The organism is Shewanella sp. MF05913, from assembly GCF_059758095.1.
The window spans coordinates 1-114,850 of sequence record NZ_JCAYNT010000016.1 but is presented as its reverse complement, the minus strand read 5'-3'; the positions used below and the strand labels follow the sequence as shown (position 1 = coordinate 114,850).

The 114,850-nt window shown below is 37.8% G+C and carries 121 protein-coding genes (1 of these 121 cut by a window edge); 72 read left to right on the top strand and 49 right to left on the bottom strand.

Annotated elements, in window-relative coordinates; translation table 11 throughout:
• Positions 1–1,022, bottom strand: partial view of a DNA cytosine methyltransferase gene (locus tag AC19MV_RS17175; RefSeq protein WP_498309098.1) — the 5' portion only. Its footprint begins 376 nt before the window's first position; 1,022 of the gene's 1,398 nt are visible here — the first part of the coding sequence; the start codon lies at positions 1,020–1,022; its stop codon lies off the left edge, out of view.
• A gap of 1,637 nt (positions 1,023–2,659) precedes the next feature.
• Between AC19MV_RS17175 and AC19MV_RS17170 the strand changes: the two genes are divergently transcribed.
• Both AC19MV_RS17170 and AC19MV_RS17165 read left to right on the top strand, forming a co-directional pair.
• The gene (locus AC19MV_RS17170) at positions 2,660–3,229 is read left to right on the top strand and encodes a hypothetical protein (protein WP_498309096.1); all 570 of its coding nucleotides are present in this window, start codon (positions 2,660–2,662) and stop codon (positions 3,227–3,229) included.
• 352 nt (positions 3,230–3,581) lie between these two features.
• Positions 3,582–4,667 carry a replication initiation protein gene (locus tag AC19MV_RS17165; protein ID WP_498309094.1) on the top strand — a complete coding sequence of 362 codons (1,086 nt, stop codon included), beginning with the start codon at positions 3,582–3,584 and terminating at the stop codon, positions 4,665–4,667.
• A gap of 9 nt (positions 4,668–4,676) precedes the next feature.
• Here the strand turns inward: AC19MV_RS17165 and AC19MV_RS17160 are convergent, their stop codons facing one another.
• From AC19MV_RS17160 to AC19MV_RS17135, 6 genes are all read right to left on the bottom strand, one after another.
• Positions 4,677–5,144: a hypothetical protein gene (locus tag AC19MV_RS17160; RefSeq protein ID WP_498309092.1), complete on the bottom strand. Its 468-nt coding sequence runs from the start codon at positions 5,142–5,144 to the stop codon at positions 4,677–4,679.
• Positions 5,145–5,146: 2 nt separating this feature from the next.
• A complete protein-coding gene (locus tag AC19MV_RS17155; RefSeq protein WP_498309090.1) occupies positions 5,147–5,512 on the bottom strand; it encodes a hypothetical protein in 366 nt (121 codons plus the stop codon).
• A gap of 10 nt (positions 5,513–5,522) precedes the next feature.
• On the bottom strand, positions 5,523–5,714 hold the full coding sequence (locus AC19MV_RS17150; protein ID WP_498309088.1) for a hypothetical protein: 192 nt from the start codon (positions 5,712–5,714) through the stop codon (positions 5,523–5,525).
• A 13-nt stretch (positions 5,715–5,727) separates the two neighbouring features.
• Complete coding sequence (locus AC19MV_RS17145; RefSeq protein ID WP_498309087.1) at positions 5,728–6,123, bottom strand: hypothetical protein; 396 nt, start codon at positions 6,121–6,123, stop codon at positions 5,728–5,730.
• A gap of 12 nt (positions 6,124–6,135) precedes the next feature.
• Positions 6,136–6,585: a single-stranded DNA-binding protein gene (ssb, locus tag AC19MV_RS17140; RefSeq protein ID WP_498309085.1), complete on the bottom strand. Its 450-nt coding sequence runs from the start codon at positions 6,583–6,585 to the stop codon at positions 6,136–6,138.
• Between the two features lie 89 nt (positions 6,586–6,674).
• A complete protein-coding gene (locus AC19MV_RS17135) occupies positions 6,675–8,009 on the bottom strand; it encodes a PD-(D/E)XK nuclease family protein (protein WP_498309083.1) in 1,335 nt (444 codons plus the stop codon).
• 335 nt (positions 8,010–8,344) lie between these two features.
• Here AC19MV_RS17135 and AC19MV_RS17130 point away from each other — a divergent pair, with 335 nt between their 5' ends.
• The 3 genes from AC19MV_RS17130 to AC19MV_RS17120 are packed head-to-tail and all read left to right on the top strand — an operon-like array spanning position 8,345 to position 12,591.
• A complete protein-coding gene (locus tag AC19MV_RS17130; RefSeq protein ID WP_498309081.1) occupies positions 8,345–9,187 on the top strand; it encodes a thioredoxin domain-containing protein in 843 nt (280 codons plus the stop codon).
• Complete coding sequence (locus AC19MV_RS17125) at positions 9,187–9,882, top strand: TraV family lipoprotein (RefSeq protein ID WP_498309079.1); 696 nt, start codon at positions 9,187–9,189, stop codon at positions 9,880–9,882. Before AC19MV_RS17130 ends, AC19MV_RS17125 begins: the two co-directional genes overlap by 1 nt.
• A gap of 15 nt (positions 9,883–9,897) precedes the next feature.
• Positions 9,898–12,591, top strand: coding sequence for a TraC family protein (locus AC19MV_RS17120; RefSeq protein ID WP_498309078.1), 2,694 nt, complete (start codon positions 9,898–9,900; stop codon positions 12,589–12,591).
• Between the two features lie 36 nt (positions 12,592–12,627).
• Here AC19MV_RS17120 and AC19MV_RS17115 read toward each other — a convergent pair whose 3' ends face one another.
• On the bottom strand, positions 12,628–13,098 hold the full coding sequence (locus AC19MV_RS17115) for a hypothetical protein (protein WP_498309076.1): 471 nt from the start codon (positions 13,096–13,098) through the stop codon (positions 12,628–12,630).
• A 65-nt stretch (positions 13,099–13,163) separates the two neighbouring features.
• Here AC19MV_RS17115 and AC19MV_RS17110 point away from each other — a divergent pair, with 65 nt between their 5' ends.
• From AC19MV_RS17110 to traN, 10 genes are all read left to right on the top strand, one after another.
• Complete coding sequence (locus AC19MV_RS17110) at positions 13,164–13,967, top strand: HDOD domain-containing protein (protein WP_498309075.1); 804 nt, start codon at positions 13,164–13,166, stop codon at positions 13,965–13,967.
• 70 nt (positions 13,968–14,037) lie between these two features.
• Positions 14,038–16,020, top strand: a complete 1,983-nt coding sequence (locus AC19MV_RS17105; protein ID WP_498309073.1) for a helicase-related protein — start codon at positions 14,038–14,040, stop codon at positions 16,018–16,020.
• Positions 16,021–16,122: 102 nt separating this feature from the next.
• Positions 16,123–17,004, top strand: coding sequence for a hypothetical protein (locus AC19MV_RS17100; RefSeq protein ID WP_498309071.1), 882 nt, complete (start codon positions 16,123–16,125; stop codon positions 17,002–17,004).
• 6 nt (positions 17,005–17,010) lie between these two features.
• Positions 17,011–17,445 carry a hypothetical protein gene (locus AC19MV_RS17095; RefSeq protein ID WP_498309069.1) on the top strand — a complete coding sequence of 145 codons (435 nt, stop codon included), beginning with the start codon at positions 17,011–17,013 and terminating at the stop codon, positions 17,443–17,445.
• 208 nt (positions 17,446–17,653) lie between these two features.
• Positions 17,654–21,835 carry an Ig-like domain-containing protein gene (locus AC19MV_RS17090; protein WP_498309067.1) on the top strand — a complete coding sequence of 1,394 codons (4,182 nt, stop codon included), beginning with the start codon at positions 17,654–17,656 and terminating at the stop codon, positions 21,833–21,835.
• Positions 21,836–21,850: 15 nt separating this feature from the next.
• Entirely contained in the window at positions 21,851–22,018 is a 168-nt protein-coding gene (locus AC19MV_RS17085; RefSeq protein ID WP_498309066.1) for a hypothetical protein, read from the top strand.
• Positions 22,019–22,187: 169 nt separating this feature from the next.
• The gene (locus AC19MV_RS17080) at positions 22,188–22,748 is read left to right on the top strand and encodes a S26 family signal peptidase (protein WP_498309064.1); all 561 of its coding nucleotides are present in this window, start codon (positions 22,188–22,190) and stop codon (positions 22,746–22,748) included.
• Positions 22,729–24,078 carry a TrbC family F-type conjugative pilus assembly protein gene (locus tag AC19MV_RS17075; RefSeq protein ID WP_498309063.1) on the top strand — a complete coding sequence of 450 codons (1,350 nt, stop codon included), beginning with the start codon at positions 22,729–22,731 and terminating at the stop codon, positions 24,076–24,078. Before AC19MV_RS17080 ends, AC19MV_RS17075 begins: the two co-directional genes overlap by 20 nt.
• Positions 24,068–25,159, top strand: a complete 1,092-nt coding sequence (locus AC19MV_RS17070; protein WP_498309061.1) for a TraU family protein — start codon at positions 24,068–24,070, stop codon at positions 25,157–25,159. The genes AC19MV_RS17075 and AC19MV_RS17070 overlap by 11 nt, the downstream gene beginning before the upstream one ends.
• Positions 25,138–29,532, top strand: a complete 4,395-nt coding sequence (traN, locus tag AC19MV_RS17065; RefSeq protein ID WP_498309059.1) for a conjugal transfer protein TraN — start codon at positions 25,138–25,140, stop codon at positions 29,530–29,532. Before AC19MV_RS17070 ends, traN begins: the two co-directional genes overlap by 22 nt.
• A gap of 51 nt (positions 29,533–29,583) precedes the next feature.
• Here traN and AC19MV_RS17060 read toward each other — a convergent pair whose 3' ends face one another.
• The 5 genes from AC19MV_RS17060 to AC19MV_RS17040 form a co-directional block, all read right to left on the bottom strand.
• Positions 29,584–30,414, bottom strand: a complete 831-nt coding sequence (locus AC19MV_RS17060; RefSeq protein WP_498309057.1) for a hypothetical protein — start codon at positions 30,412–30,414, stop codon at positions 29,584–29,586.
• Positions 30,415–30,515: 101 nt separating this feature from the next.
• Positions 30,516–30,695: a hypothetical protein gene (locus AC19MV_RS17055; protein WP_498309055.1), complete on the bottom strand. Its 180-nt coding sequence runs from the start codon at positions 30,693–30,695 to the stop codon at positions 30,516–30,518.
• A 3-nt stretch (positions 30,696–30,698) separates the two neighbouring features.
• Positions 30,699–31,289 carry a DUF2913 family protein gene (locus AC19MV_RS17050; protein WP_498309053.1) on the bottom strand — a complete coding sequence of 197 codons (591 nt, stop codon included), beginning with the start codon at positions 31,287–31,289 and terminating at the stop codon, positions 30,699–30,701.
• A gap of 11 nt (positions 31,290–31,300) precedes the next feature.
• Entirely contained in the window at positions 31,301–31,615 is a 315-nt protein-coding gene (locus AC19MV_RS17045; RefSeq protein ID WP_498309051.1) for a hypothetical protein, read from the bottom strand.
• A gap of 10 nt (positions 31,616–31,625) precedes the next feature.
• Positions 31,626–32,816, bottom strand: coding sequence for a DNA sulfur modification protein DndB (locus tag AC19MV_RS17040; RefSeq protein WP_498309049.1), 1,191 nt, complete (start codon positions 32,814–32,816; stop codon positions 31,626–31,628).
• Between the two features lie 218 nt (positions 32,817–33,034).
• On the opposite strand from AC19MV_RS17040, the gene AC19MV_RS17035 reads away from it, so the two are divergent.
• The 17 genes from AC19MV_RS17035 to AC19MV_RS16955 all read left to right on the top strand — a co-directional run bounded on the left by AC19MV_RS17035 (position 33,035) and on the right by AC19MV_RS16955 (position 50,791).
• Entirely contained in the window at positions 33,035–33,247 is a 213-nt protein-coding gene (locus AC19MV_RS17035; RefSeq protein WP_498309048.1) for a hypothetical protein, read from the top strand.
• A gap of 327 nt (positions 33,248–33,574) precedes the next feature.
• Positions 33,575–37,063 carry an adenine nucleotide alpha hydrolase family protein gene (locus AC19MV_RS17030; protein WP_498309046.1) on the top strand — a complete coding sequence of 1,163 codons (3,489 nt, stop codon included), beginning with the start codon at positions 33,575–33,577 and terminating at the stop codon, positions 37,061–37,063.
• A 113-nt stretch (positions 37,064–37,176) separates the two neighbouring features.
• Entirely contained in the window at positions 37,177–38,946 is a 1,770-nt protein-coding gene (locus AC19MV_RS17025) for an ATP-dependent helicase (protein ID WP_498309044.1), read from the top strand.
• 934 nt (positions 38,947–39,880) lie between these two features.
• Positions 39,881–40,072, top strand: coding sequence for a hypothetical protein (locus tag AC19MV_RS17020; protein WP_498309043.1), 192 nt, complete (start codon positions 39,881–39,883; stop codon positions 40,070–40,072).
• 443 nt (positions 40,073–40,515) lie between these two features.
• Positions 40,516–40,893, top strand: coding sequence for a hypothetical protein (locus AC19MV_RS17015; RefSeq protein ID WP_498309041.1), 378 nt, complete (start codon positions 40,516–40,518; stop codon positions 40,891–40,893).
• 98 nt (positions 40,894–40,991) lie between these two features.
• Entirely contained in the window at positions 40,992–42,152 is a 1,161-nt protein-coding gene (locus AC19MV_RS17010; RefSeq protein WP_498309040.1) for a DUF3150 domain-containing protein, read from the top strand.
• A gap of 152 nt (positions 42,153–42,304) precedes the next feature.
• Complete coding sequence (locus AC19MV_RS17005; RefSeq protein ID WP_498309038.1) at positions 42,305–43,261, top strand: AAA family ATPase; 957 nt, start codon at positions 42,305–42,307, stop codon at positions 43,259–43,261.
• 76 nt (positions 43,262–43,337) lie between these two features.
• Positions 43,338–45,191, top strand: a complete 1,854-nt coding sequence (locus AC19MV_RS17000; protein WP_498309036.1) for a VWA domain-containing protein — start codon at positions 43,338–43,340, stop codon at positions 45,189–45,191.
• Positions 45,192–45,275: 84 nt separating this feature from the next.
• The gene (locus tag AC19MV_RS16995) at positions 45,276–45,437 is read left to right on the top strand and encodes a hypothetical protein (RefSeq protein ID WP_498309034.1); all 162 of its coding nucleotides are present in this window, start codon (positions 45,276–45,278) and stop codon (positions 45,435–45,437) included.
• 83 nt (positions 45,438–45,520) lie between these two features.
• Positions 45,521–46,645, top strand: a complete 1,125-nt coding sequence (locus AC19MV_RS16990) for a toprim domain-containing protein (RefSeq protein ID WP_498309032.1) — start codon at positions 45,521–45,523, stop codon at positions 46,643–46,645.
• 167 nt (positions 46,646–46,812) lie between these two features.
• On the top strand, positions 46,813–47,154 hold the full coding sequence (locus AC19MV_RS16985) for a hypothetical protein (protein WP_498309030.1): 342 nt from the start codon (positions 46,813–46,815) through the stop codon (positions 47,152–47,154).
• Between the two features lie 315 nt (positions 47,155–47,469).
• Complete coding sequence (locus AC19MV_RS16980; protein ID WP_498309028.1) at positions 47,470–47,883, top strand: hypothetical protein; 414 nt, start codon at positions 47,470–47,472, stop codon at positions 47,881–47,883.
• A 66-nt stretch (positions 47,884–47,949) separates the two neighbouring features.
• A complete protein-coding gene (locus AC19MV_RS16975; RefSeq protein ID WP_498309026.1) occupies positions 47,950–48,159 on the top strand; it encodes a 2Fe-2S iron-sulfur cluster-binding protein in 210 nt (69 codons plus the stop codon).
• 8 nt (positions 48,160–48,167) lie between these two features.
• Positions 48,168–48,485 carry a hypothetical protein gene (locus AC19MV_RS16970; RefSeq protein ID WP_498309024.1) on the top strand — a complete coding sequence of 106 codons (318 nt, stop codon included), beginning with the start codon at positions 48,168–48,170 and terminating at the stop codon, positions 48,483–48,485.
• Between the two features lie 84 nt (positions 48,486–48,569).
• Complete coding sequence (locus AC19MV_RS16965) at positions 48,570–49,076, top strand: hypothetical protein (RefSeq protein WP_498309022.1); 507 nt, start codon at positions 48,570–48,572, stop codon at positions 49,074–49,076.
• Positions 49,077–49,215: 139 nt separating this feature from the next.
• The gene (locus AC19MV_RS16960; protein WP_498309020.1) at positions 49,216–49,881 is read left to right on the top strand and encodes a hypothetical protein; all 666 of its coding nucleotides are present in this window, start codon (positions 49,216–49,218) and stop codon (positions 49,879–49,881) included.
• Positions 49,882–49,894: 13 nt separating this feature from the next.
• On the top strand, positions 49,895–50,791 hold the full coding sequence (locus AC19MV_RS16955) for a hypothetical protein (protein ID WP_498309019.1): 897 nt from the start codon (positions 49,895–49,897) through the stop codon (positions 50,789–50,791).
• A 65-nt stretch (positions 50,792–50,856) separates the two neighbouring features.
• On the opposite strand, the gene AC19MV_RS16950 is transcribed toward AC19MV_RS16955, so the two are convergent.
• The 5 genes from AC19MV_RS16950 to AC19MV_RS16930 are packed head-to-tail and all read right to left on the bottom strand — an operon-like array spanning position 50,857 to position 54,415.
• Positions 50,857–51,318, bottom strand: coding sequence for a hypothetical protein (locus tag AC19MV_RS16950; RefSeq protein WP_498309017.1), 462 nt, complete (start codon positions 51,316–51,318; stop codon positions 50,857–50,859).
• A gap of 59 nt (positions 51,319–51,377) precedes the next feature.
• Positions 51,378–52,190, bottom strand: coding sequence for a hypothetical protein (locus AC19MV_RS16945; RefSeq protein ID WP_498309015.1), 813 nt, complete (start codon positions 52,188–52,190; stop codon positions 51,378–51,380).
• Between the two features lie 12 nt (positions 52,191–52,202).
• The gene (locus AC19MV_RS16940; RefSeq protein ID WP_498309013.1) at positions 52,203–52,898 is read right to left on the bottom strand and encodes a recombinase RecT; all 696 of its coding nucleotides are present in this window, start codon (positions 52,896–52,898) and stop codon (positions 52,203–52,205) included.
• Positions 52,898–53,707 carry a recombinase RecT gene (locus AC19MV_RS16935; RefSeq protein WP_498309011.1) on the bottom strand — a complete coding sequence of 270 codons (810 nt, stop codon included), beginning with the start codon at positions 53,705–53,707 and terminating at the stop codon, positions 52,898–52,900. Before AC19MV_RS16935 ends, AC19MV_RS16940 begins: the two co-directional genes overlap by 1 nt.
• 51 nt (positions 53,708–53,758) lie before the next feature.
• Positions 53,759–54,415, bottom strand: coding sequence for a hypothetical protein (locus AC19MV_RS16930; RefSeq protein WP_498309009.1), 657 nt, complete (start codon positions 54,413–54,415; stop codon positions 53,759–53,761).
• A 232-nt stretch (positions 54,416–54,647) separates the two neighbouring features.
• Here AC19MV_RS16930 and AC19MV_RS16925 point away from each other — a divergent pair, with 232 nt between their 5' ends.
• The 3 genes from AC19MV_RS16925 to AC19MV_RS16915 are packed head-to-tail and all read left to right on the top strand — an operon-like array spanning position 54,648 to position 56,219.
• A complete protein-coding gene (locus tag AC19MV_RS16925; RefSeq protein WP_498309008.1) occupies positions 54,648–55,223 on the top strand; it encodes a hypothetical protein in 576 nt (191 codons plus the stop codon).
• Positions 55,220–55,675: a metal-dependent hydrolase gene (locus tag AC19MV_RS16920; protein WP_498309006.1), complete on the top strand. Its 456-nt coding sequence runs from the start codon at positions 55,220–55,222 to the stop codon at positions 55,673–55,675. Before AC19MV_RS16925 ends, AC19MV_RS16920 begins: the two co-directional genes overlap by 4 nt.
• A 1-nt stretch (position 55,676) precedes the next feature.
• Positions 55,677–56,219: a hypothetical protein gene (locus AC19MV_RS16915; RefSeq protein ID WP_498309004.1), complete on the top strand. Its 543-nt coding sequence runs from the start codon at positions 55,677–55,679 to the stop codon at positions 56,217–56,219.
• Between the two features lie 295 nt (positions 56,220–56,514).
• Here AC19MV_RS16915 and AC19MV_RS16910 read toward each other — a convergent pair whose 3' ends face one another.
• Positions 56,515–57,072 (bottom strand): hypothetical protein, encoded by a 558-nt coding sequence (locus AC19MV_RS16910; RefSeq protein ID WP_498309002.1) that lies wholly within the window; start codon positions 57,070–57,072, stop codon positions 56,515–56,517.
• Complete coding sequence (locus AC19MV_RS16905) at positions 57,069–57,548, bottom strand: lytic transglycosylase domain-containing protein (RefSeq protein ID WP_498309000.1); 480 nt, start codon at positions 57,546–57,548, stop codon at positions 57,069–57,071. Before AC19MV_RS16905 ends, AC19MV_RS16910 begins: the two co-directional genes overlap by 4 nt.
• Before the next feature lie 73 nt (positions 57,549–57,621).
• Here AC19MV_RS16905 and AC19MV_RS16900 point away from each other — a divergent pair, with 73 nt between their 5' ends.
• The 9 genes from AC19MV_RS16900 to AC19MV_RS16860 all read left to right on the top strand — a co-directional run bounded on the left by AC19MV_RS16900 (position 57,622) and on the right by AC19MV_RS16860 (position 64,382).
• A complete protein-coding gene (locus AC19MV_RS16900; RefSeq protein WP_498308998.1) occupies positions 57,622–58,317 on the top strand; it encodes a hypothetical protein in 696 nt (231 codons plus the stop codon).
• Between the two features lie 53 nt (positions 58,318–58,370).
• On the top strand, positions 58,371–59,642 hold the full coding sequence (locus AC19MV_RS16895; protein ID WP_498308996.1) for a competence protein CoiA family protein: 1,272 nt from the start codon (positions 58,371–58,373) through the stop codon (positions 59,640–59,642).
• Positions 59,643–59,684: 42 nt separating this feature from the next.
• On the top strand, positions 59,685–60,149 hold the full coding sequence (locus AC19MV_RS16890) for a hypothetical protein (RefSeq protein ID WP_498308994.1): 465 nt from the start codon (positions 59,685–59,687) through the stop codon (positions 60,147–60,149).
• A 412-nt stretch (positions 60,150–60,561) separates the two neighbouring features.
• A complete protein-coding gene (locus AC19MV_RS16885) occupies positions 60,562–61,014 on the top strand; it encodes an excisionase family DNA-binding protein (RefSeq protein WP_498308992.1) in 453 nt (150 codons plus the stop codon).
• A complete protein-coding gene (locus AC19MV_RS16880) occupies positions 61,014–61,583 on the top strand; it encodes a PIN domain-containing protein (RefSeq protein ID WP_498308990.1) in 570 nt (189 codons plus the stop codon). Before AC19MV_RS16885 ends, AC19MV_RS16880 begins: the two co-directional genes overlap by 1 nt.
• A gap of 329 nt (positions 61,584–61,912) precedes the next feature.
• Complete coding sequence (locus AC19MV_RS16875) at positions 61,913–62,716, top strand: hypothetical protein (protein ID WP_498308988.1); 804 nt, start codon at positions 61,913–61,915, stop codon at positions 62,714–62,716.
• Between the two features lie 54 nt (positions 62,717–62,770).
• Entirely contained in the window at positions 62,771–62,938 is a 168-nt protein-coding gene (locus AC19MV_RS16870; RefSeq protein ID WP_498308987.1) for a hypothetical protein, read from the top strand.
• A 325-nt stretch (positions 62,939–63,263) separates the two neighbouring features.
• Positions 63,264–64,181: a DNA cytosine methyltransferase gene (locus tag AC19MV_RS16865; RefSeq protein WP_498308986.1), complete on the top strand. Its 918-nt coding sequence runs from the start codon at positions 63,264–63,266 to the stop codon at positions 64,179–64,181.
• A gap of 9 nt (positions 64,182–64,190) precedes the next feature.
• Complete coding sequence (locus AC19MV_RS16860; RefSeq protein WP_498308984.1) at positions 64,191–64,382, top strand: hypothetical protein; 192 nt, start codon at positions 64,191–64,193, stop codon at positions 64,380–64,382.
• Positions 64,383–65,091: 709 nt separating this feature from the next.
• On the opposite strand, the gene AC19MV_RS16855 is transcribed toward AC19MV_RS16860, so the two are convergent.
• The gene (locus tag AC19MV_RS16855; RefSeq protein ID WP_498308982.1) at positions 65,092–65,913 is read right to left on the bottom strand and encodes a hypothetical protein; all 822 of its coding nucleotides are present in this window, start codon (positions 65,911–65,913) and stop codon (positions 65,092–65,094) included.
• Positions 65,914–66,378: 465 nt separating this feature from the next.
• On the opposite strand from AC19MV_RS16855, the gene AC19MV_RS16850 reads away from it, so the two are divergent.
• The 4 genes from AC19MV_RS16850 to AC19MV_RS16835 all read left to right on the top strand — a co-directional run bounded on the left by AC19MV_RS16850 (position 66,379) and on the right by AC19MV_RS16835 (position 68,626).
• Positions 66,379–66,567 carry a hypothetical protein gene (locus tag AC19MV_RS16850; protein WP_498308980.1) on the top strand — a complete coding sequence of 63 codons (189 nt, stop codon included), beginning with the start codon at positions 66,379–66,381 and terminating at the stop codon, positions 66,565–66,567.
• Between the two features lie 8 nt (positions 66,568–66,575).
• Positions 66,576–66,929, top strand: a complete 354-nt coding sequence (locus AC19MV_RS16845) for a hypothetical protein (RefSeq protein ID WP_498308979.1) — start codon at positions 66,576–66,578, stop codon at positions 66,927–66,929.
• Between the two features lie 41 nt (positions 66,930–66,970).
• The gene (locus AC19MV_RS16840) at positions 66,971–67,717 is read left to right on the top strand and encodes a hypothetical protein (RefSeq protein ID WP_498308977.1); all 747 of its coding nucleotides are present in this window, start codon (positions 66,971–66,973) and stop codon (positions 67,715–67,717) included.
• 207 nt (positions 67,718–67,924) lie between these two features.
• Positions 67,925–68,626: a hypothetical protein gene (locus AC19MV_RS16835; protein WP_498308975.1), complete on the top strand. Its 702-nt coding sequence runs from the start codon at positions 67,925–67,927 to the stop codon at positions 68,624–68,626.
• Between the two features lie 54 nt (positions 68,627–68,680).
• On the opposite strand, the gene AC19MV_RS16830 is transcribed toward AC19MV_RS16835, so the two are convergent.
• The 3 genes from AC19MV_RS16830 to AC19MV_RS16820 form a co-directional block, all read right to left on the bottom strand.
• The gene (locus tag AC19MV_RS16830) at positions 68,681–69,292 is read right to left on the bottom strand and encodes a hypothetical protein (protein ID WP_498308973.1); all 612 of its coding nucleotides are present in this window, start codon (positions 69,290–69,292) and stop codon (positions 68,681–68,683) included.
• 19 nt (positions 69,293–69,311) lie between these two features.
• Positions 69,312–70,064: an EAL domain-containing protein gene (locus AC19MV_RS16825; RefSeq protein ID WP_498308972.1), complete on the bottom strand. Its 753-nt coding sequence runs from the start codon at positions 70,062–70,064 to the stop codon at positions 69,312–69,314.
• 138 nt (positions 70,065–70,202) lie between these two features.
• Positions 70,203–71,015: a hypothetical protein gene (locus AC19MV_RS16820; protein WP_498308970.1), complete on the bottom strand. Its 813-nt coding sequence runs from the start codon at positions 71,013–71,015 to the stop codon at positions 70,203–70,205.
• Positions 71,016–71,272: 257 nt separating this feature from the next.
• Here AC19MV_RS16820 and AC19MV_RS16815 point away from each other — a divergent pair, with 257 nt between their 5' ends.
• From AC19MV_RS16815 to AC19MV_RS16790, 6 genes are read left to right on the top strand one after another with little or no spacing between them, the layout of a single operon-like run.
• Entirely contained in the window at positions 71,273–71,689 is a 417-nt protein-coding gene (locus AC19MV_RS16815) for a hypothetical protein (RefSeq protein ID WP_498308968.1), read from the top strand.
• A 35-nt stretch (positions 71,690–71,724) separates the two neighbouring features.
• The gene (locus AC19MV_RS16810; RefSeq protein WP_498308966.1) at positions 71,725–72,348 is read left to right on the top strand and encodes a hypothetical protein; all 624 of its coding nucleotides are present in this window, start codon (positions 71,725–71,727) and stop codon (positions 72,346–72,348) included.
• Positions 72,348–72,620, top strand: a complete 273-nt coding sequence (locus AC19MV_RS16805; RefSeq protein ID WP_498308965.1) for a hypothetical protein — start codon at positions 72,348–72,350, stop codon at positions 72,618–72,620. Before AC19MV_RS16810 ends, AC19MV_RS16805 begins: the two co-directional genes overlap by 1 nt.
• Before the next feature lie 53 nt (positions 72,621–72,673).
• Entirely contained in the window at positions 72,674–73,399 is a 726-nt protein-coding gene (locus tag AC19MV_RS16800) for a hypothetical protein (RefSeq protein ID WP_498308963.1), read from the top strand.
• Positions 73,400–73,417: 18 nt separating this feature from the next.
• The gene (locus AC19MV_RS16795; protein ID WP_498308961.1) at positions 73,418–74,383 is read left to right on the top strand and encodes a nuclease-related domain-containing protein; all 966 of its coding nucleotides are present in this window, start codon (positions 73,418–73,420) and stop codon (positions 74,381–74,383) included.
• A 5-nt stretch (positions 74,384–74,388) separates the two neighbouring features.
• On the top strand, positions 74,389–74,574 hold the full coding sequence (locus tag AC19MV_RS16790) for a hypothetical protein (RefSeq protein ID WP_498308960.1): 186 nt from the start codon (positions 74,389–74,391) through the stop codon (positions 74,572–74,574).
• Positions 74,575–74,642: 68 nt separating this feature from the next.
• Here the strand turns inward: AC19MV_RS16790 and AC19MV_RS16785 are convergent, their stop codons facing one another.
• The 5 genes from AC19MV_RS16785 to AC19MV_RS16765 form a co-directional block, all read right to left on the bottom strand.
• Entirely contained in the window at positions 74,643–74,795 is a 153-nt protein-coding gene (locus AC19MV_RS16785) for a DUF4113 domain-containing protein (protein ID WP_498308958.1), read from the bottom strand.
• A gap of 417 nt (positions 74,796–75,212) precedes the next feature.
• On the bottom strand, positions 75,213–75,761 hold the full coding sequence (locus tag AC19MV_RS16780; RefSeq protein WP_432338854.1) for an ankyrin repeat domain-containing protein: 549 nt from the start codon (positions 75,759–75,761) through the stop codon (positions 75,213–75,215).
• An 18-nt stretch (positions 75,762–75,779) separates the two neighbouring features.
• The gene (locus tag AC19MV_RS16775; RefSeq protein WP_432338853.1) at positions 75,780–77,237 is read right to left on the bottom strand and encodes a catalase; all 1,458 of its coding nucleotides are present in this window, start codon (positions 77,235–77,237) and stop codon (positions 75,780–75,782) included.
• A gap of 263 nt (positions 77,238–77,500) precedes the next feature.
• A complete protein-coding gene (locus AC19MV_RS16770) occupies positions 77,501–77,842 on the bottom strand; it encodes a carboxymuconolactone decarboxylase family protein (RefSeq protein ID WP_432338852.1) in 342 nt (113 codons plus the stop codon).
• A gap of 31 nt (positions 77,843–77,873) precedes the next feature.
• On the bottom strand, positions 77,874–78,854 hold the full coding sequence (locus AC19MV_RS16765; protein WP_432328337.1) for an SLAC1 anion channel family protein: 981 nt from the start codon (positions 78,852–78,854) through the stop codon (positions 77,874–77,876).
• Positions 78,855–79,065: 211 nt separating this feature from the next.
• Between AC19MV_RS16765 and AC19MV_RS16760 the strand changes: the two genes are divergently transcribed.
• Positions 79,066–79,539, top strand: coding sequence for a Dps family protein (locus AC19MV_RS16760; protein WP_432328338.1), 474 nt, complete (start codon positions 79,066–79,068; stop codon positions 79,537–79,539).
• A gap of 90 nt (positions 79,540–79,629) precedes the next feature.
• Here AC19MV_RS16760 and AC19MV_RS16755 read toward each other — a convergent pair whose 3' ends face one another.
• Positions 79,630–80,769: an SLC13 family permease gene (locus tag AC19MV_RS16755; protein ID WP_498308956.1), complete on the bottom strand. Its 1,140-nt coding sequence runs from the start codon at positions 80,767–80,769 to the stop codon at positions 79,630–79,632.
• A complete protein-coding gene (locus tag AC19MV_RS16750) occupies positions 80,679–81,026 on the bottom strand; it encodes an anion permease (protein ID WP_432338850.1) in 348 nt (115 codons plus the stop codon). Before AC19MV_RS16750 ends, AC19MV_RS16755 begins: the two co-directional genes overlap by 91 nt.
• 123 nt (positions 81,027–81,149) lie before the next feature.
• On the opposite strand from AC19MV_RS16750, the gene AC19MV_RS16745 reads away from it, so the two are divergent.
• A complete protein-coding gene (locus AC19MV_RS16745; protein ID WP_498308954.1) occupies positions 81,150–81,947 on the top strand; it encodes an AraC family ligand binding domain-containing protein in 798 nt (265 codons plus the stop codon).
• Between the two features lie 241 nt (positions 81,948–82,188).
• Here the strand turns inward: AC19MV_RS16745 and AC19MV_RS16740 are convergent, their stop codons facing one another.
• The 3 genes from AC19MV_RS16740 to AC19MV_RS16730 all read right to left on the bottom strand — a co-directional run bounded on the left by AC19MV_RS16740 (position 82,189) and on the right by AC19MV_RS16730 (position 85,687).
• Complete coding sequence (locus AC19MV_RS16740; protein WP_498308952.1) at positions 82,189–83,337, bottom strand: Y-family DNA polymerase; 1,149 nt, start codon at positions 83,335–83,337, stop codon at positions 82,189–82,191.
• Positions 83,338–83,349: 12 nt separating this feature from the next.
• Complete coding sequence (locus AC19MV_RS16735) at positions 83,350–83,745, bottom strand: S24 family peptidase (protein ID WP_498308950.1); 396 nt, start codon at positions 83,743–83,745, stop codon at positions 83,350–83,352.
• A gap of 229 nt (positions 83,746–83,974) precedes the next feature.
• Positions 83,975–85,687 carry a hypothetical protein gene (locus tag AC19MV_RS16730; RefSeq protein ID WP_498308948.1) on the bottom strand — a complete coding sequence of 571 codons (1,713 nt, stop codon included), beginning with the start codon at positions 85,685–85,687 and terminating at the stop codon, positions 83,975–83,977.
• A 415-nt stretch (positions 85,688–86,102) separates the two neighbouring features.
• Here AC19MV_RS16730 and AC19MV_RS16725 point away from each other — a divergent pair, with 415 nt between their 5' ends.
• From AC19MV_RS16725 to AC19MV_RS16710, 4 genes are all read left to right on the top strand, one after another.
• On the top strand, positions 86,103–86,618 hold the full coding sequence (locus tag AC19MV_RS16725) for a hypothetical protein (RefSeq protein WP_498308946.1): 516 nt from the start codon (positions 86,103–86,105) through the stop codon (positions 86,616–86,618).
• Entirely contained in the window at positions 86,608–87,783 is a 1,176-nt protein-coding gene (locus AC19MV_RS16720) for a tyrosine-type recombinase/integrase (RefSeq protein ID WP_498308944.1), read from the top strand. The genes AC19MV_RS16725 and AC19MV_RS16720 overlap by 11 nt, the downstream gene beginning before the upstream one ends.
• 22 nt (positions 87,784–87,805) lie before the next feature.
• Complete coding sequence (locus AC19MV_RS16715) at positions 87,806–88,153, top strand: hypothetical protein (protein WP_498308942.1); 348 nt, start codon at positions 87,806–87,808, stop codon at positions 88,151–88,153.
• A 159-nt stretch (positions 88,154–88,312) separates the two neighbouring features.
• Entirely contained in the window at positions 88,313–88,747 is a 435-nt protein-coding gene (locus AC19MV_RS16710) for a hypothetical protein (protein ID WP_498308940.1), read from the top strand.
• A gap of 121 nt (positions 88,748–88,868) precedes the next feature.
• Here AC19MV_RS16710 and AC19MV_RS16705 read toward each other — a convergent pair whose 3' ends face one another.
• A complete protein-coding gene (locus tag AC19MV_RS16705; RefSeq protein WP_498308939.1) occupies positions 88,869–89,954 on the bottom strand; it encodes a DUF2135 domain-containing protein in 1,086 nt (361 codons plus the stop codon).
• Between the two features lie 185 nt (positions 89,955–90,139).
• Here AC19MV_RS16705 and istA point away from each other — a divergent pair, with 185 nt between their 5' ends.
• Together istA and istB are read left to right on the top strand one after the other, a co-directional pair.
• Positions 90,140–91,639 carry an IS21 family transposase gene (istA, locus tag AC19MV_RS16700; protein WP_432367829.1) on the top strand — a complete coding sequence of 500 codons (1,500 nt, stop codon included), beginning with the start codon at positions 90,140–90,142 and terminating at the stop codon, positions 91,637–91,639.
• The gene (gene istB, locus AC19MV_RS16695; protein ID WP_432367831.1) at positions 91,632–92,399 is read left to right on the top strand and encodes an IS21-like element helper ATPase IstB; all 768 of its coding nucleotides are present in this window, start codon (positions 91,632–91,634) and stop codon (positions 92,397–92,399) included. The genes istA and istB overlap by 8 nt, the downstream gene beginning before the upstream one ends.
• Here istB and AC19MV_RS16690 read toward each other — a convergent pair.
• From AC19MV_RS16690 to AC19MV_RS16680, 3 genes are all read right to left on the bottom strand, one after another.
• Positions 92,392–92,604: a hypothetical protein gene (locus tag AC19MV_RS16690; protein WP_498308937.1), complete on the bottom strand. Its 213-nt coding sequence runs from the start codon at positions 92,602–92,604 to the stop codon at positions 92,392–92,394. The two genes, istB and AC19MV_RS16690, sit on opposite strands and share 8 nt — an antisense overlap.
• A 14-nt stretch (positions 92,605–92,618) precedes the next feature.
• On the bottom strand, positions 92,619–93,428 hold the full coding sequence (locus AC19MV_RS16685; RefSeq protein WP_498308936.1) for a PKD domain-containing protein: 810 nt from the start codon (positions 93,426–93,428) through the stop codon (positions 92,619–92,621).
• Positions 93,429–94,185: 757 nt separating this feature from the next.
• A complete protein-coding gene (locus AC19MV_RS16680; RefSeq protein ID WP_498308934.1) occupies positions 94,186–94,521 on the bottom strand; it encodes a hypothetical protein in 336 nt (111 codons plus the stop codon).
• A gap of 1,433 nt (positions 94,522–95,954) precedes the next feature.
• On the opposite strand from AC19MV_RS16680, the gene AC19MV_RS16675 reads away from it, so the two are divergent.
• Positions 95,955–97,094 (top strand): hypothetical protein, encoded by a 1,140-nt coding sequence (locus AC19MV_RS16675; protein ID WP_498308933.1) that lies wholly within the window; start codon positions 95,955–95,957, stop codon positions 97,092–97,094.
• A gap of 614 nt (positions 97,095–97,708) precedes the next feature.
• Here the strand turns inward: AC19MV_RS16675 and AC19MV_RS16670 are convergent.
• Positions 97,709–97,909: a hypothetical protein gene (locus AC19MV_RS16670; protein WP_498308931.1), complete on the bottom strand. Its 201-nt coding sequence runs from the start codon at positions 97,907–97,909 to the stop codon at positions 97,709–97,711.
• A gap of 95 nt (positions 97,910–98,004) precedes the next feature.
• Between AC19MV_RS16670 and AC19MV_RS16665 the strand changes: the two genes are divergently transcribed.
• The 5 genes from AC19MV_RS16665 (at position 98,005) to AC19MV_RS16645 (ending at position 100,172) form a co-directional block, all read left to right on the top strand.
• On the top strand, positions 98,005–98,301 hold the full coding sequence (locus tag AC19MV_RS16665; protein ID WP_498308930.1) for a hypothetical protein: 297 nt from the start codon (positions 98,005–98,007) through the stop codon (positions 98,299–98,301).
• Positions 98,302–98,460: 159 nt separating this feature from the next.
• The gene (locus tag AC19MV_RS16660; RefSeq protein ID WP_498308929.1) at positions 98,461–98,802 is read left to right on the top strand and encodes a hypothetical protein; all 342 of its coding nucleotides are present in this window, start codon (positions 98,461–98,463) and stop codon (positions 98,800–98,802) included.
• A gap of 8 nt (positions 98,803–98,810) precedes the next feature.
• Complete coding sequence (locus AC19MV_RS16655) at positions 98,811–99,065, top strand: hypothetical protein (protein WP_498308927.1); 255 nt, start codon at positions 98,811–98,813, stop codon at positions 99,063–99,065.
• A gap of 64 nt (positions 99,066–99,129) precedes the next feature.
• Positions 99,130–99,417 (top strand): DUF6283 family protein, encoded by a 288-nt coding sequence (locus AC19MV_RS16650; RefSeq protein WP_498308925.1) that lies wholly within the window; start codon positions 99,130–99,132, stop codon positions 99,415–99,417.
• A 329-nt stretch (positions 99,418–99,746) separates the two neighbouring features.
• Positions 99,747–100,172 carry a thermonuclease family protein gene (locus AC19MV_RS16645; protein WP_498308924.1) on the top strand — a complete coding sequence of 142 codons (426 nt, stop codon included), beginning with the start codon at positions 99,747–99,749 and terminating at the stop codon, positions 100,170–100,172.
• A 35-nt stretch (positions 100,173–100,207) separates the two neighbouring features.
• On the opposite strand, the gene AC19MV_RS16640 is transcribed toward AC19MV_RS16645, so the two are convergent.
• From AC19MV_RS16640 to AC19MV_RS16630, 3 genes are all read right to left on the bottom strand, one after another.
• Positions 100,208–100,429, bottom strand: coding sequence for a DUF2375 family protein (locus AC19MV_RS16640; protein ID WP_498308922.1), 222 nt, complete (start codon positions 100,427–100,429; stop codon positions 100,208–100,210).
• Between the two features lie 579 nt (positions 100,430–101,008).
• The gene (locus tag AC19MV_RS16635) at positions 101,009–103,435 is read right to left on the bottom strand and encodes an Ig-like domain-containing protein (RefSeq protein ID WP_498308921.1); all 2,427 of its coding nucleotides are present in this window, start codon (positions 103,433–103,435) and stop codon (positions 101,009–101,011) included.
• Positions 103,435–105,837 carry an Ig-like domain-containing protein gene (locus AC19MV_RS16630; protein WP_498308919.1) on the bottom strand — a complete coding sequence of 801 codons (2,403 nt, stop codon included), beginning with the start codon at positions 105,835–105,837 and terminating at the stop codon, positions 103,435–103,437. The genes AC19MV_RS16635 and AC19MV_RS16630 overlap by 1 nt, the downstream gene beginning before the upstream one ends.
• A 106-nt stretch (positions 105,838–105,943) precedes the next feature.
• Between AC19MV_RS16630 and AC19MV_RS16625 the strand changes: the two genes are divergently transcribed.
• Entirely contained in the window at positions 105,944–106,294 is a 351-nt protein-coding gene (locus AC19MV_RS16625) for a hypothetical protein (RefSeq protein ID WP_498308918.1), read from the top strand.
• Here the strand turns inward: AC19MV_RS16625 and AC19MV_RS16620 are convergent.
• The 3 genes from AC19MV_RS16620 to AC19MV_RS16610 all read right to left on the bottom strand — a co-directional run bounded on the left by AC19MV_RS16620 (position 106,278) and on the right by AC19MV_RS16610 (position 107,735).
• Positions 106,278–106,733, bottom strand: coding sequence for a hypothetical protein (locus tag AC19MV_RS16620; RefSeq protein ID WP_498308917.1), 456 nt, complete (start codon positions 106,731–106,733; stop codon positions 106,278–106,280). The two genes, AC19MV_RS16625 and AC19MV_RS16620, sit on opposite strands and share 17 nt — an antisense overlap.
• A gap of 121 nt (positions 106,734–106,854) precedes the next feature.
• On the bottom strand, positions 106,855–107,037 hold the full coding sequence (locus tag AC19MV_RS16615) for a hypothetical protein (protein ID WP_498308916.1): 183 nt from the start codon (positions 107,035–107,037) through the stop codon (positions 106,855–106,857).
• Positions 107,038–107,156: 119 nt separating this feature from the next.
• Positions 107,157–107,735: a hypothetical protein gene (locus AC19MV_RS16610; RefSeq protein WP_498308914.1), complete on the bottom strand. Its 579-nt coding sequence runs from the start codon at positions 107,733–107,735 to the stop codon at positions 107,157–107,159.
• 138 nt (positions 107,736–107,873) lie between these two features.
• Between AC19MV_RS16610 and AC19MV_RS16605 the strand changes: the two genes are divergently transcribed.
• Positions 107,874–108,461, top strand: a complete 588-nt coding sequence (locus AC19MV_RS16605) for a hypothetical protein (protein ID WP_498308913.1) — start codon at positions 107,874–107,876, stop codon at positions 108,459–108,461.
• A gap of 155 nt (positions 108,462–108,616) precedes the next feature.
• On the opposite strand, the gene AC19MV_RS16600 is transcribed toward AC19MV_RS16605, so the two are convergent.
• Complete coding sequence (locus tag AC19MV_RS16600; protein WP_498308911.1) at positions 108,617–109,300, bottom strand: OmpA family protein; 684 nt, start codon at positions 109,298–109,300, stop codon at positions 108,617–108,619.
• A 95-nt stretch (positions 109,301–109,395) separates the two neighbouring features.
• On the opposite strand from AC19MV_RS16600, the gene AC19MV_RS16595 reads away from it, so the two are divergent.
• Both AC19MV_RS16595 and AC19MV_RS16590 read left to right on the top strand, forming a co-directional pair.
• On the top strand, positions 109,396–110,310 hold the full coding sequence (locus AC19MV_RS16595) for a DNA replication terminus site-binding protein (protein ID WP_498308909.1): 915 nt from the start codon (positions 109,396–109,398) through the stop codon (positions 110,308–110,310).
• Positions 110,311–110,464: 154 nt separating this feature from the next.
• Positions 110,465–111,178 carry a hypothetical protein gene (locus tag AC19MV_RS16590; protein ID WP_498308907.1) on the top strand — a complete coding sequence of 238 codons (714 nt, stop codon included), beginning with the start codon at positions 110,465–110,467 and terminating at the stop codon, positions 111,176–111,178.
• Between the two features lie 40 nt (positions 111,179–111,218).
• On the opposite strand, the gene AC19MV_RS16585 is transcribed toward AC19MV_RS16590, so the two are convergent.
• From AC19MV_RS16585 to AC19MV_RS16575, 3 genes are all read right to left on the bottom strand, one after another.
• A complete protein-coding gene (locus AC19MV_RS16585) occupies positions 111,219–112,604 on the bottom strand; it encodes a hypothetical protein (protein ID WP_498308906.1) in 1,386 nt (461 codons plus the stop codon).
• The gene (locus tag AC19MV_RS16580) at positions 112,591–113,490 is read right to left on the bottom strand and encodes a hypothetical protein (protein WP_498308904.1); all 900 of its coding nucleotides are present in this window, start codon (positions 113,488–113,490) and stop codon (positions 112,591–112,593) included. Before AC19MV_RS16580 ends, AC19MV_RS16585 begins: the two co-directional genes overlap by 14 nt.
• A gap of 226 nt (positions 113,491–113,716) precedes the next feature.
• Positions 113,717–114,850, bottom strand: a 1,134-nt coding sequence (locus AC19MV_RS16575) for a hypothetical protein (RefSeq protein ID WP_498308903.1), incomplete at its 5' end; no start/stop codon positions are given.

Here is a 114,850-nt window from a genome sequence, read left to right as displayed (position 1 = left end):
TCACTATCTGGTCCAATTGATGCATCTATGATTGAGGATAGCGGTTTACTTCCAGCTACTGTAGTTGGCTGTAATTCATCGATGTTAAACTCAATATCAAGACCTTTTGATATTGCTACTAAACACATACGATTACGGTTTTCTATGGCACCAAAGTCCATTCCATTTAACTCGGTATAATGAAGGTCATACCCAAATTTGTTTAACACTAACTTAATAACTGAAAAGCTTGCTGTAGTTGCATAGTCAGTAACGTTTTCGATAAAAATAATCGCTGGGTTTAAGTGATTAATAGCATTTAGGGCGTAGAAAAATATAGCCCCTGCGGTATCATGATCTTCTGCAAAAGTTAGCTTACCTTTAGATTTTCCAGCCTTAGAAGCCCCTAAGCATGGTAAACCTACTGTTATACACTGGTACTGCTCTGATTTTTCGGTAAAAATAACATCCTCAATTGATGATTGGATAGCTATCGAATCTTTAGTCCATAAAGACCGATTGTTCTTTATGGATGATTCCAAATAGGCGGGTTCAATCTCAACAGCCAAACCTAATTTGGACTTAATACCAGCTTTATCAAGACCAGAATGAATGGCCCTGTCAAGTACACCGCCTCCATGACAAAGAGAGGCTATAGTTATAGCTTCACCGTTTTTGATTTTATTAGTAAATGCTTCATTTCTTAGTTGTACTTTCGCAGATTGCTGGTGAGCCTTAATAACCATCACACGATCTTTAATTGTTATTCTTAGTAGCTCACCTTCTGAGAAAATTGACTCTAATTCCTTTGTGTTAATATCTATCAATGGTAAGTATGAATCACCTTTTTTGCGACGACTAACAATGCGATCACCATTCTCATTAAAAACAAGATAGATGGCGTTATCGCTAAACTTACAGGTAAAGGCATCGCCAACGTTAATTCCTTCATTAATCAACTTATAGCCGTTCTGGACACCATCTAAATACACTCGCGGTAGCCCACGATTTAATCCTAAGTTTCTATTGATAATTGTTGGCATGATGTAATTCTCTGAACTTGTTAAGTACATTAATTAAAACATAATTAGTTTTTGCCGCAAGAAAGTGAGGGTGCTTTTTTGGTAGGGCATTAGTAGGGGGAGGTTATCTAAGGGACTGATAAATAGATGAAGTATTGTGTTTGGCTAACATTTTTTCATGCTGAAATCGAAGCTAGGACAGGTTTAGACTCTCACAGATAATACATTCATTACTTTCAGGTAAGGTAATAACTGTTCATAAGTACGAGTGTCGCAGTCAAGAATAACGGCACAAATGTATGGATTTATGTGTAAGTTATTCACGAAATTTGGCAGATTTTTTTGAATAGTCTCGGCTATATTAAGAATGTCAGTTCTTGTGTTCTTGTTTAAATAATAACGACATTGAGTCAGCAGCTCACATACGTGGTAATTGCACGTTACGGGCATGCGCTTGACACTGACAACTTTGGTTGTCCCTGTCTTATCAAGCAAGGTATTACTAACGTGCAAAAGGTCTTTATCAAGAAATTTTTTTGTCGAAGTTAAATTTATAGCATTCATTTAAGTTCATCTAATAGGTCGTTATACTGGATGTTTAAAATTTGAATTATTGACATAAAACAAGTGGTTAGCAACATAATTGTGATATATATGTTCGTGAGCAACATAAAACTATTCCTTTACCGGTTGCAATTAATAAATCGTTTCGGATGCTAATAACCTCAATTCCCTTCTCTGAATCCCAATGCTTTCAGAGCCGATCCAAACACGATTTCTGATGTCTTTTTTAATGTGTAAATTAAATAGAAAGTACAGTCGTAAAGGGCCATTGAGCATTACAACTAGCTTTGATAATGGATTTAGACGTTTGAGCTTGCACTGGAGTCGTTTTACAACAAACTTTATTTCATCGTTCGTTGAATTTCTGTTGGTAATTGGTCCACCTTTCACAATTTTCTCATCAAACTTGATGAGACCTAAGTGTTCGTTGAAGAAGTAAATATCAAAATACTTCTTCAATTGCCAATGTTCATACCGACTTAAGGCATCCATTTGTGAGCTACTTAGATAGTCGTATGCGCAAAGACCCATCTTTGAGTTTGGTTTAATCTCACCATGTAGTATCAAAATAGTTCTATTGTTAACTTCAGTCATTAGACAGCTACTTCTAAGTTAGATAAACACAATACGTTAGAATGCAAGATTCTATCCCTTTAAAAAAAAAGATCAAATCAAATAAATTTATTTATTTGATCTTTAATAAATAGATCTACAGATCTCTTTAGAATAAGAGCTACAAGATCTAAGGGCTATGTAAGCTACTGAAATGGAATGATAATTTTCCAAATTTGTGGACACTTTAGCCGTGCTTGTGGACACTTTAGCTTTTTTTGAGGACACTTTAGCCGTGTTTGTGGACGTATTTGCCGTGGATGTGGACAATTAATTGTGGATAAATGTTGCTTGTATTAGTGAGTGTGCCTGGTTGTGTTGTCTATTAACTTGTTTTTATTCAATAGTTTAAGTTAATTATATATTTGATCCATTAAATAAGTTTATTCAGATCATTGTTATTTTTGTTAATTATTGTAGTTTTCGTGGTGGATTGATTGGCCAAAACGGGTCTGGGCTAAAAAGTTGATTTCGACTCAATAATGCTTTCGCTATTCGATGTGGACAGTTTAGCCGCGAATGCCAGAATTATCGATGTGGACAGTTTAGCCGTGAGTGCCGGAATTATCGATGTGGACAGTTTAGCCGTGAATGCCGGAATTATCGATGTGGACAGTTTAGCCGTGAGTGCCGGAATTATCGATGTGGAAAGTTTAGCCGTGAATGCCGTAATTATCGATGTGGACAGTTTAGCCGTGAATGCCGGAATTATCGATGTGGATAGTTTAGCCGTGAATGCCGGAATTATCGATGTGGACAGTTTAGCCGTGAGTGCCAGAATTATCGATGTGGACAGTTTAGCCGTGAGTGCCAGAATTATCGATGTGGACAGTTTAGCCGTGAGTGCCGGAATTATCGATGTGGACAGTTTAGCCGTGAATGCCGGAATTATCGATGTGGACAGTTTAGCCGTGAGTGCCATAATTATCGATGTGGACAGTTTAGCCGTGAATGCCGGTGTTAATGATGTGGACAGTTTAGCCGTGAATGCCGGTGTTAATGATGTGGACAGTTTAGCCATGAGTGCAGAGCTAACGATGTGGACAGTTTAGCCGTGAGGTCCGAATTATCGATCTGAACAGGTAAGCCACTTCGAGCTTTTGGCCATTTGTACCGTGACTTTACCTTTACAATCTATGTGACAGTATTGATGGTTTATGTGAAGGGATATCAACTTACCTAATGTCATATTTATGGTGGTGTGGACATTTGAAGTTGCCTTTGCTGGTCCATATCTGTATGTCAGTGAGATCAATATATTTATGATTCGCCAAATTACATCCAATCATTTGATCAAATTTATAACTTCTTGTTGTGGACATCTGAAACCTTTCTAAGTATATTGTCCCAAAACTACAGCTACAACGAAAATTGTTAATCGAATTTTTTTTTGTGAGTGATTAAATGACATCCAGATCTAGCTTAACTATTCCAGTAAATGATTTGGTGAGATTCAGTAATGAACTCCTATCGATTCCGTTTAATTTAAGTAAAAATGAACGGCTAGTCATTTTGTTCTCGCTTTCGTCTATTAATGGTTATCAACCTAATCCTGGTAAAATAAAATTTTCTACAGAAGAGTTTGCTGAAAAGCTTGAACTTATAAAAAGCACTGAGCCTTATAAGCCTCAAATTAACAGAATTCGACGGACGATTAAGCAAGTCCTGAATGATTTACTGGTTAAAACGTTCACCTCCGAATACATAGATTCTGATACCGGTAAGGTCAGGGAGCGTAAGGTAAATTGGTTGAATGAATTAGACTCACCTATAAACGAAGATGATGGTGATTTTATTATCGAATTTTCAAGCATAGTCGAACCGTTCTTGTTTAATCTAAAATCCAATTATTCCGAATTTCAACTTGCTCACCTTCCCAGAGAAAAGGACCACGCTCTCAGTATTAATTTCTTGCTCTTAAAAGGGCAGTTTCTACGGTTGGAATGGTTAAGTCAGAGAGTCGATCCTGAAACAAATGTTGTAACAACCACCGTTGAGATAGTAGGTTTAAAAGAATATCTTGGTTTGGGGTCCAAATATAGTGATCTTCGTGACTTCAAGAAGCGTGTAATTTCACCAGCTATAGACGAAATTAACCTTAGAGCAAGAGTTAGCGTTACCTATGAAAATGTCCTAGTTAACGGTAAAACCTGCAAAATTAGGTTTTTACATGTACCGGAAGTACATTCCGATAAATCGAATGTAAAACCAGCGAGGCCAAAACTTATTAAGCGTAAAAGGTTTATTGCCGGTTCTCACGAAGAAGGGCAATGGAAAAAAGCTAACTTTATTATTTTGTCTAGCTACCGTGAATCATTAAAACGATACGACCCCAAAGCTGAGTTGTTGAAAATTGATCTCCAGCGATTAAATTTATATTCAGAACTATTTTCTAGAAGTATATTTGAAGAGACAAAAAACCTTTTGGCTAAAATAGATGAAAAATCGGCCAAAAGGAAACGTAGCGTTTTAAATAAGCATCAAATATAGAATTTTAATTTATTTATTATCGCTTCCTTTTGTAGAGTGCCAGGTTTTTATTAAAATTAACTTATTATTTAATCTTGTTTTTAGGTTGTCGAATGCCCTTTTCTTTGTTAGCAAAAGATGTCCTTCATTAGAATTAGTCAACTTCAGATTTTTGTGCCAAATGATTGCACTGTCATGAACACGGTTTTCCTGGTGAACAGGGGCAAATGAAAGCAGAATCTCAAAATGATGTTTTGACATCCCCTCTAATGAATCTTCACAGTGTTTAAGATTTTGTAATCTTGAAATAATATCTTCAATTTTGAGTACATTTATTCTAATTGACTTGCGGTCTACCCCAGCAATTTTACTTGCCTTAGCGTACTCGTGAACATTGAAGTAATACTCATTGATTCCATTAATCAATTTTTTAGAGCGTATTTGTGTAAAATTTGAGATTATAAAATCAAGCTCTATTGGAGTGATTTGAATAGACATCGTTAAACTAGTCTCCATGTAGTGTAAGTAGTATCGCCATCACCAATAATGCAACCTTCTGTGTCACCATTTTTGACTTTATCATCGATTAAAACAAGCTCTTCTAAGTGTGGGATATAATTAGATTTACCATGACATGTAAATGAAATAGTCGTAGCCTCATTAAGGGTTATTTGATTATATTTTGGTGCATCAAGTTCGATCATGTTTTTGCAGCGTTCTATGGTGTTTTGAGCAAAATCATCCTGGTTGTTTAACCCCATTATAGCAGCTAACGCACAGTATTCATTAGTTAATCGCTCACAAACAGTTATTAGCTCTGCAGGATTTAAAGCACTAATAATTTCAACTATTGACTTCTTTTTCATGGTTATTTACCTATGCTAGAAAAGTATGGAATGTATTTGATTTGTTATCAGATGATAATTTTTTATCCATTCCACAACTCTTTATGATTTTAGTGGCTTCGATTACAAAAAAATGTCCTGAGTATTTTTTATCAATTAGAGACAATAAACCTTTAATGACAAGTAAAAGAGCCATGTTTTTAATATTTTGATTTTGTTGCATTATAAATTAATCCTTATGCCCTAAGAGCGTTAATTACTGACTTATGGTGAATTGCAGGTATCCAGCCGTCGTCCATCCAATCATTTACTACTTCCTCAGTCTGATGTAACGTTTCAGCAAGCCATTTAATATTCAATGTCATTATATCTAATGTGATACCTTGAAATTTTTCACTATTTTCATTTTTCACTGTTTTACTTTCTAGAAGGATAGGTATTTGGCTTTTAAGGCATAGCTTGTGACCTTTTTTATGAACCCCATAATTAATCTCATTATATTCGCCATTTATTTGTACCGTTCTGCGACTAAATGATAATGAATGAAGGCAGTTAACATAGGTCCCGCATACATCACACGTATACGATTGAGTAAAATCAAAATTATTTGAAATCAAGTATGTCACTAACATTTAAACCTCCAATCAATTTTTCCACTCGTCGAGGTATGAGTCGTCAACAAAATCATCATTACCAAAGGGAATCGCGCTTTCCTTTGGTGTCTTCTGGTGTACTGCCTTTGGTTTACATTTTATTGGCGAGTTCATTAGAGTCATATCCATAACAAAAACCACTTGTGTATTCATTTCAATACCGGTTTCTTGGTCCACCCATTGCATCTTCCTGGCTTTACCTTCTACATAGATTTTGGAACCTTTTACTATGTATTGATGTGCAAGCACTGCCAGTTTTGTTTGCAAAATTAAGTTATGGCACTCAGTCTCTTCATTATTTTGGCCTTGGATATCTTGGTAAGAGTCAACTGTAGTAAGGGTTAATTTAACAAATTGTGACCCATCTATATTTGTTTCCAGTTCAGGGTTTTGGCAAACTTTACCTACTAGAATAATTTTGTTTATTGTTCCTTTGCTCATTATTGCCTCCTGGGTAACTGAATCATTAAATGGTATAACGAAAAGTTTTTGGTGCAAGGATTTGAGGTACTTACAACAGATGGCTAAGTTTATTTATCGAGAAAAAATCCATTTTTACGTTTAGCCAATTTAATTACAGATATACCATCCTTTGTGTAACCACTAACAAGTCTACTATCCATAAATTCTTTGAAACTTTTCAGTAATTTGGGCAAGGTATTCTCTGCTTGTTCCCAATCAGATTCGTGCAATTCAAAAATTTCACAAATGGCACTAGGACCTTTTTCTAATGTCACAAAGGGGAATTGACGTTTTGGAGTTTCAAGACCAGCAAGCTTTATTACATAGAGGTAAAAAACTGCTTGAATGTCATAACTCAATTCGGCGAATTGATAAGCCGCTACAGCTGGGTTGCAGCTACGTGCAGTTTTAAGATCAACAGGTAGCGTCGTATCTCCTAGGAATGATAACCAATCAGTACGGCACTTTAATTTTAATCCTGTAACAGGATCTGTTACTAAAAATGTTACTTCAGGGACGCCATTTTTGAATAACTTTTGAGCAAATTTATTTCTAACCATACCGGCATGTAAAGCTATAGCTTCTTTAAAGTCACTAGGTATTACAGGCAGCTTTAATGGTTGATTAACCAATTTTCCAGTTTTAATGACAGATACAACGGAGTCTGCAGTAATTGTAATATCTTCATCGGTTAACTGTTTCGAAATTTCATTGAAACACTTGCTACCAATATTATTTTTTATATGTTGTAGCTGTCTAAAGTCGAAATACATTCTAGTTGATGAAGGAATAACGCTTAGCCGTTCAGCTTTATCTCGGATAGTGCCCGAAGTTTTTACTTTTTGTTTCTCACACTCTGCCTTTAAGTCTGCACCAGTGTGCATGTCTATTGGGTAATCCTCTGGATCGATTAAGATAAATCTTCGCTTAGCTACGGCCTCACTGCCTTCTAACACTAATTCGTGAGTAATATCGCCAACGTCAAAATGCTTGCTAATTGAACTGGTCTTTTTAGTGTCTGATAAATATTTTTCAAAATAGTGAGAAGATGAATTTATATATGTTTTAAAGTGGCTACTCCCGTAAGCAGTTAATTTATGGTAAATATCACTTGGCAAATCTAAATAAATACCATCTTTAATGCTGCCATTCTCATCTAAAAAGTTGGCCACGCCTGATTCTGTGTATGCAGGCATCGCTAGTGAATTTAATGCTTTGCTTAATTCAGAACGAATATGAATAGGCTTTTTATTAATTACGTTGATTTTAATCTCAGGTTTATTGTAAATATTAGCTGCAACTAAGAGTTGTGGGTCAGAGCATTCTAAATCGTTTGATTCGACTGAATCGTGCGATGGGCCTGTATATGTTGGATTGAAAAAGCCTTCAAAAATTGAACTCATGTTGATAAACCTAGAAGTTATTTGATGGTTTTATTACAACATAGAATATTTCACGCACAAGTAATTGAGGGTGGTTTTTTTGTAGTGGCAGGCAAAAAAAAACCTACCACTGTGGTAGGTTTTTAGTCATGTGAAGCAGGGCAGTCCTGCAAGCAATGGTCATTACTTAAAGAAGTTGGTTGGTTTACTTCTCCTGGTTACTGCTTTGTAACCTATTCACGCGACAATCGACATAGATATTCTTACACATCCAACGGGAAATGCAAATAGATTTTTTGTTTCAACACATTTTGTTGTATAGTAAGAGAATTCGATTATATCTTGAGTTCTAGTGAATGATTAACAAAGCAATATTTAAATATTTCCTATATTTTTCAATGGCTGGTGCATGCTTTCAATCAATTGCGGGTTCGGAAGATGTTGCAATAGATGCACTGCTAGATGCAAATAAGAGTAATTCTAAATCTTCTTCGTTAATAACTACAGAGGTTAGAACTGTATTCTCGGATGAGGACATAAAGAAGGCCCTTTCCGTTTTGGATACAGTCGATTGGTCCCATGCCTTGCCAGTACGTTCTCTTATGATGGTAAAAACTAAAGACGGTGAGACTCTTTTAGCCTCACCAGATGGGCGACTTCTTATTAAAGGTGGACTTATTCTTGATGGTTGGAATCGTCGGCAAATTTTAACTGAAGCAGATGCAAAAAATTCCTGGAAAGCTCATTTATCAAGTTTCGGGATTACTAGTGGTGATCTCCCAATCTACTCATTTGGTTTAGATAAGCCTGATTTTGACCTTTATGTGTTTGTAGACTCACTTTCAAGTGAAGCTAATACAATTTTATTCAATCAAATCAGAAGTCTTTCTAACAAGTACAAGTTTGGATTAGTTTTAACTCCAATTGCTCAAGGAAAATCGTCTGGTGCAAGGGGGAGAGATTTATGGTGCGCTAAAGATCAGGGTCAATCTATAGAGTTGTTGATGTCAGGTGATGATACGGCAGAAATAGAGACTTTAGAAAATTGTGATACTTCAAAAATAATTAAGGTTATTGGACTTTCACAATTCATGCAGATTCAACGACTGCCATATTTAATTTCAGCGGATGGCACCCATAAACAAGGTGCTCCATCAAATTTAGACCAATTTATTCAATCCACTACAGGTAATAAATAATGAATAAAACATTACTAGCCTTGGCTTTGGCATCAACGTTGTTATCTGGTTGTTCTTCTATGTTCGAGGTTGGTGAGGAGCCAACAGTTTGTCCAATTACTTTGGACCCAGGTATTCCGTGTACATCTACACGCGAAGCTCTTGAATTAACGGATTCACCCGATGGCATTAGTCGTGAAAAAGCGCGTCGTATGGCTTTGCACTCAAAAGAATCCCATGACCATGATCATCCTGATATCGAAAATGAAGCTGCTGCACCGGTAATTCAACATCCACCGGCTTACGATTATCAGCAAATGAGTCGGGCGTATGAGAATACCCAAGATCTAAATAGAATGCTTCCTGCGCCAGAACCAATTGCAGTTAGAAATCCACCGAAAATGCTTCGAGTGGCATTTGCACCTTGGCAAGATAGTTTCGGCCGTTTACAGAATGTAGGGTACGTGTATTCAGAAGTAGAAGAGCGCAAATATACATATGGCAGAGAAGCGTTTAATTTGCCAGCCCAAATTACACCGCTAAGCATTCGTCAAATAAGTCTTGAAGATGAAAGACGGATGAATCAACAATCACAAAACGGCTTAGGGATTCAAACTAGGGCTCCGAACGCTGCTGATAAAGCTGCCGAAATGTCAGGAACTGATCAAACGCCTGGATTTACAAAAGAGACGTTTAATCAAATCCGAAACAATTAATACTGGGTGCTAAATATGTTTTCTCATACTACGTCAAATTTGTTATCCGCTCACAAATACAGTGAGGTTATTCATGTTCTAGATAATATTGTAAACGATGAAGGTAAACATCTAGGCTACTTATTAGATGGTGGTTTTTTAGGTAATACCTATTTATGCCCTCCGTTGTCCGGTGCATCTATGAAATTATTAACTAGTTTAGATAGTTTATTTCGTCGTGAGTATGCGGAAAATAGCTTTTTACAGATATCACTAGTTGCCTCTGACAATATCTCAGATCAATTAGATGCCTATCATCAAATCCGTGGTCAAAGGATGAAGGATGTAGGCGAACTTGATATGGATGAGCAGGGGGCACATGCTGCCGAATTTTTAAAAAAACTCACTAGAACAACATTGCCTGGCCCGAATATGGATGGTGTACCTCTAAGGCATTTTGAAGTATGGGTAACTATTAAAAACCCTATTAAAAAACAAGTTCCAACTCAGAGTGAGATAGAAACGTTTGTAGAGCAAACCAACCAACTACAAGAAACTCTTAACCAATTGATGGGATACGCCATTTCAGCTGAACCTGAAATATTTTTGCATAGAATGCAAATGATCCATAACCCATCAAAAGATGCAGTTTGGCGCAAAGGTGTGAAGGTAAAAGGTCGTCAAGGCTGTTACCGCCCGACTCAGCCAATAAAGCACCAATATCTAGAAATAGGTTCTACATTAGAAGTTAAGCCATCATCATTAGTTTTCAAAAATGCAGATGGTACAGAGCGACATGTTAAGAGCATTAGTATTCAAGAATATGCTGAAAATGCAAATTTTGGTGACTTACATGAATTAGTAGTCGATTGGATTGGTGGTAAAAGTGCCCTGCAGGGGAATTTTACCATTAACTTAAATGTTGAGTTTGCTAAAGCAAAAATTGAAAAGGTATATGGTGCAAAGAGAACAGTAGCAAAGCAAATCGGTGAAGGTCCATGGGCACGTTGGATTTCATCTTTGAAATATGGGCTTCAAGATTTTGAGTATTACGAACATTACATGAATGCTGAAAAAGCTCAGCATTGCCGATATCATCTTAATTTTCAAGTAATGGCATCGTCAGAGGAAAGGCTAGAGAAAACAACAAGAAATTTAATCACACGCATTGACGCTCGTGGTTGGAAAGCTATTGAAGACAAAAATATAATGTTATTAACTTGGTTAAGTTCATTACCTCTTGGGCCTAATACCAATATTGCAGATTTCATAGAGCGTTATGATATTTTACCAAGTAATTTGCTTAAGTTTTTTGTTCCTATGATGGCTAGTTGGCGAGGAAACACTACTCAAAAGCCTGTTATGACATTCGTAGGCCGTGATGCTCAGCTAATGATGTTTGACCCTTTTACATCAGAGACAAACTATAATTTATTCATTACAGCTACAAGTGGTAGTGGTAAGTCATTTTTTGCAAATAATTTGATCGAAGGTTTACTTAGTACAGGAAATATTAAGTTATTAGGAGATTGTAAGGATAGATTTAATAGTCCTGTATATGATGAATACTCTCAAGATAAGCCATATGATGGTGGTCGTGTTTTTGCAATCGACTCAGGTCGCTCATATGCTAAATTAGCCGAACTAGTGGGAGGGCAATTCGTAGAGGTTATTCCTAATGAATTGTTTACATACAACCTTTGCCCATTTAAGACCATTGAAGAAGACTTTATTAATGAGTATGACTCAAATGATGGCTTAGTCAGTAGTGAAAGAAGCCCAATTGGACCGCAAGGAGAAATGCTACTCAATATATTAAAGCTGATGGCATTTCCAATGGGAGAGTGTAGTAGTTACCAATTTTCTCAGATGTCTGTGATTATGTGTCGAGTTTGGAGTGAAAATGGTACTGGTGGTTCAATAGATATTTTTGCTGATTTGTGTGCAGAGCATGAAGATAAACGTATTAAAGAAATCTCAGACCAGCTCACGCCATGGTGCCGCAGCCGCAAAGGTCAGCATGGCTGGATGTTTAATCAAAATAAGCCATCCATTCAATTTGAAAAAAGTTTCGTCGTTTTAGAACTCGATGCGCTGAATGGTTCAGATCAAGTTAAAGCTGTAGCAATCATGTTGTGCATTCAACGTATACAGCAAGAAATGTTTAGTCATGAAGAATCTAAAGCGTCTATAAGAAAAATGTTCCTTCTAGATGAAGCTTGGGAATTGCTTAAAGATGATAAGAGTGCGGATGTTCTAACTCGAGAAGTATTAAAGACATTGGCGAAATTCCTCGAATCTGGATGGCGACGATTCCGTAAATATAACTCTTTGGGTTGCTGTATCAGTCAGTCAATTCGCGATGCTACTGAAAGCCCTGCAGGTATTGCAATGGCTAGTAACTCGGCGCATATGATGTATTTAAGGCAAAATGAAGAAGAGCTCCAAGCATTCAAGGCTGAGGGGCGCTTTAGCAACCAAACCGATTTTAAACTGTTAGAGAGCGTCCATACTAACCCTCCGTATTATTCAGAGGTACTAATTAAGACAAATGGTTCGCAAGAGATTGGCCGCTTATATTTATCTCGAGCAAAAGGTTTATCTTATAGTACAAATCCCGTAGACAAAAATCGAATCAATAATGTTATGGCTCAAGGAAAAACACTTTTTGAGGCTTGTCGTATAATCGCTATTGAAGAAGGTCATGAATCCGAAGGGGAAGAAGAATAGAAGATGTGATGCCCTAACAATGTTAGGGCATCACATTTATTTAACTGCACAGTCATAAAATCTTTGCATACTACTTTCACCTACACCCTCATTCAAAAAACTATCACAGTGATAAAATTTTTGTGGCATTTTACTGATAAGGTTCATGCAGTTAAATAAAACATAGTATTGGCCGAAAGTTGGGGATGCACCCACTCTAATATTGTCATATGCAAGTTTAATTAAATCCTGGTCAAGTGCTTGTTTCGTTAAATTCGACTTGTCGGAAAATGATGCGATTAATAACGCATTGTAAATTCCGGCGGTTGCATCAATGCTATTGGTTGTAGTTTCGGCATTGTACGGGTTAAAATTAGCACCTTGCCGGTATGCATCATCAAAATACCGATATTGTGATGCTACACTAGAGCACATTTCGCTGTCGCTTGTTATTTCGCTGGCGTTAAGAGTGCAACTTACTGAAGAAACAAAACCAATTGCTATCATCAGTGTCTGTATTTTTTTCATTGATTTTGCCCAAGATTGGAGTAAGTTTTTATTATACACACTTTGTTGGAGCGTAGTAGATAGAGATGGGAATTAACAAGGAACGGTTAGAGCTTGAACTTTCATGCACTCATTATGTCAATGTAGGCTTATTAAACCTTGAAAGTGAATCATTGCCATCACCACCTAGATTATTAGTTAGGGCACTGGATTTATATTCATGCGAAAACAAAGATATATCTGATTACATCGCGTTAATACAATCTGATCCATCTACCTCTTTAAGGGTTTACAAGCTTGGTTATTCAGTAATGTATTCGACACAGCTTGTTAGTAAAAAACAGCCGGATCTAAAGGCTATAGCTATTCGTCTAGGCATAGCATCATTAGAAAATCTCGTAGTTTCTTCATTAATGGAACAAAGCTTCCAATCAAACTCAAAGCATGCAAATTCGTTATTATTTTCTGTGTGGGGAAAAAGCATCTTTATAGCTAAATCATTAGAGTTCAATGGTGGCGATTACCTTACAGGACTTTTATGTCAAGTCGGTGTCTTACCTATTTTGCATGAGCTTGAGAAATCACAGACATATGACTTAGACATTGACGAAACTGTGCTTGTAGATGCTATTTCCGTTTTGACTCCTAAATTGTTGAGTATTTGGGGGTTCAAAGCTTTGTCATTACAAGTAGCTGAATTACTAACGGTAAGCCAGTTCAATAAGAAGTCTTTGAATGCCTACGAAATTGCAGTTTTGAGCTACGATGCATTTAAGGCTGACTCAGACGACTACCTCTTAGGTTTAGGTCTTTCTGAAAGTGACAAATTAAAAGTAGAATCGACAATTGTTCATGCTTCTACTTACTATAAATCATTGACCCAAATTTAAATTTTCGAACTTCCTTGTAGCATTTGAATTCTATTGTAAGTTAGTAGCTATCAATGTCTCGGGGATCTATATGCTCATACCAAAATCACTAAGAAATATTGGAATTAAGGATTTGTGGCAGATCCCAATGGTGATGCCGCAATACACTAATAATATGAATGTTATTAGTGATTTTCGTTTGTTCTTTGATTGTTTACATACCGATTCAAAAATATTGTGCTGCGGGATTTTATCTAGCTATTCTGAAACAAAATACATGCCTAATAAAGCTTCTTACATTACCGTTCAAATATTGGATGTTAATGGCGTTTCTTTGCAAGCTAATGTTTTTGGGACTAAAGAACTTCTAACATCAATATTTTTAGATAGTAGGAAGGGCGATGTTGTTCATATGAGCGGTAAACCTTTGTTTCAACGTGGCGCTTGGTTGTTACATAATGCTAAGGTGCTTGACCAGGGCCAGCTATACAGAATACACACTAATTATGTATTAAATTATAAAAATAAATCGTTACCTACTAGCTCAATTAACTTTATAACTGAGCATATAGAAACATCGATTCCCTTAACATGTGAAGCGTTCACGAAGTATTTTAAAGTAAATCACAAAAATCGAAACAAGATCCTAAATGAATTCCTAGGGGTTCCAGTAGGATTGACTTTATCTCAAATTCTTAATGAAATTCACTTCCCAACCGATGTTACCCTTGCCCTTGAGTATCAGTGTTACATAGAAAAGCTTGCAGCCCTGCTTACTGCAACAGAGGTAAGAAATTCGGCTTTAAAATGGGGCGTGACAAGAAGAAGGATTTCAGCTGAAACTATCCAAGATCGTTCAAAGCAATTAACATTTGCCATGACCAAAGAGCAATATATGTGTACCGAACAATTAGCGCAATTGTTCGATTCAGATAAATCTCAAAGGGCAATGTTGATTGGTGATGTAGGCACAGGGAAAAGCTGTGTTTTAGAAGTTCTTGCTGCATCCTTTTGCGATGCGAATGGCCGTGTAGCGTTCTTGGCACCATCACAGAATTTAGCTCATCAATTATATGGTGAATTAAAGAGTTTTTTTCCTGATCTAAATCCTATGTTAGTAACTGACGGTTTTAAAGTTACAATTCATAACTCCAATGCTACTAAGTTATGGGTAGGTACAACATCTTTATTATTCCAAGATTGGCCGGACCCTTTTGATCTAGTTATAGTCGATGAGCAGCAGAAATATTCAGTTGATCAACGTGAATTACTTTGTCTCGGTGGCGGTCATTTACTTGAGTCTACTGCAACTCCAATTCCTCGGTCTGCGGCTTTATTAAAGCATGGTGTTATCAATCAGTTCCATTTAACAGAGTGCTTTACTGATAAAACTCTGATCTCGACAATACATTATTTAAATGATAAAAAATCACTATTTAAAAGAACTTTCGAAAATCTTAAACAAGGCAATAAGTTACTGGTTATTTGTGCTTTGAAAGTTGATAGTGCTTCTGAAGTCATGTCTAACACAACAAGTGCAGAGAAAGCTTATGCCTCTTGGATTCAGTTTGTCGATAAATACAGTCATGATCTACCCTCGGGGATCGGGGTAGGGATTAGCCATGGAGGTTTAAGTCACGAAGCTAATGTTAAAGCTATTAATGATTTTAAAAGTGGCCTAATTAATATTTTAGTTTCAACTACAGTTGTTGAAACCGGTTTAACGGTTCCTAATCTGAATCAAATAATCGTATTAAATCCAGAGCGCTTAGGGTTGGTCCAACATCATCAATTAAGGGGGCGTTTAGCTCGATTTGGAGGAGTTGGTTTTTACGACCTATATTGTGATCAAGGTTTGAAAGATAAAACATTATCGAGGTTAGAGTTAGTATGCTCATCATCATCTGGATTGTATTTGGCATTTGAAGATATCAAGCAAAGAGGGTTTGGGAACCTTTCAAGCGAAGTAAAAACAACGTCAAAAGAGCAAAAAGGTGAGTTTAATAGCTTTATATATGGAAAAAAAATCAGTCCGGCTACATTAGGGCTAGCTGTAGAGTTTTCAGCTTTTTGATTTTTTAATTGGTCCACACATCAATAAGGTTTTAACTTCTTGCTCCATTCAAACCCTCTGTGTAATATGTAACACATTACATTATAGTTGTTAGAGGGTGTGATGAACACTTTTGAGTTAAAAAAAACAATTCTTCAATCCGCAATTTTTGGTGGTGCACTATTTTTGTCTGTATCAAGTGGTATTAAAGTTGGCTTGGATAATCAAGGCGTAACTTCTATTGCCCAAACATCAAAATCAACAAATACTGATAGCTTTGATGCGAATTCGGAAGGAGTACCTAAAACGCTGCAGAATTTACTTGATAAAAGTCCTAGAAATAAACTAGTTGATTCTTTTGAAACTACCGAATCTGGTGTGGTTGCTAAAGGGTGGTTAGTTGATTTAGGTGGTACTCAACAACTCTACTGGAGTTTTGGTCAGTTTGTAGTGGCTGGAGCGCTGGTTGGTTCCGATGGTATAAATCTGACTGATAAATTTATATCTGACAAAGCCCCAGGATTAAGCCCTGACTTATGGCTTCAATTAACTTCCGCAATGCATGTCCAAGCGAGCCCAACGGTTAACCCAAATGACGATAATGCATTATATATTTTTTATGAACCTTTTTGTGGAGCTTGTTCAGCCCTTATGAATAGGTTAGTACCTTTGATGCTTAACAACGAGCTAGACGTTAGATTAATACCTGTCGCTTGGTTGAGTCCAGATTCCCCTGGTGCCATTCAAGCACTTGTTGATGGAAAATCTGAAGCATTCGCCATTCATGAAAAACTGAAGCAGAGTGGTAAGAAAGTCCCTACTAGAGAAGTGACTCCGCAAACGAAAGCGGAAATAATCAAAAATGGTGATTTAATGTCAGCGATGGGTGTTACTGGTACTCCCGCTGTGATTTATAAAGGTGATAATGGAAAAGTTATTAATTTAGGCGTGGCTACTGACTCTGAGTTGAGCGAAGCTATTCGGTCTATCAAGGCCCGAGGGTAATTTAAATTGTCACTGAGCCGATTGTTCTTTTTATTGTGTGTTATAGCCCCCTGTACTTCGGTATCTTTAGGGGCAGTAGCTAACGATTTGCAACTGAACAAGGTTTTATCTGAAACTAGTGCTGGTGGAGTTCTTAATATTGAGCTTATTCGTTATGCCAATGGCTTGAGGAAAATGTTAGCCGATCAAATTGATGTTCAGTTAGAAGGTTCTCAGCAGATAAAAGCGAGTTCAAATTGCCTTGATTTATTAGGTTATGAAGATTCGATGGTAGATAGCCTTAAAAACAAAATATTCAAAAGTCTTATCGTGAGCTTCGATGATATGGACAGAATTGACCATGTAGCCCATATAGAGCGAACTATCATGAATACAGATAATTTGCTTGACTCACCCTCATTAGAAGACTGTTCTCTTGAGTCACAACAATTAGTTAATTAATCAAATTTTCACCTAGTTAAAAGCCATGCCATATTATTTAGCATGGTTTTTTTTGTTTTTATTTTCAAATTCTGTGTGTTATTCACACAATGTCTTGGTAACTTAATCTTGCATGTATTATCATGTGTGTTGGATTTTTTAGTATAGCGAGGCTTGGATGAGATATCTCCAGTTAATGACGGGCGGCGTGGTGGCTTTGGCCATATGCATGAGTCCTGTAGTAAATGCAGTTTCAGGTATTACGATTACAGGGGAACTGGTTGGGAAATCACCAGATATCGTCCTTCCTAATGTCGCTGATACAATCGCAAACGTTAAGCAAGTTAGCTTTAAGGCCACTCAAGGAGGTGGCGCGGGATGCGCTTTAACTTCATCGGTGGATTTAGCAAAATCGCATGTTCAAAAAAATGGCGATTTAATGTGCTTTTTTGAATGGGTACTTCCTCCTGGGTTAACCTCAAATTTAGGTGTTGCCTCAGGTTACTTTGATAATTATGGTGAGCAGCAGATAGGCTACAATGTATCTATTTTTAGTGGGTCTAATCAGGAAAAGATTCTTGTACAGTCGGGAACGATGAGTGTTCAGGTGGCAAAAGCTACCATGCCATTAATTATCGATTATTCCACTGTTGTTTCATCTGGGACTAAAAATGGTAAGTCTGTAACCTCATACAGTAGAAATGATATTTTAAAAAACGTTAAAGTCTCCGTAGAACCTAAACCTTATTCGCAAAGAGTTCTAATCAAATCGATTGGTAGTTGTGATGTTGCAGAGGGGGCTGGAAGTTGTTTGATCAGCGCCAATTCTGTAACAATAAGTAATAATGATTCTATTCAAGGTATCCGTTCATTTGAAGTTGAGGCTGATGCATCAAATGGATATTTCACCGCACAAAAGACAGTCCCTACCGATTTATATGATTTAGGTTGGGATTACCGTTCACCTTCCCTAAATAATTTTAATATGCAGGCAGTTAGTGCTGGTAATGAAAGGCTATTAACAATACCAGTTAATGAACAAACAATCGTCGTTAATAATGAAAAAGCAATTTTAGTTGTTGATACACCACATCATGGGCTAGAGGGGAATTGGTGGCACCCAATAGCAACTCTTAAGCTAAAGCCTGACCCATCATACAAACCAACATTACCAACATATCAATTAGGTGGTGATGATATGTTGAATTTGGCAAAGCTAATTTCTTTGCCAACTGGTGAAATGTTACTTAATCCGGTGAATACTACACAAATAGATAATAAGTTCATCTTTGAATTTTCAATTAGCAATGTGCCGGATGGCGTTTATTATTCAGTTGCAAACATTAAAGATGGTTATGGTAATACCTGGGAAGGAAACGTTTTAGATTCTACACCTATAGATCGCTATCCTCCTGAAATTCGTGTTTTTACTACTAGTGGTCAATCATTAAGCCCTTCAGATCCTGTCTATTTCTTTGATGAAATTATCGTCGCGGCAGTGGATTCTATGTCTGGTGCGGGTGAAGTTATTTCTGCTACGGTTAACGGGAATAATGTATTAGGTCAAAGTGTTGCTGAAGGGTTTGAACACCTCAAGCATTTAAAAAGCGCTGAATATGAAATTTCTCCGAATCAAGACCTTACTCTCGCGTTGGTAGTACAAGATATAGCAGGAAATAAGTCTGCAGCAGAATTACCCATAAGATATATGCCATTAGCCTGGGGTTTGGAAGATCGCTCAGCAACTTACAAACGTGCAGTTCAGAAAATTAGCTTCCCCCTAAGGCAAACATTTGGCCCAGGTTGTAATATTTATGAATCATTAGATGAAGCCCGTTCATCGACAAACAATTATGCATATAAATGCGGTGTTGAGTGGGTAAGCACACCGTCTGGCACCAGTGGGTCTTGGGATAAGCGACTTCAGATGCTTATGGGAGCCTTTACCAAAACTAATGATTCTACCACCGATAACACTGCCTATTACAATGTGTGGATGATCAACCAAAATGGTGTTGAGTCCATTGCATATCGTGGTGAACAAAAAATTGATGTTCAAGAGCCAGATAAACCATTATTAAGTATTAACACATACCGTGAATATAAGCCTGGCATTTTCCTCACTGGGGTTGATGGCGGCTATATAACATCCACAACGGCTGAGTTTGATAATGGTGATCTAAGGTATGAGATTGATACTGACTCATCAAACACTATTTATGAATATTCACAAACTGGGTACGTTGCAAAGCAAGCAAGGTTATCTAGGTCATTAACTGTTGATGCAGCACCACTTTGGACTGATAGAACCGTTAAGTTAAGTGCAACCTTTCTTGGAGATAAATCAATTTCGACGGAGAAATCATTTAGAGTCATTCATGCTCCAAGTTCAGCAATAACCGCATCGCTTGTGTCTGGTCAGGTTATTCAAACTAACACGAATATAATACCAACTGAACTTTCTATTGGTGTGAGAAATCTAAGAACTAGAGAAATTACATTCGACAGAGCAACTATGGGTGACTGGACCGCAAGGTTAGCTACAGAGTCAAGAAATAGGGATGGCTCATATGAGTATCAGTATCTATCGGATGCCAAAGATATTGATGATAATGGTAAAGCATCTTTTGATATAGATTTGACCAGTTATAGTATGGGAGGCTATCGTTTCCTCACTATTCTTGAGTCAAAGTCACCCATTCCTGATTATTCAAGGACTATTAAATCAAACTTAGTATTTTTCCAAGTGTATAAAGGTGGTGAAATTGACGGCGATGCGCAGATTCGACGGGTTGCTGGAAGATCACCATTTGCTGCGCAAATGCTATTTGTTCCAGATACCAGCGAGGACCGTATTTCTAAAGGTAACGTCAATTGGGAAATGAGCCGTGATAACGGGGCGACATGGGCAAACATAGCAGAGGGTAAAGACTATTTAGTTAAAGTATTAGCAGAGGAAGGTTTATACCAATTCAGAGCTAATGTTACTAATAAGTATACCGGAATTACCCAGTATACTAGTTATCAAGAAGTTCTTGTATACGCCTTACCGGAGTTAAAAGTAACAGGTGCTAAAGCCTTACACCCAGGCGAGCTAACAACCATAAAAGTTTTTGACCATGATACACCTGCGGATACAAGTAATGCGGAGATCGAGTGGTCGTTAGATAACGGAGTTACTTGGGAATCAGGTGAGAATTCACTTGATGTTGAAATGGGTAATGAAATGATCAGGTTGCAAGTACGAATGGCGTATAAGGGTACAGAGCTTGCTGAAACCAAACGCTGGTCTTACGTTAAGCACACTGTCCTTAAGGCGAGACCCTTACCTGTGAGAATCATTTTCAATCAGCCAAAATGGATGGAGAAGGATGTATCTTATCCACTTAATCCAACAGTTAGGTTAGTTGATAGTGGTACACCTACAATAATTAAAGGGAAGTGGAAGGTGCCTGATGGGACATACATTGATGGCCTGGAGCTGAATTACACCCCTTCGGATGATGATGTTATTAATGGTAGTGGTCAATTTGAGTTTCATGCTTGGGCAGAGGGCTATTACTCAGAAACTTTGTCTATTAATAAGTTCAATGTCAAAATGTGGGAATATGAATTTCCGAAATTTGAAATTAATGGTGGTGCAAGAACGTCTTATGCTCCAGCATCAGGTTCTGTTTACATACCAAATCCATTGAATTTACCCCCATCAATATCACGTATATCATACAAAACCGTCTGGTCGGTGCCGTCAGAAATAGAGGTGATTAGAGAGACGGAAAAACAGCTGGTATTTAATGTAACCTCATCGGGCCAGCACCAAATAAAAGCCTTGATTTCAGATGATAGAGGTAATAGCAAAGAAGTAATGATGTACGTTAGTGTAACTGATGCGCCCGAACCAAATCTGACAATTGACCCGCGCTTTAGCAATAATTTAATGCGTGAGCCTCTAATTGTTACAGCAAGGCTCAATGGGTCTCTAGGCCACCCTCTGGACCGTATTAGTCTAATTGAGTGGGAAGTCGATGGGATTAAACAGCAGCAAGTAGGTGGCTCTATTATGATTAGAGACTTAATGGCTGGTAATCACAACATCACAGCTAATGTTGAAACTAACTATGGTATTAAACGCTCGTATACTTTTCCTCTTTCAGTAGTTAAAAACTTAGCTCCTACGTGTGATGTAGAAGCTAAGGACTATGCATCGATTATTCGTTTAGATATTAAATGTAATGATCCAGACGGACGTATTATGCGTTATGAATGGGAAATTGATGGAGTTGTCCTGCCTTATGCAGGTTCTTACATTAACGTAAGTAAGACTGCAGGAAATAAATCGAGAATTGTGGTTCGAGGGGTAGACGACTCGAATGCATATTCCAATTCTATTGAACGTATCTATTCATTCTAGTAATGAGAGGCTAACATGAATGAAAAATTATTATTAGAAGCGCCAGACGTTTCTAACTGGTTGAAAGTGCAACTTGAAGAGACTAAGCGTCGTGATATTTGTGATTGTATTAATGATCTGGAATTATTGCGTTTGATACTGGAGTCTAGACTTAACAAATTACAATTGAAGATACCGAATTAAACTTAAAACCCCATTAAGGCCAGCAATCATTTGCTGGCCTTTTTATTTCCTTCTTTTAAATTGTCTCACTAAGTTTCATGAACATTAGTCTTTGTTTCTAACTTGCAATTACAACGTTGTGCGTATAGCATTGCGGTATTATTTTTATTCTGTAAGAGCTTAACCTGCGATGAATTATGCAAATTTATCTAGCCCCATGGTTTTGAAGGAAAACCAGAATAGCAACAACACTTTAAAGCCAATGAGTTGGCTCTGGTCTCGTGTTTACCTACCTACAATACTTGTTATAGCTCTCACGGCGCTGTGTTCCTTATTCACAATAAACTACAAGTTAGTTTTCGTGGGTAATTCTGATAGATGCATACCTGGATGGGTATTTGTTGTGAAGAAAGGGGCTCAGCCTAAGGCTGGTGAGTTAGCAATGGTTTTATCTCATGAAACGGACATCATGCCATCTGGAGTGAAAATTATTAAATTGGTGGCAGGTGTAGGTGGAGACACCGTTAAAGTAGATAAATATAAAGTGATTAACGGTAAGAAGGTCTTTTACGCGTCATTGGTTGAAGCGGCCCTATTCTTAGAAAAAAACACAGATGATTTAGTTGGCGATTTTGAAGTTCCAAACAGCTCTTATTTCATGATAGGTACATTTCCTGGAAGTTATGATAGTCGATTTTTTGGTCCAATTTTAGACAAACAGGTGGTAGGTCGTGCATATCTCATTATTTAAAATTACTACTATATCAACACTTATTCTCATAAGTATTCAGGCTACGGGGGCTAATGAATCTGTTAATCATATTAGTAGTGGCGAGTTAAAGCCGAAATCAACCTACCAGTTTACTGAACAAGATTTAGATAACATTAAACGCTCTAAGGCGTTAATGGACCAAGCTCGGGGTGAAATTGAAGCGCCTAAATCAGACTTACCAAACTGGGCTACATCCGGTGAGACAGAAGTTTCAAAGTGGTCTACTGATTTTGAAAAAATGAATGCCGAGGCGAATGCTATTCGAAGTTCAGTTTTGGGAGTTGACCCAAATTTCAGACCCAAAGATCTGCGTTCGAATCAGCAAAATAAAGAGAAAGGTATTTTAGGGCCGAATGAAGAGTTAATTTTGTTCGCTAGTTTTAATATGCCAAAACAGGTTCTACGAAACATGCTGACCGCAGCTAGCCATGAAGGTGCCGACGTATCAATAGTGTTTAGAGGTATGCGAGAAGAAGATACCGCTATTAATCAAACATCATTAGCGATCCGGAAAGTAATCGATGATCTAGGCTTGTTAACTGAACCAAACGTTAAAATGGACCCGAGATTATTTTATCAATACGGGATCAACAGTGCCCCTTCAATGGTTTACCGCAATGGTAGTAAAACAGTGGTAGCTGCTGGGTTAGAAACATTTGAAACTTTTATAGAACAATCCAGAAGCCTTAATTCAGGGGGTGATTTAGGTTCACTATCAGTAAGCTATGCCATTAAGGAAGTAGACGTCATTGAGGTCATAAAAGACCGTTTATCTGGTATCGATTGGGAACAAAAGAAAAAGGACGCTACGAGGCGTTATATCGCGAGAAATACGAATTTCAATTTACCTGAATTGACAAGCGAGAGTGATATTCATTACATAATCGACCCAAGAGTCAGATTTACACGGGATGTTAAATCTAAGGATGGTACTCATTTTGCTTCAGCTGGAGAAATTGTTGACCCAACACAATTAATGGACCAACAGATAACGATGTATGTACTCGATTCCACAAGTGAAAAACAAAGGGAATTTGTAAGGGAACAACTTAATTCTGATAAATCGATAGGGTTAAAGCATGTATTAATTAGCAAGTTAAAAGCAAGCGATAACTTTGAGCCCATTAAAGATATGCAGCATTACTTCAATCAACAGGTATTTATCCTACAACCAGAAATGTATGAGAAATTTAAACTGGAACACACACCGGCAAAGATTCAAATCAAGAAAGGCATCATTCAAATAACTGAATTTGGTACTAGGTCTTTACTGGGGTTACAGCAAGAGAAAATCATTCATGAATCATAAATTTTATATAAAAAGGCTGTTAACAGGAGCCTCGTTAGCTATTTTGATAGGCATGAGTTCAATATCTCATGCGGATGATGCTGTTTGTCCAGATGCTAATTATTTTCAAAATTTAATTAATAAATTCTGTTGGAGCTGCACATTACCGTTCAATCTAGCAGGGTTTTCATCGGAAGTGCCTGATGGAGCAAATACCGATAGTTTTTGCTCTTGTTCTGATGCTTTAGGTGTACCGTCTCCAGGGGTTGCACTTGGGTATTGGAGTCCAGATCACCTGATAGAGGTTAGTCCTATTCCTTGGTGCTCGCCAACACTAGGCGGTACACTTATGCAAGATGACTTGACCATGATGGGAATCCCCTCATCCGGTGGCGGACCAAGTATTACAACAATGTCAGCACTACACTATAATTACCTTGTAAACCCCATATTTAAAATGCTTGGGATGTTTTTGTTACCTGAGTGCGATACAAGTCCAGGGTTCGTAGATTTAGATATAGCGTATATGTCGATTCTTGATATCACTTTCTATAATTCACCACTTTCTTATTTATTTACACCAGACGCAATCCCAATAGCTAACCCAGCAGGCCGTTCTGTTTGTATAGCAGAGGGGATAGAGGCTTCTGTTTCAGGTTCATCAAGTGAAGATGCTTGGTTTTGCGCAGGGCTGGACGGTCACCTATACCCTTTAACAGCATTTATAACCGCAGATAGTAATTTCATAAGAAACACGCAGCTTATAGCAACCAGAGCTTTAGCATCGCTTCATCGTAGAGGTATAGCTAGAACAACTTTTGGTAAAGACGCTATGTGCCAGCCTCACTATGACCCGATGATCCCTAGATCACAATATAAGCTTTCCATGATGTTTCCGAGTCCTGAAGCTAATCCAGCTGCAGCTGCAGCAAATGCTCCTGATGGTAAATCTGATGGTTCGTGGGATGAATGTTGCCATCCATTAGGGATGCCAACAATGTGGTGGGCAGCAGGAAGAAGTTCTCCTGGGCAAGGCAAAGATATGCATGCCGTCTATTCCATTTTTAGGTACACAGATTGTTGTGTAAGAATATTGGAGTAGAAAATATGATTAATAATGAAGACTCACCAGTATCACTGGCAAAAAAATCAGTTACTTACTCAGTAATTACGATGTATTTGTTTAACTTATTAACGATTTCCTTTGTCGTATATTTGGCGACTAGGAGTTTTGATTTAGAAGCGGCAATAACAATGCCGGTGCCTCTTGAATATTCGTGCCCAACAGGTATGAGTTTAAGTAATGGGGTTTGTGTTAAGAGGCAGCAAAAACCGTCGGAATTCTCATGTTTAACGCCAGGCTTCGTTTTGACCAACCTCAATGGAAAAGCCATATGTAGAAAGGTGGAAACCAGAAACAGTATAAATCAATGTGCCAATGACGGTACAAACTGGATAGATACTCAAAGGGCATGGGACTTTAAAGATCCTTTGTATCCACAATTCTGCTCAGCAAGGCAATCTGCATCAAATATCGCATCTTGCGGTACTAAATATAAGGATGCTTACTCTAATGGTGTATGTTTTAAGTTAAGTTCGCCCTTAGGAAAAACATGCCCCGAAGATGGAGGTCAAGCTGAAACCATAGAGTTAACGTGTCCCCAAAGCTACCAGAATTTAGGTTTATGTTCAGCTGGTGAGACTCAAACTCAAATGACACCAGACCAAACCTGGTCATTAACTAACAGTAACCAATCTTGTTCTCGGACGCTATATGAGACCGCAATAGAAACTTGTGACAGTGGGTATCAGATGGCAGATGTTGGAGTTTGTGAGAAAACCACTTCAGCTACGCCAGTTATAGAGTGCCCAACTGGATATTTTCAAGATGGTTCACAATGTCAAATGGGTTCACTACCCTCATGTGGTGTAGGCGAAAAGTATAAAGATGGTGGCTGCATTACAGCTACAGGTGAATATAGTTCTTGCGTAGCCGGAAAAGAGTTAGATCCTTTTACGAATCTTTGTATTGCTTCTAAGCCTGCACAGCCGGACTTTGATTATTACACTCAGATTGGTTTAGATATGGGTAAAAGCGCAGTGTCTGCAGTGATGTTACCCCAAAATAATGCTAATGGTGGCTATGATCTTCAAGCTAACTCCGTAGATCCAACTAAAGAAAACGTAACCTTAAATTTAGCGCCACAAGAAGCTCTTGGATTAGATTCTAACAATGGATACCCAGTATCTACAGCTGATACATATCAAAACCAAAATAATCAAAGCAAATCGATTAAAGAGTCACTGGAGCGAAATCTGGCATATGGGCAATCAACCCCATTAGTCGGTTCAAACCAAGAAGAAACTAATGATCTTCAAGATCATAGTGCTGTGGCCTATTTGACATTGATGGATACTCAAAATCTAAATCCACCGCAGCAAATAGGCTCAGATGCTGCTTTTTTGCAGCAAGGGTTCTCGGAGGTAGATGCTGTTAGGAGTGGCGATGGTGGCAGATTTTTCGGTGATTGTAGTCAGCAAATGGTTGACTATGAGGATATAACTGATGGGTCGTTAGTCAAAACGGTGCAATCCTGTTTTAAACCAAATCGCAATAATTTAAGTTCATGTGTAAAGCAGCGGCACATAACACCTCCAAACCAATTGGCCATAGAAGGGTTCGATGCTGCAAGTATGTCTTTGTGTGGGCCAAGCTGTTTGCAAGTAAAATTTGGGGTAGAAGAAGAGCATGCTTTAACTGACAAAGGCGATAAATGTCATATTTATAATTGGGGCTCGACATTTAAAATTAATCCAGATTGGAAAGTGACGAATGCTGTATTGGTAAAGAAGTCATGGGAAGATCACATGATGTTAACCATTAACAATGTAGAGATTGCGAAGCATGTATACGGCACGTTCCCGTCAGGCTTTCCAACGACAACAAGTAATTGTGCTCAAGGAACATATTATAAAGAGTTAAACCCAGAAGATATTACAAATAAAGTTAACCAAACACTAACAACAGATAATCGTTATGTAGATATTAATTTTAAATTAGCTGTTAGTGATTATGGTGCTGGCGAGGTAGTTGTTCAGTTTAATTTTGATAAACCGATAACCGATGATTGGTCTGAGGAAATCGAGGAGTCACCGGAGGGGTGCGAAGCCGCAATATCAACGCCAAATTCTTTTTGTACAGCGTCAGATTGGGTATGTGATGCAAGGTTAGATTCAAATCTAATTAACGATACAAAAGTAATAAATTTATCTGAAGCTCAAGGTAAAGCTGGTGCAACAGAAATTGGTGCATTTGGCGATGCGGTAATTGTTGTGATGCGAAGAGATTTTGAGCCTACCCCTTCAACAGGTTATAACACTAACTGTGGCCTTATTATTCAAACTACGGATGGTGATATCGATGCCAACGATGACGATGGATTAAGTATTTGTGAGGATGTAATAGGTTTAACTACTTACCAATTCTATCGGGGGCCTGCTGTTAAAGGTATTAAGCTAAATAAAGTGTTACCTGAAATAAATAAGTGGACCGCTTTTGCAGTTCAGTTCAATGAAGACGGTCATAGTGCGAACTTTTACGATAGTGAGGGTAACAAATTTACTTCCTCGACATTAATTAATGGGAAGTATGACAAATTAAAATTAACACGGTTTAACTTTGGTCGAGGTTCCTCCGACCATGATTGGGCAACAAGAGCAACTGATCCACTATATATTGCTTACTGGGATGTATTGCCTACTCCAACAGAAGCAGAAATTAGACAAAAATTAAGCGAAGTCGAATCAGAGTATAAATTAACTAACCTTGCCCCATTATTTCCAGGCGATGAAGGTCTTACACCCTGTATGGTGGCTCATATGGAAGATTATCAGTGTGATCCATTAAAAGGTCAGCGATTACCGCTTAGTGGAGGGACAGTTGGGTTCTCTGATATCTTAAATATGCCAGATAGCTGTGAACCTTTAGATAGAAATTCAAGATGTGTTTTTGATAAATCAGCTTGTGCTAGTGGATGGTTAGATGGCACGACAGGTATGTGTTACGGCTGGGATATTAGCTATACCTGTGAAACGGGTACACAGGTCATAGTCAACAAATCAAAAGTGAATGATACCTGCTTCAGTGATGCGGAATGTATTGGTACAGATTGTGCGTTCAAGGCTGATGAGTCGAATACGGATTTTGTTCAAACCGCCGCTATGTATGCAGCAATTAATGAGTTAGATAATGACCGTGCCTGTTCAGACCCTAGCGATCCATCTACATGCCAGGTATTCGTCGGTAAAGAAGATTATTGCTCTTGGGACCAATTCAAAGTTAATGATTGTTGTTCGCTAGCAGGAACAGATACGGCCGCGAATTTATTTAGTGGCAGTAAGACGCTATTTCAAGCTGGTCAATATGCAGCAACCGCCGAAGGTCCATTCACAGATATGTTTATGAAGGACAATTTTGCAGCCAAAGGCTGGGATATGGTTAAAAGTGGCTGGGATTCTGCTACTGAATACATGAGTGGAGTCACAGACCCGCTAGTAGAAAGTGCCACGGAAATCGCTACATCCTTTTGGGACACTATTTCGCAACCACTAGTATCTTCTGCGGAAGCTGTAGCTGGTAGTGCCTCAAGCACAATTGCCACAGAAGGGGGCGCAGTAGCAACAAGTTTCTTTGAGGATGTATCTGCAGCTGTAACAGCCGCGATGGATAGTGTCTATGAGTATGTATATGAGTTGATGCCAGATGCCATGCAGCAAGCCGTTCAATCAGCAGCTACAGCGTTAGGTGCAGAAGGAACAAGTGAAGTTGGAGCTGAATCGCTTCAATATGTTTCTGAATATGTAGTTAACGTCCTTGGTTTTGTCATGTTCCTGTACACAATGTACCAATTGTTGCAATTGGTATATAACTTACTTACGGCATGTAAGGAAGAAGAACTGGAAATGCCGACAAATCTAAAAGAGCGTAAATGTTTCTTGGCTAAGCACGTACCGTGCGAGAAAACATTAGGTGTTTGCACTACAAAAGCAAGAAACGAATATTGTTGTTTTGCATCAACTTTATCTAGAATAATAATGGAGCAAGCCATTGTTCAAGTTGGTTCAACACCACTGGAATGGCATGATAATCAACAGTGTAGAGGCTTCACATTAAGTGAATTAGCCGATGTCGATTTTAGTACCATTAATTTTGATGAGTGGATTGGCTTAATGGTGGAGTCGGGTACTTTCCCAGAAGACCTTAGCTTAGAAAAGTTAACAGATGATGATGCGCCTGTTAATAACGAAGGGAGAGATAATAGTATTGACCGGATGGAAGACAGATTTCCAGGTAATACAGGTGTAGAGTTAAGAGAGTTGTATAACTCTGGGTCAATAGAAACCAATATAGATTGTAATATTTTCCCAAGACCGGCACTTTGTGATGTAGGTGTAAGTATCCCCAATCCACCTTAACACAATTAATAGTGACTAACTGAAAGTTAGTTAGTCACTATTAATGATTTACTATTTTAAAAAAAACAGGGCGTCATTAGAATCTAAATCGATTAGGTATGGGACTTTAGTTAACATTTTATTAACTTCACCTAAAATATTAGCTTTTGATGCATCAAAGTTTTTGTGAGGGACATATAAAAAAGTATTTTTAATAGGAACACCACTGATTAATGTCTTTTCTAGAACATCATATGGGATAGACCATTGAACCACTACAGAGCCATTACCAAGTTCAGGATTAATATTAAGCTGTGAAGCTTCTGTGCTGCTCAATTTTGTCAATGCTTTTAATGAAGTTACAAATAAGCATGGGTTAGTTGTGCTGGGTTTGCAGCTAGAGAATTTACTACCTTGTTCGGCAATGACTTTGTAGTGGTGACCGGAGCGAGATTTCGATATTGAAACTAAATTGCCAATAGATTCAACTAATTGTTTTTGATAATTCTCGATGCCACTTAAATCTTCAGATGGTAAAAAAGAGATAAAAGTGAATTGGTCATATGGTGCGTTTTTGTTAGACATTAACAAACCAAGACCAAGTTCAGATAAAGACCCTGATAACCCAGACGCATTTACTACCCCCACACCAAGTGCTCCTGTCGTAATATCAACAGCACCTCTAGTTGCTGAATAGCCGCCAGTATTAAAGTCTTCTGGCACTTTCAAATCTTTAATATTCCGATCGAGCTTAGCAAGTTTAACAATCTTCATCGCTTTAGAATCACCTTGTTCAATAGGGGTGATATCTTCAAGTGTTGAAGGGCCAGTTGGTGTAGAGGCGCAACCTGCTAGCGAGAATGCGATTAGTGATGCTGTTACTAGTTTAGGTAAATTAGCCATGTCAGGTCGTCCTATTTATTGGTCTTGTTATAAAATTAACATTAAAAATAATTACTGCAAGAGTTTGAAGTAAAAAATCCATATTTACAATATGTTAGTAACTAATCTACAAGACCATGTTCAGCAAGATACTTTTCAATTTGAGCGGGACTTCCAATACTGCGCTTTAGCATTAGCATGGCGTGTTCCTTTACTTCATTAGATTCGCTGCTTCTGATTAAAGACAGCCAGGTTTGAACAAGTATTTTTGGTGGATGCGTCTTTGTCTGTGTATTAGTCATGACTTAACCTTTAGGTGTGTTTAGTAAAACGTTAACATTTAATTTGGCCATACCATTGTGCTCCCGCTCAACTGAAGCAAGGTAGTTACCTGTACCATTGATGAAGTAAACGATATCGTCAACCTTTGGGCCTGTCTCTGTAGCGTAAACATACAAAGACATAGGTTCGCTTGAGCTCCCATCTAAAGGGTCAATACAATTAACCACATCGTCAACAATAGCGTAGATAGTCCCTGACTTAGCTTGGTCCTTTAGACTTGAAATTGAGATTTCGTATTTTGTTAAATCATTAAGAGAAACTAATAGTTGGACCCAATTTTTTTCCGCTTCTTCCACCAGCCGGTTTTTATATAGTAATTTCATTAGGTCGTTTAAGTGTTTTTCTTTACTTTTTTTTGAAATGATAACTTGTTTAATAGCCGTTTTAATGTCCTTGTAATTAGGTTTTTTAAGAAATGGCTTCATAAATTTAACAAGGATCTGGTCTCTAGTGTGAACAGGACAAAAACGAGTCGTCTCTCCAACAGACATATAAAGATGAATTAATGAATGCTGACAAAAGTGCCTTAAATTGTCGTAATATCGTTGACTCATATAGAACCCTTCTACTGAGTTATCTTAAGTAAGATACTGTGTTGAAATTTGATATCTAATAGCTCATCTTCAACAGCTGAATTGTTGTTGATCCAGTTGTTTTTCATAGATAAAGTGACTTCGGATTGCGTAGCTTCGATAATATCAATTTTTCCTGCAAAGTACCCCGCAAAATATGATAAATCTCTTAATAAACTGGGCTCGATTGTCCTTATAGTAAGGTCACCAATAAACCCTTGTTCCATAGCAGCATTTAAAGCCCTTCTAACGTAAACCATTGCGATAGGGCAACGAGTAGCATTAAGATCAAAAATTTGATGTCCCATTATGCTTTTCCTAAATCAGACTTGAGCATGGAATGATACGAATTTTTTGACACACAAGTAGAGCTAGACGTTTTTCAGAAGCTTTAACTATTCTCGTTTTTCCCTGTATTACTTGAAATATTTCTTTCTGAATCCATATGTCATGGCTTTTATCAAAAACTGGTAATGAATTGATGGTTTTAAGCGGGGCAAAATTTAAGATGGCACTTTGAGTATGTAACGCCTCTTCTATAATGGATCGGCCCACGTATGCGAGTGATTTAAGTCCGATGGCACAGAAGAAAATATTAGAGTCGATTTGCTTTTTAAGCGCAGTAGGTTCGCTAATAGATAAAAGGTTCTCAATACCTAGTACACTGTAAATTTCACTCACATATTGACATAATAAATTCAAGTACATGTCGTAACAATCTTGGTTTAGTAACATTTTATTAGCGGTTTTTTTGTTGCTTTCCCCGACGATAATCATGATGAAGTCAATAAGGTTGGCTAGAGTGTATACCTTGCCCGTCGATAGTTTTCCATTGACGGCTATGATGTTACCGAATTTTAATCCGTGTGTTTCTGTGCGTTGAATTACTTCTTTTGCTAATCGGCTTAATGCTGATTCGGAGTCAAAGTAAATGCTTTGGCTAGCGTTAGGCTTTTTCAGTCCATAATGTAAGTCACAAAATATTTGAGTTACCAGTGTTGCAGACTCGCGGATAGTCATTGTTGGTACAACAACTATTTTAACATTGAGGGTATATTGAGCGATTTCAGGGCGAGTCAATATAGCCTTTTTAATAGCACCAACTCGTCCTTGTCCATCAATGAATAATCGTCCGTAATGGCTCTTAATAGTAGCTTTGTATAAGTTGGTGCCAGTGTATCCATTTTCACCATTTTTAAGCAATGGGGTTTTATCTAAGCCTGTGACCACCAGCAAAGCAGAAGGGAATACAGTGTTATCCCTTTCAACTAGGTAATCATGTATGTTATTGATTCTGCTTTTTTCTGCGTCCCTTTGTAATCGTTCACGTTCTGGGATGTTTTCATCTTCTAACTCAAAGTATGTAGCACATTGCTCATAAGTTAACTGGGTCAGGAAAGTTTGCCCAATCCCCTCTAAGCCCTCTTGAATGATTATATTAAGATCACTTTCAGCGGTAATTATATATTTTGGTATTACTAGGCTTGTTGAATTGTTAACTACGTTCATTATCAGCACCCGTTTGTAATGGTTTATTTCTCTATTGCATTAATGTTCTCATAAATATTTTCTCTCGCAAGGAAGTGGAGGGTAGTTATTAAGTGAAATGTTAAAACTTAACTAAGACGGAGAATAACTAGAGATTAAAATTCACTTTATTGCGGGGTATGTATGCCTGTGTTTTACTTATTGGTATCAAGTAATAAATTTAATGCAGAGGGTTTATAATGTTAAATGCAACTTTAGGAAATATGTACTTAGTGGTTGGCCGATGTTCTGATGAGGAAAATTATCATAAGCTTGTAGTTGCTATGTCGCCAGAAGAAGCTGAAGAAAAACTAGAGGCTTATGTTAGGGATGACTGCGGGATATTAGGGGGGGATTTTTATGTAGTTCACTGCGCTCAAATTGGTGATATGGTTTTGAATGTAATTAATTAATTAATTAATCACTAAAGCGCCGAAAGGCGTTTTTTTACCTTGAAATGGCTCCTGCCTTATCGGTAGTCTGATTTAAAGATGAAATAAAAAAGCGGATAGATGAAATTAGGAGTGAAGCAATTATTGAGCCTGTATTTATAGCGGCCTTTATTGAGGTAGATAAGTATTAAGAAATAATTATTGAACAATTTTCTGTGGTTAACATACAAATTAACACAAGCAGTTGCATAGTGTTATTGAAATATTTTGTTTGTACTTCCTTGCGGCAAATCTAAGATATTATATATTTTGTTCATATATAAAGATATAAATCTAAAGGGTTATGATATGGACTTATTTAATTTAGACTCGTACAAAGCGGTAGAGTCAATGAACGCTTATGAAAAGAGTGAAGAGTTAATTTGTGAGTATTTGACCCTACTAGAACAAGGGTATTGTTTACAAATTGGCTTTAGTGGTGGAAAGGATTCAACCTGTGTACTTAATGGAGCCCTTGAAGCTATGTCCCGTGGCATCAAGGCCGGAGTAGTTGAAAAAGAGCGTCCACTGGTCGTTATTACGGTTGATACCCTTTTAGAACCGGCACCCATCCAATGTTATTTACCGTTTGCTCACAAACAAATTCGTCAGTTAGCAGCTAAGAGCGGCGTAAATTTATTCCTTAAAATCATTAGCCCTCCAATCCAAGAACAGTTAATGACTTTGTTCGCCGGTGCGCAAAAGTTGTTAGCTACCGCTTCCTCTGGGCGAAGTCCAGATTGCTCTTCTCTCTGGAAGGTGGGAACTGGGATTAAGGCGCTTAGGGAGATTAAGTCTTCATTACCATTTAAGTATCAAGAAGCCAGTTGGATTTCTATTTCTGGGTCTAGATCTTCGGAGTCGTCACGCCGAAAAAATAACATGAAAAATCAGAAGGTGCTTTCTGTACTTGCAACTAATTTGATTGAGACGATCAATGCTGAAAAAGTTGTAAACTCCAAGGTGTTCAGATTTGCCCCAATAGGCCACTGGTCTAATTCGGATGTGATTAGTTACCTTACTCATGCAGGTATGGAGCCCATGGTCAGACCCGCGCCAGGACACGCAATAGAATCTTATGGCCCAAATTTTGGTTTATTACTCGCTATTTATGGTGAAAGCTCTAGTACAGATGTTTGTGATGTCGCGATTATAGATGACACTGGAAAAAGTGAAACCTCTGGGTGTGGGAAAGGGCGAGTTGCTAGGTTCGGTTGTGTAACCTGCTTATTGGTTGCGGAGGACAAAACGGCCCAAGAGTCATTCGAATATGTAAGGTGGTCGCGTTTTGGCGATTCAACTCTACGTTTTAGAGATTATTTATCACGGGTATCAGACGATATCACGAATAGAGCTTTTCATGCTCGAGCTTATGATCCATCAGGTAATAACAATGTGTTTCTCCAGCCTAATACTCTAAAAGCACGGGTATTGGAAAAGATGGTGTGGTATGCAAGCCAGATATCACGAGACTACGAACAAATACATGAACAGTTCCAAAAACTCCATAAAACTGGTGAGGTAAATACAGACATTGGCATTATAGATATTGTTAGTGATAAAAATTTAACAGAAAGTGTTAAAAAGCAATACATTGAATGTTACACAGATAGAATGATTGCTGGCCCATTGTACACCCTATTTAGCCAAGAACATGCGGTTCTATTATCATTTCTATGGTCGCTTCATGGCGTTACATCACTCCCATTTCGACCTGTAGCAATCTATGATGCCGTATTTAAAGGTAAATCAATTCCATACCCTCAAACAAATGCAGAATTAAATGCTAAGCGTAGATCTCAAGGTTTACCGTCCGTAGCTGATGAGCTCAAAAGTCAGAAGATCCCTGATGCAGTAGTGGCGCGTTTGTTTAAGCCTGTTAATGAAACGTATTCAGAATTAAAAGCAAAATTTGGGGAAGCTTTAACACCAGCACATTTAACTGAATTAATGCCATTCAAAATAGAGGATTACTGGCAAATCAAAAACATTCAATTTGATGCGCTGGGAGGGGTTCTTAACTATCCCATTACTCGGAGTATCAACAGTCGTAAATTCCAATTAACTTATTCAATCGATGCTCAGGATAAAGAAACATTACAAGCAAAATGCCTATCAACAAACAAGAAAATCAAGTTGCTAGAAGGTACAACCCTTTACAGTGAGTTATTGAACCTAGGAAGACAAGATTATGCTCTTGAACTTGACCATGCCTCGCTTGAAGCAGGCGTGTCAATCCAAGAAATGTTGTTGTCCCGTAAGAGTCACATGGTTCCTTTCGGTGTTCAATGCATTCATGAGTTTTCAAACCAAACCATTTATACGAGCCCAGTTGTTTACTTTGACGAAGATGTGAAGAAGTCAAAAAAACAACCGTTGAAATGTTGGTCCGCACGTAAAAGGATTTATGACAAATCAATAGGTTCATATGTTGCAGGTAGAGCATCACTGAAAACCTATACTGTAAGCGCAACTACATCATTGCAGGAGCAGTTTGAACAATCTGTCAGCTATTGGTTGCCTGATGAAAGTGTAGAGCGAGTATGCGTGATAGGTACTCATAACGAACGAGAGTTTGACATCCAAGCAGGGGTTTATTTTGATTATGATATTTTTAATGAGTGGAAAGTATTTGGTTGGGCTAAATTGCTCGAACGACATAATCAATCGTTAAGTACCTGCATCCGCAATAGGCTGTCTCCTAGACGGTTTATGGGTACTGAACCTGTGTATCATCTTACTAATAATACAGGTTTAACTGTGGCTGAAAAGTTGGTTGCTTTCCTTTACAAGTCCCTCAAGCGTACCGAGCTTTTTGCTAAGTCAGGGTTGTATAACCTCGCTAACTTAAATGCAGATCAGTTATTGTCTATACCGAAACTTATTACCATGGCCGAACATCGTTCACAAAAGGTTCAACACTTACTCGCAGTGAGATATGTAAAGCATTTACAAAATAAAAACATTAAAAGTAATTTCGTAAATCAGTCGTGTAGTAACAGGAATAATGATCAAGTATTTAAGAATATTACTAAAAGATTGGATGCCTTTATCTTGCAATATGAAAGTATAGCAAGTGCGTATCTTGCGTCCGACTTTTTAGCACAATTTGTGAGTGACGCGCATGAGCGTCGTAAAAAGTATGAAATCTGGCTGTCAGAGTTTACGCCGATTTTATCATCGGTTGATGACATGCTGATGTTGCTAGCCACAAAGTCAGAAAAGCAACGAGTAGACATCGACTTTAGGCTAAAGCAATTATTAGTGGTTTACCTAGGGAATAACACAGCTAGTTTAAAAAAATCACTTACAGATAAGCTATCGATCCCTAGCAAAGCCGTTAAAGAAATTCTGGATAAGGTTAAGCTCGGTGATGCAATTATTGCACGGAAGGGCAACGAGTATGTACTTGATGATAAAGTGGCTGCTAACGTCGATGTACTTAGTTCGTGGATTAAATCTAATCATGCAAAGACAAATGTATTTCTATTAAGCTTTGGATTCACTACATCAATTGCCTATTTATCAGAGCAAGATTATGTAGACTCGTGCTTCAGTCTAAATTCATCTACTAATTCAGTGGAGAAGAAGGCGACCAGAAAGCTAGCAGCTGAGCAGCATTGGGCAGATGGTAGTCGGAAATTGAATTTGAATATTCACGAATGTTTTAGTTCGTTATTTACGAGTGTGCCAGTCGAGATATCAAAAAGAATGGCAACTAAAAAACAGGATAACGGCATCATTTCGATTCAACTCGCGAAGCTCTTTGGGGCTGGTGGCTCAGTGGAAGCAGCATAAACATAGTTAATAACTCACCATTTAGATCGAATTTATGCAATTAGATTGGTATTTAACTCTTGCTAAATGTAATAATCAACGCAAATTGTTATACTGTAAGAGTTGAGGTTTGTGTGGGAATTACCAAGGATCAAGATAGTGTCGCAAATACTGATGAGCATACGTTAACCTGTGCCTTGCCTGGGAGTGGGAAAAGTTTTACGTTGATTGAGCTCACTCTGCGTCTATTGAATAAATCTCCGGCATATAGCGTTTTACTAATCACCTTTACTGATGCTGCGACAAAAGAGCTTAGGCATAGATTGTTTGAGAAGTTAACTAGCTTTCAAAGGGCTCGAGTTCGAGTCCAAACATTTCATTCTGTAGCTTGGCAAATGTATAAGCTTCACAATAAAGAAAAACTGGCTATTGGGGTAGACCAATATTTCTTTGTGGAGCGAGCAATGCGTGAAGAACAGTTTAGCGGTGAACATGCAGAAGCAATGGAGTCCATAGAGTTTTATGGTCGTCAAATGTCTTCATCACCTGTTGCGGGCTTTGATTACGAATTGTATGAGCGATACATTTCAATATTAAAATCGGCAAAGCGCGTGGATTTCAACATGGTTTGCAAAAAAGTATATGTAAACCTTTCACAAGATTTAATACCGCCAGTTAGTGAATCTCATATTTTAGTCGATGAATTCCAGGATACCGACAAACTTCAATATAATTGGTTGTATGAACACGGCGTTAGGGGGAAGAAGTTAATAGTGGTTGGGGATGATGATCAAGCTATTTATAGTTGGCGTGGTGCGGCTGGTTATCAAAACATGCTAGATTTTCAACGGGACTTTGATGCAGTTGCCTATATTTTAAGTGAGTGCTTCCGGTGTGGTCCCAAGATCTTGGAGCGAGCTGGGCAGCTAATAAAACACAATAATGACCGTGTTGATAAACCAATGGTTTCAAGCGCTCCTGTAGAGGGTAAGGCTTGGTATATCGACAGTGGTAAAGTCGGTGAGGCTGATACCGCATTTGAATTTATCTCCAAACAACCGAGTGAGTGGGCCGTATTAGCCAGAAGTAATTTACAGTTAGATCTAATAGAAACAATCGTCAAAAGTCATGGCATCGATTATCAACGGTTGGGAGGTAAAGGTTTCTGGGATAACCCTGCGGCTTTAATGTTCGTAAAGTGTATGTATGTAATGCTAGAACCAAAGGCTTCGCAGATCCTTTCTGAAGTTTTAGGTTTTCTTCATGAGAGTGAACAAAATATTTTAGTTATTGTTGAACAGCTTAATAAAAGGCGTATTTCGTTTGGTGACATGTCTTACACTTCAGATGACAACTGGTCTAATCAAATTAAGCAATATCATGGGATGTGGGAGAAATGGCAAACTCCAACAATCGATAAAAATGAAGTGTCACTAAGACTGAGAATGATGATAGAGCTCTGCACTAGTGTAAGAACATCAAAGGCAGACCAGCGGGTAATTAGGTCAGTAAGTGACATTTTACTAAAGATGCAGGGAACATTTGAAAATAATATTAAATATTTAGTTGAACGATCTAGTGTTAAGAAAAAAGATAAGCAAGCTGGTGAGGATGTTCTAACGTTAGCGACAATGCATTCATCCAAAGGGCTTCAGTTTAATAGAGTATGGATCGTTGGTGGTAATGAGGGTACATGTCCGTCTAAAGCAACGTTAGAGGGTGATTCTGCTGGTGGTTTAGATGAAGAGCGTAGGTTGTTTTATGTCGCTATGACTAGGGCCATTAGTGAGCTGGTTGTCTCATATAGCAGTGAAAAAGAGTTAAGCAGATTTGTCCATGAGGCTGGATTAGAGTTTGTTGAAAATACAATTTCAACTACATCAGAAGATGAAAACGCATCTTGACGTTTGTGTAAATTTAAGTATCCTTATACATAGTGAGTTAATCACATTAACTCACACTTCACTTATGGAGCCAAAAGGCTCTATAACAATATCAAATTTGCCATTTGATATTCTGAGAAAAATCCTAGGCTAGCAAGTTGAACTCTAAACTTGCCACACTTACCACCACTGAGCCAGGTGATAAGTTGTAACCGGCTCGGCCAGCTATTACTTCAAATTTGTCTGACACGCTTAATGTTTTTTCGAGTGCATTAAGCATGACAGATAGTTTGTCACCTAACCCTCTCCACCCACGCCTTTCAAGCAACCTAATTTTTCTAAGTATTTAGAAATCTTCTCTTTGAGATTTTACATATTACGCATGTGATTTTGTATTATAGGTGGGTTTTTCGGGTCGTCCATATGGATGATTTTATTGATATATTCGGCACATATCATTGATATACCTTACTGATTGTCTATCAGATTAATTGCATTGTTCACCTTGAGCTTTGCTTATTTAAACCCTTAAGGGAGTTATAAACACTCCTTTATGGATGCTTATAACTCTCTTTTTTTTGGAGTTCGTTATGAGTGTTTTATTACTAGTTTTATTAGCATGTACTGTTGTTGGTTTAGGTTTTTATACTTTAGCTGTTAAGCCTATTTTAACTCACTTTTGGATTATCTAATGTTTACCATAAGTGTTTTATTATTATCGGCCTTAATTCTATTGATCACATCCTCTTACAACGTATATTTAATTATTAACTGTAAGTAATAGGTTTATTTAAATTATAAAGTTGAGCTTCAAACTCTCAGTTTGCTGCTCAGCTTTTCTATTTACTGTATCCTCTAATTATTTTAGTTGTTGTTGTTTTTATTTGGGTTACTCACTAATAGTCATTTATTAAAGTGGCAATTAGGAGTAGCCCAAAATATTAGGAGTAACAACATGTATGTAGAACAGTTAAGAGGCATATTTAGCCGAGAAATAAATAAGATAGTGTTTAATGATGGTTCTACTGCAAAGGTAGAACTATCTAACACTAGCTGGATAGATGATGGCGAGCTTGCTGAGTGTGTTACTAACTGGGCAGTAGTCAACAAGCATATTGTCGCGGGTGAATCAATCGCGGTAATTTGAATTCAAGACCAAGCGGTGTTGCCGCACTATAAATCCATGTTTTCGAAGATTCAAAGACTGGTGTTATGTTTCATAACCTTCGTTGTACCCCAGGTCTTGTGGGGTACAACCATTAACAAAGAGCTTTTAATAAAGAGTTTTTTGTTATTGCACAACAGATTTCCACCCTCCCGTTAAATTTTTTATACTTTTGCCTATGCAAAAACTAATTTACTTAAAGATTTTAATCTTTTTGTATTTTAATAAATAATTTATGGGAATCATTGAACAGAAATACCTCAGGTATTTATTTTTGCGTATGCAATTAACTGTTCATCTTGCCTCTGGCCGACAACTACAACGTTATGTAGATTTTCCCTGAAGGGATATTACTCTCTTCACGGAGTCATATCATCTTCAGGTTTTGATTATTTAATTAATTTAATTAATTTTTGGAGTTTGTTATGACTGATTTTATTGATAAACCTATTAGAAAGAAACGTGATAAAACCTACCAACAACTCGGTATAAACCCAATTGAAGGCTGGACAGATGAAGAATTGATTGCTTTTTGGGACCGATTCATCGTCTTTAATTTAACACTACTTTCTGAAGACTGCGTTGATTCTCTTGATATTCTTGATTGGTTAAATAGCCCTGAGTTTATTCTCGTTGCTAAATTTGCTGGTCTAGATGGAGAATTTATTCGTGAAAATGCAATTCGACTTTATGAGCCAAAACCAAAAAAAGTTCGTCGTGGTTTTACTAAACATAAAGTTTTAAAACCACTTGAAGATAATGTAAATGGATTTATTCATTTTGCATTTAACTTCGGTGACTAATATTTTACCCTTTCGGGAGTTATTTCTACTCCCATTAGGGATAGTTGTAACTCTCTTTTAATTTTTAAATTAATTTTATTAATTTTTTGGAGTTCGTTATGACTATTTTAAGAAACAAAACTGAGCATGAAGTAACACAAACTAAAATTAAATACGGCGAGTCTTGTTATTATTTAACCCTAGATTTTTCATCATTTAGTGGTAAAAAAACAGCAAAAGATTCAGAAGTATTTAGTTTGAACGGCATTAACGTATCCTCAGTTACTGAGTCTCCACGTAAAAAGCTCGTTGATAGTAAAAATATTTCATTTGTTCAGAAACATTATATGCGCGCAAAACGTGTATTTGATGATATTGGTGTTCCTATTTGGGGTGGATGGCTTGTGCCTAAACATTCTATATCTGAACTCAAAGCTGAATTTTTAACCATTAAACAAAGTTATGACCTAGAAAGCCAAAACTTTGTTGCTGCTTACAGAACTCTTCTTGAACAACAATGTGCTGAATATCCTGACATTGCTGACTTTATCCGAAATGATGCTCCTGATTCAAGCGTAGTGCGTTCTAAGTTTTATATGAAACTTTCGCCAATGCTTGCTATTACGTTGCGTGATGATGATGAAGTTGAAGAAATTGGTTCTGCTATTAGCTTTGGTTTATTTTCACAATTTAAAAAACTCGCTGAAACAACGCTCCAATCTTTAACTAAGCAAGAAACTGTTCGTATAGCTACCATCCGCAAAAATTTAGAACAAATAAAAGAAAAGGCAAATACCTTCGCTTTTACTGATTCTATTTGGGATGGCACTGTGGGTTTAGTTGATGCAATTATCAAACGTTTACCTTTGGAAGGTTCGAAGTTAGAAACGAGTGAAAAAGCAATGCTTATGTTAGCCCTTGGCATGTTCACCGATGAAAAGAGATTAAAAATTGCCGCTAATGACATTAACAATCTAGATCTCGAATCTATATTAATGCCTCGGCCCGTTGTTGAAGTTGCTGATGATGAAGATTTAATTAATTCATTACACCAGATGCGCAATGATAACAAAATTGATGAAACTCCAACCGATACTGTCTCAGACACTACAGTTGCACATGTTTCTAAAGTTGATGTTATTGATGATGCTCAAGTTGACACTGTTGTACACACTCAACCGGAACCAACATCTTCAATTGATGACGATGAACCAGCTAAACAAAAGCCTATAGCCATATCTGATCAAGAACTTGATATGTTTAGTGCATTTTTTAGTTAGTTAAATACATTTATACCCCTTCTGGTAAATTTTTTGCCATTAGGTAGAAATTTATCAGAAGGTTAATTCTTTGAACACACCTTCTGAATTCCAGAAGACTGTCCTGTGTGTTCTATTAAATTTTGGCCCTGGACAAGCCTTTTGGAGTTCTTATGCAAACTGTAAATATTGAGTTGGTAGCTGGTGATTTAGTTTTTCCTGGTTTAGGTTTTGAAGGGAGAAAAGTTGCAAGACTAGTAAATCGTAGCCCTTTGGTTCCAACATGTAACAAAAATTATAAGCCATGTCCTAAAATGTTAAACATCGCCTTAACCTGGATGTTTGCCCCTAAACGTAATACAAGTTTTTCTTTATTTGGAGAAACTGGTACAGGTAAAACTGAGTTTTGGACGTACATTTGCGACAAACTAAATTGGCCTATGGTTATTGTTTCTGTAAGTGAATCACTCAAACCGGAGTCTGTTAAATCAGGATTAGTCATGCGTAATGGGAATACTCATCACGAATTATCAGCTGCTGCGCAAGCTGCTGAGATTGGGGCTATGTTGGTACTTGATGAAATGGATAAAGGGTCTTTAGATTTTTTGGCAGCTTTACATCCTTTAATGGAAAACAAGGGTCTGCCTTTAGAAAAGCAAGGTCGCGTTATAACTCCACATCCATTTTTCCGTTTGGTCGCTACTTGTCAAACGAACGGTTGTGGAGATTTAACTGGTCGCTATCAGTCAACTAATTCATTAGATGAAGCAGTCAGACGACGTTTTATGTGGTTAAAATCAAAATATCCAGCTCCTGAAGTTGAATTTGAGATTTTGTCTGCAGAAGCTCCGAAGATGAAACCGAAAGTGCTTAGAATGATGGCTCGTTTTGCTGAACATTGTCGCAACGCTTTAGATGCTGATGATGCTAGTGAACATAGAGTTTTCTCTGCACTTTCTACGCGCATCATGGTTGATTGGGTTCGCATGCAATCCTTGTTAACTGATTCAACTTTAGCCGAAGTATTTGATTTTGTTTTCCTTAATGCCTGTGAGGATGAGGATAAGCAAACATTCACTTTATTAGCTGAGTTGGCATTTGGTGAACAATGGTCGCAATCTGCTTTTTAATTTATTTATCCCTTAGGGAGTTATCAAAACTCCTTTAGGGGTTTTCATGGCTCCTTTTTTAGTTTTGGAGTGAGTTATGAACAAGAAACAAATGACTGCCTTTTTAGGGAGTATGCAAGTAATTCAGCGGTGCCTAGCTCATAAAAGAGAAGATATTAAAATTTATTATTCATCTACTACGAGCTGCACTAATGGTAAGACTATTACGATTAAAGTTGGTACACCTGAAAGGATGTTTGGTTCGTTTATACATGAACATGCACACCTTAAGTACACTAACTTTTCTCTTTTGGCATTCAATGATATACCGCCAAAATTACTACAAGCTTTTAACGTTTTAGAAGATATTAGAATAGATAAGCTAGTTCAGGATCATTATGAAGGCGGTTTTTATATCTACAAGAAAGGTTATAAAGATTTGATTCAGTATTTTGAGACTATGAAACCTAATGGCGATATCGGTGATATTTACCTATACACATTATTAATAGGCTTAAAAAATGTTGGTCATGTGGTTCATTATGCATTGAAGAATGTCTCTACATTTGTGACACAGAAGATTTCTATTTTGTGTCAGCGATATGCAGATGATGCTGTTTCTTGTATAGATTCACAAGAAACGCTTGCTCTAGCTAAACGGTTTTTAATCGATTTAGAACAATTAGATGATCAAGATGAGTCTGATGAATCGGATAGTTCTGATGAATCGAGTGATTCGGATAGTTCTGATGATTCAGGTGATTCGAATAGTTCTGATGATTCAGGTGATTCGGATAGCTCTGATGATTCTGGTGATTCGGATAGCTCTGATGATTCTGTTGATTCGGATAGTTCTGTTGATTCGGATAGTTCTGATGAGTCAGGTGATTCGGATAGTTCTGATGAGTCAGGTGATTCGGATAGTTCTAATGAGTCAGGTGATTCGGATAGTTCTGATGAGTCAGGTGATTCGGATAGTTCTAATGAGTCTGGTGATTCGGATAGTTCTGATGAGTCAGGTGATTCGGATAGTTCTGATAAGTCTGGTGATTCTGATGCAACTAGTAACTCAAGTAATCAAGGGCAGATGTCTAGCTATAAATTTTCTAATACAGCTCCATCATTAGATTTTAAAGATAGAGATTTTGACCTTGGTAAATTATTGGACAATACGGATAAATCAATACCTGATCTAAACGTTATCAAAATGCTCAATTCTTGGGATAGTTCAGATGTCATTAGTGTTGTTCCAACTAATTTGTCATTAGTCGTTCCACAGTATGGTAGAAATATCACAATGGGTTTGAAAGCACCGCTTAGAGCAATTCAACAACAACGCAATCGCGTAATGGTTGGGATGCATGAGTTTGGTGATAGCATTGATTGTGATTCGTTAATAGCTGCTTCATTAGGTGAACGTCAGGTTTTTAAAACTGAAGCTCGTCGAAAAAAGCCCAACTTAGCGGTTTCTATACTTACTGATATGTCTAATTCAATGGAAGGAATCAAAGCTATAAATGCTGCAACGGCGAGTTATGGTTTGATTAATGCTTTGTCTCATATCGTTGGCATTTCAACAGAATTGTTAATTTATGGTTCGAGAGGTGTTATTCAATCAGCAAAAACATTTGATCAAACTGCTTCTCAGGCAAACTTTAAGTGGCCGTTACTTGGTGGGACGCATACTGGTACATCAATGATAACTGCACTAAATCGACTTTACGCACGTAAAGCCGAGAAAAGAGTGTTATTTGTGATAACTGATGGTGATTCAAATCCTCAGTCTATTGAACAAGCTCTTGATATAGCTGACGCAATGAATGTGCATGTGATACCAATTGGTATTCAAGTGCAAATAATGCATGGTTTTGAGAAAGTTAAACAAATACAGATTAATAATGCTGCTGAGCTACCTAAACATTTTAGAGAGCAATTAAAGCAGTTTATGTAATTGAATATATTTAAACCCTTTAGGGAGTTACTACACTCCTTATGGGGCTGTTGTAACTCCTTTTTTTTTATTTTGGAGTGAGTTATGACTAATGCAACGTTTGAAATTAAAGAAGTAATAAAAGTTTTAGAAGATAACACTGTTATTACTGTTAAGTATTTGGTTTGCCCAAATGCTGAGCCCCGTTTTTTATCGGGCACTTATATTCGTATACCTCGTACATCTACATCTTTTTTAACTCATTAGGTTGAAGAAGGACTTTGTGGGGGATCTTCAAAGGATCTCTTCGGGTTCTTTGATGATCCCCTATTAATGTAAAAGGAAATGATATGAACTTACGTGATATGAGTGCTTCAGATAAAATTATTGCAGTAAAAAATATGGTTGACCCTTTCGTTCTATATGAGCGAATTCCAAATATGAGAGAAGCCCTTAGCGCTATGCCTTCGCAAGTACCGGACCCAGTAACTGGTGATGGTTCTACTGTGTTTAGGATTAACAAGCGTAATGGGGATTGTTATTTAAATGGGATTGGGTACATGGATGCTATAGATGTAGTTGCTTACATTTATGGTCTAACAAAGATGCAAGCAGTAGATAAAGTTGTTGAAATTTACTGTGGTAGTTGGAAGCAAGTATCAAATGTACAAGTAGACACAAAACCTAAAAAACGTGATTTTTCACTTGAGCCAGATGAATTAGCTAAGCGAAAAAGCTTTTTACGTAATATGTATAAAGCATCGGTTGAAGCAAGCAATAGCCCTGAGGTTTGTAGATATCTAGCATTTAGAGGTCTAAACCCTGAGTTATTACCGGTTTCAATAAGAGGGGTAAGTAAAACACTTCATATTGAATATCTAGGTAAGGACACGCCCTCAGTTAGAACTTATTGGCCAGCAATGTTGCCGATATTTCATGACTCTGTTGGTAAGCCCATATCACTTCATCGGATCTACCTTAATCATAATGGTGAAGGTAAAGCGCCTGTTGAAGTTTCAAAGAAAATCATGTCACCGTTAGGTGATATGAGAGGTGGGGCAATACGTCTGGATGAACCGCAAATCTTTCAAGATGAAGCCGGTGAATATGGATGTTTAGCTCTTGCTGAAGGTGTCGAAACTGCATTAGCTGTTAGAGAAGCAACTGGGTTACCTACTTGGGCTTGTTATAGCAATACATTGCTAGAGCAAGTTGTAATTCCAAAAGGCATTACCCAAGTAAAAATCTATGCAGATAAAGATAGACCAAATCAGCATGGAGTTAAGCCTGGTGAAGATAGTGCAATGAAACTAATGAAACGACTTATCAGTGATGGAATCGATTGTGAGGTTTTAACGCCACCACTTGAGATTGCTGAAGGTGCTAAGGGTGTTGATTGGTTAGATGTGCTTAATGAGCTTGGTACTAAAGCTTTTCGTTTTAAAGCTTCAGCTGCTATCGATGTAAGAAAATGAAAAATACCATAAGAGTAAAAAATGTGCTTAGGCACATTTTTTATCTTGTGAGTGTTTATCAATAAATGATCTAAGGATTATTTGTTGATAAACATTCACAAGTAACTACTGCAAGGGGGCTTTGTCCCTCTTGGGCGAACCTTCTTGCTCTGAAAGGAGCAATAAATATGTTTTATGAAGGTACGCACAACCAAATTTGCTTGGACCATGTTCAAGCAATTCCTCAATCTCTATTAGATGAAGATTATTTTTTAACTCGATTTAAGCCGATACAAAATGAAAGTAGTTTTGATTATGGTTTAGTTATTGATGATAAGGATTATTTATTTAGTGAACACGCGAACTTGGTAAACACTTCACCCGTGCAAAACATATGGTCTTTGCTTGAAGATGATCTAGGTGAAGCCTATTTGTTAGGTGGTAAAGTCATTGGTGCTTTGGGATATGTCGTCACGAAAACCCCGAGGTTAACGTCATACCAAGTAGTCGTAGAGTTTGACGGACTATAGTAGGAACGCCTCAAAACGAGGCTTCCATCTAAGCCTGTTTGCGAGCAGGTTTAGATGAAAAGCTTCTCCACCATCTATCTTATTGAATCACTGATCCTTGCCATATGGCATTTCCTTCAGTCAATATTTTAGATGAACCCCAGGCTTTAATAATTTATTAAAGCTCGATAACACATGTTATGACATTCTGGGCGCTTAATCGCGTAACGATTCGACCATTATCAACGTTATGATTTTAATTCCTTAAAGGGAAATACCCTTTTCGGTATAGCCCTTTAATTTTAATTGTTATTTAAATTTATTTAAGGGCTATTTATGAGTAATACAAAAATTTTAGATTCTTGGGGAAATGAATATGGTAGAAAATATGCGTTAGCATTAACTGGCATAGGTTTTACCCCATTATCTAAAGGCTGTACTAATCATTATGTATTAACGTTGTTTGATATTAATGATTTGTCTAATGAAGTAAATGAGTTATCCCGAGAAGAGTTAGATTTAGATTCAAACCAAACGGATGAAGATATTTGGTTAGAAGCTATGCTTTCTTGGGGAGACTTTATTTCGAGTAAACGTGTGTTTAAATGTGAATTAGATTTAGATCAACATGATTTAATCGATTTCTGCATAAGAAATACACTTACTAAACCGTTAAAACATGATACAAATTCATTTGAAGTTATTACTTGGGAAACCAAAAACCTATCTTCAACGAATCGATTTTTCTAACCAATTTGGGCCTAACATTCCATTTTGGGATCATGCGGCTCTTTAATTTTACATTTGGAGTTTGTCATGAAAGTTATTGTACCTTCCGGTATAGCGTTAATAGATTTCTTACCTAATCATCACTACGAATGTCGGAGCGGTTTTTGTGGTCAATGTAAATGTAGTTTAGTTTCAGGAAGCATTAGTACCTCTCAGCAACCAATTTGTGAGTTAAATACTAATGAAATTTTACCCTGTATATCATCTGCTACGTCAACAGTTATCATAGAATATTAGAGGTAGTCATGGAACAAAATGTATTGGTAGAACTGATTAAAGCCTTTTCAATCGTCATTGCTTCCGCTATACCGTCTCTAGTTTCATACTGGCTCGGCGTAAGGTTGATAAATAAAAAGAAATTAGAAACTAACTTGAAAGACGCAATGAATGATTTAGAGTTTTTATTAACTGTAGAGTCTTTTCATTGCCGCGAGCACTTAGAAAATACTGGAAAATCTAATAGAAATATTATTAGACAATCTGTATCAATCGAAACAAATTTAAGTTGGAGCGGTAAGTTTTCTTTATCTCGAATTAAGAAAAAACGTTCAACATTAAATTAATTAATTTTTTTATCCTTAAGGGGCCATTACATCCCCTTAGGGAATGTTTTGGCTCTTTGTTTATTTTACTTTTGGAGTTCTACTATGTTTAATATTCAATTAGTTAAAAAAGCCATGGCTACTGTTATTCAAAGCAACAAAGATACTTCTATTACTCCATTTCACTTAGAGCAAGATGAAATTTTAATGAGGGAATTTGAAGGTTGTAGTTTTATTTGGATCGTTAGTAAGTTTAGCACTATGTTGGTTCCTTTGAAAAAAGGTTTTTCACCAACTCATGTAACTTATTATGCTAATCGTGGATGTCATCAGTTTTTTATTATTGATAACTGCGGTAAGCTTGTTCAAATTGAAGCTGACAAAGCCGTGGAATTAATAATGGAGTTACCTTTTCGTGTAAGTGCTTATAAAGGTAATGACATGCTTAGATTAAAAGTAATCGAATTATTTAGCACTCCACGCCTAAATTCATCTGGATTAGTTAATAACAATCTCTATCCCGATGATTTCACAGGCTGGTACGATTGGTTTGTTCAAACAAAAAATCATCTGATGGCCGATTTTACAAACCAAGTAATCTCACGTTTTTAATAAAAATATTAATTACCCTTTTGGACAATTTGTCACAATTTGGGTTCTTGTTTATTTTTCACTTAATCTATTCATACCCTTGGGGGTAACACTACCCCCAAGGGTTAGCGTTGCCCCATTTTATTTTGGAGTTCACGCTATGTTATTAACTATTCTATCTATCTCAACTACAGTAAACACTGATTCGGACTATGAGGATGCTATAACAATCTGTATTTACAACGAGGTTGTCCAGCATGTTAAGTTCTCAATCGGTTGTTATGAAGGTGAGTTTGAAAGATCTTTAAGCTCTACTCGGCTTGGTGTTCATATGATTGAAGATGATACTCCAGCAGTGATTGCATACCAGAAAGAGAAGTTTAGTAATTACATTTACACTTCAATTTTTGATGGCCTTAATGAGGTCTTAAGAGACAATTTATCATCCAAGCTTGATGATATCTATGTTGGACAAGTTATAGAAATTAATGACGATATTGGGTTAAATGTTATTTCTCAATTGAAACCACAATTTATTTCGTATCTTGATTTGGCCACTATTACTGACTTAGAGCTCTCGCTTTATGCTGTTATAGCACAAGGTAAGGTTGGTTTTGAAAGTGAGGTTTTAGAAGATCAACATTATGCTAAATATCTAAATTTAATTGAACAATTCAATGAATTTAAACGCATTAAAGTTGATTTTTCAGCTTTCAACACCGAGGGGTTAAGAGCTAAGCTGAAATGTATTTGTGATGCGACTCAGGCATTAATTGACGGTGTGAATTTTTATGTACCGTTTTTTTCGTCTCGTTTTGACTACTAATTGGAGTAATCGAATGTTCACAAATTCAGTATGTTCTTATCCTTCTCGGGGTCCCTTCGGTAATAATCAATACCGTGGAAACTGTTCAGGTTATATCGTTAAGGATCTAATCGGTTCATACCTACCTGCAGGTGGTTTATTTATAGACCCTAGTGTTGGTGGAGGTACTTCAACGGATGTAGCTAAGTCTCTTAATGTCAATTTTAAAGGCTTCGATTTACATAGTGGTTTTAACCTTCTAGTCGATGATTTAGCTCAAACGGCCGGAGGTTTAGCTGATTTGATTTTTTATCATCCACCCTATGCAGATATGATTAAGTACAGTGCAAACCAGTGGGGAGATATAGCTCATCCACATGATTTATCACAAATGTCACTTAAGAGTTTTGTTGATGCTTTGATGCTCGCGATAGCGAATATTCATGATGCAACAAAAGTAGGGGGTTACTATGCGATATTATGTGGAAATCAACGTAAAAATGGCTCATATCGAAATTTGAGTTCATTAGTTGAACGTTTGTCTCCAGGAAAATTGTGTGAAGAAATTATTAAGACGCAACATAACTGTGTTTCTGATCGTAAAAAATACAGTAATCAACGTCTAATAAGGATTTCACATGAAAAGCTTCTTGTATTCAAGAAAACTGATCATTCATCTTACTTTGCAGTTAAACAAGCAGAACAGAAAGCAATAGCTTTACTTGATGCCACATGGATGACTACGTTGAGAAGAATGTTTCAGCAACAATCACATTGGGATCTCAACTCAATTTTATCTGAATTTGGGATGATGATTGATATTGATAGTTTTTTGAATGTTAACTGGCAGGCTCGTATAGAAACAATGTTAAAAAGTGAACATTTTGAGTTCTTAACGGATTCGGGTGTATATACACTTAATCGTTATTAAAATTAATTAACCAATCTTTAACAAAAAACCTTGAGGTTTTACATTAAAGATTGGTTTTTTTTTTGCTAAAAAATTGTTCTACCGAAAAGGATTTCATCAATCTCTTCTATAACATCGGCGGGATTAATACTTGATGTGTTAGGAACTAAAACACTCTTTACCCCCAACTCATTCAATCCATTTCTAAGATTGATAATTGCTAATGCTTCGGGATCATTAAAAACTGATTGTTGAGTAAAGATGATGCAAAGCAATGGATCTGTCGTTTCCGCATTCATTAAAGTGAAAGGTATAGTCACCTCAGGTAATGCTTTGTCAATATGTTTGCTAGATAGGTACACGTTCCAGGTGTAAGTGTCAAAATACTGTTTGTTTAAGGCTAAAAATAATCTTAAATGGTTATTGTTTCCAATGACGGGGTTAGCAACAAGGCGTTCCTCACGCTGTTCGTTCGTATCATCACTAACCTGGTTAACATTGTTGCTCAAATCCACTTGTACTACTTTTCTAGAGCTAGCACTTACCATAAATATACCTAACAAGCACCCGATTACTCCCGATAACAAAATTATTACTGGGGTGGATATCATTCGTTTACTTCCTTTAATATTTTTAAAATCCGAGGTTCATCACCTTCACATATCACCCAAAGTTGGGTCAGCGTTTGTAATGCCGGTGTAATAAATAGTTTAGGTAATTCGATAAATACCTTCTCAGCCTCAACTATGATAAATCCAGTAATTTTATCAGTAATCTGTGTTACCGTGAATATTTGAGGCTTTTTAGGTACATACAGAAAAGGTTTGTTATTCACTAACATATTTATGGGGATTTCTGTTTGTAGTACATCCAAATTGTCCGGTTCTACCTCTTCAACCAACACCAAGTCTTCTTGAACCTGCTCAAATTCATGTCGTCCAATGTAATTGTTAATGACTAACATATATAATTGGTGAACGGACATTGTAATTGTCTCACAATTATACTCTGAGCTTGCTGTTACTTCATGACCGTCAAAATTTAAGGTTAATGGCAGGGTCAGACCCCCTTTTAGTAATTTGGTATTACCCTCAACAGGGAAGCGCTTCGGTAACCCATAAATTGTTTCGCTTTCATTTATTGTATGATGCTCTATTTCTATATAGCCAACATCATCTGGCCCAAGAGATTTTACCCTCCTCAATAACCATATTAATTTCCGGTTGTAATCTTTACGGTTAAGAATAATATAGGATTTATTTAGGGTAGGGTGTTCAACCTTAATGTTGTAATACCCATGCATCTTAGATGTGGAAAGTTGACCACTTAATAAATCCTGGCACAAAAAGTTAACGCTAAAGATTGGCTTCTCTTTTGCCTTGGTAATGGCATGTAAGAAATTATAAAATTTTGATTCCATACGGCCTACATTTTAATTCAGATGTTCGAAGATAGGCTTGTTGTTGGGCCAATCGCAGCTGGCAAATCTCAATATTTTTGCTAACAACATTTGGTCGGTCCTTTCTTTCCAGAGTAATTTCGATTCAGAGCTTTGAGCAAGCCGAAACGATTTTTCTAATTCGTCTCGATTAATAGCAGAGACGATTAACTCACCATTAGGTAGTGTTGCTCTACAAATACCCCCTCTCAACTCCCCCCTATTTGCCGCAAACGGGTCATACGTATGTACTGGGGCTTCAGAGTTGCCATGCCAAACAAACGTATCATCAGAATACACCAAAGAAGCTACTGCATTCACAATAACACCTTTACCAACTGCGATATCACGTAATCCAATGTATGTCGGATATAGATTGATTTCGAATAGGCCCGTCTTCATGTTGCACGTTATCATGACAGTAGACTGTCTAGTTCTAGGGTTTAAGCTGATGTTACTGTTTTTTAGATCCCTCAAGGTTTGGATTATAGATGAGTTACTGATTCGGTTTTTTTTAAAAAAATCATCATCTAATTTACAAAATATATGGGAAGTTAAGTAATCTAATTCACATGCCACATTAAAGCTATTATCGCTAAGCTGATTTAGCGCCTCTTGATTATTTTTAGTAAATGCCTCAATAAAATTTTTAATTGTAACATTGAGGTCAGATTGAAGATTATTTGACATTAGACCTCCACAAACTTTAATAAAGTAGGGGTTTGGTACACTAACCCCGTACTTTGGTATTTTTTCAGATTTTTGGTCATAGCTGCATTGACTCGAACCTGTGCCACAGACTCACCGATAGAACTGGCGTATTCAGTTGAAATGCGTGTTTGTCTAATCTTAATATTATTTTTCTTAGGGTAGAGTGGGCTGCAATATTTATCTACGTTAATGCTTAACTCCCGCTTTAAGTTAGGAATGTTATTTAAAATTTGCCAGATAGCTGTTTTCTTAATCATTTCATCAATAAAGACCGTATTCCAAGCCTCAGTTCCGTTTGCGATGGCTTTCAAAATGTCTTCTTTTTTTACAAAGGCATTAACAACCATCCCACACTTTAAAGCACCAGATGCAACCCCGCCCTTAATCGCCCCCCTGTTCGGTGATAACGAAGACTGCTTGATGCTGGGAGGTACGTTGTCACCAGCTGCTATTAAAACCTCATCACCTTCGCGGATGGACCATGCCTGCAATTGAACTAAGCCACCTTTTGTATAGGCCAGCTGGCAATCAGCACGATAAGTGTGTGCTACATATACAAGGCCACTTTCACGGTCAATAGTGGGGTAAAGATAGTTGCTTGTTGCCGACCAGGTTAAGCCAGTTACAGCTGCATATGTTAAACAGTAATCGACTAATGGTTTAGATACAGTAAGGGTAAAACCTGCAGCGTCGAAACAGTCTAATATCGATTGTTTTTCATCGTTCATAATCAACGCTACTCCACCGATTCCAGTAAGAGCTTTCCATTTCTGTTTAGTAATTGACATCTGTAACCCCACTGAAAATTAAGATGTTGATAGTCTCATAAAATATTTTTGCTACAAGGAAGTGAAGCTGCCATGTGCTTTGCGAAAGCCAGTATCGAGTAAAAATTGTAGATTTATAAATTGCATGTTATTGCTCGATGGTAAATATTTTAATAACCGCTTTGCGCAAACAGCATCAGTAAATTCTTCATCAGTCATTGATGTGGCATGAATACTGGATAGGAGTTGCTGTATTTCCTCTTTACTAATCGACGCCGTTGCAGTGATGTTAGAACTTGATAATTCTGATATTGCTCCACTTGCATCTATCAATTTTGTGCATATCGATTCTGGTACGTTATTCACTATTATTGAATCAACTTTTGCCATAGTAGTTTTTAAGTGGATTTGGGTTCCCATGATTCGAGTCAATATGTGTTCCAGAGCCTTTGACCCAATGATTGGCCATATAGACAGTTTTTCTTCTTTTTTAACGACAAACAAATCAATTTTCAACGGGGTTTTGTCAAAAGATAAATGATGGTGGTGGGTGAGATAAAATATCTTCAAAAGTTCATCTTTTTTGAAGAGATCAGGTGTAAACCCCAATGTTCTTATGCACAACTCCATTCTGAGTAATGATAATGATAGCTGTTTATCCAGAACGCCGTTATGAACGTCGATAGTTGCATTTACTAAATGTGCATCTGGATCAATGGTTTGAGTCATTTTATTAGCCCTAGTAATAATTTACTAAAATTGTTACATACAAATTTATATGTGCAAGTAAGTGAATTTTCGAATTTAGTGATCCAACAGAAGAATTAATTTAAAATTAGTTGCGTGATTTTAAGTATGCTTATACAATCCCAAAAAATGATTAAGAAAAATTAATTCAAATCCTTGTGCGATAAAAATAGTGTGTTTGAATTGTATTTCAAACCCTATTTTGGAGAACAAAATGAATACAAAATTACTTTTCTTATCAACGTCGTTGATGATGTCGGCTTGCGCAACAAGTCCTGTGGACGATTATCTTGCGGCACAGGAACAGTCTGTAAAGAATAAGACAGTGCAAATGTCTGAAACTCTTAGCAATGTACCAGATTGGTTTTTAACACCACCAATTTCGGATGCTGCTGGGGTATATGCAACAGCCATGGCTTCATCAGGTGATCTGCAATACGCTCGAGAATTGGCTATTTTTCAGGCTGAATATTCAATAGCTAAGACAATCAATAATGCCGTGTCGGGAAAGGAACGGCTGCACCGGTCACAATCAGCGGGTGGTTTTCGGTCTACCGCAGACCAGACAGTTGTCAAAAAAGTGGCTGGAGCTGATGTATTGGGGTATCGCATAGTTAGTCAAGAATTTCGAATCGAGAACGGTTTGTATGCGTCTTATGTGCTAATACATATGCCTTATGAGATACAGCAACAAATGATTGAAAATAAAGATAAGAGTTTTCAGAAAGCAGCAGAGTCACAATATATGCATGTTGAGACGTTTGGTGCTGCAGAAGTTGGTGTGAATTGAATTTCGCAGGGCACGTTGGCCTAGGCTGTGTGTCCTGGTTTAGTTATAGCGCGGTAATTAACGATTCATTAGAGTCAGCTATTAGCGCGCAAACCCTGATATTATTGCCCGTAGCTATATTCGGCGCATTACTACCAGATATTGACCATCCGAATTCAACGTTTGGTAGTCGAATTAGACCCGTTTCAACCGTTTTGTCCTGGTTAAGTCATAGAGGGATTACACATTCGGTTTGGGCGGTGTTGGTGAGCTTATATGTCCTAAAAACATTTGACCTTGCTAATTTATGGATACACGCCATTACAATCGGATATATTAGTCATCTATTAGGTGATGCAATTACACCTGCAGGGATAAAACCATTTTGGCCAATCCCTTACAGGTTTTACATAAATCCATATGTAGCAATACCGGTGGTGGTTGTTTTAGCAGTAATTTTTCAGGGAGCGTAAAATGAACGCCAGCAAAAAAATCTATAGCATGGAAGATTTTAGACCAACTGTAAAATCTTCGGGTACTCCACAACATCAACGTTTAAATGGTGGGAGTAGTCACGTATCATTGTTGCGTGAACAATCATTTACGGACATCACGCCTGGCGACATATATTATTTAGTCGAATATTTGCTGGAAGCGGTAGCCGGTGAAGTAGTAGAAGTTGATGATAAGTCTGAGGAAATTCAGACTATAGATGCACAGTGTGATGGTTTTTTGTTGAGCGTATCAGCATTAAATTGTGATGATTGGGATGAAGATAATGGGGCCGTGGACCTGATAATCTCATCCAATGTTATCACTCAGAGGACATTTGAAGCTGCTGAAATGCAAATTTATCAATCCCATGTACCTAAATCAATTCGCTATGTCTGTTCAGGTAAGCGTCGGGTAACGGTAGAAACCCAAGTTTCATTCTCTTTTGGAGCATCAATGGCGCAAATGGAAAATGCCATTATTTCTGTTTTGTTGGCATCTATTAACTTAAAATCTATCACTTAAAAAATGTACTCATTTAGGTATTCCCCATTGACCAATTGAGGTTTGGGGAATGCTAATCTGAATTTTTTCGTTCTCATATCCTGACACAGCCTCGAGCCCTCGGGCGCAGTTACCCCCCAAACAATCTGTGGAGTCACAAAAGGATCTCCACAATGTTCAGTTTGAGTCTTCATCCGCTCGACAGCTTGTAACCCTTTCCTGTTAATGGCATCAATCGTATTTTTAGACGGTAAGTTCAACTCTGTAGGTGATGAAACCGAAATAATGGCCGTAAGTAATAAGTAATTGACCATATTTATGATTTTTTCACTAAGTTGAATGATTTAGGTTTGGGGGTTTTAATAACATTAAAGTCTTCAAGATTTTCACTCAATATCAACTCATGGAAACCTTTTGGGGGGAGGCCGATACCTTTCCATCGGTGAATTTTCTCGTGTTGATCAATAAACCAATACTTAAAATTAGATGATTCATTTTTTGATAATTCAATTTTGTTCAATTCATTTAGTTGAACCAGGATGCTCTTGACTGTTACTTGTAAATCTGAAGCAATTAACATACAGACTTTGACGATAATTTTGCTTATAGATGCGACAGCCTCTTTTTTGGTCAGAGTCTTTTTGTTGATTTGGTCCATGATAATTTTTACGATGAATCTAGCTATCGTTCTTTGGGTAAAGTTATTGGCTTTATCTAGTAATTGGCTAACATTTTCAATACCCGCATCTTCGAGTTTTTTAGCAGAGTCCCCTAGTTCTTTTGCGAGCAATGTACGCTGGTCGTGATTTAATTGTTCAATCAGGTCTACAATGCTTGCGACTTTGTTATCTGTGTTGGTTATTAATTTATTCATTTAATCTGTTCCACATTAAAACCTGAACCTCTAGCTTCGGCTCGTTTTCGGTAACCACTCATAACTTTACGTAAATAGGTCAGTTTGATTGGCTTAGTTTTACTATTGTAGTGTCCTACTGCATTCCAAATTGATTCACCTGGTGATAGCTCATCGATCCTACGTTTTAGAACGTCAGCCGCAGCACTAATATTAACACAAACATTATTGGCCACAGCTTTCCAATCAGGATAGATTTTTTGAAACCATGGCTCGGTAAATTGGATTGTGTTTACCTGTGCAACACCTAGATCGTAACTGCCGTTTGTATTACTGACGACCGAACCATTATTACCTCGTTCGGCCTCAAGTATTATCGATAAAAGGATATCAGGGTCAATATTTCTTCGATATGCAGCACTTTCAGCGCATTGGATTATAACAGCCTCGCGAACAGGCTCTCCACGGCTTATATCATGGTCTGAAATGTCCAACATTTGAGCACCTTATTACAATTACAACGTTTTATGTTATTATCGTTGATTATGACACCTTTTGGATAAAAAGCCCATGTTAGCAATGTTAAAGCAGGAGAAATTACAAAGGTTTTTGGATTTTATTAAGCCAAAACAAGGTATTTATATTGGTAGAGTTAAAGTAGATCCAGTTTATGGGGTTATAGGTATAGCGGCCCTTTACTTTGCGGTGCAAAGTGAATCGGTAGAAAGGTTTATCTATTGGGTTGAAATTAAAGCTCAGGAAATGACGTATGAACGTGATTTGAGTAATGATCCGATGGGTGTAATGAAGGAAAACCTTATTAAATATGCCTCAAATAACAAAAGTGAGAATCCCATAGAGGTATTTTTGGATGGTGTAACAACCTTTAAGTATTTAGAAACCTCATTTAGAGTTAGTTTTAGTTTCGAGCCCTTAAATATGTCTCATTGCCGGTTGTCTATGATTGGGAGGTTAAATGTTCCGTCGGGACCGGTATCAGGAAAGCATACTAAGTTAGAAATTTGGTGCACGAAAAACAGCCGTGAAACTAAGATCTCAACGGTTGCTCCAACGTCATTTCAATCACTCCCTGTTTTGGAAGATCAGCCTCTACTAGTCAGATTTGCAATCGATGCTGAGGATGAGGGTTATAAAATGTTTTTGGATAGTTTTAATAATGCTTCGAACCTCCAAAAATCTGAGCAAATTGCACTAGATGTTGAAGATGTTCAAGATGTTGGCCCCATACAAGGTGATGCTAATTGAGAGCTAATCGTTTAATTTATAGGTAATTGTATAGTGTTTTGTAGGGTACTCACATGAACAACCTTAAAGCGGTTAAAATGACCTATGCGCTTAGTGATAGCGGGGATTATGTTTCAATAGAGCATGTCAAGAATGGTCTAGATTGCGCGTGTGTTTGCGTCGATTGTGGAGGGCGTTTATCTGCAAAACAAGGTCAAGTTAATCAATGGCACTTTTCGCATTACAATGAGGCAGATAATCAGAATTGCATATGGAGTGGTGAGAGTGAACTTCATTTCAGAGTTAAAAATTATTTAGCCAAGCATATGTCATTAGTTGTGCCCATTGGCTTTACCAAGCCAAGGCGTTTAACTCTTGAATTTGATGAGGTTGTACTTGAAAAGAGTCTAAGGCCATCCAAGCGTATTCCAGATGTAACTTGTTATCGCCAGGGTGAGAGGTTTGTAATCGAGGTAAAAGTTACTCATGAAGTAGATAGGGCAAAGATAGCTGATTATAAGAGGATCAACGCATCTGCCATAGAATTGGATTTTAGCTATTTTAACTTACTGACTGATTCAATATCGGATGAAGAGATAGAGATTTTTTTAAGTAAAAGTTTAGGTGTTTGGTTATCCGTAGCACCAGTTGGTCATGTTGCTTCAATATTCCAGGAGCACGAACGAGAAGTTACTAAATCTTTGATAGAGAATAATATCGGCTTAGTCGCTCAAAAAAAAGCATTATCTCAAGATCTTAAGAATATGCAGCATTATATAAAAACCTTTAAACAGAAGTATGATCATTGCCAAGCGCAGATGACGCATGCCCTAAACCTACTAGCGACCACAAAACATAATACTCAACGCACAAAAGAAGAGTATTTAGATAGTGTTGAGTCAGCTAGAACCATTTTTAACGTAACGCGCCACCAGCTAGAAGCTGAAGTGATAGCCAGGTTAGAGAGTGAAAATGAAATTATTTTAGAGCGGTTAAGAGGGGAAACATTGGAGCATTTATACATCCAACATAAATTTTTGTTATCAGATATAGACTTAATGGTAGATACACAACTAGCGAAAAAGTTAGAGCTTGAAGACCTTGAGGTGAAAATAGAAAAAAGTAGAGGGTTTGAAGAAAATTTAATAGCCATGCAAAGGCGGTTGGACCAGGACATGGTTGAGTTTCAATCTAAAGAGGCTCAATGGAAAAAAGCAGCTCAAGCAAATGCAACAATTAAAAACCATTTCACAAGGTTGGAACCTGATCTACGGGCTATGTGCCGAAAGGGAGGTATACCATGGCCGTTCCATAGTTCACTCGTTAACGAATTATCACCAGACTGACCATTTTGCAACTAATACAATAAACTAGTAAAGGTAATATATATGTTCCGATTAGAATTATTCGATTTAAATGACTACGCCATTTACATTATCCCTTCAGTCAGCTTGATTGTTTTTTTCCTTATGTGGAGAGTTAGTTATCTAAAAAAGTGCGTCCGTAACGCTTTCATAGTTCGTGACTTACAGCTAGCGGAATCTATTGAATCGGATAGGGCAAGAAAACGAATATATGATTCACAAATAATGGCCTTATCATACGAAACGGGTGAGTTAATCCATTATTTAGGTAATTTACTGGCAGATGAACAAGATGGTTTTAAATTTGGTAGATTAACGGTATCTGATGGAAGGTTGCTCCAAGGGCTTGGTTGCTCTTTGCGGCAGTCCGATAGCCATCCTTTCTATTGTATGGATAATCTAGTTGACAAAGAGGTTGCAGACCATGTGATAGCATTGTCCCGCCCAGAAAGAGTTTCCTATGCAGCAACGATGCTCTATGAAGCGTAAATAAAAAACTAAACTTATTTAAACCTGCTAAAGCAGGTTTAATTTAATCAACTTTTAAGCTGATAAATGCCACCTTTAACATTGTTAAAATTGATTTTGCCATTCGACATATCCGCGACTAAACCCTTGCTTTATTAATTCGCCATGCCTTACCAGTGAAATTTTGAACCGATAGGTTCGAAGGCTCCATATCAATGTTTTGTGGCTAAATATAGGTGAAATAGATCACAAATATCAACCATAAAATGTTTCTAATTCATCGGTCCCGCCTGATCTATTATGCTTTCTCATTAAAGACTCTGGTCGCGTCTAGCGTTTCGAATATTTCGAATGTTGACTTTTTCGAATATTTCGGATAATGTAGTTGTATAAAGATTTCTATTGTCTAAATTTGAAACCAGAGAGAAATACGATGAATACAGCTACAAAATTGCTAAGCGCGGAAGAAATTGCACTGGCTAAGCTTGGTAGCCAAGAGTTGTCAGCCGTTATGGAAACTAATGGCGAAGCTCAAAGGATTAATGTTATCGATAGTTCAGGTCAGTCTCACGAAGTCATGATTCCATCAAGTGCATTAAATATGATGATTGAGGTGCTTACTCAATTAGGTCAGGGTAACTCTGTTAGCATTACACCTATTCATGCAGAGCTCACAACACAAGAAGGTGCGGATATGCTAAATATGTCTCGCCCTACATTTATTAAGCTCTTAGATTCCCAAGAGATTATGTTTAGTCGCACAGGTAACCGTAGAAAGGTGGCCTATGCTGATCTTATGGAATACAAGAGCCGTTTAGAAGAAAACAGACTAGTTGCACTTGCTGAACTATCCGAATTAGATCAAGAACTGGATATGGGATATTAATGGCAACATACACGGTAGTTTTAGACGCATGTGTTATGTATCCAGCTCCCCTTAGGAGTTATTTAATGTATCTATCCAACACTGGGCTATTCAGGGCGCGTTGGACAGAGAAAATACATGATGAATGGATTCGTAATCTTTTAAAGAACAACCCTGATATTGATCCTCATAGGCTAGAAAAAACCAAGCAGTTAATGAACGCTCATGTACCAGACTGCTTGGTTGAAGGTTATGAACAATTCATTAATGGTTTAATCTTACCAGACGTAGATGATAGACACGTTGTAGCTGCTGCTATTAAAGGGCAAGCAGAGTCAATCATTACCTTCAATCTAAAAGACTTCCCCGAAAACGTGCTTCATCCGTTAGGTCTTTCTGCAATACATCCAGATGAGTTCCTATGCGATATGTTTGAGCTAAATAGCAGTGCTTGCGTCAAGGCTGCTCAGCAACAACGTGGTTCGTTGAAAAAGCCTCCAATGAGTCAAGACGATTTTTTAGCTTGCTTACAAAAGCAGAAGCTCCCAAGCTTTGTCTCAAAATTAAAAAACTTTAGGCTTATGCTTTAAGTCGAAATAATCGTCCTATTAAGCTCAGCAATTGCGTGATGCATTTGCTGGAATAGGTTTAGCATAATCTGAATCTAATGTTTCAAAGCAGTAGTGAATGTCCAGTAAGTAACGGCACCGGTTAATGAGGTGCCGTTTTGCTATCAGGAATTTGGAAACTAGATGTCTTTCATAGGTCTTATAGTCGGTAAGCTATGGAGGTACAGTTATCCTATTTAATACAAGTGGTGTAAGGGGTTAACAAAATAGACTAATAGATTATTTGATGGACTATTTATTTTAGTTTAGACTTATTACCTAGTTATCCTATTTAATACTTAGGGGGTTATATGACAGGAAACTCTGAACATTGGAGCATTTTTTATGCTTCTGAAATCGCTCTTTTTGATTATTTACGATCTAACTGTGATTGTTATTACGAAGAAACACCTTTAGTTTACGATGAATTTTTAGGTGATTATGGTGGAATATTAAGTAAGCCGAAGCGATATATTCGCTGGATAGGAGTTTTACACCATTCTCCTGGTCATGTGATTGACCTTATAAAAGAAATGGAAAAGAATTATCAAAAAGCAATGGGGCCTAAGTTCAAACGGTTTCCTCCGCGATTTCCGCAAATTTTCAACGATGTAGAAGAGTTCAATATAAGCACTCAGAATGCATACCAATCAAAGTTAATGGCTAACACAGGAATACTAACTTTAAAGACTCAGAAGGTTGATTCAGAGCATGATGAATCAATATTAAAAGCTATCTTTCAATCAAATGTTAAAGCCTTACATAATCTAGGGATGCGTAGCGCTGAATATAGGGTTACTCAGAGGGAATCTTTATTTAGTGTTTCTACATTTTACGAACTGGTGATTCCAATGCATGACTTTCTAAACCATTATGGTTGTGAAGCTATACAAAGAAGAATCCATACAGGAAGACAGTATAAGGTGAGAATTAAGAGGGTAGGTGACCCTGTTCGTAAACAGGTTACACTTGGTCTTATGGTTCTAACCAATGAGTGTAAGGACGTTAAAATTAACCATTCAGCAACCAAACTACCAAGGGCAAACACATTAGATGCTCTGGGGATGAGGATTGAGCTACCATTCGATTCAAATTATAGTTTTTATCGACGCTAACTCGCTCAATATATCTGATATTGTGTAAATTAATAACTTAATAGTAGGTGTGTTATGAGCCGTTCAGTCCCACATTGCCCCAATTGCCTAATAGAAATGGAAGATTCACTGTCACCAGAACACTGTTGTAGTGAAGATTGCTCTATTCAATACAACGAATACATTAATGAATGCATGAATCAAGATGCCGATTATCGAAAAAAGTATGAAAAAGAATTTTAAAAAAGCAAAAAGAAAGGGCCGCAACCGGTGTTATGAAATCTAATCAAATCCATGAATCATTCAATGTTCTTTAGTATCCCTCCAGTATTAAATAGGATACCTTCAGATAAAATATACCGTTATCTTGTTAATCACTAACTGTATTAAATAGGATAACTAAGCCATTCGTTAAGTGCTCACATATCTTATTTGTAAATAGTCCTAACACCTTGCATTGTAATTGCAATAAAATGCCACAATAAACAACATTTGATACCCCTTAACTTCCTTGTGCCAATTTAAGTTCATGAGATTATTAACTCTTATCAATTTATAGGATGAGACGATGAAAGGTATCGATTTATTTAGTGGCGCTGGTGGAACCTCGTGTGGTGCTGAAATGGCAGGAATAAACATCATTTGGGCCGCTAATCACAATCCTCCTGCGGTAGAGATTCATGCTATTAATCACCCTAATACTATCCACGCTTGCCAAGATTTGCATCAACAAGATTGGAATGAAATACCTCGTGATTTTGATATCGTTTATGCAAGCCCCTGCTGCCAGGGTCATGCTTCCGCTGCTGGCAAAGCTAAGCGCAGTTATAAGGCAGATAAAAGCCGCTCTACTGCTTGGGCTATCGTTTCTTGTGTTGAAAACCATAAAACTCCGGTTGTTATCATTGAAAATGTATCTGAATTTTTGCGTTGGGAGCTCTACAGTGCATGGGAGTTCGCAATGAAATCGTTAGGCTATTCACTCTCGCTTAATTTTTTAAATGCCGCTGATTACGGTATCCCACAGAATCGTTTACGACTTTTTATTATTGCGACTCGCACTGCACACCCTATTGAACTTAGTTTAGAAAAGTCGCCTCACATTGCAGCAAGGACGATCATCGACACACGGTTTGAAGGGCACGACTGGGATTTAGTGACTAATCGTGTCACTGCAACCCGCAAGCGTGTAGAAAATGGTAGAAAGCAATTTGGGAGCGTTTTTCTAGATGCTGCATATGGGAGTGCGACCAGTGGAAGAAGTTTAGATAAGCCTATCGGCTCGATCCTTACAATGAATAAACATAGTCTCGTCTATGGCGATTACATACGTGCTATCACCATATCTGAACAAGCAGCTGCACAATCATTCCCACAAGATTATGTATTACCAACTAACCGCACACTAGCTAAACAAATGATTGGTAATGCTGTGCCCCCTGTTTTAGCAAAACGTGTGACTGAAGCTGTACTAGCTGCTGCATAAGGAATTTTTATGATAAACCAAACTGAGTCGCTTGATTGCTTTATCTATAATGAAATTGAACGCATCAAAACATTTAGAAAATGGTATCAATTACAACATACCGAAAAACCAACTGAGTACCCTATTGAACTACCGCTTTGTAATGCCGGTGTATGGGATGAAATGTTAGCTGACTTTAACCAAAACGATGGCGAGGTGTAATGTGGGCGTGATTAAAACGCAAGGTTCAGAACACTGTGCTCCCATTTATCAATGTTCACAAACCGGCATCCCTGTGTGGTCAGGTAAAACTGAAGAGCACTTTAATGAAGCGCTGATTGCTGATATCAGGCTATTCATTCTTCGTGAGGCCGCGAGGCAAGGTTACAACGATAGCAGTCAAGACCGTATAGGAGAAAACTCGACTTTCTTTCACGAATCCTTTTTGAACGGATGGGCTAGTCAGTTGTGGGACCAATGCTATCAAAAGGGGGTTCTTGAACACAAAAATCGAAACATCTGCAGTTTTCACTGGTCTATAGAAGATTAATTGAATTTGTAGGGCGATTTAGAAATATCTGCAAGGCCATGTCTTTCAAATCTGATATGTTCTAAGTAAGTTCGGAAACACGGAGGTTTTATATGTACATCTATAGCGCTGTAATCATTGTTTGTATCATTTACGCTGAAGTCTTTATATATCGTAAAATATGTCGGAATAACCCAGAATTTTCTCGTGAAATAGATGATTCAAAAATCGGTGAAACTTATTATGCTGACGGAAATCAACGCAATCAACATGTCGTTGATTCGATTCGTGCGGCATATATAGTCGTTATTATTATCAGCTCTATCTGTATGTTTATGTATGCAAAATTCAACACTTAGAAGCGAATTAGGGCCGTAGTCGGGCTGGTTAAGTTCTATATACCTAATGTGTTATCAATTTATTGATAACACATAACATGCTTAATACTGTGGCTGACATGAAAATACACACAACAAGCAAAGCTGACCAACCCATAAATACAGTGGTTAAGTAACCGTAAAACGCTTGGTTACCTAAGACGACATCGGTCAGGATCAGAAAGCCCAACAAGTACATCCCTCCTTTTAAAGACCCGAGCAAATCAGCATTCGATGGGGATAAATATAACCCTATCGCGCCGACGACAAACACCCAAATACTGACTTGTATGGGGCTTTGTAACCAATCACTTTGTAATGAACTCAATAGCTCGCTAATTAACGCTAGGTTTAAGTGGTAATAGAATTCAAAATACCTGCCTGCTGGTGGATCAATGTTCACGATATCAAATAACCGGATCATCATGGTATCGGCACCAGGTAATAGTGCTAATGAAACCCCGCCTGTTGCCACAACCCCTCCAAAAATGGGTGCAATACCGATGAAAAAGTTACCTACAACTTGATAAATTGAATTTGGATTAAACGAGTGCTCGACGTAGCCAAGGGCGACATCTGACTTAGAATGACTTGTTGGCCAAGAATAGAGCTTAACTTTTGTGATTGAGTGTCTGAAGATGATGCAGCATAGACAATGAGAGATCTCATGTATTGGTACACCGATAAGTCCGGTCGTGTGATTAAATATCGATGGCCGAGTTACCGACATTCTGACAAAAAACCTCTGCAGTACCCATAGTATAAATAATGGTAATAGAATGCTCATAAAGCAAATGAGTAAGTTATTAACCACACCCAGCCACCAAAGCACTAATTGTTCTAACATAAATATCCCTTGTGGCCACCAGCATCGATCAACATCAAAAATGCATCCTTATTGCCACTGACCCCATACTTTGACAAATTGAACCCATACTTTGACATAAAAATGGTAATTGAAATAATTGGTGGTTTTATAAACTTAATTAAAACAATAAATTGAATGATTATTGAAGCATAGTCTGACAAATTATAACAACTGCCAAATACGAACCTGTAAATGGCCGCACTTGCCACTTAGTGACTGTTTATCAATAACCTACCGAAATGGCTGTGAAATTAGGTTTTCTGATTTGTCAGTCAATGGGTATATTTATGTCAGAGTATGCGTATATTTTTAGCTAAGTTGTTGGAAGCAGAAAGCGGCTTTGCTTCCTGCGACTCTTATTCTATTGCAATCCTAACGTTTAGTGTTAGCTTGTTATCTATGTAAACCAATACCGGCAAACATTAACGATTAATAAGGGCTGTCATGGCGAACGAACAAAATGATTTTTTAGCATTCCATGGACGTAAAGTGTCTACCTTAAGCGCAGGAGAGAAAGCAAAGGTATTTCAAGGTCTATTCCTTGTGAAATCTTTACATATTAGTATCTCAGTTGAAGCTGTTGAATTGGCTGGGGCTTCTGATTCAATAGTTCATGTAACTCGCACTAATTGAGGTTAGCTATGTTGAAAAAATTTAATATTAGTCAAAAAGTATTTGTGAATGTGCCTGGGGATCATCTTAAAGACGGTGTTATTACAGACTGTATTACAAGAGATTATGGGGTTGTCTACGAAGTGCGATTAATAGGTTCTGATACTAAAATGATAGTAAATGAGTCACATATTTCTGTACCTGACGATGGAGCGGGTATTAACGACGTAGCTACACTTCAAGCCATTATCATAAAGCAGTATTTCAATTCTAAATACTCTGAATTCCCCATAAGAGAATTAACAAGCGAGCAACAAATTGTGATGAATCTATTGATTGCTAGCGTTAATATGAAAAACATCGATAACAGTGATGATTGCTAATTTGTAACTATAAACCATTTCGAACATTTAGGCCGGAGATTATGAAGATAAAGAATTTTACATTAGCCGTTATATTTGGACTTACCACGCTTTCAGTACAGGCTGAAGTTAAAAGTCCTCTAAACGTTAAACTCATTGCTCCTAATGAGCCGTTTTTTCAAGAACAGACGGCCCAATTTAGCTTTATGTATAAATTTACGGAAGGCGAGCTAAAAACGTTAATAATGAACTATAACGAAGTCGTAGCTAATGCCAAAGAATTGAATCGACAATATTCTAGTTTAGTTCAAAACCCAAATGCTGGTGACGATTGGATTAACGCTAAGCGCCCACTAGATGATGCATATAAGGCATTTACCAAAAGTGGTAACAAGTTGGCGGTACAAAGTGATCTGAGTTCTATGAAAGGCTTAAATAGAGTAATTAACAGCCCAAAGGGACAGTATCTTGAAATCATGAAGATGAACGTTTTGCTGTTGGAAGATACGATTAGTTCATATATGAAAAAGGCTATCAGAAATGCTGGTCAGTTTGGTAGCAGAATTAATGCAGACAATCTTGTCCTTACACTTGATTCATCGACCCCCTTCAACGTTATTATGATTGGAAAAGAGGGCTCTTTAGATGAGCCTATCATCAAATTGGTTGATACCACAGATCCAAAAAATAAATCTACATTAAACATCCAAACCTTTGAAACTGTCGCGTCTTTTTCAACGAATTTAGCAGGCTATTATATAAATTATAGCGCGGGTAAGAATTATCGAGACAATGTGAGCAAAGAATGACCACAGGTTTTCATTAGCCAAAACGAGTGATAATCACTATTCAGCCCACAAAATGTTAGGTCACTAAATTGTTTTGGTCTGAATAGTGATTTTGTATCTGAAATACAAGCCAAAATCTTAACGGTTACGTTTATCGTCACTATTGTTTGTTGCTAAACCCTACTCGGTGACTGCATACAATAATATTTGAATCTAGGGCTTTAAAATATGGTCACAAAACTGCAAGCTGAAGAATTAAAAAATATTGCGGTTAACGCGCTAAAGCACAACTACCTTAGAAAAAATGGCTCATGGTTGTGGTCAATAGGCAGTACGATGAATTGTACTCTGGAATCAAACTGTCTGCCTGCGCATTTAGCTATCATTGGTACAGTTAGGCAGTGGAATTTAGGGAAAGATCCTATCGTCGTGATTGGTTGTATGAAACAAGCAGGTGTTCATCCAACTAATAACGAAATAAAGTATATAGAAAAGGCGCTTTTACGAGAGGTTGACCCTCATTGTAATTTTCATGCATGGATTCAACTCGATGCAACTAGCTTGAATAGTGACATATTAGACATCACAGGGGCTCTATGGGCAAATGTAGTAGTGCCTAATGGGGTTTTAGATAAGCAGTCAGCACTTAGTCACAACATAGAGCTTTTCCCTGTATTAACAGATGAAGAGGATGTATACAGTTACCACGCCAGTCTTGTTTACGAACACATCATCGCGTTTGGTGCTAGGCATGTGCAACACAATGAAATTTTATTAATTCTAGAAAAGTTTAGCCAACAACAAAACATCACAAGAGAACTCGCTTTTGGTGGTGCAGGTAAAATGATTTTGGAAGAATCAACTAACAAAAGGACTACTTCTGGTTTTTGGGGTAAATTTGTTAAGATATTTAAACCTACCGGAAAATGAGTTTATTTTGATATACGGCCATAGCTATAAACAATCACCGATTATGAGATTAGTTTAGTAGGCGAGATTTAATCTGACCGATTTTATCAACCCCCTTATCAAGGCCAACTTTTTATTATTGCTTCGATACCTCGCGACTTGAGTTGCAACCCGCTTATAAGACAATATGTCATTGTAGATTTGTTTAGGCATTTGATTATAACGTAGGGATAGACTCACAATCATATCACTGTCAAATGACACAGCATTATCCATTTTATTGTAAACAGCCTCAGAACATTGAGCCTTAAGGTGCTGCTTCATTCGAACCTTCTGGATTAGCTGTTCGTTCACTCTTCGTTTGTGTGCTTTAAAGGTCTGTATTGTTCGTAGAGCCTGTATATCGCTTAAGATTACCTCTACGTTCTGATTAAGTACCGTCGCTAAATACTGGACCATTTCAGCTGCTTGAAAATGCTTATGCTTATGTAAAACAAATACTATAAAATCTCTTCGCTTTAACACCGAAGGATCGATTTCAATGGTGAAATCAGTTTCTAGTTCAATTTCAATTTTTTCAGTAGAAACTATATTAACGGGTATGGCATTCTCGACCTGGTAATTATTAAAGCTACCAGGCGATATTGCGTCGTCAGCTGTATCATTTTGATTTACATTAGGCTTCATACATAGTCGCTCGAGTGGATTAACATGGCCTGTTTAGTAAAAATTGGCTTAAGGGTTCTGGTTTGTGGAAAAGATATCCTTGTAAATTAGTAACACCGTTTAACACGAGAGCATCTGCTTGCTTTTGAGTTTCAACCCCTTCTGCAATGATTGGAATGCTTAACCGCTTTGATAAGTCGAGGATGTTACTGACTAGATTGAAGCAGTGTTCATCATCTGGATAATGGTCGATAAAGCACTTGTCTATTTTGAGAGCGTTAACTCTAAAATCTTTTATATTTTCAAGGCAAGAGTACCCAGTACCAAAATCATCGATAGCCAACTTAACGCCTAATTCTAACAACTGACTGACAGCCAACAATGTATCTGGATCATTAGTGATAATTTGACGCTCCGTTATTTCAAGAACGAGTGTTAGATGCTGAAGCTGGTGGTCCTCAGTTATGAGCTTACATGCCTCAATCAGTGCGGGTGAGTTTGATTTGGATAACTGAATAGGACAAATGTTAATGCTTAAATATAATGGTGACTTATTGGCTGTGTTGTTTTCTAAACACAGTGCATGAACCTGGGATATCAGTTTTAACGTCATAGGTATAATCAAGGCACTTTCTTCGGCTGCGGGAATGAAATAATTCGGGCTAATTAAATTCCCCTTGTATTCCCAACGCATAAGGATCTCGCACCCAGTAAATTTACCTGAAGTATCGACAATGGCTTGGGCATATGGTTTGAACTGACCTCGACGTATACCCAGGGCCGGATTATACATTGTTAAATTGGTTAACAAACCTATCCAGTCGAACGAATTTCATTCGATTATGGATGATTTATATCAATCAATAATCTCGCATTAAGTCGACTTAAGAACAAAATAGCTAAATGTTAACAGAATTTACAAAGCATAATCTCACCCTGGACGTATACCCTGTCTAATAGCTGTCCTTATAACGAAACTGTTCCCGCTTAGGTAATAGCAAATGGGTAAAACAATGGCGAAAAGAGACATAAGGAAGATCACAAACCAGCTTCTTGTTAGTGCTTTATAAATGGTCTTCTGTCTGTCTACCGACGCAGTGATATAAAAAGGGTATTTTTCTGATTGTGATATAAAGTCATAATTTTTTTTTGAATTCTCTAGCTTTAAATTCATACCTATAGATTTATCATTAACGTTGACCTTAAACGTAGAGTTTTTATAAAACAGTTGGATCACTGACAGTACATTAGGAGCATGAATAGTCACAACTGCTTGAAAATCTTTATCTGATACACCTAAAACGAAAACAGGCTTGCCTGGTACAGTGTACCTAGATTCAAGCAATGTTAACCCTTCCCGCTTACTACTTCGAGCAAATCGCCCTATATTTGGTTCAAATGATGAGCAAATGATTTGATTTTTGTGGATTACTGAAATACTCATGATGCTGGGAATGTCGAGTATGGTGAAATCAAGTAAAGGCTTAACTATATTGCAGTCCTCAGAAGCGTGATTAAGGACCGTTAAAGCCGCTCTATTTGCATCTGAAATATTACTATCTAGAAAGTTTTTAGCGATGATAATACTTTCGTTTATACGTTCGGCTTCATTAGTAAGTGATTGAAAAACGATTATTCCCATCCCAATACTTAAAAAAGCGATGAAAATACCAATTGAATGCAATATTTTCAATGTAGTAAAAGGGTATGTGTTCCTTATTGCTTTTCTAGTAAATGCCTGCATGAATACCCCTTAATTTAATAACACAATAGTTATAGCACAATAGTTATAGCACACAATTCATTATTTCTTTAATAAGCTATTGTTTAATAGCAAGTTATACCTTTCACTATACCGTTAAATATTAGTAACTAATTAACATTTTCATCACCAAATAATTGCGGAAAATAACCACAACACAATCTTGCAGCTATAACTTTTAGTGTTAAAATCTAACGCAAATGTCAGTAAATGGCTCAATGATTCAAGTGGTGACAACAATGTCTAAAATCAAACTAGCGGTTCATTTCATGTCGATGACCGGTGCAGTAATTAGTGTGTTCAGTAACTACTTGGGATTAAACACGGCAGATTTAGACTTAAATGATTATCAGCTTGCTAAAGTGAAACACTTTACAAAAATCGAGTTGGTTAACATTAACCCCACATTGACAGCAACTGAATGTGGTAAACAACAGGCTAGTGCTCTGTACTACTTGTTAACAGAAACAAACCGTAAGCAAGTCAAACGTTGTACTGAAGAACGTCCACCAGCTGATTGCCCAAATATCAAATTAACCCCCATTGAGAATGGCGTTCATGTTGAAGTGGCACCTAATGACGGTCGGTTTTATTCAAAAGAGACGCTTAAATCTTGTGCAGAATATGTTATCGCTTCCGGTGAGTTGTACGTTTAATTTAATAAAATAACTAAAATAATAAAGGATTTACTATGATTTCTTCAAAAGACTTTTTTTTCAATACGATAATCAGACAAGAGCCATCTATTGATGTGTCTGATTTAAATAAACTGTTGGCAACCGTTGATATGGGCTACTTTGCTTACCAAGTAAATCGCATGCTAAGCAGGAGTGGAGATAATGTTTGCACTGTATTCAGTACGTCTTCATCGCCTTGTGTTTCTAATATAATTACAGCATTAAGTGGTCTAATCGCGATGGTCCATATTTATGCCGTAAAACCCCAAAATCCGGTTGTTAATGCGACTTTAACTTGTGACCTTTATTTACCTGACGGTATTTTACGATTGCTACCGCAATGGAATGCCTCTGAACCAAAAGATGTCGTCAACCTGGCTACTTCTCTTGCAGTACCGCTAATACTAAATAAAATGCACGATAAAACGTTTATTAAGACACAGGATGTGACCGAGAAGCTATATTTCAATTCCAAGCTAATGATGGACCAACTAATAAAATTGGCTCTTTATAATCCAGCTGCATACATCCCAAGTGAGTATGAACAATACATTACTAATGCGCAGAAAGCTGTTGCTATGGGCGGTGACACAGAAACCATACAGGCCAATTATGAACGAATTAATAAGGACATATAATGATAAAGCCTGGCATGAAATACACGGCCATTAAACCCGCTGGTTCATTCGGGGTAATCGATGGTGAACAAATCGATTTTAAAGAAGTATCTCTTACTATCGAAGTTTTAATGAAGCCGAAAACCGTCATGATGGATGATGGTGCCAGGAGACAAGCTGAGCCATTACCGGAACATTTCTGTAAAGCTGAATGGCAACTGGTTAAGAATTTGGAAACGTTTAAACATCATTGGTTATTCGTTCCTAATTACATTTTTACCCCACTTTTATAGATCTTAGACCGACGACTTATGGGTCGGTCTTTTTACATTTGACTGCGAGTAACATGATAGATATTACTGAATATGAAGAAGGCGCTGAGGCTAATAACATCAGCTTGCCAAACCCTTTACTTGAATCCGCATTGAGCTTTGATCTTGAGATAGCTCAATCATTAACTATTGGGCTCATCCAACACTACCCCAGTATTGCCGCAATGGATAAGTACCAGAGCCATTTTGTGAATGAAGCTCAATTCAAATATTATTTGAGGTCATTTCAATATCCAAAAGAACTCTATTTTTCGATCCTTTTCGAGGCAACTGGACTGATAGATGTCGATAAAAAATCATTGAAGTTCGAACGATTGGTAATAAGGCTGATGTTAATGCCAAACAATAAAGTTACGGTCCATTGTACTGTTGACGGCATGAAAGAGTCATTTATGGTCCAAGTAGACATGAATTCTATCTACGAAGTTGTTGACGATTATATTGAGAGAATTAGCATGCAGTGGGCTGGCATAGGTTATCAGCTAAGACCGATAAAAGAGTTTCAGCATGGCATTACTGTGTATTCAAAATACTTCTATCTGCAATACAACGACCGTGAGGTGTTTATTCGCTACAACGGGACGCCAATGTTGCTGACACGTACTCTATTAATGGGCTGTATAACTTATGCATGTAATCAAGGGTTTATTCCAAATACACCTGACTTTTACAAAGCCATAGATGATCATGTTGCCGAGCTCATTACTACATTAAAGCTATCTATAAATAAGATAAATTAATTTCTATGATAATTTCAAATGATTATAAAACATAAAACTGAAATACAAAGCCGAAATGCGAAGGAACATGCTGGGAATAAGCAAGAACTCGATGTAGCTTATTTTTTAGAGCGAGAGTTCACCAAATCTAAGAATGTATTTGTTTTTAATGATTTAAAGCTTGAATTTGATGGAGCAATAGCACAAATAGATCACCTTATTGTCTATGAGAAAGGTTTTGTTTTAATTGAATCAAAAAGTATCAAAGGTAATCTTCAGGTCAATAAAGCTGGTGAATGGACTCGAAGTTATAATAATGAGTGGTTTGGTATGCCGTCTCCGTTGGCACAAGTAGAGCTACAAGGGAAGGTTTTGAAGGCTAAATTGAATCAAGACTCCCTTGAATTTCTACCTCCATTACTAGGAGGCATAAGGCAAAAGGTAAGCTATCGTAAGTGGGCCTATCTTTGTGTTGTATCAAGTGATGCCATTATTAACCGTGATGGGATGCCTGATGATATTTCAGAACGGCTAATCAAAACCGAGTTTTTAGTAAAAAAATTACGCGAGATAATTGGGGGGGATTCTTTTTTTAGTTCAATTAGAAAGACGCTAAGCACAGACCCTATCTTTGACATTAAGTCTATGCAGAGTATGTCTGACTATCTAGTACGCCAGCATATTGGAGCGGATAGTGAACCTCAGCTTCCTAAAATAGTTGAAAAAGTTACGATGGTTAAACAAGAGCCAATCATAGCTAAATCCGGAGCTGGAGCTGCCGCTAACTTGAATTGCCGTCATTGTGATAGTGATGATGTGAAAGCGATTAAAGGTCGATATGGGTATTATTTGAGTTGTCAAAAATGTAAACAAAATACTCAGGTGAAGCGGCCTTGCCCTTCATGCAGGAGTAAAGATACATCTGTTAAGAAAGTCGGCAGCGCTTTAGTGGGAAGCTGTAAAGCTTGTGTCTCCACTTATACTATCTTTACTGAGCAAGGATAATGGTAATGTCTAAAAAATATATGACAGTTCTTCTGGAATATGAACCACTGGCAGATTTACCTCGCCAAATTACTCAAGCATTCTGTGATAACTCGACGATAAATGGTGCAAAAATTGTAGCTGTTTCACTTGAAGATGAATTTAAACGTATTGAAGAGCTAGAAGAATTATTGAGTGACAGCTTTCATTAATATTCAGCCCTGTTATTTATATAAGTTTGATGGGGTATTAAGGAAAACACCTAAAGTAATCGGTATTATTAGCAGATTACTTTAGGAATGTCGGACCATTTAGTTAAATACTGTGGGGTTAAGAAATCCCTCTTCATCTTCCATTTTTGCTCTATCCCCCTGGCACCATTAAAAATTGTTCCCTTTCCATGGGTCGCATTAATCCTATCAAAGATTTTCATCAAATTAGTGTGCGTTTATATAATAGTTTGATAATTCTTAATAATGTTTGATCATTTATATAATAGTTTGATATTTTTTGGCTCTTTTGGTGAATGTGCGGATTAAGAGTTAGCACATTTTTGCCCCTTTCTGTGTTTAAAGCAATTTATGCTTGAGCATACTAAACCTAGATTTGACCAAATTTATCTTATGTAAAAATAGGCATTTCTGACAACATTTAGCCCTAGGTAAGCTAAATGTTAAATTTATTATCGAGAAGTGTCACTATTAGGAGAATTTACCAAACCTAGTTGAATACAGAATTGCCTTGACAAGGGGGGAGTACAGCTTTCGGGTAGTTATTTTTGTAACGAGGTTCAGGCATGAGGTTCAATTAATCCATGTAGCCGATCAGATCGTAACTTATTGATTTAGTTTTACTGATTAATTGATGACAACCGCTTCATTACCATCATTGAACTCAGAGCTATGAATTTAACGATGCTCTTAAACTTGGAGTCAGCTTTCGCCGGATAGGTTTTATTTAAGTAATCAATAATGTTTTTTCTATTAAACATTAAAGCCCAATCACGCGCTGTCATATTGGTTTTGTTGGTTAGCTGTGGATTTGAACCAAATGCTAATAGCAATTTGAAAATTTCTAAATTGCCCTTGTAGGCACAGGCCATGAGCACGGTATTACCTACATTATCCGCTGAGTTAACATCAGCGCCACATCTTAATAATGCTTCGCAGCAATCTTTTTCATTATTGTAGACTGCCAGCATCAAGGCAGAATACCCACTTGAGTTTGTTTCATTAATGTTTATATCCGAGGTGTGGGATAATAGATTAACCAAACTATAAAAATCACCTGAACGTGCACAATCAATCAGCGTAGTATCAACGCGGTAGGTTTTTTTATAATCGTCCCATTTACTCATAATTCCCCCAAAAAAGGGGCTTTTATCAATGAATACAGTCACTGATAAAAGCCTTCAATATTAAATGATGTCAGAAATTTTTAGCTTTAGAGCATCTGCAACCCCTTGGGCATAAGCAGGGTCTGCTTGGTGACAGTTTCTTATATGTCTATACTGAACTTCCAAAGACGCAGAGCCGATGCTTCGAGCAGTATTTTCAAACAGCACCGTCTTTTGTTCTGGCGTCATTAAATTAAACAACGCCCTTGGTTGACTAAAATAGTCATCGTCATCTTCACGAAAATCATAACTATAGGCACCACCTTGAATTGCTAATTCAGGCTCTTTAGTGTCGAGTTGTTCTTGCCATAAACCAAGGCTATTTGGTTCGTAGGCTTTTGTGCTTCCGTAGTTACCATCTACCCGCATTGCACCATCTCTATGGAAAGAATTCACCGGGCATTTCGGTTGATTAACCGGGATATGAGCATGATTGACGCCTAATCTATAACGCTGTGTATCTCCGTATGAAAACAATCGACCTTGTAACATCTTGTCTGGTGAAAAGCCGATGCCAGGTACAATATTGGCAGGGTTGAATGCCGCTTGCTCTACTTCGGCAAAATAATTGTCTGGGTTTCGGTTCAGCTCAAGAACACCAACATCAATTAAAGGAAAGTCATTATGTGGCCAAACCTTAGTTAGATCAAAAGGATGAATAGGATAGGATTTTGCTTCTTCTTCAGTCATTATCTGAACTTTCATATCCCAACGAGGGAAGTCTCCATTTTCAATGGATTCATAAAGATCTTGTTGATGACTCTCTCGATTTTTACCAACAATTTCTTCGGCTTCTTGATCCGTTAGGTTTTCTATTCCTTGTTGGGATTTAAGGTGGAACTTAACCCAACAACGTTCATTTTTATCATTGATAAAGCTAAACGTATGACTACCAAAACCATGCATATGGCGATAACTTTTTGGGATCCCTCTATCACTCATTACAACCGTGACCTGATGAAGTGCTTCAGGTAAAAGCGTCCAAAAATCCCAGTTGGTATTGGCACACCTCATATTGGTTCTCGGATCGCGTTTCACTGCGTGATTCAAATCGGGAAACTTGATTGGATCTCTTAGAAAAAAGACTGGAGTATTGTTACCCACAAGATCCCAGTTTCCTTCATCAGTATAAAATTTTATCGAGAATCCTCTAATGTCTCTTTCTGCATCAGCTGCTCCGCGTTCACCTGCTACTGTCGATAGGCGAACAAAAACATCCGTTTTTTTACCTACAGATGAAAAGATATTGGCTTTAGTGTACTGAGTAATATCGTGGGTGACAGTAAATGTCCCATAGGCACCAGAGCCTTTTGCGTGCATTCTTCTTTCAGGAATAACTTCGCGATCAAAATGGGCGAGTTTTTCTAAAAACCAAAAATCTTGTAGAAGCATTGGCCCTCTAGGGCCAGCTGTTTGTACGTTTTGGTTGTCGGGAACGGGGCATCCGCTCGTTGTAGTAAGTTTATTTTTATCTTTCATTACAGTCCCTTTTATTTGCTTACAGTGTGAAAACTTAATCTCTGAAGCTAACAATAATTATTGATATTTTTGCGACTTTGATTAGGGCGTTTACTCTAGTATGAAACCCTGTGTTAACAGCTTAGATATATGTAAACTATTTTTCCAATCACTCGCCCTCAATCAACCCGATATCCACAGTCTATTATTGGCTCGATTTTCTGTAGTAAACGCTTATTGACGCCTCTAGTTGATGTAATTCGGTGGTACATACATAGTTTTAATTATTCACAAAATTCATCCACGGCAGCCAACGCTTGTGTCCCATAAATCACAGCAGGACCGCCACCCATTAAAATGGCAACGTTAATCGTTTCAATCAGCTCTTCTCTGGAAGCCCCAGCTTTTACTGCTGCTTCAACGTGGGAGCCAATACAACCATCATAACGGACATTGATAGCAATAGCGACGGCAATCAGCTCTTTATACTTAGTTTCCATTGCTCCGGGAGCGAAAGCTGCTTTGTGAAGGCTTAAAAAAGCGTTGAGTGTATCAGGGCTCTCTTTTCGAAAAGCGGAACCTAACTTGCGCTGTAGCTGATTAATGTCTTTATAATTCTTGCTCATAACGTTACCTCAATTGTATATTCAAATTTATTTACTCTGGCTTGCATATTTCGCCAGCTCTTATGGCTTTAAGTGTATTAAACGAAAGCCAGAGAATAAGTAGGGTTAGGCCCCCTAATAGCGCTTTACCAATATATAAACACGTTGATGATTGCGTTAACTCGGCATATCTAAATAAGGCTACGTTAAAGGCTGCTACGGGAAATGAAAAAGCCCAGGATGAAAGATAAAACCCACCTTTTCGAAATTGATTGATATTGAGCACCAGCAAAATAGCGGTGAATAGTGCAACAGAAGCAAGTATTCTGGATAAGTCAGTCAGTTCTGGCACTAGTGAGCTGTAGGACACAAAACCAATGGATGGTGGCGCTAACAAGATAAACAGCATAGGTTTAAAACGTGTTGGCAGAGCTTCATGAAAAATCAAACGGTTGGTAATGATGGTTAATAGCACCATCCAAAAAACAATACCAACGCTGAAAAAGAACCAGCTTACCTCGATATATCCCAGCTTAGCACCGGTGATTGGAGCAATAATGTTACCAACAACCGGAATAAACCAACTCGGGTTGGCGTGCTCTAGCCGATAGTGATCGTGGTGTATCCAGCTATGCATAACCAGTAAAGTTAACGATAGCTGAACGATCGCTCCAATACCCCATAAACCATAGGAAAGCGATTCAAACTTATGCCAAATGACGGAAAGGAGTAATAGGCTGATTGAGAAAGCAGCAAAGAAATTAATCTTAATTGGATGATTTGTTTCTGCAATCACTGCATTTGGATAGCGAAAGAGTTTTAGTAGATAAAGGCTGCTCATCAGCAGCATAACGATACTTGCCAAAGCACTGGTGAATGTTGTAACCACAGGAAAGGACATCCCCATAGCTTTTTGCCATGCGATTGAAAATCCACTCAGACCCATAACGACAGAGAACATTGAAATAGGGAAATGTACTAATCGGCTTTCTACCTTTACAGAGGATGAGTGGTTTATAGATAAGTGCTTCATATCAAGCCTTTCAGCTGGTAGTTTTGAATATTAATTGACTTTAATATATCTCTTTCTGGCTGACGTTTTTAGTTACTAAAACGACAAGATATATTCCTAACACGACAAATGGTTTTTTAGCAAATTGAACTGTTATAGAATGGTTGTTATAGCAGCTATAGAATTTTCTATACTTATATGCTGAATGTTTTTAATCAATCAAGGAGTCACTATGGATACTATCAATATAGGAATTAATGAATCTGATCGCATTGCTATTGCTGAAGGCTTGAAACGTTTGCTGGCAGACTCTTACACCCTTTATCTGCAAACTCACAATTTTCACTGGAACGTAACTGGACGACAGTTTCGCGATCTCCATTTGATGTTTGAAGAGCATTACACAGAGCTTGCAACAGCCGTCGATGATGTCGCGGAACGTATTCGTTCACTGAATATTGTTGCTCCAGGCACATATAAATCGTTAGCGTCATTAAGCTCTATTGAAGAAGTGGAAGATATCCCGCCAGCAATGGAGATGGTGAAAATTTTGACGCAAAGTCATGAACAAGTGATCAGAACTTGCCGTGAGATATTAAAAACGGCTCAGGGTGCCGATGATGAATCTTCCGCAGCATTGATTTCAGATAGAATGCGCGAGCATGAAAAAACGGCATGGATGTTAAGAGCGATGTTGGTCGCATAAAAACAATTCATTACTTATTGGGGTTAACTGTCAGTTAACCCCATTTTTTTTAACTTTTTGATGGCGTCAGGTATTAGTGTCAGTCAGCTATTAGCTAACCCAGCCTAGTAGTTGCCACCATAGGAAATCTAAAGGCATCAGCAAAACAACAGTAATAGCCGTCAACGGTAGGGTAATTTTTAATAGCTTAGAGAGAGGCTCTTTTGATAATTGCATTGCGACGACTAGTGGGCCCACTTGATATGGGAAAATTACGGTCGAAAAGCCAATGACCTGAGTCATTATTACAGCGGGTAGAGAGAACCCGGTTATTTGAGCGAAATCTCCGGCCATAGGTGTTAATACCGTCGGTACACCAGGGATTGTTGCTACTAATCCTGTGAGAGTTGAAATGATAGACAGTGCCATGAAACTCAGGAATGAGCTGTTTTGGTCTGCTGGAAGTATATGTCCGAATAGCTGCCCTAATGCCGAGCCAATTCCTGATTCATTAACCAGCGCTCCCAGTCCTAAAGCACCAGCAACGAAAATCACTGTGGCAAAATCAACGGAGCTATTAAATGCTTTTGGCTCGACAACTCCCCATTTAGGGAGCAGGAGAATAATTGCTGTTACTAAACCTACCCAGGCCGGATTAATGCCGTGAATAGTATCCGTTATCCAGAATAACAACGTGATAGCGAGCAAAATACCCACTTTCTTCTGCATCTTTTGATCGGAAACGAAACTTTCGTTACTGGTGTCTTTATTGGCTGATGGGGCTGAAATTTTGTCAGGGAAAATACGCAGTACTAGCCAAATGACGACCAAAGATTTAACGATACCTAATATGGGAAAGTGAAGCAGTAGGTATTCAGTGTAGCCAAAGGTAATATTAAAAAGGTTTTCACTGGAGCCAGCTAAAATCATGTTGGGAATATTGGCAGGTAACACTGCAAAACTGGGCATATTGCACGAAATTGCAAGGGCAGTAGCAATGCCAATTCGGCCATTACTGCCTTTTTTCAGTCCAATGGTGTCAGCTAATGCCATACCAATAGGAATTAATACCACAGCCCTACCTACTGAAGAGGGCATGATAAACCCCAGAGCCATGGCACTGAATACCAAACCTGTGATAAGACGTGGATAACTGACCGTTAAATAGGGGAAATCAGTGTCGCAAGCTTTTGACTTAGTCCAGATTTGGAAATTGCTGTGCCAATGATAAACCCAGAAATGATGAGCCATACAGCGGTAGAACCAAAACCCGCGAATACTATCGATGGTGAAATCAGACCCAATATCGTGACTAAAGCAAAGAAGATCAAACTTGCCAGAAAAGGCGGTACAAATCCTGAGCTCCAAAAGATAAGTGTCACCAACACAACAGCGGCACTTCGAGAAAATATCTCGGACTGAGCTGGAAGCGGATAAATGCTAATAACAAATGCAAATGTCAAAGCGATAATTACAGCGAATGACTTTACATTTAGCCGGCTGACCATATGTGTTTTCTCCTGAGCTTTATAATTATTAGGCTTCGTTGACCTAAAAGCTCAACAGGCTCTAGATATATTGTAGAGTTATTTCTAAAATACCTTTTATTTGATACGTTTTCACGAGGCAGGATGTCAAAACATATTCCTAACACGACAATGTTATTGCCCAGCGATGTTGCTTTTGTCTTAGATCCTGCTCAACCCGTGCTTACGCACAGTCGCAGTATGGTTGCTGAGTCTGCTATCGAGCCGCATACTCATCCCAGAGGACAACTTCTTTGGGGAGCTAAGGGCGTATTACGTGTAACCAGTGAAAAAGCGGTGTGGGTCGTTCCATCAACTCATGCCGTATGGATTCCTGGAGGTCATTACCATCAGGTGAGTAATGAAACTGCTACGCAAACCCGTAATCTATACGTTGACCCCTCGTTTTGTGTTCGTCAGAACTCCGAGAAAGTCGTCATGTTGAAGATGAACTCATTAATGCGAGAAGTCATACTCAGGCTTACAGAAAGTGCTGGTTCTCTTACAAAAGAAAGAGCACATAACTTAGGCTTGGTTGCTCTTGATGAACTTGAATCCTTGGAAGCACTCGAGCTTTATATTCCATCAGGACATGATCCTCGCCTGCAACGTTTGATCAGTCTTATTGTTAATAAGCCAGAGCAATCACTGTTGCTTGAGCCGTTAGCCACTCAGGTAGGGGCAAGTGTCCGTACTATCGAAAGGTTGTTTAAAGCCGAAACGGGGCTAACATTCCGTCAATGGCGTAGCCGCTTTCGTTTGATGAATTCACTGGACAAGATTTCTCAGGGGTATAACACAACCTTGGTTGCGCATGATCTGGGTTATAGAAGTGTGAGCAGTTTTATCTCTTCTTTTAAAAAATTGTTTGGTTGTACACCTCTGGAATATGCTCAAAGGTAATTATTTTATTACGAAATCCTGAGTTGATTTTCAACGATTATAGGAATAGGACCTCATTTATTCGTCGGCTGCAATATAAAATCTATACAATTATTTTTCCATTATCTGTAGTAATTTGTGATTTGCTAATTTAAGTAAAAACTCTAGCAAGGTTTTGTCCAAAAGTGAGTTTGAAAATGATCAAACTTAATTATGAGAAACTGAAATTCGTCCTCAGATAAATTATCAAACAATAGCGGTATTACCGTTCATGACACCCATAATTTTTATCAAACTTTATTATGGTCGTACAATTAGGGTTGGTAGGCTGGTTAAACAGGTCATGTTGATACTGAGATACCGGCGTTAGATTGATCAATCCCACGCCAACACGATAATACAGTGAACCCTTTCGAAAAAATTTATTAACTATCTCTGATGCGGCTTTAGATAGCTGGCAGGTATCATTGGTTGGCACATCAAAATGATACGTTGATTTAAACCCTCCTGTGGTGCTGTCATAGTTGGATGCGGATGCAAAGACATGCATCGTTGAAGAATAAGAGCCCTGGTCCCGAGCTTTCACAGCTGCTGATTCTACTTGTTGTGAAATGGCTTGAGATAGCTCTTCAATTTTGTTGGTTTTGCGGCCTAGAGTCGATGTGCTAAAAATCTGTATTTTATCTGCCCTTATCAAGTCCCAATACTTACCAACATAACCATTTAGCTCTAATACCGTTCTCTCGAGTTCTACCCCAAAATTTTCTCGCGCCGAACGATGAGACATTTGGGAAAGTTGTAAGGCATTCACAATCTTTAAAGCATCTAATTTTTTGGCTGTTCTAGTGCCTACGCCCCATATATCATCAGTATTCATCTGTGAAAGAATTATTTGCCTCTGAACGTCATCATTAATGAAGCAGACACCGGCATATCCTTGAAGCTTCTTAGCTGCATGGGATGCTACTTTGGCCATGGTGGTATTAATGCCTACGCCAATAGAAATAGGTAACCTAATTTCCTTCCATACTCTTCTGCGGATGTTATTTGCTTGCTCAAGGTACTCTTCAGGTTTCGTGCATTTTAAATTTAGAAAAATTTCGTCACATGAATATACATAGCTATTAAATGGCTCAGTAAATTGACTTATGCAATTCATAACTCGATTACTAAGGGCACCGTAAAGAGCATAATTTGATGAGCAAACGATCACATTATGTTGGTCACATAAATATTTTACTTCGTAATATGGGGTAAATTTTTTAATACCTAACAACTTAGCTGCTTTTGAAAGACTGACAATAACCTGGTCGTTATTGCTAAGCACTATCAAGGGTCTGCCGCGCCAGCTCGGATTAAAAACACACTCAGCTGAGGCATAAAAATTATCAATATCACACAAGTAAATCATAGCAAAGCAATCCTAAAAAGCGGCTTTCCAATGTGAACGAATGGAATTTATGACAACGCCTTCCACTGAGAATGTATCGCAATCTTGGATTAAAACTGCTGAATATTGATCATTTGCAGATAGTAACTTCTTATTTTTAACGTCGAGTATTTTGCAGCATAAACAGCCATTGAGATTGGCTATGATGATATCCAAATGTTTTGGTGCCAAGCTGGTATCGATGACGAGTAGATCGTCAGGAAAAATACCAGCATGGATCATCGATAAGCCTTCGGCCTTTGCGAAATAAGTTGAATTGGGCCTTTGAATAAGCAGTTCATCAAGACTCAATGGTGATTCGATGTAACCGGAGCAAGGACTTTCAAAGCTAGATATCCCTGCCGAAACAAGATTGTTTAATATTTTCATCTTAGCCACAGCAACTGTATAAATGTACAGTATTATAGCGGGTTCGCGAGAATATGGTAGTTTTCAAATCATATTGATTATGCATGAATTGGTAGTTTTAATTCATGCATCTGATTAATATAGGTTTTATTGGTAATCCTCAGCAAGGCTGGTGGCTTTTGGGGCTCGAACTATCGAGCCTTATGATTTAAGATGATTGTTTATCCGCTAGTAAATAGGCGCGAAATCATTAACGGTTGAGAAACGGTATAGGCTTCGATTGTAATGCCTTTCTAAATTTGTCTGCTACTTTTATGCATTGTGGAACTAACTTTACTGGGTTTTTCCAATGCTGAATGTCAAGTAATGTGACTGAGCGAGCTACCCCAGTTTTAAACGGTTCAGTCGATGGGTATCCATGGTTTATTAGTATATCGATTAGCTTATTTACTACTTCATCTTTAGGTAGAGAGGGGCCGGACTTCAATAATTCATTCGTCAATTGAAGATCTAGCTTTGATAGGTTAGAAGTGTCAATTCGATTTGAATCAGCTATTTCTTGAAGCTTATCTTGGTAATGGCTACGTTTAGTGAGGCTTTTTTTTCTGCGCTCAAGAATATTAATCTTAGTATTAACAGTTCGAGCAATGTGAGACGCTAATGTATAATTCGACCCAATACGGGCACGGTAATTTTGTATGGAAAAAGTGATAAACTTAACAATAGAGTGAGTATCTTGGATGTTTGGGCAGAGGATAGTTTGGATGTTCTTTGCAGCGACCTTGATATCAGCCCCTTCACCATATCTGCGCAACTGGTCATAAACGAGCTTGTTTATACGGTTGATGCGCTTTCCAGACACATATTTTAGGTGGCCATACTTAGAGAACTCGGCCAGAGAATTTACACCGAACCGGTGCTCTATCTGGATGTATTCAACGATTAAATCTAACCACTCTGATACTGATTCGGGAAAGTAATTAACCGGAGTATCATTAATCTCACGGGTTAAATCAAATACACAAAAAGCGATAGGGTTCGCTTTGCCGTGTTCATAATGGCACCCAAAATCAGCAAAACCAAAGATTGCATCGATAGCTGATCTAAAACTTAGCAAAGACCGACTACTAAGCTCACCTTCGACAGAGTTAAGGACCTGATGATGTTTTAGTATGCAATTGCCAAAATCGGGCTTTGTGCTAGAGTTATCTAAATCGTAAAGTGTATCAACATTAACTTTTGCCTCTGCCGCATAATTATTCAAAGCTTGAATAAAGGGGTGATTCGAAATGTGATCACAATTTTGGTTGAATTTGATTCTCGCCTTAAAACCTCTACGGGCTAAACTTACAGCGCCTTCTGATGCTTGATTAAACGACGTAGACGAATGTGGCAGTGAGTCCAAAAGTACCGCATACCACTTAGAGCCTTCATGAAAAGGTGAAAATATGGTATTAGTTATCTTTATTCGGCTATTCATAGCCAAAACGTCATGTTTATTATGTTCTTTTTCTAGAGCTGTTGCTAAGTGATCTGGTACATGAGAACGTACATGGGAAAGGTGGAGGTTGGTAATATTCAACTCAGCAAGTAATTTACTGATAGTGCGAAATTGATCTACGTACTTTAGATTTGATGATGACGGTCTAGCTTTGTGTGATTTATAGCCATCGACCAATGTAAGACTATCAGAGTAGATTTTAACAGATTCTGGATTAATGCATTCTTTATGCATAATGGCTTTCAAGTTCATTAAGCCGACTAATGCAGCTTGAATTTCACCAGCGCCGGAATCGGGCAGCGTACCACTAGAGCCTGAATAATTTTGAGTTAATGATACACCATTACTAGCGTTATAACTGACCGAGCCAGAAAAAGTAGTGAGCATTAAGTCACTATCAAAAGATGCATCACAAATTATTTTAACTTTTTTGGACACCTTGCCTCCATAAACATCATCCATAATATGATTACCATATATTGATACTGTATAAAAATACAGTGAAATAATATTAATTTAATATTGTTAAAAAAACGTATAAGCCCAACTTTGCGCCGCTGCACTCCCCATGACTGGCATGGGAAGCCAGGAGTATATTTTAAAAAACACATAGGTTGGTATAATCAGCATTATATCAACCTATTATTTTGAGGCAAGGAAGCGGCTAACCTTTACCAGTTATGGTGACACCATAACTAGCGCTTATGAAACATTGGTGACACTTACCTTTCAAGCTTGTTTGTATGGTGACACCATAAGATAGTGCGTTTTTTTGGGGAGAGCTTCTTATGGTGACACCATAAATAAGTGGTGATAATTTTTGTTGGTGGTATTATTGCTTTAGTTAATGCATGGTAACACCATAAGAGGTGGTAAATTGATCGCTGAAAAGTACAAACCAAAAGCTTGGGAATATCACTACAACGCAAAACCTAAAGGCAAGCCCCTTATGCTACTCAACTTTGAAGAGCTTGAGTTGTCTAAATCCTTATTGCTTAAGCACCTAAGTTATGCAGCATATATAGATGACAAAACACTTTATTCATCCTTAATTAATAGTGATAAAGACTTCAGAGAAAGGAATCTATTTGGTATAAGGAAGAGTATTCGGGATATTTTTAACAACACTAAAGGTATTGATTTATCCCATGTAATGGATGGTTTAAACGATGATTTAAATAGAACTTTTAGCAATGAAGGCTGGCGAAAAATACGATTAGAAATATCACAGTTAAAGAAAAGAAATAAAAAAAAGCGCATTGAGTTAAGCGATTACATTATCAATCGTTTGATAGGTTTTAAGGAGGAAAATAAACTTAAAACGTATGAAGAAACCATTGAGCTACTATTAGAACGGGAAGAAATGTATAGAGAGCTAAATAATGAAAAGTAAAAGAAATATTATGTTAGCCAATAACAGGACACTCATTGCAAATATTACTCCTGAAGTAAAAAATGTAAGAGACTCACTATTAGACAACCGTAGCCTATATGAAAATGAGTTAAAGAGTTTATTAAATCAGGCAGAAAATGTATTTGACTCACAAAGAGCTAGCGAATTAGTTAATGCCTTACTAAAAGATTTTGAAAATGATTCCGATGACATCAGCCCTAACACATGGGCATCGATAGTAAACAATTGGAGGATATTCGAACAATGGTGTAAGCGTTCCGGTGTTAATGCATTACCGGCATCAGTGCCTACCTTTATTAACTTCTTAGATGACAAATCAAAATTGTACAAGCCTAACAGTTTGCAGGTATATCGATGGGCCGTAAATACAATGCACCTTGCAGCTGGATTACCTTCACCAACAGAAGCCGTTAAAGTTAAATTCAAAATGAAAGGCATCAAAGCAAAGAAGGCTGCGAGCGGTGAAATGACAGCGCAAGCCACTGCTTTTAGAGAGGTCCATCTTAATGCCCTGGACGAACTTATGGGAGATAGTGATAAATTAATCGATGTCAGAGATTTAGCGTTAATGACCATGGCGTATGAAACTCTTCTTCGAGAATCTGAACTAGCTCGAATTGAATTCAAACACATAGAATATCAATCAGATGGCCGAGCCGTTATCATGATCCCGTTCACAAAGACTAACCAATCAGGTGAAAATGATACCGCAATGATTAGCAGTAAGGCATTAACCATTTTAGATAAATACATGTCGATGGCCGAGTTAGGCGAAAGCGAAATTGCCGAAAAATATGATGATGAAGGAAACGTTCTGCCAAACTACATATTTAAGAAGCTTCTAAAATCCGGTAAGTTAGATATTAATTTTCATGCTCCAATTTCTGGCTATTCTATCGATAAAATATTCAATAAAGCACATAAATTGTTAAAGCTTCACAAATACTCATTAATCAGAAATTCAAAGCCATGGTCCGGCCATTCAGCCCGAGTTGGTGCATGTCAGGACTTGTTGGCGGCTGGCTACTCGCCATTAGAGGTTCAACAGTCTGGTAGGTGGAGTTCAATTGATATGGTGTATCGATATGGTCGAGTAATCTTAGCTGCTGAAAGTGCGATGGCAAAAGCTAGAAACAAACAATGAAACTGCATCAAGAGGCATACGTATGAATAAAATTGAAACGCAATCACTTCTTAAGAAATTGCAGGATGCCGGTATAGAGTGCTCAGTAAAAATCCCAACTAATACCGGAGTAGTTCAACGAGTTTGCTCTGATGATGAAATATTGTTGTACCTTGATAACCCAGAGGCTTTATACGCATTGCACTTCAATGTATCTGAAGGTGAATACGCACAATGTATAGCCGAAAATTATTCCGTCAGGTGTGCTGGCCTAACCGTGAAAGGATTTGCATGCCAGGCAATTGTCAAAGGTGGGCATTGTGTTTCACCAGCTGAGTGGGCCGCTTTGAGCGGACAATATTGTGAAGTTCATGGCGATGCAGATTACTGAATAATGCCAGTTTGAACAACAAACAATATTACTGCTTCTAACAAAATACCTCTCGTTAGTCAATACTTGGTGTGCCAATGAAAATTTGAATTTTGAAAACAATTTTAAGTCTGTCTTTTGATTATATTGTGTTTGCAAATTATCAAATGAGGACTGCACATGAATAAAGTACAACAACACGAAATATACAGTGAACTTGAGGTTACCCAGCTATTTTTGGATCTTCTTGAATATGACAGCCAATATCTAACGACTATACTCCAGTTTGACCGCATTATATCCTTAGATAAATTCTGGGATGATAAAGCTGACTCTCTTGCATTGGAGATTATTATGTGGACAATAAAAAAATCTTTAATGGGAAAAGGTATATCGACAATTAAAAAAATTGGGAATGATAAAATAATAATAATTACCGCTAGTAGGAATGCATCTAAATCCAAGCAGGATATAATCAATATAATTTTATCTGATGACATTATCCCCATAGAACATTTAAATGTTGGGCATTTACTCATCACTGATCAGGAAGAACCTTTTTTGATTAAAAATAAAATTACTGATTTCAAATTATCATCATTTACAGATAAGTAATGCTACGGTAGACAGATCCCGTAACAGAGTATTCCATTTTTATATTTGGTTAGAATGATTTAAAGCAGTAAATAGAAAAAACGGACCATTAAGGTCCGTTTTTTATTTTGGAACTAGCTAGCTAATTCACAAGTATTGAAAATTTACCATTCTCATCTTTAGCAACATCCACATTGAAAACAATACCAGGTGTACTATCTCCAAGACTCCCTTTCGCTTCACCTAAGATAACACTCTTAGTATTTGAGATCGTTTGAATCGTTGACGTTAAACTTACTATTGCTTTTGTACCAGCTGGAGCACCGTAGTTGTTAACCCCAATAAGATAGCTACCTTCTTCTAAAACATCTGCATCACACGTTGCATAATAGTGTTCAATTTGGTCGCCTGTTAAATCATCTAAATCTAGATGGCCCATTAAACCAGACTTATTTCGATAGTAAACGTGAGAACCATTAGGCTCAATTACATGCAGGTCAACATCACCTCTAGCGTCCCAATCTAACGTCGCGGTGAACGAACCTAAGAAAGCAGAAGGAAGTTGAACATCTATTAATCTAGATAGCTCAGTATCAATATGACCCAATACTTGTGTACGTGTTTCTAAACCTCTTGCCAGATATGTATCAGAAAACCCATGGCCTGTGACATCAACTAAAACATGTGATAACGGTATGTTTGCTGTGACAGGTGGGACCGTAGAATTACCAAAGGCTCTTAGTCCATTAATAACAACGTCATGATCCGCTAAAACATGAGGGCCATTGACTACTGTTGAAGCTGGAGCAACATGAACTACACTGATATTTTCAGAAGAATAAGATGCCGTATTAAGAGCTGTCTCGTAAGCCTTATTCACAAATAAATTCCCTTGTGAATGGGCCACAAATAATAATTTATATCCATGCGAAGCAAGCGTTTTAAGCTTAATGTTATGCTCGGCATACTCAGTTTGAGTAGGAGGGTTAGCTAAAAAACTACTAAATGCACTAACCAATTCCATCGAAACGTCTGAAGCAAAATCTGTCATCATCCCGTAAACAAGTTCAAAGGGGGCGGTTACAAAATCTAGTGTTCTTCTCCAAATGCCACCAGCATCCGCTGACTCACCGCTTAACATTACCCAAAATAACTCGAAACGCGCTTCCGTGTTAGGTGTGAACTCTTCGGATCTCTGAACGAATACCTCGGCTAAGTCTTCGAGCACACTCCTACCATCGATACCTTTACCTGTAGAATTATAGAAAACTTCGTAAATGATGCTTTGATTATTATATTCACTACCGTAGAGAGTAGATATTTATTAGGCGACAATTAACTTGGCCGGTTCGCGACAACTAGCTTGTCCGGTTTTGGTAAGCTCTAGGCATACATAATTCTTGAGAGATTTATATGCCTGGAAAACCCATAAACCAACCACAGGTTAACCTATATATGTCTTATCGTAATAAACCTAAACAGACTCAATCATCTGCCGCGGCTAAAGCGGGCTTCTCTTCCCGTACAGCCAGACGTATTGATGCTGGCCAGCACAACACCACCAAATTACCACGCCAATACGCGACCAGAAAAGATCCGCTTAATGGTCTTTTTGAACAACATATTGTGCCACTGCTTGAAAATGAACCCTCATTACAGCCCATTACATTATTTGAAAAACTCGAAGAAATCGCACCGGGACAATTTGACCGCGCGCAACTTCGAACTTTGCAACGCCGTATCAAGAAATGGCGAGTCAAATACGGACCTGAACAAGAGGTGATTTTCAGGCAACAGCATACACCTGGAGCGATGGGGATCTCTGATTACACTTGGGCCAACGAATTGAATATCACCCTCGGTGGAACCGCATTTAAACACAAGCTTTATCATTACCGCTTGGTTTTCAGTGGCTGGACTTACGTCGAAGTCATACTCGGCGGTGAAAGTTTTGAATCACTGTCATCAGGGCTGCAAAATGCTTTTTGGCAAAGTGGGGGTGTACCAAAAACTCACCGTACAGATAGCTTAAGCGCCGCCTTTAAAAACCACACTGAAGCTGAAGTTCTGACTGAGCGCTACACCAAACTATGCAAGCATTACGCTGTTAAAGCCACTCGAAACAACAAAGGTGTTGCCCATGAAAATGGCGCAATTGAAGGCCCTAATGGCCATCTAAAACGTAAGATAGAGCAGCAATTGTTATTACGCGACAGCCGTGATTTCACTGATTTAAAGCAATACCGAGATTTCATCGATATCATCGTTGCTAAAATTAATCGTCAATGTCACACCCGTTATCTAGAGGAATGTACGTACTTATCCGCCTTACCCGTCCGTCGAACTCATGACTTTTGTGAGCAGTACGTCAAAGTGACCTCTAGCAGCACTATTTCCATTAAGCGTGTGACGTATTCCGTGCCATCACGGCTTATTGGCGTGACATTACTGGCACACATTTTTGATGACCGGTTAGTGCTTTTCTATGGACATGAAATCACATTAACGTTAGCGCGAATACATACGCAAGGCACAACACGTGGCCGCTCAATAGACTATCAGCACCTTATCCATGCATTGGCTAAGAAGCGGAACGCGTTTAAAGCATCACAACTTAGAGATGACCTTATTCCGAAAGGCGATTTTTGGCAGTTATGGCAAAAACTAACCCATGATGGTGTGACAGATGCAGATTGCCATTATATGGTCGATTTACTGGTCATCGCTGCAAACTATGATTGTGAGGCAGCATTGGGCCGCTTCGCTCTCAGGGCGTTTGAAGCAGGAAAAGTGGTGACGATAGATGAATGTCGCCGCGTTTTCAGCCCCGATACGCTATTTGTCCCCATGATTAATAGTCAACAACATAGCGTATCAAGTTACGACGTACTTCTTGGAGGGCGAAATGGCTAACCCACTGAGCTTACCTTTATTATTAAAAGAGTTACGACTGCCCGCGATAGCAAAAGCTTGGCCAGATATCGCCCTAAAAGCAGTGAAGGAGCAATGGGAGCCCGAGCTATTTCTCGCTCAGTTATGTGAAATAGAGGCCACACACCGACAAGAAATACGCCTAAAACGCTTACTCAAAGAAAGCCAATTACCCATAGGAAAACAACTATCACAGTACGATTTTAGTGAAGTGTCAGGCATTAGTGCCGTTCAAATTAAACATAAAACCAGTGAGCTAGGGTGGTTGAGGCAAGGCCATAATATTTTATTGTTCGGTGCAAGTGGGCTGGGTAAAACCCACATCGCCGCTGCGCTGGGTTATGCGCTTATAGAGCAATCTGTTCGAGTTAAATTCACAACAGGAACCGCGATGGTACAGCACCTACAGAAAGCCCGAGATGGTTTAGGGCTAGAAGATGCACTTAAAAAACTCGATAAATATGAGCTCCTCATTTTGGATGACATTGGTTATGTTAAAAAGAGTGACAGTGAAAGTCAGGTTCTGTTTGAGCTAATCGCACATCGTTATGAGCGCAACAGCTTGGTAATAACGACGAACCAAGTGTTTAGTGAATGGGACAGTATATTTGGCGACAATATGATGACAGTAGCCGTGATTGATCGTCTGGTCCACCACGCAGAGATTTATCAACTTGAGGGAGAAAGTTATCGAAGAAAAGAAGCCATGAAACTCAATGACAAAAGCGGCCAACTTAATTGACGCGGATAGGACAAGCTAGTTGACGCCTAACAGATATTTCAGCTAAACCAAGTTGCGCATCTAAACGAGTGTTACCTACACCATTAAAATATGCCATTGCATAACCAGCACTACCGCATAGAGAATTTTCAATTGGTGCAGCAAAGGCAGATTGAATTGATATAAATACTGATACCAAATAGGCTAATAAAGATTTAGTGTTCATTGGAAGTGGAATCCTTAAAGGCAAGTGTTTTCAGTAGGAAGTGATGAAACGGTTCCATCGAGCTTATGATTATATCTAAGATAATTTTGTGTACGCTCAAAGGTATTTGCCGTGTAAGCCTCTAGAGTCTTACTGTATTTTTTTGTTAATGAAAAATCCTGAAATGTCTTTACAACACAATTCAATGCTTTAGTGCCGTTTTCTGCCGCAATGGTTATTGCATTAGCATCATCGATATCTACAGTTACTTGCTCTTGCATGGATGCAGCCATCTGATTTAACGCTTTTTCTTGTTCTGGTGGAAGATTTTCATTTTTTATAAACTGGTCTATGTCATCACGAATGCCATTGCTATCAGAGTCCACCCCGTAAAGACTATTATCGCGATCAAGTTCAGGTACTACGCCTCTGCGTTCGAGGACAGAGAATGCTTCACTAACATTAGCTATTTGAACTTGCTGTACAGTGATTGTAACGTTGTCTACGGATGTTGCTTGTTCATCATCAGTAGCAGATAGTTGAAACACTAAATCGGTCTGCTCAGTGACTAAGGGGGCTATAAATGATGCTTCTAGACCAATTGGGTTTGATAAAGTCACCGTTGGGCCAGAGATCTGAGTCCATAACGTGGACACAACTGAGCCATCTTCATCGTTTGCGGCCCCTGATAATGTTACTTCCTCTTCTTCCGTGATAGTAAATGAGCTACCGGCTTCTACATTGGGATATAGGTTCGCCTTTGTATCACTGTCTGACCCACAGCCAACTAGCATAAATGATGCTGTAACCATTGCGGAAATCAGCGTAGATTTTTTTAAGTTCATGTTCACCTCTATTTAAATAAATAACTTAATCTTGCGGCTACAAAATATCATGTTATTGTTTTATCACAAGGAATTGAACCACTCTAAGGTCATTTATTGTTAAAAAACGCGGAATATGAGTCTATAAATAGTGTTCTAAACCGAATTTTATTAAGGGGAGACATTTTTATGATGTTTACGACAATCTCTCAAAATAGTTTTAGCATTATGAAATAAAGTTAAGGGGTAAAATTTTGGATCTAAAAATGATTATGGCAGGTAATGCATACAGCGTATTCGCTAATGATAATGAACCTCTAAGCCTAAGACGAAAAGCTGCTGGTACGTTAAAGCTTCAACTTCAATCTTTGGATGAATACCTTGAAGCTGGACCCATAAGGACTGCAGCAATTAAATGTGAATTAACTTATTATAAGGCCAAGTCTTGCAGTCAGTTTGACACACGGTTTAGTCAAGTGGCCATATTGTTACATGAAGCCTGTATAATAAAATTCACTAACATAACTAAGCAAAAGAGTGCTCTCTATCATGCTTAAATACTGGTGAACCTTTCTTTTTTAACTCGCTTTCGCGGACACACCATGCGTAGTTAATCGCATTCAATTCCGCTTTATTATCGCTATTCCTAAGCTCCAAGCGTTCACATTGTTTATCAAGCGTATCTAAACATTTACTGTGTCTAAATTTATACAAATACAATAACTCTAGTTCGGACATGCCTTCAACATCTAAATATTGCAATTAATCTCACCTGTTTTTAATAATCACTGTCAAAACATGAGTCAAAATCAATATCAGAAATATCGTCTGAAAATGATTCATTGAATGTATCATGATACTGATTGGACTCAAACTCATGGAAAATGGGATCTTCTAAAAATTCATCATATCTAGTTTCAATTTCATAATCATCATTATCCTCAAGTGAATCTGTATTGCGGTTGTTTGAGCTGTTGTGTTCAGAATGGTTAACTTGAGGGTGAATTTTCTCATTGCTATCACTATCTCTTAAGTAGGCATAGTCAAAAACAAAGTAAATTATTACTGCAATAGTTAACTTGGGATAGGGAAGTAATTCTAAAAGTGATTCCATACAAATTCCAACATAATTTCATTTAATTAATTCTACTATAGGGTTTTCGAGGTACAAGGAATTGAATGTATTTTATTCACTTCAGCGTTTTTCCAAAACCGATATGTTCATATAGGGCTAAACCTTTAACCTACTTGAACAGATATACTTAATTAATCAATGGTTCTTAACCATAAATCTTTCCTGCTGCATATTGCCAGTACATTTATATTTTAGATGACTAGTTTGAGCACTAAAAACCGTAGCTACCAAGTCAAGATGTCGAGATTAGGTAGTAATGCCAGATAATTCAGTGAAGATGACGTATTTGAGCACTAAAAGGGTTGGGAACTACAATAAGATGTCGAGTTTAGGTAGTAAGGTCGTGCGGTATTAAAGGCTCAAATGGCAAGGGCTTTGGCCATGATGTCGAGTTTGAGTAGTAAAATATTGCTGTATTCAACACTAAACTGGCATGGCTTGGACCAAGATGTTGAGTTTAGGTAGTAAAGGAGAGTGGATTTATCGTCAAGATGTCGAATTTAGGTAGTAAAAGAGAGGCCGATTTAGCGTCAAGATGTCGAATTTAGGTAGTAAAACAACCATCTTTTGATATAGATGTCGAGTTTAGGCACTAAAACCTGTCAGTGATGAGTAAAGATGACGTATTTGAGCACCAAAACACTGCGGTATGAGTCAAATGCAGATTTAAGGTAGTAAAGATGTCGTGTTTGAGCACTAAAAATCGGATTAAACAGCAAAGATGTCGAGTTTGAGTAGTAAAACCGGTAATGCATCAGGTCAAGGTGACATGTATGAACACTAGTGAGAGTTAATTACTTACGATTTATTCTATGTATAACTTTATTTATTAGCACTTTAAGTTGATCATGTTACTACCCGATGCTGATCATTCATGTGTTTATGACATGAAACAAAAGGTCTAAAAAGTTTTAATTGTTGATAACTAAGGTTTTTTTACTGCCTTATATAGATCTTGTTCAAATAAATGTGCATAAACCTGTTGATAAGAAAATCAGCCATCTGAATGATGGTGCTCTATATTGATCATTATTGATACTCTTTGTTGATCATATTGATACTCGCATTTGATCGGTATGCTACCTAATGTGATTGTTGATAGCACCTTTACTTGATCTAAGTTTGGTGTAAGGTACTGAAACAAAAGTGTTATATATAACCCCCCTTACCCTTTTCATAACCCCTTTATAAGAGATAAAGATCATCCTATTACCTAAGTGATAGGTACTTAATGCTTAAACTATTCAAATAGAATGGACATTCGCAAGTATAAAATATCCAGAATGGTCGAGATAAATAACTTATAAATTCAAAAAAGATCTGGATTGGGTAGTAATGGATCAAATTAAGGCACTAACAATGCTAGGCCCTATTTGTTATCGTAGTTCCAAATAGAAACTCTGGGTTATCTCATGGAAAACAGATTGGCAACTGAAAACTCAAATTGTCTTTTACTTGAAGATGACGAATGTTATCAACAACAACTTGATCTGTTTTCCCTTGTCGATGCACCAGAAAAACAACTCATCAAAGGCAAATATGTTAGGGCCCCCTATTCAAATAGCATAGGAACAATTGATTTAATCCCGAGGTTTAAACGAGGGGAAAACGCGATTGTACCTGTTAGCGAATTGGTAGGTAAAAAGCTTAAACTAGAAAATAGATATCGTATTGGTAGAAATGAACTAGTATGCCAAATACAACCAGCAGTTATTGAGCGAACCGTAAACGGTGAAAAAATTGAATTCTATGCATATCCTGGAGATCGTGAAGAGCTTACCGAAAAGCTGTTGTTTTTAATAGCGAGTAATAGGGGGCTAAGTAAGATACGAATGCCTGGCGGTGTTGACCGTTTTGGTATTTATTTCTCACTCTATGAAATTCGTGAGGAATTAAAAAAAATTGGCAAAACGAGATCGTATGATGTCATCCGTGAATCGCTAATTGTAATCCGAGATTCACGAACAAATATTTCTCAAATTGATGGAACAAGAAGTATCACTATTACACATGATATTTTTGCTGATGCGATTCTTGAGGTTTCAGGTTCTGGTAGAGGTAGAGACAGATGTTCCATTACATTTAGTGATTACGTGATTGAACAGATCCAATTACTTAACTATAGGCAATATCCATTCGCATCTATAAATTCTCATCCAAATCCACTTAGTAGATTTATACACAGTTATCTAACAAATAACTGGACGAACGCAGCAAACGGGGTGACACGACAGCTATTCGTCAATGAAGTATTCGCTGCTTTTGGTAAGGATCATTTAACTGACGCTGTAAAACGTAGAGATATGCGAGCTGGGCTTGCAATTTTAGTCAAAGCCGGTTGGTTTACAAATGTACCATATTCACAGAAAACACTAAAAAATGGTAAGCATGAGCATTATTATGAGCTAACGCCTACTGAGGTTTTTGTAGAAGAAGTGATCCGAGCAAATGCTAAAAAGAAAGGGTTGCGAATAATAGATGAAAAAGTACGCAACGATCCTGAATTTTCGCTGCCTAATCAAAAAGGCCGTTTGTCTGCAGACTTAAAGTAGTAGTTTATCAAGGGCCATTGTAATCGCGTTTTTTATAATCCGGTAGTTACATACCTATTTGTTAAAGACTTTATTGTTTATCAATATTAACCGAATTGAATCAATTTGATACCATTTGAGGAAAGAGCACAGTATAACGAACAGTGTTTGTTTTCTCGGGTGCATTTCCCTTTAATGGTTTTAAAAACTAGTGATTCGTTCCCTATATCACAGTGTAGTTGACCTAATTGAACAGATGCGCTAGTTTAATCAATGGTACTTAAACAAAGCTCGTACCTGCCGAATAGGCAGCTAAAAATATTCACAAAAAATTAAGTACCTTCCTGCCGAATAGGCAGTTGCAAATCGAACTAGCCTCGCATAAGCGGGGCTTTTTCTTGCTTGTCGTTACATATTAACTCTCGCTTATGCCGCTCACAATGCGGCAATAAGCTTCTCTGTTTGCACTATCAATAATGTAAAGGCACGATTACCGCTATTATTACTAATTTTTGCGGTTAATTATTGACGGAAGACATTTAGTTGATGACGAATTTGGATGTAAGTTAGTAGCCAAAAAGGATGAAGATTAAGCGGCTTAAAGCGTTCAATCGCTGAAGAAAGCGCTATATGATTTAGCTGTTTTTTGAGGTGCGATTCGCCCTGGCATCAAGCGTACTTCTGACCCAATCTGATTTGGTCAATCCTTCTGCTTTTGCTGCAAGCTCATAGCTATCGAGCTGATCTTGAGTTATTTGGATTACTCCAAGTCGCTGATCTTTCTTTTCGCTTGCAGGTTTTGGCGGTGCGCCGCGCTTAGGTTTTATCTTGTTCATACCGAGCATTATTACACGTGTAATAAGGCTTGACAATACGATTTATTTTGATAAGTTTAATACACGTGTATTAATTTATTTTAGGATACTGATATATGGCAAATTCTGAGCAAGTAGTAAGTTTTCTCAATCAACAAATAGAGCTAAACACTGGCAAGAGCAATATCAATTTGGTCAAGCCGTATGAAGAAGCTAAAGCCTTGATTCGCTATCTAGAAAAGCGAGTAAAAACCTTAGATAAATCTATTGTTGAAGAAATTGAAAATCGAGATCACTGGGAAGAACGAGCATCAAAATTGGCGTATGCTGTTGGAGAGCATTTCGGTAAGTCAGTAGGCGAGCATTCTAGTGCTAACTGCCCGATTAATAATGCACATGAGCTGCTAAACTAGAAGCTGGATACCGATTATATTGAAACATTCATTATGCTTGCCGACGAAAGTTTTCTGTTGGGCCTAGCAAAGGCAAGCTCGATAAAAACGCTTTGCAAAAATCAATAGATGATATTCATTTACAACTTTCTTTGATAGCGACTATAAGTAGAGATATGTATGTCAGAAATCGACTTAAGAATTAATTTAGCAACAAAGAAAGCCATTATACATAGTGTTGCTTGTGAGAAGTTTATTATGAATGACGATCTTAAAAGCGCTATAGAATATTGCATAAAACAAGGCATAGAAGCCCCTCAGTGTTCACTCACAGCCAAATCTGAAAATGCAGATAAAATGCGGTTAATAGCTGAACGGATGTTATCTGAGTCAAAGTGGTGGACTAGAAGGTTAAAGGGTCAAGCAATGATGCAATTTGAAAGCGAAAAAATTGCTAAGGGGCTTGTTACTAATTGTATATCGGACGAATCGTTTAAGCATTATAAAGCTAACACGCGTTAGGATACATCATGAATCGGGAATACGTAGTATTCAATAATAAAGTTTTTTGGAAGGTTACTGTTCAACTTTTGTTAATTGGATATACATCAATATCAGGATTGGGCTTTGGATTGCTTTCTGTCGTTGGGCAGTATGATATTGACCTAAAGATATCGGATTTTGTTCATCCCCTTTTGTGGTTATTTCCCGCTATCGTAGCTCCAATTTTGGGGTTGGTTAAAGAAAGAAATAGTCACTGTCCGCAGCGCAAATCCTTTGCATAAAGTTGGTGACTTGCAGGTTCTGTTGGAAATCGAGGTCTTAATAATATAAGTAGTAGGAAACATCATGCAATCGCTGCCCAACGTCAAAAAGCCATGCGCTCAATGCCCGTTTAGAAAAGACAGCTTAAAAGGTTGGCTTGGTGGTGAACGTATGGAAGAAATATTGAATCAAGACTCTTTTATCTGTCATAAAAAGAAACACTTGCAATGTGCTGGACACATGCTGATTAATGGTACTGATAACGGCTTTGTAAGGTTGGCAAATCGGCTAAACATTAATCTGGAATTATCAGGTCAAGAATTGGTGTTTGATACGCGAGAAAAATGCGTTTCTCACCACGAATTTGGATAGAGGAAACAGTATGTTCAAGGGAATTTTGTTGTGCCTGTATATATTTACATCACTCATTGGTGGATTTATTTACCACGACACACTCGCAACTGAGAACCCCTGGTTAGGTTCGCTTATTGGATTTTGCCTAGGAAGTTTTGCTTACTTCGTTGCTTTGAAGCCAGGTGCCGAATTATTATTTTCTATCGAACGGTAATGATGAAGGAATAAATAGGTGCATTTTCTTATCATTAACAGTTAGTTTTAAGTATTTACTGAGAAGCTTCATATCCCACAGTGATTTTTAGCTAAACGAAATATTAAATTATAATCTATATCTGGAGGTTTTTATGTTAATTCGTTGTGTTTTGCTAATGCTTACTTTGTTTGCAAATACTTTGCTCGCGGCTGGTGGTGGGGGTGGAGAGCCTGAATATGTTGTAAATATCGTAAAGGTAAAATCGGTATATGATGGGGATACATTTAGAGGTTACTTTGATGAAAAAAAGCAGGAACCTATTCGTATTAAAGGTGTAGATACCGCTGAAATTAAAGGTAAATGTGAAGCTGAAATAGCTAAAGCATATGCAGCTAGAGATTTTTTAAAAGCTACTTTGGTTAATGCCACACAAATTCAGTTGGTGGAGCCGAGTAGAGATAAGTTTAATCGTGTTCTAGCTCAGGTATTGGTGGATGGTAGAGATCTAGCAACGTTAATCATTGAGTCTGGTCACGGTCGTGTCTGGGCTGGTAGAAGAGAAAGTTGGTGCAATTAAAACAGATGAAGCGATGATTTTTCGCTTCAAATATCTCACGCTACATTCTTATTTTTTATTTCTAATCGCTCTCCAAGCGAGTTTAACATTTCAACTTCTCCGTTTAAGACCGCAACGATAATTTTGTCTATTTTAAAGTCTCTTGGGATTATGACCCTCCCAGCACTGCTAACTTCCATATCATATAGAACTTCTATCTGAAGCTTAATGGCTAGTTCGCTTGGATAGTAGAGCACTGTAATAGTTTGAGTATGCATTACTTAATGTTCTCGCAGTTGATAGTTTTATTGCCTGGGTAATTTAAATATGTATTTACTAACCGAATATCGTATTTAGACGTGCCACCCATCAAATTTGGAAGGTTAATTGTTGCTAATTTTATTCTGTTATGGTCCTCGCATTGTTTTTTTAAGTCGCCATTTGGGAATAATGTGAAATCTGTTAACTTTACATGATTCAACTCATGATATAGAAATACTAGTAGGGCATTCTTATCATCAAACACAAATGGCGATAGTTTTATTTCAAATTGTCCTGCAACTAGATTAGCTTCTGCATAAAACGAGCGCGGATTACTTAATAGCGGTCCCAACAAATATGGGTAGTCGAAAACGACATATTTGACATCGGAAATTCCGCACAATTTGTTATCAAAATAACAAATGTCGTCCAGCGCGGTTGTTAGCATCTGTTCATTTTGAGGGCTCACGTTCAATGTATTGGAGTCTGATATCACATTTTGTAGATAAATAGAAAATGCTATGAAAAGTATTGTGAATGTAACAATACTAAGAGCCATTTTAGAAAACAGCTCGAAGTATTTTACTTTAAAGACTTTAATTCGCATATGGGCTGCTGATTTCAGGAATATCAATTAGAAATGAAGCACTACCTATTTTGCCATCTGCAGGATAAACATCTATCTGAATGCTCCCATCATCCCTTGCAATGGAACTAAATTGAATAGTCTGCCCTGCAGACACCCTTTGCCCATCAACAATAACATCATATTTAGCATCCGTTCTTAAAGTAAAATATACATTCTGTGGACCGGAAGCTAAATGTCCTTCCCCTGTTCTTAAGGGTCCAGTTTGAACAATTGAGACCGATTCACCTAAATTATTTTTAATCGATTGCTGAGCTGATAGCGTATTAATTGAGCTTAACTTAAGTAGATTAGGAGGCTGATATGTGAAACTAACCGTTTTTTGCGAAACGTTTTGATATTCATCCATGGCTACTACAGTCAATTGATAAGAGTCACCAGACTCGAGCGATGGATAAATCCTGGGGTACTCTAGGGCGTAATTATTTTCAGCTATAAGTCTGGTCGCTAAATAAACATTATCGCTTGCAGGCCCCCCTTTAAGTTGTGCTGAAACGATTGAGTAGTTAGATATATCAGAAACATTGATCGATAATTCACTTAAACCTATTATCTCTGTAAATGATTCGTTGTTAGCATTAAAAATTTTTATCGTAGGGGCTTGTCTATCACTTTTGTAATCACCTACCTGTTCCGTTGTAATGTTCCCATATGTGTCTTGGGCCACCAGCTGTAATGTAAAATCACCATCTGGTATTTGAGTCAGGTCAAAAGAATATTCATAACTCGTTCCATTTCTCAATGCGGTTGCTGCTGATAACTTAAGTCCATTGCCGTAAACTAAATTAGTTGATTTTAGACTCAATCTATCAAAATATGCACCGGCTCCAGGTTGCTCTACCTTTGTGTATACTTTTTTACCCACTTGGTCATATATAACATCGTAAATAATCGGCTTATATAGTGCGTTCCATGTAACCTCACCCCATGTAGGGTTTGATAGGAGTTCAGGGGTTGAAATCCCCATTGAGTAAATCGCAAAATTCCCATGTAAATATCCGGTTGTGCCGTCTTTTAAAGTAGCATTAAAAGCGCCTTCACAGGATGTTTCACCAGCAGGGATTATACATGAGGAACCATGCACAGCTCTTTGTTCATAAGGTCTCGCTTCACCAGTAATGCGATATTTAGTGATAGTTAATGGTAGCTGGGAAACTTGATACATGATGTTTGAATTAGCTGTTATCCATTCATTCGTTGTCTCAACATAATATTGAACTGTCTTCAATACTGGAGTAGCAGGTGCCGAATCATCTAATGTTAATGAGTAACCTATGCCCCCACCGCTCCATTCACCGAAATTAACCCAGCGAAAGTAATTTCCGTTTGTGTTGCCGAAAGGAGCCGAGGCTACAATGTAGATGTTATCAGCGTCTTCACCGACTATCGTATTTGTTCCTAAGGCATTTGTTAAATATATACCGCCTTGCCTTTGTCCTGACCAGTTATTCTTAGGCAATTTGAATGCCATCTGAATTGGGTTGGTTTTAACCGCACTGCCAGCAACATATGGAATAAAACCTTCTAATCCAGGGCCTAGTACGTTGCTCGAACCAGGCTCGAAATACCCCAGTAAACCTGGTGCGTCAGTTACATTGTCATACATCATATCTTTAGTTGGTAACGTGACAGTATTTCCAGCCATATCAGTGGCGGTGACTGTCATAGTGAAAACGGTATCAAGGTCAGACCTAGGAAACAATCCAGAGTTATATTGAAGAAATGCATATCCATTCGCGCTATCGTAAGTAAAATTACCGCTTTTTATAAGAGCGCCTGTTGGATCTGTCATTTTGTATTTAATATCTTTAATGCCTGATACTGGGTCGCTAATGTCTAAAATACGAATATCAGCGACTTCAGAACCACCTCTACCCAGTAACCAAGTTGCTGAAGTTGTACCAGCAATCCGTCCATATGAGCCATGGCCAGTAGCATACCAATCTCCGAATAATGGCCCTGATTTATCAATCGAATACTCTTTACTTTCAGAGCTAATAGTCTCGTTATTGATGTCTAACAATTCAACCTTATATAAGTAATTCCCATCTGTTGGCATCAGTTTTGACTTAATTGATTTTCCATAGAATTCTCTACCCATAAAAGCAATACGGTCAGAAACACCTATTACTGTAGATGTTATGGAGTCTAAAGTTGCGCCATTATTATCGGTAATTGTTAATTTAACCTTTCTGTCCAAGCCTGCAGAAACCACGAAATTAATCTCTGTGTTTGGGTTGAGATATTTTTCGCTGAATGCTACTTCTTTAATAACAGAGCTCCCTGATTCAAGAAATGAATACCCTTCTACTCCAGCATTCGATGAGATAGATGGTAAGAACATTAAAAGCCCAAACGATATTTTTTTTAGTTGCATTACTGACCACCATATATAGAGTTTATTTTTGGAATATCTACCAAAAATGCTGCCTTTCCAATTGCGCCACTTACCGCTGGGTATACTGGTTCGTCAATCTGACCTAGCGAATTTACAAGCAGTTTAATTGCAACGGTTTGTCCTGGATTAATCGTTATACCGCTAACTATCACCGGAAAACTTGCATCTTGCCTTAATGTTACAATGGCATCCTGCTCACCGGAGGCCAATTGACCATCATTGGTTCGAAGCGGCTCTGTGACTATTCGTGATATCGCAACGTTATTTGAATCTAATATCTTTTGGTTGAGAGCTAAGGCTGACAACTGCTCTAGTCGAACCAAATTTGGAGGGATATAGGTAAAAGACATTGTTTTCGACGACTCATTTTTTGCTGTGTCACTAATAACAACTGTTAGTAAGTAGCTTTCATTATCTTCAAGTGATGGGAAAATACGTGGGTATTCTAGCCCAAAAGTTGATTCAGATATTTTTCGAGTCGCAAGTGATACTGAATCAGATGTGGGTCCACCAGAAAGTAGAGCAGACTCTACATTTATTGTACTTTGGTCTTGTACATCAATAACAATTGACTCGAGCCCCACAAGCGGTTGGTCACCAATAATATCAGCGCCTGATTCAGCATTTCTGAAACTGATAACAGGTTTTGTTTTATCGTTTACAAAGTCCGTTAAAATGCTTTTTCGTGACTCATTACCGTAACTATCGATAACAACTGCTTCGACATTTAAAGTCCCTTCTGGAAGCATATTTAATGAGAACGTTGCCAAATATCGGTTGTAATCGGTAGCTATTGTCGTATCTGCATTTAATCGAGTTGTCGTGTTGTTGTTAGTCACATCCAAATGGAACCCAGTAGTTAGCCACATACCGGACCGCCAATCGTTTGTTCTGTCTTGATCTAATACTGAAACGAGTATTTGTGAATCTTTAACCTCAACATTAGAGATTTCTGATGGGTTAAAGTCCCAATATGTATATAAATAACTCATATGCATACTGAACACGCCATCATGGATACCATTAACAGTAGATTGTAGATAGTAAGGGTATGGAGAATAACCCCTGCCAGATAAATAAGGTATGTTGACATCCATTTCGCAGCTAGTAGAACCTGGTGGGATTAGGCATGAACCAAAGCCATCTAAAATTGCCTTTTGTTCATAGTTTCTCGATTTTGCATGTCCTCTAACTTTTGATACCGTCATTTTTTTTGGAGTGCTTAGATTATTGGAATTGCTCCAGTTTCCGTCACTCTTCATGTATTCCACTACAGGGTTCAAATTCTCTGGCCCTGCTTCAATATTCTCGGCCAAGACAACATTTGGAATCGTTGAGTAAAAGACTGAATAAAAACCGCCTGCCGTAAGATAAACCCAATATGTATACGCTGCAGGGTTGGTTATTGTTATCTCGTTAAATACATAATCACCATCGCGTTCGCCAGGTGTTGTCCACCCATACTCCGTACCGCTGTACTGGACGAAATCGGCAGCTAAACGCTTAAGTCTAAATTTAGTAGGGTTCTCAAAGACGGTCATTCCACTTTTATAAGGCTCCCAGGCACCTCCTATGGGGTTCCAGACATCACTTATCTCTACAGAGTAGTTATTGTTGTCAATCGAAGACACCCGAGTCATTTCAGAGAAGTTTCCAGCCTTATCGAAAACTCTGAAACCTACGTTATATTTTGTTTTATTTATCGGAAATAATTGGCTTGGGAAAGAAGTTACCTGCGCTTTTTTTGCAGATGAGTCGAATAATGCTGGGGTAGAAATCGATGGAGTGCTTTTATCTACAGGTTGAGCGATAAATTCAGCATGACTAATACCAGACCCATTTTCATTGTCGGATAACCCACTTACAGAAAATTCTTTAAAGTTATGTTTACCAAATACATTTATTGATCCGCTAGCAAAGGAGTTAAATAAATAGTTGAATGATGTGCTTATAGATGGGGCTGTGGTGTCAACAAATACAGGTTGCTGCCAAATATCAATAACTTGGTTACTTACCGATAAAAGGGAAACCTTTAAAGTATACTCACCGTCAGAGTTAAAAGGTATAGGGATCTTTTTCCCGTAAAACTCTTTACTCTTAAAGCTAATCCGGTCGCCAATATCAATCACTGCAGAATCAGAGGTAAATACAAGTGAAGACCCACTTAATAACTCTATCCGTATTTTTCTATCTAATCCTCCAGAAACAACTACTTCCACGTTTCCATTTGGGTTGAGATAATCAACTGTGTTAGCTGTTAAATTAATATCATTTCCATTTGGATTTTTGAACTGAAACCCCTCAATGGCAGCTAAAGTTGGAGTTGAAATAATCAATCCAATTAGAAGCAAGCTCGATCTTATGCTGTATTTTCTGTTCATAACCACTTACTCTGTCGGTATAATGAAATGTGTTATTGATGATTGTACCAGATAATGTGATACTTAAAAGTCTAAATAACGAACAGCTTAGAACATAGGTGGTAGTATGAGATATTTAGGTTTTATGATGTGTAGCTTTAGTCTGGTTTTATCTTATGTAGCTCAATCAAATGAGGTAGATTTAGATTATTTATCATGGACGAAAAACCAAGACGAAATGGGATTAATAAGCGGTTGTGGTAAAGGTCTTGTTGGGATATCTGCGAAGCAGCATGCACTAATTAATGCACTGAAAATAAAGAGAAAATCAAATTGGGTTTCTGGTAATGAAACGCATACACCTGCTGGATATAGAATCGAAATGAAATCGGCGTATGCGATAGACGCGAGTGTTGAAATTGTCAGCGAAATTAAATTTATTGATCTTACTTGCGTTTCAATTAGAACAGAAAAATAGCACTTTTTAACTTCAAAGTAATTTTTTTAGCTTTTGATTTGTTGGTGGTTTCATAGGCAAAAAAAGAATCACCTGTTTCAGTTATCATATAGACCTTCCAGTTAGCTGCCTGGCTATCAAACACCAACTCAACGTCTCTTAACGCCCCGATGTATTCGGCTGTATTAGTTATACTACAAACTATTGGAAATCTGAGCTGAGAGTAGAAGGTATGGTTGAGCTCATCTATGTAGATATTAGTGCTAAAGCCAAATGGTAATAGTGACCCTATAAGCAAATAGTAACTGACGGGCCAAATTTCAAGTTGATTCACGAGATTAACTGACAGAGAGCAAATCCCAAAAATAAGACATGAAAGCGATAATAACAAAACCGGCATTGGTAGTGTAAATGTGCTTAATTTTTTTACTAGCTTTCCATCGACTATATCGAAATTCATTTTAATGTCTCACATTGCCTTTATGGTTTTATGCAATTTACTGCAGACGAAAATTTTCACCGCAGATCATAACACAATGCGTGGTAATCGTAAGAGTTTTCGATTATATTCGCTTTGTTACTTACTGACTGACGACCCAAGGACCATTCGGGAATATATGGAAGAGATCAAACACATTTGTTTTAGAGCGTTGGATGAGGGTAATAGATGTGTCGTGGTTATGGATAAAGTAAGCATTAGCAACCCCAGTATCGAGCATTATTGGGTTAAAGTGACCACTGAAACCGAAACCAATCCAAGGCATGTGCTTACTACAGTGCCCAGTAGTACATTAAATAGAAAAGAGGCGCTAAGTTGGGTCGATAAGATAAAATCTTATGACCCTAGGATAGAGAGCGTTGGGGATGGTCGGGTAGAGTTAGTTTAGGTAGATTTCTTTGCTAACATTTTAGATATAAGCTTTAGAACAATTTCTGGAGATAAGTTGCTGTAATTTCTCATGTAAATATCTATAGCATATAGGGATAATGATAAAGCATCATCTAAACTTATAGGAACTGCGACGGCTGGTTTGCCTCCTTCTGTTAAATTGATAAAGAAATTATTAGCTTGATTTTCAATTTTCATGGATTTATTTTTTTGAGCACCATGATTTTTAAACTCTGCTTTTTGAATCATACCCACTAATACCCCTATAAAATATGGGATTTCTGAGCGAGTGAGCTGCAAAATGATTTTTTGATTCCATTGATAATTACGCTTTACACCTTCTGTGGCACGAGCGCCTTCAATTGTTAAAGTATGATACTCCTCTGTTTTGGTTTTCGTGGCCACTACAGTTAAAGCAGATTTAGTGCCATATATGCAGACATTTTTCTCAAACTGTCTATCTAGCTGAGGTTCTGGAAAAAATGCTGATTCATTACTCTGTTGATTAAAATCGCCTTCTGACCTAGCTTGATTGTATGAGTGACCACTTTTCTGGCTATATGGAGTATTCATGACTTAACCTTGATTTTGAAATTTAACCTATTTTTCCACAGTTTATTTTTGCCACAAGGATTTGAACTAATTTTTTCATAAGCTTGCAGAAATTTTTTTTTATGGAATGATAATTGAAACCAATTTCAGAGAGACAAAATGAAGTTAATTAATGATAACAATACTTCTGCACGACAGGTTCTAACGATGTTAACCAAAGCCTCGGTTGAAATAATATCGAATGATGATATCGGAGTTAACGCTAACAATTTTGTATTACTGAACATAGTTAGTGACAGAAATAATTTTGCACCAATAATTATTGCTGATTTTATGATGCCCTTACTGAGTAAAACAATCATTAAAAACCGCCAATCGCCTCCTGAAGCTATAAACTCTATCGTCAACATTCTTTCTCATTCGATAAGGGGCTTTGATGTCAATGCGATGGGTATTGCGTTTTATCTAAATGGTCACCTAAACGTAATTACTGAATCGAATAATGGTGTTAGGTTAGCAAAATTAATGACCTTTGATATCTCACCTGATGAAATCAAGACCGGTTTAACCAGAGATATACAGCCTCCAGAAGGTAAAGGTATGTTCTTCCCTGAACATTTTGATGAATTGGATTCCGATGGTATAAAAGAGGTTCAAATGCTGAAGAAAGTTTTCGCTTCCGTATTTGAAAATGAGTTTGATCATGAAGAAGTAGGTGATGTGCCAATTAAAAAGTTACTACATTAATGAACTCACTTTGTTAACCGATAATAGTTAGCCCCCTCGCAAGGACACTCTACTAAAAAAGGTTTTTTACACCAAAGGCAAACCTGTTCTGGATTGCCTTTACCTTTCTTTACCTTTCTTTTATTTCTCTTACTGACATGCCTCATAAAAATACCTTAATATATAAAATCTACTCTTCTATCAGCTCCCAAATTTGATAAGCCATCGATTGAAGAATATGAGTCACCATATGAAACGACACTGATCTGCTCTGGATTAACACCTAAGGTCATTAGAGCTGAGGCCACATTGGAAGCTCGTCTTTCGCCCAGCCATAAATTATATTCAGCGTCTCCATTTAAATCAGCAAAACCGGCTAACATTACTCTGGCTTCCGGTGTCGCTTTTAGAAACATCGCATTTGTATCTATTACTGAGTTTGCACCAGATTTAAGGTATGAAGAATTATGCTCGAAAAGTATTCTAGATCTTTTGGGCGATCTATTTATAATTTGATGAGATTCTGCATTGAATACTGCTGATATAGCTTTTGAGTAGTCGTCAGCAATAACGGTAACTTTAGGTTCTGAGCTAATAGCAAGTGCAAGTTGTTTATATATCTGCCTGTATGCTAGTAGATCCTTTTCAGCCCCTGTATTTAACGCTTCTGACTCAGCTTGTTTAGTTAAATATTCAAGCTCAGGAATGGAAAGCTCGACCGGTACAGTGTTTTTTGTAAAATTAGTAAAAGGGGTAGTTTTTAGGTTATAATTTTTAGACAGAATACTTTCAGTATAATTCTCGTTGTTTGCACAAGATGCTAATAAAACAGTACATAACGCTATTGATAAATTCCGCACTTTCGCCCCCTAAAACGCACTTCGTTGTAGGTGAAGTATAAGGTTGATATCTGTTCAATGCAATCGGTAGAGTTCCCACAATAGGTTTTGTAAGAATGATTAACAATGATAGTTTCGATGAGATACTTAAAGCTCAGTGGGAAACACTAAAAAAATGTATATCTATTATGCAGAATGAAATTTGCACAAATGAGTGTCTTGCTAGCTATTATTATAGCTTACCTCCTATGCTTGCTTCTTTTGAAAAGCAGATGATCGAGAAAATCCCAGTAATACGATATGAGGGGAAAAAGGCTGTTTACCTTTCAAGCTCCTCATTTATAAAGTTTTTTATTATGCCTGAATGGTCTAGTAAGATGTCTCAAAGATATCCAGGAGTGATTCAGTTCAAAAAACAGTACAGCCAGACTATTGGTAAGATGCTAAGCGATGTCAATGATGCTAAGCGAGAACTGTCAAATACCATTGATTTAATACCAACTCAGAGAGCTAAACGGGCATCAATAGACCGATTAATGCTTTACTCATCGACTAAAGCTATATTAAGAATTATTTCAGTTTTGGATGACAATTCAGATGATCTTACTAAGGTTACATTCCATTGGAACCACAGACCCAATGTTAGAAAAATAACTGCTCAAGCAGCTATTTCACAGCTCAAACTGATGAAGAACAAACCTAATGGTAACTGTTCGCAAGCAATGTGGAACCGAAAGATAGATATAAGCATAGATAAATTATTGCAATTACCAATGGGTAGTACATTGCGTATCAAGCGACCTACAAAGGCGCAACCAATGGTCAATATCCGATCTGAAAGCAATGGCTGGATGCAGTTTACCGCAGCATTACCAATCATAATATTTTCAGATAGAGAAATTGAGTATGAGCACCTTACTACTTATGACAGTATGTACCGGAGAACAACAAGGAATGATTCTATTTTGGGTGATGAGCGTTTTATAGAGCAATTGCCGATTTATCTCGTAATTGAGAGTGATAGGCAATAATCGCCGGATATCCTCCAGAATTATGAACAACAAAATTGTGAGTTAACAACTTTATCGTGTACTATATTACAATTACAAACTAATGCACTTTAGATAACTCATAGCGTTATGGTGAGTTTAAAACACGCGAAAATGACTTTATTTTGAGGTAAATATGAATATTAATAAAAAAACTCAAAATTATGACGATAATATTGATACACCAGAACTTGTACCAAACCTAGAATCCGTGGTCGTTTCAAATAGAATAAATGATAGAGCTACAAAACTAGCTACGTATGCTGAATGCGCTATCTACGCTAGAGCATGTGGTATTGAGACTATGAGGCAATGGTTCGATTACCATAGAGTTAAAGAAGGTGGAAAACCTAGACCCCCAGGAATCCCTGGTGATCCTAGTAACCAGTACCGTGATGAATGGAACGGGTGGCCTAAATTCTTAGGTACAAATAACGTTGCCTCGGCTCACTTATTTGATACGGCAATGACCTTAGATGATGCTAAGAAATGGTTTGTTGAAAATGAAATACAAACTGTTAAACAATTTCGCGAGCTATGTTCGAGTGGCTTAAGGCCGCCAACAATACCAGCCTGCCCAGAAAAGTTTTATAATGTTAAATATTCCGAACTACTAGCCCCTAAATCTGACCGGTATTTGAGTTTTGAAGATGCGAGGAGTTTTGTTCATAGATTTGAATTTAATGATTATTTGGAGTTCCGCGCCTATAAAAGGGAGCATCCTGATCAGTTTAAGAAGATTCCAAGCAGTCCTGACAGGGTGTATATGAAATCATCGCCGCCTGAATGGACTTCTTGGCCAGATTTTTTAGGTTACAATCGAATCACTCGCACCCGATTAGATAATTAATAATAAAGCCACTTTTTAGTGGCTTTATTATTACTAAATATTAGAACATTGATTTATTGGGTAAATTAAACTTAATAGTTAAGTTCATTGATTTAGGTTCTGCACCTTTAGCAAAGTAGTTACACTCTCCTTTGCGAATGTGAATTGAGGGCACCCGTACTTCATTTTTTACTGAACCCTGCCGATTAATTGTTCTTTCACTATCCAGTACGGGCGTCCTTTTTTTAGACCAATCACTAAATTTAATTAGTTCGCAAACTCGTATGTCGTTTACCCAAATCTCTATGCTGGCGTTTTCTAGTAGCGATAAAGCTCCTCTTAGTACGCAATCAAAGTTAGCATCACACTCGAGTTTTTGACCATCTTTGCTCCACGGTGAAACATCTGCTGTTCTTATGCGCTGTAAATCACTATAAAACCCAGTATCGCAGATACCAACCAACAAGAGCCCTGGGCGATCCTTAATAACCAAACCAACATTTTTTGCTGTTGGAAACTCGTAAGTGGAAATTCCGCTGTTGGAATTTGGCCTATAATAATAAGAGTCTGGATATTCCGTCCTTGGGTTTGGGCTATAACCCTCTATTTTCATGTCTAAATACATCTTGCTAAATACCGGACCACAACCATTGGTGCCAGGGGCAGGCATAGCGTTGCTTTTAGTCAAAATCTGTTCGTACAATAAAGAATTTAGTACCTTTGCGCTGTTGAAATTTGACGTAATCTTTAACTTAAAGTAATCACCAGCCGTTTCCGAAGACGGTTTGAAAACTGAGGTATCTATTTCTCTCTGAAGTTTTTTTAAAATATTTGTTGCCAAATCCTTGGCTTCATCAGCTAGAACATGGGGATCATGGTCCTTAATAGCTTCCAAAGGAGCATGCTGTGATATTGATACTTCACCTGGATATGTATTGCTTCTTAGTCTTAAAATTGATTCAGAACCACTTATGATTGCGTTCACATAATCATTGACAGTTGAGGTTGAAGCACTACCTTCTTTTGACCTCATTCTTTGATAATTTGCGAGTAAAAGAACTGAATTATGTAAAACGCCCTCGATAGACTCATTAATATATTTTTTATACTCAACTATATCTATTTCCATTGCAATTACACTTTTAACACAAATAGTTAGAGGTGAGTCACATTTGATAGTGCGTTGTTCATCTAAATGATGGGATACGGCATAGGAGTTAACTAACATGTGTTGTAGCTCTACACCAATTGCACTTTGCTTTAACTCATGACTAGCTAATTGCTCCAACAATGTTGTTACAGCCATAAATTCACTGAACAATCTAGCGTCGTTTGCAGAATCAAATTCGGTTAGTCGGTATTCATAAGCATTTGATAAATTTACTGCAAATAGATAGTTTTGAAATGTAATAGTAACAGCAAGGATTATCCATTTAATGATTTTCATTTCTTACAACCTTGTTTTTTATAGTTAACTGTTGTATTTGTTTTTTGGTCATAGGGATTACTACAGTTCTATTTTTACTATTAAAAACAGTCTGGATACTGTTCTTTACCTCTATGGCATGATCGTCAACCATAACACTGCTCAACATCATGTACTGGTCTATGTAAGACTTATTATATAGATAATTAAACTTTATGACTTGCTCATGCCTAGTAATAGGTATGTATGCCCTTTCATCTGCATCAAACTGTAGCTCAATTGAACTATTTTTAAATACAAGTTTATATGATTGAATCAGTTTATTTGTGATAGCAAGAGTTTGTAAGTTATACCATCCCATCCTGGTTAACTCATTCTTTGTGGTCGTTGAAACTGATTTTGAAACCTCATTGTCCGTTACACTCAAAAACCTAGTTTCTGTTAGTGAATCTAGATATTCCTGCTTGCTATTTGACGGGTCATTAAGAGCTCTATATTTATTAATCGTTAATGCCACCCACTGAGATTTCGACGTCTGAGGGCTTATATCGATACTAACGTTTGATGACACTGTAAAACAAAATGAGATTTGATGTTCACAGGGGGAGAAGTTGGTAACTGATTTAGTGCGCCGTAAATCAAAATTACTATCAAGTAATAAAATTTGTTTTAGCTCTTTATCATCTAAACTAGTAACAACCCCTAGGTCTAGATGTGTCTCTTTAATGTAACGTATTGCTTTTTTTATTGCATCTTGCTCAGCGTTTTTAACTGCGATTTTTTTGGATTCATATAATGAGATTCCACCATCAATTCTAAAGAAAGCATAGCCATCAAATGTGATGGCTACCGAGCTACTTGCAATAAATAAGGGTGATAAAATTACGAATAATAATACTTTTCTCAATTTGACACCCTTCTTCATTTTATAAAAACTTAGCTTTTATTTCGCCAAAATGAGCTTCACCGACGTTATTAAAAAAATCCAAATTTGATTTTACATAACCCCCAAACTTCGCGTCTATACTAACCAATGCTGGTGGCATTATAGTGTTAGACTCTAGACCTAAGTATGAACATACAGCCAGAAAGAGGTATGTGTAGCCGATCATTTTCATAAGTAGAGACATAGTTTACCCTTTCATAATTACATTGTTACTTTGCTGGAGGCCAGTATCATTATTTGGACCCAAATCTGAGCTTGGACCTTGCAATACTAAACCGGCTGGTAAACTTATTGAGCTACTGTTTACATGTGAATTTTTTGAAGACATAGCAGAACGCATACTCCAACCTTCAGCTTGTGCTACATCAAAGTTCGTAGACAGGGCCGAAGAATTGTACATTTCATTACTTGCTGCGGCGGTTGAAGCATTTTTACTTTCAACCTCTACTACTTTTATCTCAACCTTCTCACCAAAGTTAGATGCCAATTGAGATTGGTTCGTGTCACCTATACTCTGTTTGCTAGGAACTACGCTATCACTACTTTGTGTGGCTGCAAGGTTTTGACTTAAAATATTATTATCATTTGATTGTAAAACCGTGTTACCTGTCTCTTGACTGCTCCCCCCAACCTGAGTGATAGAGGTAGGCCCTTGTTCAGCACTCATTAACCTAACTTGATTTTCTTCTTTAACTGGTTGATCAGCGTTCGCGGTTTGTGTCTGCTGGCCTGGTTGTACCGGATCAATACCCGCAACGTCTGCAGTGGTTGTACCCGCTAAACTTTGAGGTGCCTCATTGGTGTTGTTCGCTGCTGCCGTCGATATGCCATTGTTAACATTAGTGGTCGTAGCCTGCTCTGGCTTAGCCAGTTCACCCGTTGTTTGCTCAGTTTTAGCGGGTTGTTCAGCGTTCGCGGTTTGTGTCTGCTGGGCAGGTTGAACCGGAGCTTGAACCGGAGCTACTGGCGTGGTTTGTGCCGGAGCAATACCCGCAACGCCTGCAGTGGTTGTACCCGCTAAACTTTGAGGTGCCTCATTGGTGTTGTTTGCTGCCGCAGTCACTATGCCATTGTTAGCATTAGTGGTCGTAGCCTGCTCTGGCTTAGCCAGTTCACCCGTTGTTTGCTCAGTTTTAGCGGGTTGTTCAGCGTTCGCGGTTTGTGTCTGCTGGGCAGGTTGAACCGGAGCTTGAGCCGGAGCTACTGGCGTGGTTTGTGCCGGAGCAATACCCGCAACGCCTGCAGTGGTTGTACCCGCTAAACTTTGAGGTGCCTCATTGGTGTTGTTTGCTGCCGCAGTCACTATGCCATTGTTAGCATT

Excerpts from the sequence above, each read along its gene's own strand:
- AC19MV_RS17170 (WP_498309096.1), top strand. The coding sequence starts at position 2,660 with ATGCTTTCGCTATTCGATGTGGACAGTTTAGCCGCGAATGCCAGAATT.
- AC19MV_RS17165 (WP_498309094.1), top strand. The coding sequence starts at position 3,582 with ATGACATCCAGATCTAGCTTAACTATTCCAGTAAATGATTTGGTGAGA.
- AC19MV_RS17160 (WP_498309092.1), bottom strand. The coding sequence starts at position 5,144 with ATGTCTATTCAAATCACTCCAATAGAGCTTGATTTTATAATCTCAAAT.
- AC19MV_RS17155 (WP_498309090.1), bottom strand. The coding sequence starts at position 5,512 with ATGAAAAAGAAGTCAATAGTTGAAATTATTAGTGCTTTAAATCCTGCA.
- AC19MV_RS17150 (WP_498309088.1), bottom strand. The coding sequence starts at position 5,714 with ATGCAACAAAATCAAAATATTAAAAACATGGCTCTTTTACTTGTCATT.
- AC19MV_RS17145 (WP_498309087.1), bottom strand. The coding sequence starts at position 6,123 with ATGTTAGTGACATACTTGATTTCAAATAATTTTGATTTTACTCAATCG.
- ssb (WP_498309085.1), bottom strand. The coding sequence starts at position 6,585 with ATGAGCAAAGGAACAATAAACAAAATTATTCTAGTAGGTAAAGTTTGC.
- AC19MV_RS17135 (WP_498309083.1), bottom strand. The coding sequence starts at position 8,009 with ATGAGTTCAATTTTTGAAGGCTTTTTCAATCCAACATATACAGGCCCA.
- AC19MV_RS17130 (WP_498309081.1), top strand. The coding sequence starts at position 8,345 with ATGATTAACAAAGCAATATTTAAATATTTCCTATATTTTTCAATGGCT.
- AC19MV_RS17125 (WP_498309079.1), top strand. The coding sequence starts at position 9,187 with ATGAATAAAACATTACTAGCCTTGGCTTTGGCATCAACGTTGTTATCT.
- AC19MV_RS17120 (WP_498309078.1), top strand. The coding sequence starts at position 9,898 with ATGTTTTCTCATACTACGTCAAATTTGTTATCCGCTCACAAATACAGT.
- AC19MV_RS17115 (WP_498309076.1), bottom strand. The coding sequence starts at position 13,098 with ATGAAAAAAATACAGACACTGATGATAGCAATTGGTTTTGTTTCTTCA.
- AC19MV_RS17110 (WP_498309075.1), top strand. The coding sequence starts at position 13,164 with ATGGGAATTAACAAGGAACGGTTAGAGCTTGAACTTTCATGCACTCAT.
- AC19MV_RS17105 (WP_498309073.1), top strand. The coding sequence starts at position 14,038 with ATGCTCATACCAAAATCACTAAGAAATATTGGAATTAAGGATTTGTGG.
- AC19MV_RS17100 (WP_498309071.1), top strand. The coding sequence starts at position 16,123 with ATGAACACTTTTGAGTTAAAAAAAACAATTCTTCAATCCGCAATTTTT.
- AC19MV_RS17090 (WP_498309067.1), top strand. The coding sequence starts at position 17,654 with ATGAGTCCTGTAGTAAATGCAGTTTCAGGTATTACGATTACAGGGGAA.
- AC19MV_RS17085 (WP_498309066.1), top strand. The coding sequence starts at position 21,851 with ATGAATGAAAAATTATTATTAGAAGCGCCAGACGTTTCTAACTGGTTG.
- AC19MV_RS17080 (WP_498309064.1), top strand. The coding sequence starts at position 22,188 with ATGAATTATGCAAATTTATCTAGCCCCATGGTTTTGAAGGAAAACCAG.
- AC19MV_RS17070 (WP_498309061.1), top strand. The coding sequence starts at position 24,068 with ATGAATCATAAATTTTATATAAAAAGGCTGTTAACAGGAGCCTCGTTA.
- AC19MV_RS17060 (WP_498309057.1), bottom strand. The coding sequence starts at position 30,414 with ATGGCTAATTTACCTAAACTAGTAACAGCATCACTAATCGCATTCTCG.
- AC19MV_RS17055 (WP_498309055.1), bottom strand. The coding sequence starts at position 30,695 with ATGACTAATACACAGACAAAGACGCATCCACCAAAAATACTTGTTCAA.
- AC19MV_RS17050 (WP_498309053.1), bottom strand. The coding sequence starts at position 31,289 with ATGAGTCAACGATATTACGACAATTTAAGGCACTTTTGTCAGCATTCA.
- AC19MV_RS17045 (WP_498309051.1), bottom strand. The coding sequence starts at position 31,615 with ATGGGACATCAAATTTTTGATCTTAATGCTACTCGTTGCCCTATCGCA.
- AC19MV_RS17040 (WP_498309049.1), bottom strand. The coding sequence starts at position 32,816 with ATGAACGTAGTTAACAATTCAACAAGCCTAGTAATACCAAAATATATA.
- AC19MV_RS17035 (WP_498309048.1), top strand. The coding sequence starts at position 33,035 with ATGTTAAATGCAACTTTAGGAAATATGTACTTAGTGGTTGGCCGATGT.
- AC19MV_RS17030 (WP_498309046.1), top strand. The coding sequence starts at position 33,575 with ATGGACTTATTTAATTTAGACTCGTACAAAGCGGTAGAGTCAATGAAC.
- AC19MV_RS17020 (WP_498309043.1), top strand. The coding sequence starts at position 39,881 with ATGTATGTAGAACAGTTAAGAGGCATATTTAGCCGAGAAATAAATAAG.
- AC19MV_RS17015 (WP_498309041.1), top strand. The coding sequence starts at position 40,516 with ATGACTGATTTTATTGATAAACCTATTAGAAAGAAACGTGATAAAACC.
- AC19MV_RS17010 (WP_498309040.1), top strand. The coding sequence starts at position 40,992 with ATGACTATTTTAAGAAACAAAACTGAGCATGAAGTAACACAAACTAAA.
- AC19MV_RS17005 (WP_498309038.1), top strand. The coding sequence starts at position 42,305 with ATGCAAACTGTAAATATTGAGTTGGTAGCTGGTGATTTAGTTTTTCCT.
- AC19MV_RS17000 (WP_498309036.1), top strand. The coding sequence starts at position 43,338 with ATGAACAAGAAACAAATGACTGCCTTTTTAGGGAGTATGCAAGTAATT.
- AC19MV_RS16995 (WP_498309034.1), top strand. The coding sequence starts at position 45,276 with ATGACTAATGCAACGTTTGAAATTAAAGAAGTAATAAAAGTTTTAGAA.
- AC19MV_RS16990 (WP_498309032.1), top strand. The coding sequence starts at position 45,521 with ATGAACTTACGTGATATGAGTGCTTCAGATAAAATTATTGCAGTAAAA.
- AC19MV_RS16985 (WP_498309030.1), top strand. The coding sequence starts at position 46,813 with ATGTTTTATGAAGGTACGCACAACCAAATTTGCTTGGACCATGTTCAA.
- AC19MV_RS16980 (WP_498309028.1), top strand. The coding sequence starts at position 47,470 with ATGAGTAATACAAAAATTTTAGATTCTTGGGGAAATGAATATGGTAGA.
- AC19MV_RS16975 (WP_498309026.1), top strand. The coding sequence starts at position 47,950 with ATGAAAGTTATTGTACCTTCCGGTATAGCGTTAATAGATTTCTTACCT.
- AC19MV_RS16970 (WP_498309024.1), top strand. The coding sequence starts at position 48,168 with ATGGAACAAAATGTATTGGTAGAACTGATTAAAGCCTTTTCAATCGTC.
- AC19MV_RS16965 (WP_498309022.1), top strand. The coding sequence starts at position 48,570 with ATGTTTAATATTCAATTAGTTAAAAAAGCCATGGCTACTGTTATTCAA.
- AC19MV_RS16960 (WP_498309020.1), top strand. The coding sequence starts at position 49,216 with ATGTTATTAACTATTCTATCTATCTCAACTACAGTAAACACTGATTCG.
- AC19MV_RS16955 (WP_498309019.1), top strand. The coding sequence starts at position 49,895 with ATGTTCACAAATTCAGTATGTTCTTATCCTTCTCGGGGTCCCTTCGGT.
- AC19MV_RS16950 (WP_498309017.1), bottom strand. The coding sequence starts at position 51,318 with ATGGTAAGTGCTAGCTCTAGAAAAGTAGTACAAGTGGATTTGAGCAAC.
- AC19MV_RS16945 (WP_498309015.1), bottom strand. The coding sequence starts at position 52,190 with ATGGAATCAAAATTTTATAATTTCTTACATGCCATTACCAAGGCAAAA.
- AC19MV_RS16940 (WP_498309013.1), bottom strand. The coding sequence starts at position 52,898 with ATGTCAAATAATCTTCAATCTGACCTCAATGTTACAATTAAAAATTTT.
- AC19MV_RS16935 (WP_498309011.1), bottom strand. The coding sequence starts at position 53,707 with ATGTCAATTACTAAACAGAAATGGAAAGCTCTTACTGGAATCGGTGGA.
- AC19MV_RS16930 (WP_498309009.1), bottom strand. The coding sequence starts at position 54,415 with ATGACTCAAACCATTGATCCAGATGCACATTTAGTAAATGCAACTATC.
- AC19MV_RS16925 (WP_498309008.1), top strand. The coding sequence starts at position 54,648 with ATGAATACAAAATTACTTTTCTTATCAACGTCGTTGATGATGTCGGCT.
- AC19MV_RS16915 (WP_498309004.1), top strand. The coding sequence starts at position 55,677 with ATGAACGCCAGCAAAAAAATCTATAGCATGGAAGATTTTAGACCAACT.
- AC19MV_RS16910 (WP_498309002.1), bottom strand. The coding sequence starts at position 57,072 with ATGAATAAATTAATAACCAACACAGATAACAAAGTCGCAAGCATTGTA.
- AC19MV_RS16905 (WP_498309000.1), bottom strand. The coding sequence starts at position 57,548 with ATGTTGGACATTTCAGACCATGATATAAGCCGTGGAGAGCCTGTTCGC.
- AC19MV_RS16900 (WP_498308998.1), top strand. The coding sequence starts at position 57,622 with ATGTTAGCAATGTTAAAGCAGGAGAAATTACAAAGGTTTTTGGATTTT.
- AC19MV_RS16895 (WP_498308996.1), top strand. The coding sequence starts at position 58,371 with ATGAACAACCTTAAAGCGGTTAAAATGACCTATGCGCTTAGTGATAGC.
- AC19MV_RS16890 (WP_498308994.1), top strand. The coding sequence starts at position 59,685 with ATGTTCCGATTAGAATTATTCGATTTAAATGACTACGCCATTTACATT.
- AC19MV_RS16885 (WP_498308992.1), top strand. The coding sequence starts at position 60,562 with ATGAATACAGCTACAAAATTGCTAAGCGCGGAAGAAATTGCACTGGCT.
- AC19MV_RS16880 (WP_498308990.1), top strand. The coding sequence starts at position 61,014 with ATGGCAACATACACGGTAGTTTTAGACGCATGTGTTATGTATCCAGCT.
- AC19MV_RS16875 (WP_498308988.1), top strand. The coding sequence starts at position 61,913 with ATGACAGGAAACTCTGAACATTGGAGCATTTTTTATGCTTCTGAAATC.
- AC19MV_RS16870 (WP_498308987.1), top strand. The coding sequence starts at position 62,771 with ATGAGCCGTTCAGTCCCACATTGCCCCAATTGCCTAATAGAAATGGAA.
- AC19MV_RS16865 (WP_498308986.1), top strand. The coding sequence starts at position 63,264 with ATGAAAGGTATCGATTTATTTAGTGGCGCTGGTGGAACCTCGTGTGGT.
- AC19MV_RS16860 (WP_498308984.1), top strand. The coding sequence starts at position 64,191 with ATGATAAACCAAACTGAGTCGCTTGATTGCTTTATCTATAATGAAATT.
- AC19MV_RS16855 (WP_498308982.1), bottom strand. The coding sequence starts at position 65,913 with ATGTTAGAACAATTAGTGCTTTGGTGGCTGGGTGTGGTTAATAACTTA.
- AC19MV_RS16850 (WP_498308980.1), top strand. The coding sequence starts at position 66,379 with ATGGCGAACGAACAAAATGATTTTTTAGCATTCCATGGACGTAAAGTG.
- AC19MV_RS16845 (WP_498308979.1), top strand. The coding sequence starts at position 66,576 with ATGTTGAAAAAATTTAATATTAGTCAAAAAGTATTTGTGAATGTGCCT.
- AC19MV_RS16840 (WP_498308977.1), top strand. The coding sequence starts at position 66,971 with ATGAAGATAAAGAATTTTACATTAGCCGTTATATTTGGACTTACCACG.
- AC19MV_RS16835 (WP_498308975.1), top strand. The coding sequence starts at position 67,925 with ATGGTCACAAAACTGCAAGCTGAAGAATTAAAAAATATTGCGGTTAAC.
- AC19MV_RS16830 (WP_498308973.1), bottom strand. The coding sequence starts at position 69,292 with ATGAAGCCTAATGTAAATCAAAATGATACAGCTGACGACGCAATATCG.
- AC19MV_RS16825 (WP_498308972.1), bottom strand. The coding sequence starts at position 70,064 with ATGTATAATCCGGCCCTGGGTATACGTCGAGGTCAGTTCAAACCATAT.
- AC19MV_RS16820 (WP_498308970.1), bottom strand. The coding sequence starts at position 71,015 with ATGCAGGCATTTACTAGAAAAGCAATAAGGAACACATACCCTTTTACT.
- AC19MV_RS16815 (WP_498308968.1), top strand. The coding sequence starts at position 71,273 with ATGTCTAAAATCAAACTAGCGGTTCATTTCATGTCGATGACCGGTGCA.
- AC19MV_RS16810 (WP_498308966.1), top strand. The coding sequence starts at position 71,725 with ATGATTTCTTCAAAAGACTTTTTTTTCAATACGATAATCAGACAAGAG.
- AC19MV_RS16805 (WP_498308965.1), top strand. The coding sequence starts at position 72,348 with ATGATAAAGCCTGGCATGAAATACACGGCCATTAAACCCGCTGGTTCA.
- AC19MV_RS16800 (WP_498308963.1), top strand. The coding sequence starts at position 72,674 with ATGATAGATATTACTGAATATGAAGAAGGCGCTGAGGCTAATAACATC.
- AC19MV_RS16795 (WP_498308961.1), top strand. The coding sequence starts at position 73,418 with ATGATTATAAAACATAAAACTGAAATACAAAGCCGAAATGCGAAGGAA.
- AC19MV_RS16790 (WP_498308960.1), top strand. The coding sequence starts at position 74,389 with ATGTCTAAAAAATATATGACAGTTCTTCTGGAATATGAACCACTGGCA.
- AC19MV_RS16785 (WP_498308958.1), bottom strand. The coding sequence starts at position 74,795 with ATGAAAATCTTTGATAGGATTAATGCGACCCATGGAAAGGGAACAATT.
- AC19MV_RS16775 (WP_432338853.1), bottom strand. The coding sequence starts at position 77,237 with ATGAAAGATAAAAATAAACTTACTACAACGAGCGGATGCCCCGTTCCC.
- AC19MV_RS16770 (WP_432338852.1), bottom strand. The coding sequence starts at position 77,842 with ATGAGCAAGAATTATAAAGACATTAATCAGCTACAGCGCAAGTTAGGT.
- AC19MV_RS16765 (WP_432328337.1), bottom strand. The coding sequence starts at position 78,854 with ATGAAGCACTTATCTATAAACCACTCATCCTCTGTAAAGGTAGAAAGC.
- AC19MV_RS16760 (WP_432328338.1), top strand. The coding sequence starts at position 79,066 with ATGGATACTATCAATATAGGAATTAATGAATCTGATCGCATTGCTATT.
- AC19MV_RS16755 (WP_498308956.1), bottom strand. The coding sequence starts at position 80,769 with ATGGCTCATCATTTCTGGGTTTATCATTGGCACAGCAATTTCCAAATC.
- AC19MV_RS16750 (WP_432338850.1), bottom strand. The coding sequence starts at position 81,026 with ATGGTCAGCCGGCTAAATGTAAAGTCATTCGCTGTAATTATCGCTTTG.
- AC19MV_RS16745 (WP_498308954.1), top strand. The coding sequence starts at position 81,150 with ATGTCAAAACATATTCCTAACACGACAATGTTATTGCCCAGCGATGTT.
- AC19MV_RS16740 (WP_498308952.1), bottom strand. The coding sequence starts at position 83,337 with ATGATTTACTTGTGTGATATTGATAATTTTTATGCCTCAGCTGAGTGT.
- AC19MV_RS16735 (WP_498308950.1), bottom strand. The coding sequence starts at position 83,745 with ATGAAAATATTAAACAATCTTGTTTCGGCAGGGATATCTAGCTTTGAA.
- AC19MV_RS16730 (WP_498308948.1), bottom strand. The coding sequence starts at position 85,687 with ATGGATGATGTTTATGGAGGCAAGGTGTCCAAAAAAGTTAAAATAATT.
- AC19MV_RS16720 (WP_498308944.1), top strand. The coding sequence starts at position 86,608 with ATGAAAAGTAAAAGAAATATTATGTTAGCCAATAACAGGACACTCATT.
- AC19MV_RS16715 (WP_498308942.1), top strand. The coding sequence starts at position 87,806 with ATGAATAAAATTGAAACGCAATCACTTCTTAAGAAATTGCAGGATGCC.
- AC19MV_RS16710 (WP_498308940.1), top strand. The coding sequence starts at position 88,313 with ATGAATAAAGTACAACAACACGAAATATACAGTGAACTTGAGGTTACC.
- istA (WP_432367829.1), top strand. The coding sequence starts at position 90,140 with ATGCCTGGAAAACCCATAAACCAACCACAGGTTAACCTATATATGTCT.
- istB (WP_432367831.1), top strand. The coding sequence starts at position 91,632 with ATGGCTAACCCACTGAGCTTACCTTTATTATTAAAAGAGTTACGACTG.
- AC19MV_RS16690 (WP_498308937.1), bottom strand. The coding sequence starts at position 92,604 with ATGAACACTAAATCTTTATTAGCCTATTTGGTATCAGTATTTATATCA.
- AC19MV_RS16685 (WP_498308936.1), bottom strand. The coding sequence starts at position 93,428 with ATGAACTTAAAAAAATCTACGCTGATTTCCGCAATGGTTACAGCATCA.
- AC19MV_RS16680 (WP_498308934.1), bottom strand. The coding sequence starts at position 94,521 with ATGGAATCACTTTTAGAATTACTTCCCTATCCCAAGTTAACTATTGCA.
- AC19MV_RS16675 (WP_498308933.1), top strand. The coding sequence starts at position 95,955 with ATGGAAAACAGATTGGCAACTGAAAACTCAAATTGTCTTTTACTTGAA.
- AC19MV_RS16670 (WP_498308931.1), bottom strand. The coding sequence starts at position 97,909 with ATGAACAAGATAAAACCTAAGCGCGGCGCACCGCCAAAACCTGCAAGC.
- AC19MV_RS16665 (WP_498308930.1), top strand. The coding sequence starts at position 98,005 with ATGGCAAATTCTGAGCAAGTAGTAAGTTTTCTCAATCAACAAATAGAG.
- AC19MV_RS16660 (WP_498308929.1), top strand. The coding sequence starts at position 98,461 with ATGTCAGAAATCGACTTAAGAATTAATTTAGCAACAAAGAAAGCCATT.
- AC19MV_RS16655 (WP_498308927.1), top strand. The coding sequence starts at position 98,811 with ATGAATCGGGAATACGTAGTATTCAATAATAAAGTTTTTTGGAAGGTT.
- AC19MV_RS16650 (WP_498308925.1), top strand. The coding sequence starts at position 99,130 with ATGCAATCGCTGCCCAACGTCAAAAAGCCATGCGCTCAATGCCCGTTT.
- AC19MV_RS16645 (WP_498308924.1), top strand. The coding sequence starts at position 99,747 with ATGTTAATTCGTTGTGTTTTGCTAATGCTTACTTTGTTTGCAAATACT.
- AC19MV_RS16640 (WP_498308922.1), bottom strand. The coding sequence starts at position 100,429 with ATGCATACTCAAACTATTACAGTGCTCTACTATCCAAGCGAACTAGCC.
- AC19MV_RS16635 (WP_498308921.1), bottom strand. The coding sequence starts at position 103,435 with ATGCAACTAAAAAAAATATCGTTTGGGCTTTTAATGTTCTTACCATCT.
- AC19MV_RS16630 (WP_498308919.1), bottom strand. The coding sequence starts at position 105,837 with ATGAACAGAAAATACAGCATAAGATCGAGCTTGCTTCTAATTGGATTG.
- AC19MV_RS16625 (WP_498308918.1), top strand. The coding sequence starts at position 105,944 with ATGAGATATTTAGGTTTTATGATGTGTAGCTTTAGTCTGGTTTTATCT.
- AC19MV_RS16620 (WP_498308917.1), bottom strand. The coding sequence starts at position 106,733 with ATGAATTTCGATATAGTCGATGGAAAGCTAGTAAAAAAATTAAGCACA.
- AC19MV_RS16615 (WP_498308916.1), bottom strand. The coding sequence starts at position 107,037 with ATGCCTTGGATTGGTTTCGGTTTCAGTGGTCACTTTAACCCAATAATG.
- AC19MV_RS16610 (WP_498308914.1), bottom strand. The coding sequence starts at position 107,735 with ATGAATACTCCATATAGCCAGAAAAGTGGTCACTCATACAATCAAGCT.
- AC19MV_RS16605 (WP_498308913.1), top strand. The coding sequence starts at position 107,874 with ATGAAGTTAATTAATGATAACAATACTTCTGCACGACAGGTTCTAACG.
- AC19MV_RS16595 (WP_498308909.1), top strand. The coding sequence starts at position 109,396 with ATGATTAACAATGATAGTTTCGATGAGATACTTAAAGCTCAGTGGGAA.
- AC19MV_RS16590 (WP_498308907.1), top strand. The coding sequence starts at position 110,465 with ATGAATATTAATAAAAAAACTCAAAATTATGACGATAATATTGATACA.
- AC19MV_RS16585 (WP_498308906.1), bottom strand. The coding sequence starts at position 112,604 with ATGAAAATCATTAAATGGATAATCCTTGCTGTTACTATTACATTTCAA.